Below are 115,343 nucleotides of genomic sequence, written 5' to 3' on the forward strand. Positions count from 1 at the left end.
GATGCTTGAATTTCCATCGATTCGCATAGGTCTTAAATGCATAATCAAACAGCTCTCTTCCCATAATAGTTTCACGAAGAATGTTCAGCCCCGTTGCTGGCTTGGCATACGCATTCGCTCCGAATTGTTGGAGGCTTTCTGAATTGGACATGATAGGCTCCAGAAAATCCTGAGGACCGCTCATATACGGAACAATTTTTGCCGCCGGCCCTCTTTGTGAAGGATAGCTTGAGCTTAATTCTTGTTCGGCCAAATATTGCATGAATGTGTTCAAACCTTCGTCCATCCATGTCCATTGGCGTTCGTCTGAATTGACAATCATCGGGAAGAAATTATGCCCTACTTCATGGATGATTACGCTTTGCATTCCGTATTTTATTCTTTCGCTTATGAAACCATTTTCGTCTGGACGTCCATAATTCCAACAAATCATCGGATATTCCATACCTTGATCTTCGGCAGAAATCGAAATCGCTTTTGGATACGGATAATCAAAAGTGTGCGACGAATAGCTTCTTAAAGTGTGCGCTACCGTTTTTGTGGAATATTCGCCCCATAGCGGATTGGCTTCTGGCGGGTATAAGGAAATAGCCATCACTGATTTTTCGGAAAGCTTCACAGCCATAGCATCGTAGATGAATTTTCTGGATGTCGAAATTCCGAAATCGCGCACGTTTTTAGCGCTGAATTTCCATGTTTTCTTTTTATCCGAAAATCCTTTTGATGCAGCTTCTGCTTCTTCTTGGGTAACTACCACAACAGGCTTGTCATAGGTCTTTTCAGCCAATTGGTATCTTTTTAATTGTTCTGCAGTAAAAACCTCTTTTCTATTCATCAGGTCGCCTGTAGCTTCTAAAACATGATCGGCAGGAACCGTAATATTCACATCAAAATTTCCAAAAGGAAGCGCAAATTCTCCAGCTCCCCAAAATTGCATGTTCTGCCAGCCTTCCACATCATTATAGACAGCCATTCTTGGATAAAACTGAGCGATTACATAGAGATTATTGCCATCTTTTTCGAAATGCTCATATCCAGAACGTCCTCCGTCTACTCTATAATTGTTTATGTTGTACCACCATTTTATGGAAAATGAGATTTTTTCTTTTGATTTTAGCGGCGTATCCAAATCAATACGCATCATGGTTTGGTTGATGGTATATTTCATCGGTTTTCCTTTGGCGTCTTTTACGTATTCGATTACAAAACCTCCGTCAAAGCTTTCTTCCATGAATTTCTTTGAAAATCCAGCAGGAGTCATGGCTTTCTCCATCTTTTGATTTTCGACCAATGTAGATTTAGAGTTTCTCTCTTTTTGATTTTGATCTAGCTGCACCCATAAATATTCCAGATTTTCAGGCGAATTATTATGATATGTTATCGTTTCCGTCCCATAAACTTTCGTGTTCTTGTCATCCAATTCGATGTCCATTTTATAATCGGCTTGCTGCTGATAATAGGCCGGTCCTGGAGCTCCAGAAGCCGTTCTGAACATATTAGGTGTCGCCAGAAGATCATACATCTGGCTGAATTTATTGGTATCGTATTTTCCAGGCTCGCGCTTCTTATCGGTGTTTTTTGTTTCCTGTGCGAAAACTACGGCAGGAAGCATTGCTAGTAGAAAAATTATTCTTTTCATTGAAAATCGATGATTTTGTTTTAAGGATTGAAATTTAGTCAATTTGGCGTAATGCAAAAAAAATTGCTAATAATTTAACACTCCGCGCATTTTTCCCGACGTAAGCAGCAAGCTTTGCTTATTCCCTGCAATATTGGTGTGGAAAATATGCTGCTGGTCGTACAACTCCATGAGGATGGTGTCTTTTATTTCTAACGAACTGACTTTTTCGATGTTTTTGATAGTGAAGTAGCAAATTAGCACATTGTCTTCGACTTCCTTTCCTAAAAAATGGATTTCTTTTTCTTGGCCATCTACCTTGATACTGAATTTTTCTTGAAAATATTTCTGAAGATACTCTTTGCTTTCTTTTAATTCTTTAGAGGTTCCGAGGTATATTTTTTTATTAAATTTTTTCTCGAGAGCCAAATCTATATCATCAATAAATAGTCGAGAAGTAATTTCTATCGCTTTTTTTTGCGGAACATAATCCAGCTGATTGACAGATACATAAAATTTGTGCAGTGACACGGAAGTCAATATCACAAAGAGAAATAGAAGAGAAATTGTCTGGATTACTTTTTTCATTTTCCAAAAATACTCAATCTTTCGGAACTTCTGAATTTTGCAGCTTATCGTATTCCACTGCAAGCTCATTAATCAAAAAAGTAGCCAGCGTTTTGTTTTTGGCCCTGACTGCAGTCGCAAATTTCAAATCTTCGATACAGAAATACTTGAATGCTCTTATATAATCGGGATGGATTTTGAGCGTTTCGGTGTAGAAAGCATCGTCATACAGATTGTCTACTTTCTCTAAAAGCATTTCTTTTTTTTCTACAGACACTTGTTGTTTGAGTCTTTTTGTCCTTCCTGACATGAAATTTAGCAACGGATCAAGAAGTCCTGTCGTCGCCGTTCGTACCTTTCTTTCGGCAGGCGTATATACTTTTGCAGGCTTGGATAAGATGCCTAGCGAAACAGCATTGATGTTATTATATTTGGTAATTTCGACCTCATCTAGTTGCGTCGCTTTGGGTATCATAGTGATGAAAACGGTTTCAGATTTCAAATCGTCAGCTTCTATAATTTTTCTTTTGTATTCTAGGCTGAGGGCAGATAACACCAAAAGATCATCTTCTTTAGCAAGAATTCGGAATTCGCCTTTTGCATCAGTTTGCACCGATTTTTCATTGACAAGATTGACCACGTTGATTCCTTCTATATTATTGCCATCGGCTGTGACTTTTCCGTGGATCATCTTTTCTTGTGAAAAAAGAAACTGCACGACAAACAAGCCTATTAAAAGGAAACTATTTTTCATCTGAAAGAATGTTGATGTATTTTGTTGCCAATTGGCCTAGCAAAAAATTCATCATCTGTTTGTTTTTATTGTTAAGTTCTTTTATAAACTGCGCGTTTTCAATAGCATAATATTGAAAGCCTTTTACATTTTCTGATGGAATTTTCAACGTACTTATGAGATAATCATCTTCATACAACTCTTGAAATCTTTTTATCAAAAGCTCCTTTCGCTCTACTTTTAGTTGGTTTTTTAAATTTTTTGTGCGTCCCGAGATTGCATTAATAATAGGATCAAGACTAAATATAGCTCCAAAACCTACCGAAAGATTTAAGTCAGTAGCGGTCTTGAGCTTTCTTTCTGCTGGCGTATATACTTTTGCTGGCTTTGACAAAATCCCTAAATCAACCGCATTGATATTGGAATATTCTGTAATGACGACTTCGTCGAGCTGATTCGTTTTTGGAACCATCTGGATTGTGATTATTTCTGCTTTCAAATCTTCCGAAGCTATAATCTTTCTTTTATATTCAAAATTTATCGCCGAGAGCACGAGCAGATCGTCTTCTTTTGCCAAAATATAGAATTCTCCATCAGCATCCGTAATAGCTGATTTTTCATTGACAAGATTGACTACATTGATTCCTTGCAAATAATTACCATCGGCTAGAACCTTTCCGTGTAATAACTTTTCCTGAGATTGCGAAAACACAATCCCTGTCAGCAGGAGAAAAAATAGGGCAAAATAATTATTTTTTCTCATCGGCTAGCAAGGCTTTATATTTTTCTGCTAACTTGATTATGGAAGCTTCCATGGCTATCTTATTATTTCCGTCCATAGCCTTCGCGAATTCTTCATCACCGACAATGTAGTATTTGAAACCATTAACGTAGTCTTTTGGAATATCCAAACTTTCAGTGTAATAACTTTCATCAAAATAATTATCGATTTTTTCGAGCCTGGCTATTTCTTTTTCAACTTGGACACCTTTTTTTAGTGTTTTTGTCCTTCCAGATAAAAAATTAAGTATGGCGTCGTTGCTGATGCCCAGGCCTTGAATCAGCTCTACAGGTTTTGAGGCTGTTCTTAGTTTTCTTTCCGCTGGCGTATAGACTTTTGCTGGCTTCACAACCGAAAAACCATCGCTGTCTTTGTTGACAACGACTTCATCAAGTACCGTAACTTTAGGCTGCATGACAATTTCAAGGGTTCCAGCGGTGAATTCATCGCGGGTAATGGTTTTTCTTTTATGCTCTAAATTTGTTCCTGATAATATCAATACATCACCCGTTTTTGCATAAATGACGAATTCGCCTTTGGCATTAGAACGTGCCATAGTAGCATTCGAAAAATTAACAATTTCAACATCTTCGACCAAAGCTTTGCCAGCCGTTATTTTTCCTTGCATCTTCTTGTTGTCGTTTTTTTGAGAAAAGACGACTTGAGAAAGCATTATCAGCATTATAAAAAAGTAGTTATTTTTCATCGGTTATGGTTTGAATGTATTTTTTAGCTATCTCTCCTAATAAAAATGTCGTCATCGCTTTATTTTTACTGCTCAAGATTTTCACGAATCGTTCGTTTTCTACCGCATAATACAAAAATCCTCTTACATGGTCAGAAGGAATCTTTAGTTTTTGCGTGTAATAGTCTTCATCAAACATATCCTCGAGCTGGCTCATCCATTTTTCTTTCCGCTCAGCTTCTAATTCTTTTTTCAGCATGGCTGTCCTTCCCGAAAGCATATTAAAGAGCGGATCGATCGTAAGCGAAGAATTCAGTCCTACTTTTGGATCTAAACCAGTGGCCGTTCTTAATTTTCTTTCGGCTGGCGTATAGACTTTGGCAGGTTTCGGAATAATTCCCAAATCATAGGCGTTGATGCTCTTATATTGTACGACCATAACTTCATCCAGCTGGTTTACCATAGTTTCCAGTTTTACAAAAAGCAATTCCTTTTCAAAATCACCGGGATCGACAACAACGGTCTTTCCTCTAAATTGTATGGACGAAAACATTATAGAATCGCCTTCCTTAGCCATAATCGAAAAGTAACCACCTTCTTTGGTTACTGTTTCTTTTCTAGAAGACAGATTCAGAACGTAAATCCCGTCAAGATTCGGCGTATACGCAGTTATTTTTCCTTTCAGCGTTTTCCTTTCAGAAGCTTGGGCAAGCACCGAAGGAGAAATGGCAATAAAAAAGGAGCATAAAAATAACTTTTTAAGCATAATCATGTGGGGGATAGGTTTGTCTGGTAAAAATATCCTATCTGCCTCCAAATATATTGCCAAAGACGTACTAAAATTATGTTAATAATAAACTTTTGCAAACCAGCACTCAATAATTTATAAACCTTGCTAACTTTACCGCTATTAAATCTAACGAAATGAAAAACCTGATTATCGCCAGCACTTCAACACTTCATGGCGGTGGCTATCTCGACTATCTGCTGCCTGAGCTTTCGGCGCATTTTAAAAATATCACGATGCTGCTCTTTATACCTTATGCGAGACCCAGCGGCATTAGCCATGACGAATATACTGAAAAAGTACGACAGGCTTTTTCCAAAATCGACATTAAAGTCAAAGGATTGCATGAATTTGAAAACCCGAAAGAAGCTATAAAACAGGCCGAGGGAATTTTTACGGGCGGCGGAAATACCTTCTTATTGGTTTCGCAATTGTACCGTTATGACCTGATGACCTTGCTATCGGAAACTTTAAAAAAAGGAACGCCTTATTTAGGAACCAGCGCTGGCAGTAATATCACGGGACTGACCATGCAAACTACGAACGATATGCCTATCATTTATCCGCCCAGCTTCCAGACTTTAGGAATGATTCCTTTTAACCTGAATCCACATTATTTGGATCCTGATACAAATTCAACACATATGGGCGAAACCAGAGAAACGAGAATCAAAGAATTCCACCAATTCAACACTTTGCCTGTTTTAGGATTGCGAGAAGGAAGCTGGCTCGAGGTAAGAAACGAAACCATCACTTTGAAAGGGAATTTAAAAGCCCGGATTTTTAGACAAAACCAAGAACCCGAAGAATTAGAAAGCGGAAGCGATCTGAGTTTTCTTAAATAATTTACAGAAATACTAAAAGCAAAAAACCTCAAGCTTTCACTTGAGGTTTGATTTTAGAGCGGAAGACGAGGCTCGAACTCGCGACAACCAGCTTGGAAGGCTGGAGCTCTACCAACTGAGCTACTTCCGCATTACTACGGTGCAAATATAAGTAATAAGTTTTTTCAGTTGCAAGTTTTTTTTCAAAAAAAATGGAATCTTTTTTTCGCAACCTTTGCAGTGATGCGCTTTTTAGCCTCTAAAAGTTTTAGTATTAAAATGTTATATTTTCAATTCAATTAAAAAAATTTCAAAATAAAAATGCAAACGATAAAAGAAATACCCGCGCTAGAAACATTTTCGGTCCGACTTCCTGTTTTGAGGCCGGGTAAACCGATAGAAACTTGCCACTTTGAAGGTGATAATTTAGAAACAACGAAGCATTTCGGGTATTTTAATGATAAAAAATTAGCAGGCATCGCTTCATTATTTAAACACCCTACTCCTTTTTTCAAAGAAGAACAGCAATTTCAGCTGAGAGGTATGGCTGTATTGTCGGAATATCAAAAAAAAGGAATAGGAGAAATTTTGGTCAAGCATGCCGAAAAAGATGCTATCGAAAGAGGCGGAAAACTCATGTGGTTTAATGCTCGAGAAATAGCCGTACCCTTCTATAAAAAGTTAGGTTATGGAATTATCGGCGAGCCGTTCGACATTGAAGACATCGGAAAGCATTACGTCATGTATAAAAATCTGGATACAATATAAAGTTTATCCAAATTAGTTCGCAACTTGAAACTTTTTAAGTAATTTCACCAAAGAAGTCCCCTAAAGCTATTTTGGCCATGTATCGATTTGTTCTCATAACGACATTATTCTTGCTGCTAGTTTCCTGCAAGGAGAAAGAAATTGCATACGCTGAGCCTTCAAAAAAGGATGTTGCAAAAACAGCTGAGAATGCAATCAAGCGTTATGCAGTCGATTCTACCTATGTCGCAACTTTTGAAAACGATTCGCTTACTTCGTTTTATAAAATGAATGGCTTCCAGACTGTATGGAACACTCCAAAAAACAGGACAGTAATCATTGATGCGCTTTTAAGAGCCGATCAGGAAGGATTAGACCCTACAGAATATAATGTCAAAGATTTGAATCGTTATGGAGAAAACATCACTGCATTAACCGACAAAGAAATTGCTAGCTATGATGTTTTGATGACGCTTTCTATCCAAAAATACCTCTGGCATTTAACACAAGGAAAACTAAATCCTCGAGAATTATACACCGATTGGGATCTCGCACAGAACAAGGCAGAAATCAACCAGATGCTGACAACCGCAGCTAATGGAGATTCTTTGCAAATCATTATCGAAAAGGCCAAACCGACTCATATCGTTTACAAGAAACTGAAAGACGCTCTGATTCTCATCAATACTTTCCCTACCGATACCTTAAAAAAAATTGAAATTGCGGTAAAATTAAAGGTCAACGACACCAGCTCTTCTTTGATAGACATCAAAAAAAGACTGATGTATTGGAGGGATTTAAAAGCGCCCGATTCTCTTACTTCGCTTTATGATCCGGAAACAGCAAAGGCTATAAAACGATTCCAGCTTAGGCATGGACTAGCGGCAGACGGAGTAATTGGAAGCGGTACCGTTATGGCCTTGAATACTACAAAAAACACAAGAAAAGAACAGATTATTGCAAACCTTGAGCGCTGGAGATGGTTTCCGCGAGAAATGGGAGAACATTATATTATTGCCAATATTCCCGATTATAAGCTTCATACCGTTTTCAAGAACGATACGACGCGAACACATAATATTATCGTCGGTACTTCTAAAAGAAAGACGCCCATATTAAGTTCTAAGCTAAGCTATGCCGTTTTTAATCCAACATGGACTGTACCGCCGACAATTCTCAAAGAAGATATTATTCCTGCAACGACCAAAAATCGAAATTATCTGGCTAGCAAAAACATTACGGTCTATGACAAAAATGGAAAAGAAATAAGCGCTGCCAGCTGGAATCCAGAAAAAGCCTTGAATTACCGCTATGTCCAAAGTCCTGGAACCTATAATTCGTTAGGAATGGTAAAAATAATATTCCCAAACAATTTCACGGTTTACCTACATGACACGAATCATAGGGAATATTTCGACAAGACAAACCGCTCGCTAAGTTCCGGATGCGTCCGCGTTCAAAATCCGTTAGAATTGACCGAGTATCTACTAGATGACAAAACCAATTGGAGTCTTGAAAAAATTACGGAAACGCTAAAAAGGGAAAAAACACAAAGTGCTAAAATCAAAAATGAAATCTACATTTATCAGCTCTATTGGACCGCTTGGAGCCATGATAATATACTCCAGTTCAGGCCAGATATCTATACTTTAGACAGCGAACTGTATTCTAAATTACGAAATTAATTTGGTAGCTGTTTTGTAATTTGCCGTAGGATGGTAAATAAAAAGACAAGACTTATCTTTGATCACATTAATAACTTCTTTCGTAATTCCGACTGGCAATGCAGGACAACCTTGGCTTCTTCCTAATCTTCCATGGCTTTTTATAAAAGATTCTGCCACATAATCAGCACCGTGAATCACGACCGCTCTATTTCTAGCATTATCGTTGATTCCTTTTTCCAGTCCGTCAAGACGAAGCGAAAGTCCATGTTTTCCTTGATAAACTTCTCCTGTTGCATAAAACCCAAGGCTGCTTTTGTTTGAAGAAGATGCATTTGAAAATTCTTTTGCAAACTCTTCACCAGTATTTCTTCCGTGAGCAACAAGCGAATTGTAAAGGATTGTGTTTGTAGACATGTCAATAATCCAAAGCCTTTTCGCATTGGATGACAAGCTAAAATCAACAATCGTCAGGATATTTTTTGTAATCAGTCCTTTTTCTTTCAACTGGTAAAAGCCTTGAAGCGCTTTAGAAAAGCTCTCCATTTTTGGTAAAGGAAGATTATTAGAATGCAGCGTGCTGTATATTTTTTCGGCTTTCATCGAAAAACTTGCTTCTGAAGTGGCTGCGATTAATTTTTCAGGTTCTGTAGGCTTGCTCACATTTGTTGAAAATGAAGCAATAAACAACATAAAGACGGGTAAAAACTTATAAATCATTGAAATTCTGATGGGTTAAATTGACTTGGGGAGCGCCAAAAGTATTAAAAAAAATTTACTCACAAAATTTATTATTCTTAAAATGAGGTATTTAACAAAAATAACCGTTTCTTAAAATTAATGTAACAGAGATACTAACGGAAAAAATTCAAAAATATTGTAAAGTAATTGTGTATCTATATTTTATGGCTATTTTTGTTACTCCAAACAAGCACTAATGGGCAAGCCTTTTTTATTGATTTTATTCTTTTTCTCAATCATTTTTACTTTTGATGCTTACGGTCAAAGAAAAAATTTGCAGACAAAATCAATTTCTGAAAGCATTACCATTGATGGAAAATTAAACGAATCCATCTGGAATAGTGCCACTGTTGCTACCGATTTCTTAATGCTCGAGCCTGACAATGGAAGGCCAATAAGCTCCGAAAAAAAAACCGACGTCCGTATACTTTACAACAATGATGCCATTTATGTAGCCGCATTGCTCTATGACGACGACCCTAAAAAAATCCTGAAAGAAATGACCCAAAGAGATAATTTTGGGACAGCAGATCATTTTGGAATCTTTATCAACGGATTTAATGACGGCCAGCAAGATTTTCGATTTTTTGTAAGTGCTTCAGGCGTACAGATGGACTGCCTTGCTACCGAAGGCAACGAGGACTACAGCTGGGATGCTATTTGGGACAGTGAAGTTACAATAACAGAATTTGGCTGGGTCGTTGAAATGAAAATTCCTTATGCCGCTTTGCGTTTCTCTAATGCCGAAAAGCAGACTTGGGGCGTTAACTTTTATAGAGAAATCAAAAGAGACCGCCAAAAATATACTTGGAACTTGATTGACATGAAAATTGGGGCGACACTTCCGCAAACCGGACAGCTCGAAGGTATTGAAAATATACAACCTCCTACTCGCCTTTTCTTTATCCCCTATTCTTCTTTTTATGTGGAAAACAGCGAAGAAGGAACCGACAACAAATTCAAAGCCGGAATGGACATCAAATACGGCATCAACGATTCGTTTACGCTGGATGCTATCTTGGTTCCCGACTTCGGTCAGACCAAGTACGACAATGTAGTATTAAATCTTGGTCCTTTTGAACAGCAATTCAATGAAAATCGTCCTTTTTTTACAGAAGGAACCGACCTTTTTAACAAAGGAGAATTATTGTACTCTAGAAGAATCGGCGGAAGCCCTTCGGTATACTTATCTTCAACCGACGAAAATATTATTGCCAGTAATCCGTCTTCTGTAAACCTCATCAACGCCGTAAAAGTCTCTGGAAGAACTTCAAAAGGATTAGGAATTGGAGTGCTCAATGCCGTTACTGAAAAAACCTATGGCAACTTCAGAAATACCCAAACAAACGAGACAACAAAAGTAGTCGTAGAACCGCTAACCAATTATAATATCCTAGTTTTAGACCAACGGTTCAACCAAAATTCGTCGGTTGCGCTTGTCAACACCAATGTAACACGGAATGGAGAATTCCGCGACGCGAACGTTTCTGCCGTAGTTTACGACCTAAATACCAAGAATAACAAATTCAACCTTACGGGTGATTTCAAATACAGCTACATCAACGAATATGGAGATAATGACAATCAAGAAGGCATCAATACAGCAATACAGATTGGAAAAAAAGGTGGCAAATGGAGGTATAATGCAGGAGGATCGTATGTTTCAAAAAAATACGATGCAAATGACTTGGGAATTACGTTCATAAATAATTTTCATGGCATTTATACCAACATTGGATATCGAATCTTGAATCCAAATTCTGTTTTTAACACTTTCAAGATCAACACAAATTATTATGCCGAATTTCAAAATACAACAGGTCGATTGCAGAAAGGAGAAATAAACATTGATTTTAACTCAACCAGCAGAAAAAACGACTATTATGCATTAGCAGTCTATATCAATCCGCTAGAAACCTATGATTTCTACGAGTCGAGGGTAGACGGACGATATGTAAATATCCCGAAGAACGTTTATTCTTCAATTTATTTCTCGTCGAATTACAACCGAAAATTTGCTCTAGACATAACACCTTATTGCACGATAACAAGCGAAAAAAATCGTGCTTCTTACGGCTTAAAAATAGCCCCGCGATACCGATTCAGCAACAGACTGCTGATGAATTACATGATTGAGATTTACAACCAAAACAGTGACAGAGGCTGGGTTGCTTTTGACAATGACGACATTATTTTTGCAGAACGAGACCGAAGAACACTGACCAATGAGCTTGGGTTGAAATACGCTATGAATCCGAAAATGACTTTAAACCTCGCAGCTAGGCATTACTGGTCTTATGCAGAAAATAACCAATATTTAACACTTCAAAACGACGGAACGTTAGCATCAAATAGTACATTTACAGTAAATAAAAATTCGAATTTCAGCACTTGGAATTTTGACCTTTCCTATTCGTGGTGGTTTGCTCCCGGAAGCCAGATTTCTGTACTTTACAGAAACAACGCAACCGACTTTAGGACAGAAATCGACAGAAGGCTAGGAAATAATTTCAAAAATCTTTTTGACAACAACCTGAACAATATCTTCTCGATCAGCATCAGATATTTTATTGACTACAATTCGATTAAAAATAAATTTTAGATGAACAAGAAAGTAATCCTAATGATTTTGGATGGCTGGGGCAAATCTCCAGATCCGAAAGTTTCTGCAATTGACAATGCGAACACGCCTTTTATAGACAGCTTATATACACGATATGCAAACGCTCAACTACGAACGGACGGACTGAATGTAGGTCTGCCAGAAGGCCAAATGGGAAATTCAGAAGTTGGACACATGAATCTTGGAGCCGGAAGGATTATCTATCAAGATTTGGCAAAAATAAATCTTGCTGTTGAAAATAAAACACTAGAACAAGAAAAGGCATTAGTTGAAGCTTTCCAATACGCAAAACAAAACAACAAAAAAATACATCTTTTGGGCCTAGTTTCTGATGGCGGCGTTCACTCCCACATCAATCATCTAAAAGGTCTGATTGATGCTACGCAAGATTTCGGGCTAGAAAATGTTTTTGTCCATGCCTTTACCGATGGAAGAGATGTCGATCCAAAATCTGGAATATTCTTCATTTCGGCTTTAGAGAAACATATCGAAAACACGCCAGTAAAATTGGCTTCGATAATCGGACGCTATTACGCTATGGACCGCGACAGGCGTTGGGAAAGAGTAAAACGCGCTTACGACTTATTGGTCAACGGAATCGGAACTCATTCTCAAAATGCTGTCAGCAGCCTCCATGACAATTATGAAAAAAATATAACCGACGAGTTTATCGAGCCTATAGTAATGGTCGATCAAAACGACAATCCCGTCGCAACAATCAAAAATGATGATGTCGTGATGTTTTTCAATTTCAGGACAGACCGTGGAAGACAGCTGACCGAAGTTCTTACGCAGTTTGACTGTCATGAGCAAAACATGCACAAGCTGAACTTGTATTATGTTACGATGACTAACTATGATGATAGTTTTGTCGGAATGCATGTTATTTACGACAAAGACAACATCACCGAAACGCTTGGCGAAGTTTTAGAAAAGAACCATAAAAAACAGATCCGAATTGCCGAGACCGAAAAATATCCTCATGTGACATTTTTCTTCTCAGGTGGAAGAGAAGCTCCTTTTGTTGGTGAAACCCGAATCTTAAAAAACTCTCCGAAAGTTGCGACTTACGACTTGAAACCCGAAATGAGCGCTTATGAACTAGCAGACGCATTGGTTCCAGAATTAGAAAAAGAAGAAGTAGATTTTGTATGCCTGAATTTTGCCAACGGTGATATGGTCGGCCACACAGGCGTTATGGAAGCAGCTATAAAAGCTTGTGAAGCCGTTGACAAATGTGCCGAAAAAGTAATTACTGCCGCTTTGGAACACAATTACACGACCATTGTTATAGCTGATCATGGAAATTGCGAGACGATGATTAACCCAGATGGAAGTCCAAATACGGCACATACAACAAATCCGGTTCCGATTATTTTAGTTGATAAAGAGTTAAAACTTATCAGCAATGGTGTTTTGGGAGACATTGCCCCAACCATCCTTGATCTGATGGGCATCAAAAAGCCAGAAGCGATGACACAGCACTCTTTGCTGTAATCAATTGCAAATAAGACACCTACACTAAAACAGCAAAATTTCATCCAAAAAATGAAGTTTTTGCTGTTTTTCTTTTGACATCAATTGTTAATTTACACATTTACAGCAGAATATTGTTACAAATTATCATCAATTAAAAATAAACTGATTATTTTCGCGTTGAAAACATTTAAATTTCACAACGTTGTTTCTTTTTTAATATGACATCATTGAATAGAACACTACTCTTCATTTTTCTTATTTTAGCAGAAATTGCCTATTCACAAGGCGGAGCTTCTTCTTGTGCAGAACTGCAAGCTAATTTTGAGCAATACCAATCTTGCGCAACAAGCATTCCTTTTGAAAACTCGACCAATAATATTAGTGGCGAGGTTTTTAATACGACTTGTATCGGGGAACCTTTTCAAGGTCCGACCTGGTTTTTCATGAAGATTAAAACGAGCGGTGATATCTTTTTACAAATTTCTCAAGTTGACAATTTCGGAATTCCTTCTGACGTAGATTTTGTCTTATGGGGACCGTTTAATAATTTGAATAATATCTGCAGCCAATTGGACTTATCGAAAGAAGTGGATTGTAGCTGGCTGCCAGATGGAACTGAAAATGTAGCCTTACCGAATGCAGTTGCCGGGCAATTATACATCCTTTTAGTAGACAATTATTCCAACACGCCAGGCCAGATAACCATTACGCAAACTGGAGGCGACGGAAGTTCCGACTGCAGCTTTCTTTCTTCGGTCAAGATAAAAGACAATGCCGGAAATGATATCACGCAGTTCAATTATTGCCAGCCTGCGACTAAAGACCTTGTTGCTACTATCGATGTCACAGATTTTCCTGGAAATGTCGCTGATTTACGATTTAACTACAAATGGTATAAAGACGGAATCTTGATTTCTACGATAGCAAATTCGCTTTCTAGCACCAATACCTTAACCGTTTCGGAAAGCGGCACCTATAAAGTCGAGACAACAGCTTACGACAGCACAGATCCGACAGTAGACCTCAATACGCTAGAAGTAAGCGATGCCGAAATTGCGCTGAAATTCTTTATTGCTCCAAACATGACATTGCAAAACACCAATACGCAATGCTTGAGCAGTACACCCGTTTTGCAAACGGTTGACAATAATACGGTTATTCAGACTTATACCTATGAATGGTTCCGAAATGGAGCTTCTATTGCTGGAGCTATCGGCTCTACCTTTACTCCTACTTTGGCAGGAAATTATTTTGTGAGAATTTCAAATGACGGCTGTTCTCCTGTGGATTCAAATGTGATTACTATTTATGAATCCCCTCAAGTTACGATATCAGACAATCAGACCATCTGTGAGAATACTACTTATCAAATAACATCGGTTATTGCAAACAGCGCCAATCTTACAAGTATGACGTATCAGTGGTACAAAGACGGCAATCCGATTGCTGGTGCTACTTCAGCAACCTATACTGTTTCTGTTGCAAATCAAAATCCGAATACGACTTCTGCCTATGTTTTAGAAGTTACGGAACAAGGATTATGCATGACCGCTTCGAATTCAGTATCCATAACAATGAATGCGAAGCCAAGCTTAAGCACGACTCCTGTTCTGCTACAGCAATGCGATTATATTTCACCAAATAATGACGGAATCGCTACCGTAAACCTGACTCAAGCCTACAACAGCATCACGAACGGAGCTACTGGATTGACCTTAAGCTACTTTTTAGATGCAGGACTGACACAGCCTATAACCAATCCTAATGTATTTACAAATACACTTCCATTTACCCAAAATATTTACGTTACAGGAGTATATCCTGCTCAAACGCCAATATGCACATCGAATGTAGCAATTATCAATCTGGTCATAAACCCGACAAGCGTTGCGGCCTATACCAATAGGGCTCCTGTATGTCCTGAATTGAATGCGAACTACGGGCTGATTGATTTTGATTCGCAAAGAACCATCATAAAAAATACGTTCTTCCCTACAACCAATGTCAATATTGCTTTTTACAGTAATGAAATTGATGCCTCTATCGAAGCAAATGAGCTGACAAATTCATCGCAACTGCCAATAGGAATTTCAACCATCTATACCAGAGTAGAAACAAATAACAATTGTGCAGGGATTGGAACTTTTACGGTTGAAGTATATAGCACTCCTGCTCGAAATGGAATAACACCTATCAATGCTTGCCAAACAGAAACCATAGTTTTGTCTAGCAAAGACATTGAAATACTGACAGGACAGAATCCTACAGTAAGCGTTACCTATTTCAATACATTTGATAATGCTCGAGACAATGTCAGCGCTATAAACAAAAACACGCCTCTCCCATTAATTGTAGGAACCAAAACAATCTTTGTGAGATTATTTGATACAGCAACACAATGTTTCTCCATAGCCGATTTCAATATAAACGTATTTGAAAATCCAGTAATAACTGCTCCTGATCCGATCACAATGTGCGGTACAACAACAGCCGATTTTAACCTTGACGGAAGGATTACACAAATTACTTCGGGCAATATCAACTATCAGGTATTCTTTTATGAAACACTAGCCGACTTAGCAACAGATACTCGTATACCTGTCACAAATGCCTACAATTCGGCCTCAAAAACAATCTATATAAAAGTTATTGACCCTACAAACAACGGCTGTTCATCAACAACTTCATTGCAATTGAGAGTTGTGGGAAGTCCTGGCAATACTGTCAATCCTGATATCCTTCAAGCGTGTGATGACAACGGATTTTATAGTTTCGACTTGACCCAAAGACAAGGTCAGATGGCAGGAACGACTCCTTTGAATACGATTCAATTCCGATACTATACGGATGAGACGGAAGCCTTGGTCAACTCCAATACTACTATTCCTGTGCCTAGTGCTTTCACTAACAGAACAGCAGGTTATCAAAAAATTTATGTGCGATTGAACAGCACTGTAAACATCGACAGCGAGAGCGGAATCGCTTGCTTCAGGATACTCGAATTAGAATTGTTCGTAAGGCCGCTGCCTGCAAATAATCTTCAGCCGCACCCCTACAGAATCTGTATCGACATTCAGAACAATGTGATCAATCCAGCATTTATTGATACGCAATTATTAGAAACCGACTATGATTTTGTCTGGTATAATGGATCAGACGCGAATCCATCAAACGAAATTTCGTCTGAAACAACAAGCACTTTTTCTACATCAATACCAGGAAATTATTCTGTTAAAATCACGAATACAACCAACACGGCGCTCTGTTCTAGAATAATAAATTTCACGGTGAGGAACACATTAATTCCTTTTTCAATCCTAGGAGATCCAGCGGAGCAGATTACTTTCGAATCGGATAGTAAGGTGACTGCAATTGTTACGCCGCAATCGCCCGATTTTCAATATATGATTGATGATAACGGCTGGCAAGACAGCAATGTATTCCATAATATCAAAGAAGGCATCCATATTCTGAAAGTCAGAAACCGTTTTGGCTGTGGTGAAATCAGCACACGAATCGTAATCGTCGATTACCCTAAATACTTTACACCAAACGGTGACGGATTTAACGATACTTGGAACATCGGCGGAAGGACTTCGCTAGACATTTCCAACATCTATATCTTTGACCGTTATGGTAAAATCTTGACAGACCTTCGCGTAAATGGCATCGGCTGGGACGGTATGTATAACGGACATCCGCTTCCATCGGATGATTACTGGTTCAAAATACTTTACGAAAAAGACGGAGTGAAAAAAGAATTCAAGAGCCACTTTACCTTGAAAAGATAAAACCACAAAAAGCTGTCTCTTATGGAGGCAGCTTTTTTATTTGGCCTAATTCGCATAAAAATAGTACTTTTGCAAACTGATAAATTCAAATTTATGATTATCCAAAAAACTAGAGAAGAAATTGAATTGATGCGTGAAAGTGCTCTTTTAGTTTCAAAAACATTAGGTATGATTGCCGCAGAAATCAAGCCCGGAATCACGACTTTGCATCTCGACAAATTAGCAGAAGAATTTATTCGCGACCATGATGCCGTTCCAGGTTTTTTGGGTCTTTATGGCTGTCCGTCTTCCATCTTGACTAGCGTTAACGATCAAGTTGTTCACGGCTTACCGACAAATACTATAATTGAAGAAGGCGATATTGTTTCTGTGGATTGCGGTGTTTTAAAGAATGAATATTATGGCGACCATGCCTATACTTTTGAAATTGGTGACGTGGCTCCAGAAACTAAAAAACTGCTTCAAGTTACCAAAGAATCACTGTATGTAGGAATAAGAGAATTCAAGATGGGAAACCGTGTTGAAGACGTAGGAAATGCTATCCAAAAATATACCGAAGCTCATGGTTATGGAGTGGTTCGTGAATTGGTAGGACACGGTCTTGGCAAAAAAATGCACGAAGATCCAGAAATGCCGAATTACGGTAAACGCGGACGCGGAAAATTATTTGTAGAAGGAATGGTCGTGGCTATCGAGCCGATGATCAATCTGGGGACAAAAAATATCAAACAGCTAAAAGACGGCTGGACAATCGTTACTGCCGATAGAAAACCGAGTGCCCATTTCGAGCATGACGTGGCTTTGGTCAACGGAAAACCAGAACTACTTTCGACCTTTTCTTATATCTACAAAGCATTAGGAATTGAAAGCAATGAAGAAAACGAATTCAGAAGTCAGCCTTTGGTACTTTCCTAATGAAAAAAATTTTCAGATTTGTCTTAAATACGATTCCGAGGCCGATATTGATTCGCCTCAGCTATGTTATACGCCCTGTCCTTGCCTTTGCTTTGAAAGGAAAAAAATATACGGATCCGATTGATGGACGAAGCTTCAAAAAGTTTCTACCGTATGGCTATGGGACGCAGCGAAACAATGTGCTTTCCCCAAGCACTTTATCTTTAGAAAGGCATCGTTTGCTTTGGCTATACTTAAAAAACGAAACTGATTTTTTTACGGCTCCGAAAAAAGTGCTGCATTTTGCTCCAGAACAGGCATTTTATAAAATCTTCAGAAACCAAAAAAATCTGGATTATACGACAACCGATTTGCTGTCACCTTTGGCCGATGTAAAAGCAGACATCTGTAATTTGCCTTTTGAAGATAATTCATACGATGTCATTTTGTGCAACCACGTTTTGGAACATATCCCAGACGACACAAAAGCCATGCAGGAATTATACAGGGTATTAAAACCTGGTGGTATGGGGATTTTTCAAATTCCGCAAGACCTAAAAAGAGAAACTACTTTTGAAGACAATTCGATTACTGATCAAAAAGAGCGTGCTAAAATTTTCGGACAATACGACCACGTTCGCGTGTACGGAAGGGATTATTTCGATAAACTAAGAAGTATCGGTTTTACCGTTGTCGAAGAAGATTATACTAAAAAATTAGGCTCCGAGCTCGTAGAACAGTATTGTTTAGCCAACGGAGAAATCATTCCGGTCTGCTATAAATAACAAAAATTCAAAATAAAAAAGCCTGATGAAATTCATCAGGCTTTTTACATTCTTGCTTATTTCTGATTAGCTTTTTTCTGGCATCAAGATACCTACTACCTTATCTTTTGTAAGATACTTTTTAGCTACGTCTTGGATGTCTTTCGCCGTGATGGCATTGATTTTCTCCTCTACTTTCAAGATATCTTCTGGACTTGTCCCATTCGTGTAAGAACGGTTAAAATTTGTCAGCCAATACCTGTTTTCTTTGATGTCTTTTTTATAATCCAACAATTCGGCTTCTTTGAATTTCGTAACATCAGCAGCTTGAGGACCGTTGTCGATTATTTTCTGCAACTCTCTCAAAGCTGAAGCTGTCAATTTCTCTGCATTGTCTGGACCGCAAGGGAAACCAATCGTAAAGTTATAAGCTCCGTTTGGCACTTTGCTCATGCTTCCTCTAGCGCTGATTCCATAAACACCGCTTTCGTTTTCTCTTAGCTCTTCAATCAGTTTGATTGTCAATACTTCGCCAAGAGCCTGCATTGCCAAGGCTTCTTTTGGGCTGTATTGCGCATCGCCATAGAACATAATCGAAACTGTACTTTTTGGATCTGTACCTTTGTTTACGATTTTCTTATGTTCACCTTTAAGCATTCTATAGCCTAAGTCGATAGCTTTTTCTTTCTTGTCGCTAGATGGCAAAGCCGCCAAATATTTAGCTGAATATTCTTCGATTTTTTTATCATCGATGTTTCCTACAAAGAAAAATTCGAAATCGGCAGCATTCGCAAAACGCTCTTTATATTTATTGTACGCTACTTGGTAATCTGTAAATTCCCATGCCTTTTCATCAGGAATCATTCCAAAGAATCTAGGATTTTCTTTAAGCAGGTAGCCATACAATTCTTGTTGGAAATAGAATCCTGGCTGCGATGCCATGTTTTTGAAAAAACCTGATTGTTTTTGCTTGTAGCCTTCAAAAGCATCTTTGTCAAAATTCAAGTCGGTAATATATCCAACCGTCATCTGGAATAGGTATTCCAAATCTTTTGGCGTAGCGCTTCCTCTAAGACCTTCTGTAGTATTACCGATATAAGGATTTACACTGGCTACTTTCCCAGACATGAATTTATTGATATCATTCTCTTTTAGTCCAGAGAAACCAGCCTGAGTCAAGCCTCCATTAGCAAACTGTACTTTTTTAAGCTCTTCATTCGAATACAAGTTCGTACCTCCAAAGCTGATAGCTTCCATCAAGATTTCGTCGTTTTTGAAGTCGGTTTTCTTATAAGTCACTTTTGCTCCGTTAGAAAGAAACAAAGTAGTCGTTCCGATTTTGTCGTTTTTCTCTTTTTTTACGATGCTTCCCGGTTTTAGTTCCTTTCTCAAAAGGCTAGAAGCAATTTCTGTATCTTTATAAGGAGTAATGTCAGCGTCGTTTACTTTTAAAGTATTTAACACTTCTTGTTCCGTCGGTTTTTTCAATCCGTCTTTTTCAGGACCTGTAAGGATTACGACTCTATTGTCTTCTTTGATATAATCTTTAACCAGACCATTTACATCTTTCAGTTCAATCCCTGGCAATATTTTTTTCATGGCATTAAATGTCCACTCAATTCCAGGAGTTGGCTCTTTTTCTAGGAAATGCGACTGATACTCGCCTACAAATTCTCTAGAATCTGTTTTGTCTCTGTCGTTATACGCAGATTCTGTATTCGCTAAAAACTCAGATTTTGCTCTATCTAGCTCGCCTTGCGTGAAGCCGTATTTTTTTGCTCTTTCGTTTTCTGTCACCAACACTTTTAAAGCTTCCAATTGCTTGTCTTCTTGCGACATTGCAAATGATTGGTATGCTTCTTTTGTTCGGGCCCACGTGCCTCCATGATACGAATAGCCATAGGTAAATGGCGGAGTTGGTGAGTTGGTAAGCTCGTTCAATCTGTTGTTGATCATTGTAGAATACAATCCTTCAACCAAAGATTTTCTAAAATCATTGACATTTACAATCGGTTTTGGCGTATCGTAGTCTTTATAAACCAACTGAACTTGCGCTGCCGAAGCTTCTTTATCGCTCTCAACAGCTACAAACGTTTCTTTGTGGTTCGGAACGTCATACACTTTTCTAGGTCTTTCGTTTTTAGGATTTTTATACGAAGCGAAATGCTCCTTAATTTTTTTCTCCATAGCCGCCACATCGATGTCTCCAACCACGATAACGCTCATCAAGTTCGGACGGTACCAATCTTTATAGAAACTTACAAGCTTATCATATTTGAAGTTTTCAAGGATTTCTTTCTTACCGATCGGAAGACGTTCCGCGTAATGCGAGTTGTACATCATTTTCGGCATATAACGTCCCATCATTCTTTTACCCGCTCCTAAACCGATACGATATTCTTCTAAAACAACCCCACGTTCTTTGTCAATTTCTTCTGGAGTAAGAACAGCATTGAAGGCCCAATCTTCGATAATTTGGAACCCTTTTTCAAGTTTTTCAGGATCATCAGATGGAATCGGAAGGAAATAAACGGTTTCGTCAAAACTGGTATAAGCATTTAAATGCTGTCCGAACTTAACGCCGATACTTTGCAGATAATCTACCAATTTATTTTTCGGGAAACGCTTTGTTCCGTTAAAACACATATGTTCCATGAAATGCGCAAGACCTTGCTGGTCGTCGTTTTCAAGGATAGAACCGGCATTAATGACAAGCCTTAAATCTACTTTGTTTTCAGGCTTTGCATTTTTTTTGATGTAGTACGTCAATCCGTTCTCCAATTTTCCTGTTTTCACAGTGGAGTCAAAAGGAACGGGACTGTCGCCTTTAAGTTCTTGTGCAAAAATCGACATCGGAAATGCCAGTAAAAGCACAAATAGTTTGTTGTAATGTTTCATTTGGTTGCTATTTTTGTTGTTATAAAACTAAAGTTATAACTACAAATAAAACTATTTATTATAAAACATTTAACAGAAAATACGCACCTTTTTCTTATCTTATTAAAATTATTTTAATTATTCCTTAACACCCTCAATGTTTGGCATAATTCTCGTACAATTTATTATCATTATATTTGTTATTATAAATCCGATAAAATCTACTTTAAAGATGAATAAGAATTATTTTATTGTTTTGCTGGCCTGCTTATTTTGTAGCGTAAGTAAAGCACAAGTCCAAACAGAAATTGCTCCTCCTTTCAATATAAAAACAGTTTCATTTGTTCAAAACGGACAAAATGTAATTCCAATATTCAGTCTTCAAGATGGATTTCAGCTTCAATTTGACGATTTATACGGCAATGAAGCCAACTATTATTATGAGATCGTTCACTGTGACTATAACTGGACGCCTTCTCAACTTGTAAAAAGCGAATATATCCAAGGATTCGACAACCAAAGAATTCAAGATTATGAAAATTCTTTTAATACGTTGCAACTTTACTCTCACTACAGATTGTCCTTCCCAAATAAATTCACGCAGTTTAGAGTGAGCGGCAATTACATGATCAAAATTTTAAACGAAGACAAAGATGTCGTCTTTTCCAGAAAACTCATTTTATATGAAGATTTGGTTTCCGTTCCATTACAAATCAAAAGAGCCAGAGATGTCCGCGATATCAATTATATGCACAATTTAGATTTCGCAGTAAAGTCGAATGCCATCACTTTTGTCAATCCGTTGCAAAGCGTAAAAGTCATGCTTTTGCAGAACGGGCAGTTTAACGAAGCTATCTACAATATCAAACCGCAATACACAATCGGTAATGACCTGATTTATAAATACGATAAAGAGACCCAGTTTTGGGGAGGCAACGAATTTTTATATTTTGACAATAAGGAAATCCGATCGCCGGTAAACAACATCAGTTATGTACAAGCAAAAGATTTGTACGAGCCGCACCTTTATGCCAACAAAGCAAGAGCGAGCCAAGTGTATACTTTCAATCCTGACGTAAACGGAAACTTCGTAGTTCGTAATCTGAACGCACAGAACAATGAAGTAGAAGCTGATTACGCTTGGGTATTTTTCACGTTAGACGCACCTAATTATTTCGGAAAGAACAGTATATACATCAACGGCATGTTTAACAATTATGCCTTGAATGATGAAAATCGTATGGATTTTAATGCAAAAACAGGATTGTATGAAAAAGCAATTGTTATCAAGCAAGGCTTTACGAACTTCCAGTATGTCATTGCTGACAAAACAGGCAAGATTGATCATGCCAATGCGATTGACGGAAATTTTTACCAAACGGAGAACAACTATCAGGTAATTGTTTATTACAGAGGCATGAACGAAAGGTATGATAAAGTAATCGGAAGAGGAATCGCTAATTCTGAAAACATTATCAACTAAAATGCTAAAAAACTGTTTTTAAAACCATTAAGCAAAATTTAATAGCAAAAACAGCCATCCAATAGTATAAATTTGTAATTTTGAAACATTATTAGCAATTTATGGTTACGCAAATAACTCGAGGCATTAAAATTTCTGTCCTGACTAGTTTTGAAGGAACGTACTTCAAGAACTACAAGATTCACTTTGCCTTTAGTTATGAAATCACGATTGAAAACCATAGCAAAGATTCTGTACAGCTCATGTCCCGCCACTGGGAAATTTTTGATTCTTTAAATAACAAAGAATTCGTCGATGGCGAAGGTGTGATCGGCAAAAAGCCTGTATTAAAACCAGGAGAATCCCATACGTATAGCTCTGGCTGTCTTCTTTCATCGCCTTTTGGCGCTATGAAAGGCTATTTCAACATGATCAATTTCACATCGACAAGAAACTTTAGAGTGATTGTTCCTACTTTCAGATTAAGCGCTCCTTTTGCGTTGAATTAATCTTAAAAATTCTAACCCTTTCATCTTGCTTAGTCGGCATAAGCTGTTTCATTCAATAAAAATTACATTATTGTTATTGAAATGGTAATTCTTTCTATAATCCCTATTCATTTCGTATCTTTGCCACGCAAAAATTTGATATTATTAAATATAAAAACAAATCAGTATGCCAAAAGGAATTTACAATGTTCCGAGAGCTATTAACGAACCTGTTAAGTCGTATGCTCCAGGAAGTCCAGAAAGAGAACAAGTTTTAAAAACGTATAAAGAATTATATAATTCAACTGTCGATATCCCTTTATTTATCGGTGATGAAGAAATCAAAACGGGAGATACAAAAAGATTATTTCCGCCGTTTGACCATCAGCATAATTTAGGTCAATACCATCAAGCGGACAAGCCTTTGGTAGAAAAAGCGATTTCATCTGCTTTGAAAGCTCGTGAAAAATGGGCTACCATGCCATGGGAACATAGAGCGGCGATATTTTTAAAAGCTGCTGAATTATTAGCTGGACCTTACCGCGCTAAGATCAATGCTGCAACTATGATTGCTCAAGGAAAAACGGTTCACCAAGCAGAAATTGATTCGGCTTGCGAGTTTATCGATTTCTTGCGTTTCAACGTACAGTTCATGACTGAAATTTATGCACAACAGCCTGTTTCTTCTGAAGGAATCTGGAATCGCTTAGAGCACCGTCCGTTAGAAGGTTTTGTGTATGCGGTTACTCCGTTCAACTTTACTGCAATTTCAGGAAACTTGCCATCTTGCGTTGCCTTGATGGGTAATGTTGTGGTTTGGAAACCTTCTGCAACTCAAGTATATTCTGCGAATGTAATCATGGAAGTCTTCCAAAAAGCGGGATTGCCAAAAGGCGTTATCAATATGGTCAATGGAGATTCTGCCATGATTACAGATACGCTTTTGGAAAGCCCAGATTTCGCTGGAATCCACTTTACAGGCTCAACTGGAGTTTTCAACAGTATGTGGGCAAAAATTGGACAGAACATCAGCAAATACAAAACCTACCCAAGAATCGTCGGAGAAACCGGAGGAAAAGATTTCGTTTGGGCACATCCGTCATCCAATCCGATTGAAGTAGCTACTGCCCTGTCTCGTGGCGCTTTTGAATACCAAGGACAAAAATGTTCTGCGGCTTCAAGAGCCTATATTCCTGCTTCTATCTGGAGTGCTGTAAAAGAACGCGTTGTAGCCGACATCAAATCGTTTAAAATGGGTTCACCAGAAGACACAACAAACTTTGTTTCTGCCGTAATTACAGAAGCATCATTTGATAAATTAGCGAAAGCAATTGACGATGCAAAAGCCTCTTCAGAAGCAGAAGTTATTGTTGGCGGTGGTTATGACAAATCAAAAGGATGGTTTATCGAGCCTACGATTATCGTTACTACAAATCCGAAATACGACACGATGTCGACCGAATTATTCGGCCCTGTATTGACAATATATGTTTACGAAGATGCAAAGTGGGAAGAGTCGTTAAAATTAGTTGACGAGACTTCAATTTATGCTTTGACAGGTGCCATCTTCTCTCAAGACCGCTACGCTATTGACTTTGCTGCAAAAGCTTTGGTTAATGCTGCCGGAAACTTCTACATTAACGACAAGCCGACAGGAGCTGTAGTTGGCCAACAGCCATTTGGTGGCGCAAGAGCTTCGGGAACAAACGACAAAGCGGGCTCTATCCTGAATTTGCTTCGTTGGGTTTCTCCAAGAACTATCAAAGAAACTTTTATTCCTGCAACAGATTACAGATATCCTTTTCTTGATAAATAAGTCATAAAGTTTGAAAGTCGAAAGTTATAAAGACTTTTGATTGTATATAAAAAAGCCGAGTCTAAATATAGATTCGGCTTTTTACTTTATGACTTTTAACTTTTACACTTTAAACTTTAACGGTAAATGAACCACCTTTTTAGTTTCGAAAAATTCATTATCGAAAAAATCGGCAATATTGTATTCTGTGGCTTTTGGAAAATCTTTCAACTCTTCGGTCAGGTCGCCTCCTTTGAGGTATAAGATTCCGTTTTTGAGTTCGTGTTTTTGCTGTTTTTTGATTTTTGATTTTACCCAAGACACGAAATCAGGCATATTAGTCACGGCGCGGCTTATGATGAAATCAAAATCGCCTTTGACATTTTCGGCACGAATCTGTTCGGCTTTTACATTTTTCAATTCTAAAACCTCGGCAACAGCCTGAACCACTTTTATCTTTTTCGCAATAACATCAATCAGGTAAAATCGAGTTTCAGGAAACAAAATAGCGAGCGGAATTCCAGGAAAACCACCGCCAGTCCCTACATCCAAGACATACGTTCCAGGCTCAAATTCTTGAATTTTTGCAATTGCCAATGAATGAAGCACGTGTTTCGTATATAATTCGTCTATATCTTTGCGAGAAATAACGTTGATTTTAGCGTTCCAATCGTGATATAATTCCTCTAATTTCTGAAACTGTTGCTTCTGAATATCAGACAGATTAGGGAAATATTTTAGAATTTCTTCCATTTTAAAAATTTTCACAAAAGTAATCATTTTCAAATTGAAATTTTTTAGGTTTTTATCCGTTTACATTATTAAGAATATTTACCTTTGAAAACTTATTTTGATTAATTATAAATTATATATGAATACCACAATTCCAACATTTTCCAAACAAGACAGCCTGAAATTCTTCAGGACTCTAAATACGCGTGTCAATAATTATTTCAAGGAAAATAATATCAAGAAGACCGGGAACTGGAAATTGCACTTAAAAGCAGTCGTAATGTTTACGATTTTCCTGACGCCTTATTTCTTGATCCTGACTTTAGACATGCCGTTTTGGCTAATGTTGCTTTTGTCTATCGTAATCGGCATTGGAATGGCAGGCGTCGGAATGAATGTAATGCATGACGGAAACCATGGCTCTTACTCCAACAAATCATGGCTGAATAAATTCATGGGAGGCAGCATTTATATCTTGGCAGGAAATGTTTACAACTGGCAAGTACAGCATAATGTACTTCACCACACCTACACTAACATCCACGGACATGATGAAGATTTAGATGCTGGACGAATTATCCGATTTACACAAGAAGCAAAATGGCACAAATTCCATAAATTCCAACACTATTACTCCGTGTTTCTTTACGGATTATTGACTTTCAACTGGGCAATCACAACCGATTTCAAACAGATGAAAAGCTACCTAAAAAGAAAACTCTCTTACGGAGAGCCCCAAAGTCCGGCGAAATTATGGACCGTTTTAGTTATTACGAAAATCATCTACGTTTCGATCTGGCTGGTACTTCCTATGATTTTAGGAATTACATGGTGGAAAGTAGTACTAGGATTTTTGGTAATGCACTACACTGCAGGTTTGATATTGAGCATCGTTTTCCAATTGGCGCACGTTGTTGATGAAACGACAAACCCTGTTCCGAATGAAGAAGGAGAAATAGAAAATACTTGGGCCATTCACCAATTGTATACTACAGCGAATTTCGCTCCAAAAAATAAGATTGTCAACTGGTTTACTGGAGGATTGAATCATCAGATCGAGCATCATATTTTTCCTCACATCAGCCATGTCCATTATGGAAAAATTGCTGAAATTGTAAAACAGACAGCAAAAGAGTGCAATCTTCCTTATCATGAATTTAAGACAATGCGTAGCGCAGTTGTAGCTCATTTCAAGCATCTGAAAGAACTAGGGCAAAATCCTGCCATCGCATAATTTAACTACAATACACACAAACAACAAGTTTTTCCATGAATCATTTATCGGATAGAATTAACAAATTATCAACTTCACAAACCTTGGCAATGGCGGCATTGGCAAGAGAATTAAAAGCACAAGGAAAAGACATTATCAGCTTAAGCTTAGGAGAACCGGATTTCAATACGCCGGATTTTATCAAAGAAGCCGCAAAAAAAGCAATCGACGAAAACTACAGCACTTATTCGCCTGTAGACGGTTATGTAGAGCTAAAAGAAGCCATCTGCAAAAAATTCAAAAGAGACAATAACCTTGACTATACGCCAGCAAACATTGTTGTTTCAACTGGTGCCAAGCAATCTTTATACAATGTCGCACAAGTAATGCTTAATGAGGGCGATGAAGTAATCCTTCCTGCTCCATATTGGGTAAGTTATTACGAAATCATAAAAATGTCAGGCGGTATTCCGGTTGAAGTACCGACTTCTGTAGAAAGCGACTTCAAGATTACGCCAGAACAGTTAGAAAAAGCCATTACGCCAAAAACAAAAATGATTTGGTACAGCTCTCCTTGCAATCCGAGCGGTTCTGTTTACAGCCGTGAAGAATTGACAGCATTGGCGAAAGTATTAGAAAAATATCCAAATATTTTTGTAGTCGCTGACGAAATTTACGAGCATATCAACTTTTCAGGAACATTCTGCAGCGTTGCTTCTATCCCAGGAATGTTTGACCGAACTATAACGGTAAATGGTGTTGCTAAAGCTTTCGCCATGACAGGTTGGAGAATCGGATATATCGGAGCTCCAGAATTCATCGCAAAAGCCTGTACAAAAATGCAAGGACAAGTAACCAGCGGTGCCAATTCAATCGCGCAAAGAGCTACAATTACTGCTGTTGATGCCGATCCGAGCGTATTAAACGACATGGTAGCTGCTTTTAAAGGCCGTAGAGATTTAGTTGTTGGATTGATTAAAGGCATTCCAGGCCTTAAACTCAATGTTCCAGAAGGTGCTTTTTATGTTTTCCCTGATGTTTCTTCCTATTTCGGAAAAACATTAAGAGGAACTGAAATCAAAAATGCAGATGACTTTTCTATGTATCTTTTGGCAGAAGCAAACGTTGCTACTGTAACAGGAGATGCTTTCGGAAATCCGAACTGTATTCGCTTCTCTTACGCAACAAGCGAAGAATTGCTGACAGAAGCCTTACGAAGAATCAAAGAAGCTTTAGCTTAAAACAAATACGCCTCAAGGAAACTTGGGGCTTTTTTAATCTACAACTCCAACCCTGTCAGAGTTTAAAACTCTGACAGGGTCATATAAAAAGATACGAATGTCAAAAATACTATTACTCGGTTCCGGAGAATTAGGAAAAGAATTTACAATCGCCGCACAACGCATCGGACAGACCATAATTGCTGTCGATAGTTATGAAAATGCCCCTGCCATGCAGGTTGCTCATAGTTTTGAAGTCATCAACATGCTGGATGGCGACGCTTTAGACAAAATCGTCGCAAAGCACCAACCTGACTTTATTGTTCCTGAAATTGAAGCCATCCGTACCGAACGTTTTTACGAGTATGAAAAGCAAGGCATTACCGTGGTTCCTTCTGCGAAAGCGGCGAATTTTACAATGAACCGAAAAGCAATACGCGACTTGGCAGCAAAAGAACTAGGATTAAAAACAGCCAATTACAGATATGCTACCTCATCCGAAGAATTACAGAAAGCAGTAAAAGAAGTCGGAATTCCTTGTGTTGTAAAACCATTAATGTCGTCTTCGGGTAAAGGACAATCCACAATCAAAACTCCGGATGATATTGAAAAAGCCTGGAATTATGCTGTAGAAGGCTCACGTGGCGATGTCGTGGAAGTTATCGTGGAAGCTTTTGTAAAATTCAATTCTGAAATTACCTTATTAACGATTACCCAAAATAACAATCCGACGCTTTTTTGTGCTCCAATCGGACATAGACAAGAACGTGGCGATTACCAAGAAAGTTGGCAACCGGCACGAATTTCGGACAAAGATTTATTTGAAGCGCAAGACATGGCTGAAAAAGTAACCGAAGCTTTAGGCGGCGCCGGACTTTTTGGTGTGGAATTTTTCTTGGCTGATGACGGCGTCTACTTCTCGGAACTATCTCCAAGACCACACGATACTGGAATGGTAACTTTGGCTGGAACGCAAAATTTCAACGAATTCGAATTGCATCTGCGTGCCATCTTAAGCTTGCCTATTTTTGAAATAAAACTCGAAAAAGCAGGTGCTAGTGCCGTAATTCTAGCTTCAAAAGAAGGTACTAATCCGAATTATGAAGGTTTGGAAAAAATTGCTGGCCTTGCTAAAACAGATTTCAGAATCTTTGGCAAGCCGACAACAAGGCCGTATCGCAGAATGGCTGTCGCACTGACCAACGACACTTTAGAAACTCCTATTGAAGAAATAGTTGAAAGAGCACAAAATGCCGCTAGATTAGTAACCATAAAATAATCGAGATATGAAAAACATAATTGCAATTGCCCTCTTGTTTTTGGCTTTCTCAGCGAATGCGCAAGACTCAAAATCAAAACAGAAAAAAACAGGGCCAAAACCGCAAGTAGTTGAAGCTTCATGCGGCCAATGCCAATTCGGAATGAAAGGACATGGCTGTGATTTGGCAGTACGAATTGATGGAAAGCCTTATTTTGTAGACGGCACTGGAATTGACGACCATGGCGATTCTCATGCTGGCGATGGATTTTGCTCCAAAATCAGACAAGCCGAAGTTGTGGGCGAAGTCAAAAACAATCGTTTTGTAGCGACTTCTTTCAAATTACTTCCTGAAAAACCTAAAGGGAAATAGTCCTAAATTATTACATAAAAAAAGCGCTTGAAATTCAAGCGCTTTTTAGTTGCATCTTATTTTTTATTTCCGATGTTCTTGTTGTCGAAACTCGAAACATCTATTACTTCTTCCAAATCTACATCGAAAGAAATACTGATAGAATCTCCAATTGCCGTTACAGGCAATTCGTTAGACAACTGCGAAGATCCCACAAAAATATTCGGATAATCTTTTACTGTAAAATAGTAGAAACTATTGCCGTTTTTGACATCGTTTTCGATTCTTGTCACTATAGTTTTCAAGCTTTTTTTGCTAGTTACACTTTCCGGATTGATACCATTATCGGCCATGTTATACACATTTTTATAAGCCATAAGCGTTTCCCTCATTGTATTTCCAACGCCAACAATCGTATAATCGTTTATGGAAACCATGGCAAACATTTTCACCAAACCGCCATCATCTTTCAAAGTCATTACATAAGTCGGTATGTTGTTAATCACATATGGAATAGGCAACGAAGCATGATATCCTTTTTCTTGGACTTTTCCTTCGGCAGAACTTTGGGCCGCATATTCAGTGGCACCACTTTGCTTGTAATAAGTAGTTTCTTTGGTTCTTGTATCTACCAAAACAAATCCTACAGTCGATTCTTCTTTACCAACAGAAGACAATCCTGTGTACCAATAGGATTTATGGTTTTCGCCATATACAAGCGTCAATCCTTCGGTGGTTTGGAGCTTATTTTCATTCGAAAAATTCCAAAATCCATGAACATATTCGCCCCAATCGTTTAGCTGTTCTTCGATAAAACTTATCGGCTGAATCCTGTCTACCCAAAGCGGCGTATTATTGATATCGTATTCTTTAATTTCTCCGGTCTGGGCATCAACTGTTAGAACACCTGTTGCATCATTTCCGGCAAATCCTATTCTTTTTTTGTATTTGGTAACAATCCAATACGGATTTCCTTTATCGTCAATCTCAAAATTAAAATCTTCCAATCCGACGGTTGCATAGCCATTAAAATAAACATGTCTATCAATCCTAGACCCAAAATAGGCCGCTGGCTGGTATTTTATAGAAAGGCGTTTTCCATTTATATCCTGAATCAGCTTGACATCTCTTTCGTTTGTAGCAGAAACCATGACATAGCCAGGAGTACCTTCAGAATTATTATACCATTTAAAGAAACCTGTATGCAGCAATGGGGCAACCCAATACAATTCATCATTTACTTTTTGAATCGTAAATTCCCCTATTTCTGCCTGGCTCCCTAAAGACGGCTGCGAACCGATTATCTTTTCGCCTAAAAGCATAGCAAGTTCTTCATCGACCACTCTAATTTTATCGAGAGAAATCGGCGCGATGTGATTTTTGAGGTCTTCGCCATTTTCGACTTTCCCGATTAATTTTTGATAAGCACTGCTTCTGAACATCGGCAACGATGTCGCTAACGGCACCACCACAAGATAAACTAGGAGTCCAAAAGACAAAAAGAACAAAATTTTGTTCGTTTTGGAAAACATATTCAATTTTCTTGTCGTTGATGTCACTTCGATTTTTGAAAAAAGAACAATTGCAATAAGTAACAGTAATAACAGTAAAATCGGCAAGCCCACAAAGCCATAATTGATTACGGGCAAGACGTTATAAAACAATAAGAATCCAATTAAAAGCAAGGCTAAAATCAGGATAATTTTTTTCATGGTTGTTTTTCTATTTTGGTTTTATAATAAGTCTGTGAATGAGAAAAATGTTACAATTTTTGAACAGCAGATTTCTTTTAGAAAATTATGGATAATTTTTTATCTTTATAAGTAGCTAAAAAAAAAGAACGCCATGGAAGAGAAAAAAGAATATTCAAATGGTGAAGTAACAGTTGTATGGCAGGCCGAAAAATGCATTCATTCGACAAATTGCGTAAAAAACAATCCGGATGTTTTTCAGCCTAAAATGAGGCCTTGGATTAAAATTGACGGTTCAACTACAGAGAAAATTATTGATACGGTAAACAAATGCCCGTCGGGAGCTCTGAGCTTTTACAAAAACATCTGACGCTTCATTAAAGATACCCTAGCAAATAACTTTTATTTTTATGATTTTCATAAAAGCGACGGTTAAGATTTTTATTTTACAAAATTTTAAGAACTCAATCTCTATTTTTGTTTTTGAGCACCCTAAATCTAACCATTCATGAAACTACTCATTGTTGAAGACGAACCTAATCTTTTATCGATTATTCGAAAAGGACTTTCTGAAAAAAACAATGAGGTAAGCGTTGCTCTCGATGGAACCACGGCTCTTGAAATGATCCATAACCATAATTTCGACGTGGTGATTTTAGACATCATGCTGCCAGACATTAACGGGATTGAAATCTGTCGACGGTTAAGGGCTTCAAAAAACTTTGTGCCGATTTTACTGTTGACCGCATTAGGAACGACAGAAAACATCGTAACTGGACTAAATGCAGGAGCCGACGATTATCTTGCAAAGCCTTTTAAATTTTCCGAACTAGAAGCCCGAATCAGCGCTCTTGCCAGACGATCCAACCAAGATCATAAGCCAAACGACACTATAGTCATTGACGATCTGGAAATTGATTCTCGGTCAAAAACCGTAAAAAGAAATGGCGAAAAGATTCAGCTAACAGCAAAAGAATTTAAGCTATTACAGTATTTAGCCCGAAATGCCGAAGTTATTCTTTCGCGAGAAAAGATTTTGGATAATGTGTGGGATATCAACTTTGACATGAACACGAATGTTGTCGATGTGTATATCAATTATGTGCGAAACAAAATCGACAAGCCTTATCAAAACAAACTCATCCATACCATTAAAGGTCTTGGATATGTCATAAAACCATAAATCCGGATGCAGATACGAAAAAAAATTACGGTTACTTATATTGCGCTTTCCTGTTTCAGCACGCTGCTTTTGAGTGCCGTTATTTTTTTTCTGTTTAAGCAAAATAACGAGTATTATTTCCTGAAAAGATTACAGGACCGGGCAAAAATCGCTTCTTCCATTTATTACCAGAATGACCCGCTTAAGACGCGCTATTTTCAAGAATTTAAAAAAGAAGGCTTAGAAGAACTAGTCGAAGAAAAAGATTATGTACTGAAAGTAAATGGCGAAAATACTTTTGAATACAATACCGACTTACATCTCCCGCCTGATTTCTATGCGGAAATAATGAAGACCGGCTCTAGCTGGATTGAAGAAGATTATCGCTATTATTACGGACAGATTTTCAAAGAATCGGGACAAAAATATATGGTAATCGTTACGGCGAAAGACCGTCGCGGCAATACCAGCGCTATTTATATCGTACAGATTTTAGTTTTCGGAGGCATGGGATTCCTAATCCTGGCTTACTTTTTCGGAAGATTTCTGGCCCGCCGCGTTATCGATCCTATGGCACGGATTACGAAAGATGTTAAAAGAATCAGTGCCTCAAATCTTCATAACCGACTGCCAGACGTTGAAGGAAATGACGAGATTTCGGATCTTACGAAAACTTTTAATGACATGCTCGACCGATTGGAAACTTCATTCGAAATACAAGCCAATTTCATCAACAATGCTTCGCATGAGTTGAAAACGCCAATAACGACAATCATTGCCGAAACCGAAATCATGCTCCTGAAAGAAAGAGAGGTTGAAGAATATGTCAATTCTCTGGAAAACATAAACAGACAGGCTTCAAAACTTGGCAACTTGACTGAAAGCTTGCTGAAATTAACCCAAACTGGCTACGATGGTACGAAACAAGTATTAGATGTTGCTCGAATGGACGAATTGCTCTTGGAAGCCAAAGCTTCAATCGACACTTTGTTTCCAGACAATCGTGTCAATATCAAATTGCACAACATTCCTGAAGACGAATCACTGCTGACTATTCCTTGCAATAGGCCTTTGCTGGAACTCGCCTTGAACAATATCATTTCTAACGGCGTAAAATATTCCGATAATGACGAAGTATTCGTGACACTTTCGGCCGACAAGTCAAAGATTAAAATTGCCATTACCGACATCGGTATCGGTATCCCGCCTGAAGATATTCCTTATTTATATGAGCCTTTCTTTAGAGGAAAGATTGCGTCTAAATACAACGGCTATGGCCTTGGGCTTCCATTAGCAATGAAAATCATACGCATGCACAATGGCGAATTGCAAATTCAGTCTGAAACTGGAAAAGGAACCGTCGTAAATATCACCTTCCATAAAAACAACATTAGAAATTCTAATCTAAAATCTTAAGAAATTCTAATTTTAATCTAAGTCCGTTCTAATCTCGAGCCCTTTATTTTGCATGTATAATTAAAAACTATACATATGAAAAATCTATTAATACCATCGACATTAGAACAAGACACTATTAATGCTGTTAAGACTGCTATCCAGCAATCGAGAGGAAAAAGCTGTACCATCTTTTTAGCATTAGTTAGCGAAATTCCCGATACTTTTTCTTCTGCTTCTTTTCTAAGAAACATAAAAAGCGACATGAGCGTTTCGCAAAAAAGCATCTTAACGACTTGCCGTGAGCTAACTGCGGCTTCAGGAAACTGTTCTTTAAAAATTCATAATCAATACGGAATTTCTGCGCCGGTGATGAAAAATCTCATGGAGCACCTCAACATTGAGCTGGCCATCTTGACGCCTTCTTATAAAAATACCGAAAAGCGAATCCACAGTCAATTTCTACAGATTCTGTCCAATTGCAAATGCCCGATTCTTCATTTATGTCCAAATTTTGAAGAACAAGATTTAAGCAAAGCAATGTATCTGGAACAGACAAAATCAAGATTACAGATTGAAGACTTACAAGAATTAATTCAAGATCATTTTGATTTCAGAATCGTGAGCCAAGCTAAAATTTTTAGTGATCAAAAACCAGAAGAAATCCAACCATTGCTGACCGAAGCCATCACAAAAAACAACATCAATCTTTTGATAGAAACCCGAAAACCTAAAAAGATCAAGATGAAAAATAAGGAAATCAACATTAATGAAAGCTTTGGACTACCGGTGTTGTCTTTATATGAAGAAATCGTCTAAAGCCATGAAAAATTAATAAGAAATAAAACAATATTATATGCTACTAAAAAAGAAAATACCCATGAAATATGTCTTAGGAAAAATCAAGATCGAGCTTTTCCTAGTCATCCTATATGTTATCTCGTTTGAAATCTTTCTGAATTATTACGGAGCTAATGCCATTAATATACCGATTGCTATTCCAACAATTATCGGAACAATCATTTCTCTTTTGCTGGCTTTTAAATCCAACCAAGCTTATGACCGTTGGTGGGAAGCTCGAATTATTTGGGGTGCGATCGTAAACGATTCCAGAACACTGATAAGACAAGTTATCGCCTTTTACAAAGACCCTGACTTTTCTGTAGAAGCTAATGACTTCAAAGAAAATTTTGCCAAAAGGCAAGCAGCATGGTGTTATAGCTTGAGCCAGTCGCTTCGTGGAAAAGATCCTTTAAAATCTGTAAAGCAAATCTTGAGTGATGAAGATTTTAAATATGTCAAAAAGCACAAGCATGTTCCCAATGCGATACTGCTTTTGCATTCCAAAGACTTGAAAAAGGCCAATGAGCAAGGAAAAATAAACACTTACCAGCAAGTCGAAATAGACAATACGCTGACACGTTTATGCGATTCTATGGGGAAATGCGAAAGAATCAAGAATACGATTTTCCCAACAACCTATAGTATGTACATCCGATTCACGCTCTGCTTGTTTATCATCTTATTGCCTTTTGGACTGACCGATTTAATAGGCTGGTTGCAGATTCCTTTGGTGACTACGATCGGTGCTGCTTTCTTCTTGATTGAAAAAATGGCTATCCATCTGCAAGATCCATTCGAAAACAGGCCGACTGATACGCCAATGACTGCTATCTCTAGTACGATTGAAAAGAATTTAGTGCAGATGGTAAACGAATTTCGCGACGAATTTGAAGACCACATTAAAAAACCCGAAACGGAACTCCATCATATCCAGCCCGTTAAAAACGCTTACTTTGTACTGTAAATTCCGGGCTTCTGCTTACAAACTGACCTTCATACAAGGTCAGTTTTTTATTTTGTACAAAACATTTTGAGTCCGTCTCTTTGTAATATCTGAAAAAATTCTACTTTTACATAAATCTAAACAAATCAATTTATGAAGACAAACACTTTCAGAAGTATCGCTGGCAAAGCATTTTTAATCTTAGGATTTTTATCATTCAGTTTTTTCGTTTCATGTTCTAACGACAGCAACCCAGAAGCGGTAGCAGAAAAATTCCTAAATCACGTAAATAAAGGAGAATTCGCAGAAGCAAAAGAATATTGCGACGAGCAAACAGCTTCTTTAATCGGAATGATGGAATCTATGGTAGCTGGTAAAAAAGACGAAATGAAGAAACTTGATGCAAAAGTAGAAATCATTTCTTCTGAAGTAACTGATGATAAAGCAACAGTAAAATATAAAACAACGAGTACAAAAGAGCCTACAGGAACTGAGCAAACACTTAACTTGGTGAAAGTTGACGGAAAATGGAAAGTAACTATCGACAAAGAAAACGCAAATAAAGAAGGTGGCGCAAAAGCTCCAGCTGGCGAAGTTGAAGCTACTGATTCATTAGCTGCTCCTGTTGATTCTCTTGCTACTCCTGCTGATTCTACAGTAGCAGAATAATAAAACACATTAATTAATTTAAAGCATTGTCGCAATGAAGAAACTTATCTTTTATTCGGCAATGCTTTTTATTTTGGCTGTTATCGCCTATAAGCTTTTTTTCTATTTTGACCGAAAATCGGAACAGGAAGCCATCCTAAAAAATGAAGCTGTGACGCGTCTTTCCGATGAAGAACTTGCCAAAATTGAGGAAGGCGATTTTATCTTGCGTAGAGGTTTCGGCTTTTTCAGCGACTATATTTCCAAAGAACTCAACTCAGGAACTATAGATGTAACTCATGCCGGCATAATTATAAAACACAACGATTCCCTATATGTAGTCCATTCCTTGTCTTCAGATGTGACGAATATTGACGGGTTGCAAGCACAGCCAATCGGTGATTTCTTGAAATATTCTTTCCCAAATAAAATCATCATCACCCGCGCTAAAAACTGCGACAAAGACATGGGCGCTAAAATTTCCCAATTAGCGCAAAAGTATTTGGCTATGCATATTCCTTTCGACCATAAAGGAAATTTTGACGATGACGAAAAATTTTTCTGTACCGAAATGATATGGAAAATTTTAGAAAAAGACCTGCACTGCGTATCGCTTCCGACCGAAGCAGAGGCTCGAAAGAAATTCTTTTTTTCGATGAGCCCTATGTATGACACCAAATATTTTGACATTAAGATAAATCAATACGATATTGAGAATAAATAGTATTTTTGCGACATAACAAAACCGAGAACAAATGAAGGCATACGTATTTCCAGGTCAAGGCGCCCAATTCACAGGAATGGGAAAAGACCTTTACGAACAATCAGAATTAGCAAGAGAGTTATTTGAAAGAGCCAATGCCATTTTAGGCTTTAGGATTACCGATATCATGTTCGAAGGAACAGCAGAACAACTAAAAGAAACGAAGGTAACACAACCTGCTGTTTTCCTACATTCCGTTATTCTTGCAAAAACACTAGGCGATAATTTCAAGCCAGAAATGGTGGCAGGACATTCTTTAGGCGAGTTTTCTGCTTTGGTTGCCAACAGCACACTGTCTTTTGAAGACGGACTAAAATTGGTTTCGCAAAGAGCGCTGGCAATGCAAAAAGCCTGCGAAATTACTCCTTCGACTATGGCTGCCGTTTTAGGACTAGAAGATCATATTGTTGAAGAAGTCTGTGCTTCTATTGACGGTATCGTGGTTGCTGCAAATTACAACTGTCCTGGACAGCTAGTCATTTCAGGCGAGACAAAAGCTGTTGAAAAAGCCTGCGAAGCTATGAAAGAAGCTGGTGCAAAACGTGCCCTGATTCTTCCTGTCGGAGGTGCTTTCCATTCACCGATGATGGAACCTGCTAGAGAAGAATTGGCTGCTGCTATTGAAAACACTACTTTTTCAGAACCAATCTGTCCGGTATATCAAAACGTTCCAGCAAGTGCCGTTTCTAATGCGGCTGAAATCAAGAAAAACCTCATCACGCAGCTAACAGCCCCAGTAAAATGGACCCAGTCTGTTCAGCAGATGATTGCCGATGGCGCTACTTCTTTCACAGAGGTTGGTCCAGGGAAAGTCTTGATCGGATTAGTCAATAAGATTGATAAAAACGCAGCAACTTTTTCTGCTTAGTATTTATCGTTACATCATAAAAAAAACCCGCAAGTGACTTGCGGGTTTTTATTTTTTTAGCTTCGGATTTTCTTTTCCCATTTCCAAGCGCTTTCTATTGCTTGGTCTAAAGTAGATTCAGCTTTCCAGCCTAATATTTTATTAGCTTTCTGCGTATCAGCATACGCTTCAATCACATCGCCTTCTCTCCTATCGACTAATTTATAAGGCAATTTCTGTCCGCTGACTTTTTCAAAAGATTGAATAACTTCCAAAACTGTGCTGCCTGTTCCAGTACCAACATTAAAAACTTCGACTTTGGCCTCGTTTTTATTCTCGATAAGCCTTTTCAAAGCAATAACATGCGCTTTCGCCAAATCAACCACATGAATATAATCTCTGACACAGGTACCGTCAGAAGTCGGATAATCAGACCCAAAAACAGACAGTTCTTTTCTCAATCCCATACCGGTTTGTGTAATAAAAGGCACTAGATTCTGGGGCACACCAATAGGCAATTCACCTATTTCTGCTGACGGATGCGCTCCTATCGGATTAAAATAACGCAACAAGATTGCCCTTATATTTGATACTTTGGCAACATCTTGTATTATTTCTTCTCCTATCTGCTTGGTGTTGCCATAAGGCGAAATTGCTGGCTGTACAGAAGCATCTTCGGTAATAGGCATTTTTTCTGCCTGACCATAAACGGTACAAGACGAACTGAAAATAAAACTAGCATCTGCTTTTTGCTGCAATTCCTGCAATAGATACACTAGCGCATTGATATTGTTTTCGTAATAAAGCAGCGGATTTTCAACCGATTCACCTACTGCTTTTGACGCTGCAAAGTGAATTACTCCGGCTACATCGGCATGCTTTGTGAAAAATTCCTTTACTGAGTTTTTTTCTCTTAAATCCAGTTTTTCAAAAATTGGCTTTTTACCGGTGATTGCTATAATGCCTTCCAAAACTTTTTCTTCGGCGTTGGAAAGATTGTCGATGATTACCACTTCAAAGCCTTCATTTTGCAATTCTACGACTGTGTGAGAACCGATAAAGCCCAATCCTCCCGTAACTAGTATTTTCATTCTAATTTATTTTTATGGCGCGAAAGTGCACGGTTTGTATCAATTATTGCAAAAATTCTAAAATCGAATCTGTTATGAATTTGATCTGCTCGTCATCCAGCTCTGTATGCATCGGCAATGAGATTACTTCTTTTACCAATTGGTTGGTTATCGGAAAGTCTTCTTCTTTATAGCGGACATCCAAATACGCTTTCTGGCTGTGCAACGGAATCGGATAATAAATTGCACATGGAATTCCTTTGTCTAACAAATGTTGCATTAGGCCATCTCTATCGGCATCCAAAACACGCAACGTATATTGGTGAAAAACATGCGAATCTCTTTCACCTGCAACATACGGGGTAACGATATTTTTATGATTTGCCAAAGCCTGGCTGTATTTTTGTGCCGCCAATTGCCTTGCCGCATTGTACTCATCTAGTTTCGGGAGCTTTACGTTTAAGACTGCTGCCTGAATACTATCCAAACGTGAATTTACGCCAACCACATCATGATGGTAGCGTACATACATTCCATGGTTTACGATACCGCGAAGCTTATGCGCCAAGTCATCATCGTTTGTAAAAATAGCACCGCCATCTCCATAACAGCCTAAGTTTTTAGACGGGAAGAACGACGTTGAAGCGACATGGCCTATAACTCCTACTTTTTCTTTTTTGCCGTCGAAATATCTGTAATTCGCACCAATTGCCTGAGCGTTATCTTCGATTACATACAAATTATGCTCTTGAGCTAACTGCATGATAGCTTCCATGTTGGCAGCCTGTCCGAAAAGATGTACCGGAACAATCGCTTTTGTCTTTGGCGTAATTGCTTTTTTAATTGCTTCAACAGAAATATTAAACGTGTCGATTTCTACATCGACTAAAACTGGAGTCAGTTGCAAAAGTGCAATAACTTCAACGGTTGCTGCGAAAGTAAAATCAGCGGTGATTACTTCATCGCCAGGTTTTAAATCCAGCGCCATCATGGCAATCTGCAAAGCATCTGTACCGTTTGCACACGGAATCACGTGTTTTGCGCCAAGATATTCTTCTAGATTTTTCTGGAATTTATGAACTTCCGGACCGTTAATGTAAGTATTGGTGTCTAGAACTTCTTGAATAGAATTGTTTACTGTTTCTTTTATATTTTCATATTGACCTTTTAGGTCAACCATTTGAATTTTTTTCATCTAAATTAAATTTAAAACAAGCAAAACTACTAATAAAATGATGGACAACCAATGAAATTTCTAGAAACTAGCGTATTTTAGCGATTCAAAATCAGACTTATGTTTTTTCTATATAATCTACTGGTAATCATCACTGGATTTGCCTTAAAGGCGGTTGCTTTTTTTAATCCGAAAATGAAGCTTTTTGTTGAGGGAAGAAAAAATGTTTTTAAGACTTTAGGCAATAAAATACAGCCAAAAGATAAGACCATCTGGTTTCATTCGGCTTCTCTCGGCGAGTTTGAGCAGGGTCTTCCTGTGATGGAAAAAATTCGAACACTGTACCCAGACCATAAAATCGTACTGACTTTCTTTTCTCCTTCGGGTTATGAAGTCAGGAAAAACTCTACAGTTGCGGATGTAATCGTTTATCTTCCTTTGGATACAAAAAGCAACGCAGAAAAATTCCTGAAATTAGTCCATCCCGAAATGGCCTTTTTTATCAAATACGAATATTGGCCCAATTATCTCAATGCCTTAAAAGAAAGAAACATTCCTACCTATCTGTTCTCTGGAATTTTCAGGAAAGACCAAGTTTTCTTCAAATGGTATGGCGGATTTTACCGAAAAGCACTCACTGCTTTCAAACAGTTTTTCGTACAGAATGAGAGTTCCAAGCTATTGTTGCAACAGATTGGATTTAACAATGTAAAAGTAAGCGGCGATACGCGTTTTGACCGAGTTTTAAAAATTTTGGAAAGAGACAATTCGCTAGATTTCGTAGAAAAATTCAAAAACAATCAATTGACAATCGTCTGTGGAAGCACTTGGCCAAAAGACGAAGTACAACTGCTAGATTTTATAAACACCAATTCTTTTGGCGTAAAATTTATCATCGCTCCGCACAATGTCAAGCCAGAACAGATTAGCGAACTGAAAAATAGTATTTCAAAAAAAACTATTCTATTTTCAGAACTAAAAAACAAAAATCTAGCCGATTACGATGTCTTTATCATTGACACCATCGGCATCTTGACTAAAATTTACAGTTATGCTGATATTGCGTATGTTGGAGGTGGCTTCGGAACTTCAGGCCTGCACAACATCTTAGAACCTGCTACTTTTGGGATTCCGATTGTTATCGGCCCTAATTACCAAAAGTTTTCAGAAGCTGTCGCTTTAGTCAATATGGGCGGCTGTATTTCTGTGAAAAACAAAAAAGAATTGGAAGAAACGCTTTCTCTTCTAATCCAAAACGAAGACGAACGCTTTGAAAAAGGACATATCTCGAGCACTTTCGTACAGATGAATAAAAACGCGACAGAAGTTATCTTGAAAAATCTGTAAACAAAACCATGACAACATTCAAACCTTTACACACTTCAGACATCGATACTATTGTTCCGATGATGCAGGAATTTTATGCCATCGACAATTACCCGATCGACATTGCAATTTCAAAAGCTTTATTTTTAGAGTTTTTAGAAAATCCACATTTGGGAAGAGCATGGCTGATTTATTCGGATGATGAAATCGTGGGCTATGTAATCCTGACTTTCGTTTTTAGCTTTGAATACAAAGGGACGATTGCCTTCCTAGATGAATTGTATATTTCCGGCAAAGCACGCGGAAAAGGAATCGGAAAAAAAGCCTTAGATTTTATTCATCAGGAAGCTATTGCGCTTTCGCTGAAAATTATTTATCTCGAAGTCGAAGGCCATAATGAGATTGCCCAGAAACTCTATTTATCTAAAGATTTTGCAATTCACAACCGCAAGTTGATGAAACTGACGGTAAAAAACAGTCTTGTTTAAAAACAACTAAAAATTCGAGAATCGTTAAATAATTCGGCTTTTTACACAAAAATTGTAACTTGCAACCACTAAACTTCAATCGTTATCTATGAAATTTTTAAGACTTCTTGTCCTTTTACTGGTTCTTCCTGCCTATTCACAGCAAGGCGGAATGTGGATTCCATCGCTTTTGAAAGGGATGAATGAAACAGAAATGAAAAATCTGGGAATGAAAATGTCGGCCTCCGATATTTATGATGTAAACAAATCAAGCCTCAAGGATGCAGTACCGCAATTTAACGGCGGCTGTACTTCGGAAGTTATCTCTTCTAAAGGGCTTCTTTTGACAAATCACCATTGCGGTTTCGGAGAAATCCAAGCTCATTCTACGGTAGAACACGATTATCTGACCGATGGTTTTTGGGCGATGAGCTTAGAAGAAGAACTGCCAAATCCTGATTTAGAAGTAACTTTTATCGTAAAAATTGAAGACGTAACTTCTCAAATCTTAAATGGTGTTTCTGACATTTCTTCAGAAGCAGAAAAGCAGAAAAAAATCCAAGAAAACATTGCATCGCTGACAAAATCATCTCCAAAAGAAGCATGGCAGGAAAATAGAATTCGTACCTTTTATGAAGGAAACCAATATATTTTATTTGTTGTAGAAAGTTATAAAGATGTACGTTTGGTAGGTGCTCCGCCTTCTTCTATAGGCAAATTTGGTTCCGACACAGACAACTGGGTTTGGCCAAGACACACAGGCGATTTTTCATTATTCAGAATTTATGCCGATAAAAACAATCGTCCTGCTGCTTACTCAAAAGATAACGTTCCTTATACGCCGAAACACTTTTTGCCTGTTTCTATAAAAGGCGTGGAAGAAGATGATTTCACATTAGTATTCGGCTATCCTGGAAGAACTACAGAATACCTTCCATCTGTTGCGGTTGAGCAAATCGTAAACAATTTGAATCCAGCGAAGATTGAAATCCGCGACAAAGCGCTAAAAGTGGCCGACGGATTCATGAGAAAAGACAAAGCTATCAAGATTCAATATGCTTCAAAATATGCAAGTATTGCCAATTATTGGAAAAAATGGATCGGCGAGACTCAAGGCTTGAAAAAATCAAATGCTATTGAGATCAAGAAAAAATTTGAAAAAGAGTTCTTGGAAAAAGTAAACAAAGCGGGAAAACAAGCGGAATACGGCAACTTGTTTGCTGACTTCGAAAAAAACTATGCCGAAATCGCTCCTTATGCCTTAAGCAGGGATTATTTTACAGAAGTTGTATTGCGAAATACAGAATTGCTAACAATCGGCTACCGACTTTATCAATTAGAGCAGGTTTACAATTCGAGAGGAGAGCAATCGTTTAAAGATCGAAAAGAAGCAACTATCAAGGCTCTAGAAGAAACTTATAAAGATTTTAATGCTACTGTAGACGAAAAAGTATTTGAGCAATTGATCGAATTGTATGCGACCAAAGCGCCTAAGCAATTTTTGCCAGCAACCTTGAAAAATGCAGATTACAAAAAATTGACCGATAGAGTTTACGATTCAAAACTCACAAGCTACAAAGGACTAAAAGAATTACTTTCTGGCGATGCAAAAGCTGTTATGGCCAAAATCAATGCGGATAAAGGCTACCAGTTCGTAAAATCATTGGCTGACACCTATCTTAAAGAAGTAAGTCCGAAATACGATGAAATCAACCTAAAGATTGCGGCTTTGCAACGCACTTATATGAAAGGTATTTTAGAATTGAGTCCGAAAGAGGCTAGAATTTTCCCAGATGCCAACAGTACGCTGCGTGTTACTTACGGAAAAGTAAAAGGCTATTCGCCAAGCGATGCAGTAACTTATAGCCATACGACTTATTTAGACGGTGTGATGGAAAAATACATTCCTGGCGATTATGAATTTGATGTTCCAGCCAAGCTGATTGACTTGTACAACAAAAAAGATTACGGCCAGTACGGCAAAAAAGGAAAAATGCCAGTCTGTTTTATTGGGACCAACCACACAACGGGAGGAAATTCAGGTAGCCCTGCGATAGATGCAAAAGGAAATCTGATAGGACTCAACTTTGACCGCGTTTGGGAAGGAACAATGAGCGATATTTATTATGACCCTGCCATCTGCAGAAATATAATGGTCGACATGAGATATGTTCTTTTTATTATTGACAAATATGCTGGGGCGAAACACCTGATTAACGAGATGAAAATCGTTGGAGGAAAGAAATAATTCACAGTTTTTCGCCATAAAATTTAAGAATTACCGAAAATAGAGCTCTTAAATTTCAGAATTTGGCGAATTATCATAGCTGTTGTCATTTTTAACAAGTTTTAAATCACAAAGACATCGCTTAAACCCTTGTAATTCAAGGAATTTATTTTTAAAAAAAATCTTTTAAAAAAAATTACAATAAATATTTTAAGATATTAAAAAATTTATATCTTTGCTCCGAATTAATAATTAACCTTTATAATTTAGTAAGATGAAAAAAGTTGTATTAAGCTTAGCATTAGTTGCTACTATGGCATTTGTTTCTTGTAAAGAAACTGAAAAACCAGCTGAAGAGGCTGCTGTTGAAGCTACAGAAGTTGAAGCTACTCAAGCTGTTGAAGCTGCTGAAGTAAACGCTGAAGCTACTGTTGATAGCACTAAAGTTGCTGAAGAAGCTAAAGTTGAAGCTGCTAAAGCTGAAACTGCTGCTCCTGCTAAACAATAATTAGCAAACAGTAAAAAAAATAACCCTGCTTTTAGCGGGGTTTTTTTATGCTTATTATTTAACAACCTTAGTCTATGTCTGCAAAGATATCAGCCCCCGTAAAATCAAGTGTTTCTGCTTTTGAAACATAAAGCGCCACTTCTGAAATTCCTTTCGCCAATCGCAGTTCGGTATTAAACTTTCTGCTTACAGCATAAATTTTGCTGTTAATGATCAGCTTATAAAAATATTTACCGCTTGAAGCCCTGAATTTCAAGCAGAGTGCTGTTTCAGCATTCGCTTTAATGATTTCAATATCGCTTTCGCAATCCATTTTTAATTCATAAGTCATGCTCGTAAAGACGATTTTTCCTTTTCGAGAAGTATACACAAACTTGTAATGATCTTCGTCTTTCTTGCTAATAACAAATGCGCCCATAAAATAATTAAATAGAGTGTTTAAGACAAAAAAGCCTCCCGAAAGAGAGGCTTTCCCACTAAGTGATTAAAAGTAACTAATTCTTACCCGCTTAATGATTGATGCGCCAAATGTAAGAATAAATACTAAATTCTTTCACACAAATGACCTTCAATTCTAAAGTAAAAATAAATCAATAATAAAAATAAAAACCCCACAAAGAGGCCATCATTTTTTCTATTACAAGAATTATTAGTCCGTAATCCATCCTCAGATTCCTTTAAGAGCTTTTTCTGCCGAACCTTCCAAGCCACCAATCAATGCGCCGCCATATGCTCCAGCTACAACTCCATGAATACCGCCAAATAAGCCCTCTAAAAATCCTTTTACAGCATCAATAGCATCAACCTTAGCAACAGGTTTTATCGCATTCCAAAACCCTCTCCAGAATCCATCCCCTCTTGAATGCAACATGGATTCATCAAAGTCAGTAATAAGCTTTAGCCAATCAAACCTCTTACAACAAGGCTCGGCATTTTTTTAAAAAATTCAAGATTTAAATCCCTAGAAGCAAGGAATATTTAACTTATAAAAATAAAAAAGCCCCTAAGTTAGGGGCTTTTTGTACTCAGAGCGGGACTTGAACCCGCACGAACATTACTGTTCACTGGATTTTAAGTCCAGCGTGTCTACCAATTTCACCATCCGAGCATGGACTTTAATTTGAGCGAAAAACGGGGCTCGAACCCGCGACCTCGACCTTGGCAAGGTCGCGCTCTACCAACTGAGCTATTTTCGCATTTCTGATTTGTAAGAACAGCAACACTTGAACCGTATTGCGGATGCAAATTTAATACATTAATTCAATTATACAAGAACTTTTTTCAAAAAAAGAAGATAAAAAATATAACTTTCTGATAACGTATTCTTTAAATCCAAATCATTTTTTTACTAGCATTCTCTTGATTTCATTCAGCTTCATCAAAGCTTCCACTGGCGTGAGGGTATTGATGTCTAAATTCAATATTTCTTCTTTTATTTCCTCCAAAAGCGGGTCGTCTAAATTGAAAATACTCAGTTGCATTTCGTCCTTAGACGGCTTTATACCGTTCAAGGCTTCTCCTGAATGATCTTTTTCAAGTTTTTTCAGCAGTTTCTGTGCTTTTTGGATTACCGTTTGAGGCATTCCGGCCATCTTAGCCACATGAATACCAAAACTATGGGCACTTCCTCCTTTTACCAACTTACGGATAAAAAGCACATTATCTTTTAATTCTTTTACAGAAACATTGTAATTCTGGATTCTTTCCAAAATTTCGGTCATTTCGTTCAACTCATGATAATGTGTCGCAAATAATGTTTTTGGCCTTCCAGGGTGCTCGTGCAGGTATTCGGCAATAGCCCAAGCGATAGAAATTCCGTCATAAGTACTTGTTCCTCTACCAATCTCATCCAAAAGTACCAGGCTTCTGTCGGAAAGGTTGTTCAAGATCGAAGCCGTCTCGTTCATTTCGACCATAAAAGTAGATTCTCCCATCGAAATGTTGTCCGATGCACCTACCCTTGTAAAAATTTTATCTATGACACCCATCCTGACGCTTTCGGCCGGGACAAAACTTCCCATCTGTGCCAACAATACAATCAATGCTGTTTGACGCAGGATAGCCGATTTACCCGACATATTAGGTCCTGTAATCATAATGATTTGCTGGGTATCTCTGTCTAGATAGACATCATTAGCAATATAAGGAACTCCAACAGAAAGCTGTTTTTCGATTACCGGATGACGTCCATTTTTTATTTCCAATTCAAAAGTATCATCTAGAACAGGACATACATAATTATTTTCGATGGCCAATTGCGTAAAAGACGTAAGGCAGTCTAACTGGGCAATTAAGTTAGCATTGAGCTGTACAGGCTTTATATACGTCGAAATCCAATTGACCAATTGTTCAAAAAGTTGGCTTTCCAATTGGTGAATTTTCTCTTCGGCTCCAAGAATTTTGGTTTCATATTCTTTTAGTTCTTCCGTAATATAACGCTCTGCATTTACCAAAGTCTGCTTACGGATCCATTCGGCCGGCACTTTATCTTTGTGTGCATTTCTGACTTCGATATAATATCCGAAAACATTATTGAAAGAAATTTTAAGAGAAGAAATGCCTGTTCTTTCAGATTCTCTTGTCTCGATTCCTTCTAGATATTCTTTTCCAGAAGTCGAAATGCTTCTCAATTCGTCTAATTCAGCATGAATGCCTTTCGCAATTGCATTTCCTTTATTGATGGAAACCGGAGCTTCTGGATTCAACGTAGTCTTGATTTTTTCTCGCAACAAGTCGCAACTGTGCAGGCTGTCTCCTATCGTCTTGACCGCAACATTTTGGCTTTCGAGAGCCAATGCTTTTATCGGAATGATGGCATCTAACGAATCTTTTAGATACACAACTTCTCTAGGCGACACTTTTCCAGTGGCTATTTTTGAAATCAGACGTTCCAAATCGGAAATCTGTTTTATTTGATATTGGATGCTTTTCAGCACCTCATTATTTTCTTTTAAATAAGAAACCACCTCATGGCGTCCTTTTATTTTATCCGCATCTTTTAGCGGCAACGCCAGCCAACGTTTCAAAAGACGGCCTCCCATTGGCGAAAGCGTCCTGTCGATAACATCTAGCAAGGTTACTGCGTTTGGATTGTAGCTATGATACAGTTCTAAATTTCGAATCGTAAATCGGTCCATCCAAACATAAGCGTCTTCTGCAATTCGTTGAATTGATGTGATGTGCTGGACTTTATTATGCTGCGTTTCTGACAAATAATATAAAATCGCTCCTGAAGCAATGATTCCTTCCGGCAATTCTTCAATTCCAAATCCTTTTAAAGAATTGGTCTGAAAATGACCTGTTAGCGTCTCGAAAGCATAATCTTCTTTGTACACCCAGTCTTCGAGATAAAAGTTATGATAGTCTTCGCCGAACAATTCTTTGAAATCGTTCTTATTCTGTTTTGGAATAAGTACTTCACTCGGATTAAAATTCTGCAACAGCTTGTCAATATATTCTTCGTTGCCTTGCGCGGCTAAGAATTCGCCCGTAGAAACATCTAAGAAAGAAATCCCTATAATTCTCTTTCCGAAATAAATTGAAGCCAAAAAGTTGTTTGATTTTGACTGAAGCACCTCATCGTTCATAGAAACGCCAGGAGTCACCAATTCGGTAACGCCGCGTTTTACGATAGTCTTTGTCATTTTTGGATCTTCAAGCTGGTCGCAAATCGCAACTCGCAATCCGGCTTTTACCAATTTAGGCAGGTAGGTATTTAAGGAATGATGCGGAAATCCAGCCAAAGCTGTTTCGGTTTCAGAGCCAGCGCCTCTTTTTGTGAGCACGATTCCTAAAATTTTAGAAGCGCGGATCGCATCTTCGCCAAAAGTTTCATAAAAATCTCCCACTCTAAACAACAAGCAAGCATCAGGATATTTCCTTTTGATCTCGTTGTATTGCTTCATTAATGGAGTTTCTTTCGGAGTTTTATCTTTCGTGGCCAAGAGTATTCGGATTTTTAAATTATTTTTGCTAAAATAGAAAAACTAATAGTATTGCATCTGCATTTATGAGAAAACTTGCCAACAGCGAATTAGAAAGAAAAAGTATCGAAGATTTCAAGCAGGCCGAAAAAACACCACTAATTATCGTATTAGACGATATCCGAAGCCTGCACAATATCGGCTCCGTTTTCAGGACGGCCGATGCTTTTTTGATTGAAAAAATTTATCTCTGCGGCATTACGGCTACGCCTCCAAACAAAGAAATCCACAAAACGGCTCTTGGCGCAACGGAAACTGTTTCTTGGGAATACGCCAAAGATGTTTTAGAAGTTATTGACAGCCTCCAAAAAGAAAATATTGCGGTCATGGCAATTGAACAAGTAGAAAATTCTATTTCTCTGCAAGAATTTATTCCGGAAAATGATCAAAAATATGCTTTGGTTTTTGGAAACGAAGTAAAAGGCGTTTCTCAAGAAGCGATTAAAAAATGCCAAGGCACTATAGAAATTCCGCAATTAGGCACCAAACATTCGCTGAACATTTCGGTAAGTGCCGGAATCGTAGTTTGGGATTTGTTTCAAAAATTGAATTTTTAAAACCTTATCGTTTTCCCGAAAAAGCTTTGCTTTCGATTTCATCTAAAATCTGAAGATAATCGTATTGGTTCTTGACAAAATCTTTATCGGAAACATCAATAACCAAGACATTCAGGTCGGTTTGAGATTTTATATAATCGAGATAGCCTCTATTGATCTTGTCCAGATATTCTGCCGGAATTTCTTGTTCATAAGAACGGCCTCTCAGCCTTATATTCTCTAGCAGACGTTCTGTATTTTGATACAAGTAGACATACAAATCCGGCTTTTTCATTTCTTTATAAATTATGTCAAAAAGCGTCTTGTACAATCGGTATTCGTCTTCACCTAACGTAACTTTCGCGAAAATCAAGGATTTAAAGATATGGTAATCTGCAACGATAAAATCCTTAAACAAATCAAACTGCGCTAAGTCATGCGACAGTTGTTGGTATCGGTCAGCCAAAAAAGACATTTCTAACGGAAAGGCATATCGGGCTTGGTCTTTATAAAATTTCGGGAGGAAAGGATTGTCTGCAAAACCTTCCAAGACAATCTTAGCATTAAAATCCTCGGCAATTTTGTGAGCAAGCGTTGTTTTTCCAGCGCCAATATTTCCTTCGATGGCGATATAATTGAAATGGTCGAAATGGTATTTTGCTACAGGCGATTTCAAATCAGAAACGACTTTACAATCCGATTCATCTTTACAGTCCCGCAATAACTCAACAACATTTTTATTAAGCTTGGGATGTACAAAATCAGACTTCAAATCGTTCATCGGCAGCAAGACAAATTTTCGGTCTTGCATGTGCGGATGCGGTACTTTTAAATTTTCAGCATCAATAATTTCTTCGTCAAAGCTTATAATATCAATATCGATTGTCCTAGATTGATACCTTGCGCCTGCATTTCTGACTCTTCCCAGATCCAATTCAGCATTCAAGATTTCCTCTAGAATCACGGAAGCTGTTTTACAAGTATGGGCCAATATCGCACAGTTGAAAAAAGCATCGCCCTCAAAACCCCAAGACGGTGTTTCGTAAAGTTTTGAAACGCTGACAACAGTAGCAATCTCTTTGTGAATCAAATCGATAGCTTGCTGAATATTCTGAAGCCTGTCGCCTTGATTGCTTCCGATAGATAATATGGCTTGATGCTGTATTTTCATAGATTGCAAATTAAGGAAAACTATTTCACACAAAAGCACATTTTTAAGTTGCAATCCGAAATTATTAGGTCGAAATTTGTAACTTTTTGGATATTTATGTGACCTATAAAGAAATAACAATACTATGAATTTTTTAAAAAATGTACTTTCAACCGTAATCGGATTATTCGTTTTCCTATTTGTCTTATTTTTTGGATTTATAATCATCGCCGCATTATTTGGCGGTAACGACTCCAAGACGGTTGTGGTAAAAGACAATTCGGTAATAGAACTGAATCTCGAAGAAGTCACAAACGACTATGCTGGGAAATTCTTATATGAAGATTTCAGCTTTTTGAATGAAGAAAAGACAAACGGTCTTTCTGATGTGCTAAACGCAATTGATGCGGCAAAAACGGATGATAAGATCAAAGGAATCTCCATCCTAAACAATATGTCATTATTAGGAATGGCACAAAGCAAAGCGCTTCGCGACAAGCTAGAAGATTTCAAAAAATCAGGGAAATTTGTCGTGGCTTATGCCAATTCGTATACCCAAAAAGAATATTACCTAAATTCTGTTGCCGATACGATTTATCTTAATCCTGTTGGAGAAATGGATTTCAAAGGACTTTCTTCTGAAGTCATGTTCTACAAAGATTTTCAAGAAAAAACTGGCGTTAAGATGGAAGTTATCCGCCACGGAAAATACAAAAGCGCTGTCGAGCCTTATCTAGCGAATGAAATGAGCGAAGCCAACCGCGAGCAGATTTCGGCCTTATTAAATTCGGTTTGGAATTCGGTTGCTGCTGATATTTCAAAAAGCAGAAAAATTCCGGTTGAAAAACTAAATGAAATTGCAAACGGACTTTTGGCAAGAACGCCAGAAATGGCAAAAGCAGAAAAATTGATTGACAAGATTGCTTATGAAGACGAATACCACAACGGTATCAGAAAAGCGCTTAAAGTCAAAAAAGACGAAGAGTATAACACGGTAAGCATTATCGATTATGCGCATAAAAACTCGACCGTAGGAAAAAAACCAAGCAGTGAAAACACTATTGCCATCATCTATGCGCAAGGAACCATTCTTGGCGGCGAAGGCGATGTTGATATTATCGGCGAAGGTTCGATGAGACGTTCTTTACAAGAAGCTAGAAACGACAAAAAGGTAAAAGCCATTGTCTTGAGAATCGACAGTCCGGGTGGAAGCGCCTTGACTTCCGACTTGATTTGGAGAGAAATCGAGTTGACTAAAAAGGTAAAGCCTGTCGTAGTTTCTATGGGGAACCTGGCCGCTTCCGGAGGTTATTATATCGCTTGTAACGCCAACAAGATTTTTGCAGAAGAAACCACTATTACAGGTTCAATCGGTGTCTTCGGTACGTTGCCAAACATTACAAAACTGACGAACAACATCGGAATTCATACAGAACAAGTAAAAACACACCAAAATGCTGCCGGATATAGCATCTTCACTCCTTTAGACGAAAACACTAGAAGCATGGTTCAAGAAAGCGTAGAAAACATCTACAAAGTTTTTGTTGACCGTGTGGCTAAAGGAAGAAACATGAAATTTGAAGAAGTCGATTCTATTGCCCAAGGAAGAGTCTGGACAGGAGCGGATGCGATTAAAATCGGATTGGTAGACAAAATTGGAAACATGAATGATGCCATAAAAGAAGCCGCAAAATTGGCCAAAATCAAAGACTACAAGACTGCCGATTATCCGGAATACGAGAAGAAATTTGCAGATATTTTTGGTGGTATGCCCTTCATGCAATCGAAAGAAAGCTTTATCAAAGAAGAGGTAGGTGAAGAAAACTACCAGATGATCGAGCAGATTCGAAGAATGAGCGCTCAAAAAGGAATGCAGGCCTTAATGCCTTACGAGATCAATATTAAATAATTTATTTTAACGACAAAACTAAATATCAGGGCCAAAAACTCTGATATTTTTTATTTATACATTTCGAAAACATCAAATTTTAGATTTTACTTCTTTAAAGTTTTTCTTATTTATACTTTTATTAAGGATATTGGTTTAATTTTTGTTATAATTTCGCTAAATAAATAAATTTATTATGTTAAAAAAGATTTTAAAAGCCGTCGGTATATTTCTATTGGTAATAATCATTGCATTAGCTGCAGCGCCATTTTTATTCAAAGACAAGATCAAACAACTGGTCCTGAAATCAATTAATGAAAATGTAGACGCAAAAGTCGCATTTGACGATGTAGACTTGAGCTTATTCAAGAACTTCCCGCGTGCGAACGTTACCATTGATAAATTAAGCATCATCAACAAGGCTCCGTTTGAAGGCGACACTTTGGTATATGCCGGAGAAGTAAACCTAAAAATGTCTATCAAAGAACTTTTTAAAAGTGAAGGAGAGCCGATGAATATCGAATCCTTTTCTTCAAAAAACGGCGTGATTAATATTCTTTTTGACAAAAACGGCGTCGGGAATTTTGATATCGCTATAAAAGACAAGAAAGACAAAAAGGAGGATTCTAAAAGCAAGCCTTTTGCTATGAACGTCCAAAATTACGAAATAGAAAACCTGCGTTTTACTTACTTTGACGAACGTTCCAAAGTCAAAATGGTCATCGACAGCCTGAATCACCAAGGAAAAGGAAATTTTGCCGCTTCAAAATTGGATTTGACAACCAAAACTACAGCAAAGGTTTCTCTCGATATGGACAAGACCAATTATATGAAAAACATCAAGTTGGATTTGGACGCTGTATTAGGAATTGATTTGGAAAACAGCAAATATACGTTCAAAGACAATAAAGCTTTGATCAATCAATTGCCTTTAGAATTTAACGGATTTATCCAGATTGTCGATGCCGGACAAGAATACGACCTAACTTTCAAGACACCTACTTCTTCCTTTAAAAATTTCTTAGGCGTTATTCCTGAAGCCTATGCCGGAAACCTGAGTACCGTTAAAACAACTGGCGATTTTAAAGTTTCTGGATTTGCAAAAGGTTTGTATAGCGACAAGACCGTTCCAAAATTCAATCTGGCTATTGCTTCAAACAATGCGTCTTTCAAATATCCTGACCTTCCAAAATCAGTTGAAAATATCGTAATCGACACAAAAATTATCAACGAAACAGGAATACTGAACGATACGTATGTAAACCTTGACAAGCTTTCTTTCCGAATCGATCAGGATGTGTTCAATGTACAGGCGAATGTAAAAAACATCGTCGAAAATCCGTTGGTAGATGCCAAATTAAAAGGAACCGTGAATCTTGCAAATGTCTCCAAAGCGTATCCTGTAAAATTAGATACGCCGCTTTCGGGAATTTTGAAAGCTGATGTTGAGACTAAATTTGATATGAAGTCGGTAGAAACAAATCAATACCAAAACATTCAAGCTGCCGGAAACGCAAGTATTTCAGGCTTCAAATATGTCGATGCCGATAAAAAAGCTTACACAATCAATACTGCTGTCGCTCAATTTTCAAACCAAAAAATCAATTTGCAGCAATTGGATATGACGACTGGAAAAACCGACTTAAAAGTAAATGGTGTTTTAGAAAACTTCTTGGGTTATGCTTTCAAGAACCAAGAGTTGAGAGGAAATTTTACGATGAAATCCAACCAATTTTTGGTATCAGATTTCATGTCAAAAACCGAAACCACGGTAAATAATAAGACTGTAACTACAGAAGCTGTCAAGATTCCAAAGCTTTTAAATGTAACCTTGAATGCGTCTGCTAACACTGTAGTGTATGACAACTTAAACCTTAAAAACGTTTCTGGGAAAATTATCGTAAAAGACGAAGCAGTTTCACTCCAAAATCTAAAAACTTCAATTTTCAATGGATTAATCACAGCCACGGGAGATGTTTCTACAAAAGGCAAAGTACCTACATTTAATATGAATTTGGGCTTATCTACGGTAGATATCAATCAGACGTTTAGTCAATTGGACATGTTGAAGAAAATTGCTCCGATTGCCGATGCAATTAACGGAAAACTGAATTCAACCATCAAGCTTTCTGGTAATTTGGATGCAAAAACAATGTCGCCAGACCTCAATACGCTTTCAGGCGATTTGTTCGGGCAATTGCTTTCGACTACAATAAACTCAAAAAATTCTGCCGTTTTGAACAAGCTTGATGAAAAAGTAAAATTCATCGACCTGCAGAAATTAAATTTAAACGACCTAAAAGCAAATCTTACGTTTAAAGATGGGAAAGTAAACGTGAAACCTTTCGATATCAAATACCAAGACATCAAGATAAATGTTGGCGGACAACACGGTTTTGACCAGTCTATGAATTACAACCTGAAATTTGATGTTCCTGCAAAATATCTAGGAACAGAAGCAAATAAATTAATAGCAAAACTGAGCCCTGCCGAAGCTAACAAATTAGAAAACATTCCTATAACGGCTATACTTACGGGTAATTTTAAAAACCCAAAAGTCTCGACAGATATAGAACAGGCTGTTACCAAACTAGCGACGCAATTAGTCAAAACCCAAAAAGACAAATTGGTTACTCAAGGAACCAACGCTTTAGGAAATCTGCTAGGCGGTACTAAAAAAGATACAACTAAAACGCAGACGAATCCTACCAAGGAAGATGTAAAAACTAAAGTTTCGGAAGGAATCAAAGGCCTTTTTAATAAAAAGAAAAAAGAATAAGCTATAATAAAACAAAAAGCCTGCAGTTTAAACTGCAGGCTTTTTTTATAAAATATTCATCCCAATGACGTAGCCTTCAAAGCTTCGGACATTAAAAACTGTCCCATCTTCAAAAATCAAATATTGTCCTTTTATTCCTATCAATCGGCCTGTAAAATTAGGGGTTTTGTCTAGGTTCAATCCCGTTACTTTTTTAGGATATCTCAAGACTGGATATTTCAACACAAAGTGCTCGTCTAAGTCAGGATTAAAATAAGGCTTCACTTCTTCTGGAAGCTTATCAAAAATATTAGTTTTTTCAGCTATCAAATCCAAAGTCAACACTTCGTTCTGAAGCATTTTCCTCCAATTGGTCTTGTCTACAAAATGATTTTTCAAAGCCACCTCCGTAATTCCAGCCAAATACCGATTCGGAACTTCCACAATAGAAACCGCCTCACATGCGCCTTGATCGATCCATCGTGTCGGAATTTGTGTTTTTCGTGTCACGCCTACTTTTATTTCGCTTGATAAAGCTAGATATACCACATGTGGTTGCAACTGCACTCTCGTCTCATAATCCAAATCTCGGTCTGCAATTCCTAAGTGCGCAGTACTCAATTCGGGTCTCATGATCCAATCTCCAACCGCCGGACTGCTGTAGAAACAATCATAGCAGAATCCCTGGCGAAAAATCTTTTTCTTTTTGGAACAGTTAAGGCATTGGTAACCAAGAAAACTGATTTCAATATTTTTATCAAGAGCTTGGTTTACGTTCAAGAAACTGTTTTCAAAAGTCAGATAATATTGAATCTGAGCCGCAAATTCCGTTTCCATTTTTGAAAGAACACCTTCGTATTGCATTGTTTTTTTGAGTTAATGATTTAGACGATCGCTTTATGGCTTTTGGCACTTGACTTTCGACAATTTTTGTTATTTTTGGTAAAGTTAGAAATTCGTAACTCATAAATCATAACTCAAACCTAAAAAATGGCGTTACCCATAATCAATTCGGTGGCAACGTGGATTTTAAAAAAAAGAATCCATCAAATTGAATTGTTCCTGAAATACCCAAATGAAGTTCAGGAAGAGTTGCTTTTGAACTTGATCCGCACTGCCGAATACACTGTTATCGGCAAACAGTATGATTTTTCTTCGATAAAATCGTATCAAGAATTCACCGAAAGGGTTCCTGTTTCTACTTATGAAGATTTAGAACCGTTGATTGAAAGGACGCGAACAGGCGAGCAGAATGTTTTTTGGAACACGCCGATAAAATGGTTTGCAAAGTCAAGCGGAACTACCAACGCGAAAAGTAAATTTATCCCCGTTAGCACAGAAGCGCTTGAAAACTGCCATTATAAAGCGAGCAAAGATTTATTGAGCCTTTACCTTAACAACAACGAAGAATCGCAATTATTTACAGGAAAAAGCCTTCGCCTTGGCGGAAGCAAACAGCTGTACGAAGACAATAACACTTTCTTTGGTGATTTATCTGCGATATTGATTGACAACATGCCGATCTGGGCCGAATTCAGCAGTACGCCAAGCAATAAAGTATCGCTGATGAGCGAATGGGAAGCCAAGATTCCGGCAATCATCAACGAAACAATTCACGAAAATGTAACCAGTTTTGCGGGAGTTCCATCTTGGATGTTAGTCCTGATGAACAAAACTTTAGAAGTTACTGGAAAGACAAACCTGCTTGAAATCTGGCCAAACCTGGAAGTGTATTTCCACGGGGGGGTTAGTTTTGAGCCCTATCGAGAACAATACAAAAAAATTCTTCCGAACTCTGGTTTCCAATATTATGAAATCTACAATGCCTCTGAAGGCTTTTTTGCCATACAAGACCTCAACAATTCCAGCGATTTATTGCTGATGTTAGACTACGGTATCTTTTACGAATTTATCCCGATGGATACTTTTGGGACACCGGAACAGAAAATCATCCGATTATCAGAAGTTGAACTTGACAAAAATTACGCAATCGTAATTACCACAAATGCTGGATTATGGCGCTATATGATCGGCGACACTATTCGATTTACGTCTTTAAATCCGTATAGGATACGCGTAAGCGGCAGGACAAAGCACCATATTAACGTATTTGGAGAAGAACTGATTGTTGAAAATACAGACAGAGCTATAGCCAAAGCCTGCAAACTGACCAACACCGAAGTCATTGACTATACGGTGGCTCCTGTTTTTATGGAAGGAAAAGAAAAAGGCGCTCACGAGTGGATGATTGAATTTAAAAATACGCCTGAGAATATCACAGATTTTAGGCAGATTTTAGACGATACCTTGCAGTCTCTGAATTCTGATTATGAGGCAAAGCGCCATAACAACATGACCTTAAATCCGTTGATTATCAATGTAGCAAGAACAAACTTGTTTTATGACTGGCTGAAAGAGCAAGATAAATTAGGAGGACAGCATAAAATCCCAAGATTATCCAACCAGAGGAATTATCTGGAAGAACTGAAATCCATGCAATTTTCTATTACTACTTAATTCTAAGACAAACACGATAAGCAGGCATACACAATCAAAGACTTACTTCTTCTGAATGTTAAAGTTGCTTGTGGTTATCAAAAAAATAAGCTTTTTCTGTAACAATTTTCATTTTGAAAAGTCTGATAAACATCATCATCAATCAAACTAATCAAAATGAAATCATTAATTGTCGCCTTTGCTTTATGCGTTGGTCAACTTGTATTTGCACAACAGCCTCCTACTTATCTTGAGCTAAACAGTCCAAAAAGCGGAATTCCTTGCGAAAACGACTCTTCGGAAAGAGAAATTCTTTTAGAAAAAATTGAAGGAAACAGCAAAACCAAAATCGGAGCTTACCGAGGAAATGGTTGCAAATTTACGCTTACAAAAAAGCTAGAATTAGGGAACTATTCGTTTACCATTTCTGGACTGAACATTCAGCAAGCGAAAATTGCATTTGAAGTTACCGCAGAAAATCGCGAGAAAATCATTCAAAATATTGAACTGACAGATAAAACGAATGAACTCAGCGAAGTTACGGTGTATGGAAACCAGCGCCAATACATGAAAGTCGAGTCTGACAAGACCACAATCAACATTAAAGAAAACGGATTGCTTAACAGCGGCACTACGCTTGAAGCTGTCAAAAAGCTTCCTGGAGTGATTACATCTCCTTCTGGTTCGCTTACCTTAAACGGAAAAGGCGTTACGATTTATATCGACGGCGCTCCAAGCAACTTGACCGGAACTGACCTTCAGAATTACCTGAACAGCCTTCCTGCCAATTCAATCGAAAAAATAGAGCTCATCTATGACCCAGGAGCTTCGTATGATGCCAATGCCAGCGGTTCCATCATTAATATCGTGACGAATGGCAAGAAAATGAAAGGCGTAAATGCCAGCTTTAATATCAATTATAACTTCAACAAATATCAAAAGCCAAGTCCGCAGATTCTTTTGAATGGCAAAGAAAACAACTTGAGTTGGCAGACCATGTTTGGTGTGAATTACGTCGAAAGAGAAAACAGGAATCGTAACGCGCAAGAATTTACTTATTTTAATCCGCCGGTACGTCTCGAGCAGGAAAGCTTTGACCTTATCACATACAGAAATCTTTATTGGAGAACGGGTATCAATTACAAATTGTCGAACCAATCCAATCTTCTTTTCAATTATAATATGAGTCTTGCCAACGACAGGAATGACAACAAAAGTTCTGCTTTGAGCAACACTATTGATTTCACGAATAATGGAATATCCAAAACAAAGGCCAACAATCAAGAATTGAGCTTACAATTCAAAACAAAACTCGACACCTTGGGAAGAACACTTGACATCACTGCCTATACCAATCTTTTTGATAGGAATCCATTGAACCAATCGACTTCTTTTGAAAACAATGTTTATACGTACAACAATTCTGATATTGATTTTGCCCTGACCAATTACTATCTAAAATATGACCTTTCATTCCCTTTTGAAAAGTATGCTTTTACAATAAATACTGGCGGTAAATACAACACTACAAAAGTGAAAGATTTTGGACGATATAATTTCGAAGAACCAAGCAATGCTATTTTCAATTCTAATCACTACGAGTCAGAAATTGATTTCGACTATTCGGAACACAATTTGGCGTTTTATGTAGAAGCGAGAAAAAAATATAAAAAATTCAATCTTACGGCTGGTGTGCGTTTTGAAAATTTTGAAGTAGAGCGAGAAGCCAGCTCGGTTGCAGATAAGATAAAATTCAACAATACTCGTTTTTTTCCGAATGCCAGTATTATGTTTGAAGCGACTGAAAACATCAATTTTAGCACTTCTTATTCTAAAAAAGTTTCCCAGCCAGGCTATTATACTATTGACCCTAACAACAGTTCGAATTTTAACAGATACAATACATCGGTCGGAAATATGGCATTACAGCCTATCTTTTATGACAATTACGGATTTAAGATTTCGGCTTTCCAATACGTCAATTTGGGAGCCAATTATACGATAGCCAAAAACGACACACAGTTTCTCTTTAGCGCTGAGGACGGCGAATTGGTAAGCAACAGAACGTTTGCTTCTTTTGACCGAATCAAGACTTTTAGCGCTTACTTGTCTTTCCCTATTCCGTTAGATTATTTCTTCAAGAGCAAGGAAGAGTTTGCGAAACGAATGAACGAGATTGATAAGATGAATTATATCTATGCCAATATCAACTATGTAAAAACAGATATTGAAGGTTATGATTTTACGTTTAAAAATACGGGAATCGTAAACTTTGGCGCGGAATCACAAATTCATCTTCCTTGGGGTATCATCAATAATATGTCTTACTTTTTCCTTCCAAAAGGAAACTGGGAAATCTACCGAATCGAAAGGCCAATTCAACAGTTTGATATTTCGTTCAACAAAACTTTTATGGACAAGAAATTAAAAATCGGCGTTCATTGTTTTGATGTATTCAATGCCAACGAAGTAAATGCTTTGGTAGAAGGAAAAAACCTTAGGACATTATTTTATGAAAAACAAGATTCCAGAACGTTTCGAATTTCATTGACTTACAATTTTGGAAACTTGAAATTGCAGACGGAAAACACCAACATTGAAGTAGAAAAAGCAAAAGAAGGAGGCAAAGGGCTTTAATTTTCTAAACAGCGTATAACAAAAAATCCCGATTCTCATCGGGATTTTTTATTTCTATTTAATCAACTTAAGAAGCAGTTTTCAGACGCTGCAATAAGTTTTTGTCTAAAGCATTTTCAGCATAGGATTTATCGATTACTAACGATTTATCGTCAGAACTTGGCAAATCGTACATTGCATCGGTCAATATTGCCTCACACAATGAACGAAGGCCACGAGCACCTAATTTATACTCTAACGCTTTATCTACCACATAATCTAAAGCCTCATCAGAAATAGAGAACTCTACATCGTCCATAGCAAAAAGCTTTTGGTATTGCTTGATTAGAGCATTTTTAGGCTCCGTCAGAATGGCTCTCAATGTTTCTCTATCCAAAGGATCCATGTGTGTCAAAACCGGAAGACGACCAATTATTTCAGGAATCAATCCGAAGTCTTTAATGTCTTTCGGGATGATATACTGCAACAGATTGTCTTTGTCTACATTATCTGCTTTTTTAGAAGAGCTGTATCCGACAGCCTGACGATTCAGACGCTTAGAAATGATTCTTTCTACGCCGTCAAAAGCACCACCAGCAATAAATAAAATATTCTGAGTATTTACCTCTACAAATTTTTGGTCCGGATGTTTTCTTCCACCTTTTGGCGGTACGTTTACTATGGTTCCTTCAAGCAATTTCAATAAAGCCTGCTGAACGCCTTCTCCAGAAACATCTCTCGTAATCGACGGATTGTCGCTTTTGCGTGCAATCTTGTCAATCTCATCGATAAAAACGATTCCTCTTTCGGCTTTCGCGACATCATAATCTGCAGCCTGAAGCAATCTTGTCAGGATGCTTTCCACATCTTCTCCAACATAACCTGCTTCGGTCAATACGGTCGCATCAACAATTGCCAATGGAACATCCAACATTTTGGCGATGGTTTTTGCCACCAATGTTTTTCCAGTTCCAGTCTGGCCTACCATGATAATATTACTTTTCTCGATTTCGACCTCATCGTCTAATTGCTGTTGCATCAAACGTTTGTAGTGGTTGTAAACCGCAACCGACATTACCTTTTTAGTTTGGTCTTGCCCGATTACGTATTTATCAAGAAAAGCCCTGATTTCTTTTGGTTTTTGCAAAACAAGATCCGAAGCCATGGCTCCATTTCTTTTATTCTGCCTTAGTTCTTCAATAACAATTCCATGAGCCTGCTCAATGCATTTGTCGCATATGTGCGCATCAATCCCTGCAATCAGTAGATTTGTTTCTGGCTTTTTCCTTCCACAAAAAGAACACTCTAATACTTCTTTAGCCATATTTAATTTTAGATTTCTGCCATCTGATTTTTAACTTCTTCTCAAAACTTCATCAATCATTCCGTACTCTTTTGCTTCATCCGCTTTCATCCAGTAATCTCTTTCGCTGTCTTTGTGAACTCTCTCGAAGGTCTGTCCTGAATGTTTCGAAATGATTTCATACAATTCGTCTTTCAATTTCAGCATTTCGCGTAAGTTGATTTCCATATCGGTTGCAACTCCTTGAGCGCCTCCAGATGGCTGGTGAATCATTACTCTTGAATGTGGCAATGCAGAACGTTTTCCTTCTGCCCCAGCACAAAGCAAGACTGCTCCCATAGAAGCGGCCATTCCGGTACAGATTGTCGCAACGTCTGGCTTAATGTATTGCATTGTGTCATAAATTCCAAGACCCGCATAAACGCTTCCGCCTGGAGAATTGATATAAATCTGAACGTCTTTAGAAGAATCAACACTTTCTAAGAACAATAGCTGCGCCTGTATGATGTTAGCAACATGGTCGTCTACTCCTGTTCCAAGAAAGATAATTCTGTCCATCATCAAGCGAGAGAATACATCCAGCTGCGATACGTTCAATTGTCTTTCTTCAATAATATATGGTGTCATGCTGTTTACGATTTTATCGTAGTACATGCTATTGACACCTTGGTGCTTTGTAGCAAACTTTTTAAATTCTTTACCGTAATCCATTTTTAGTTATAAGTTAAATGTTATGAGTCATAAATAACTCTAATTTATTCTTTTCTGTTGATTATTGCAAAGTTCGTGCAAATATTAAATCAGAACTTGTTGACATGAAAAGAACTTGAATAATCGGACAATCCGTCAGTAAGGGACAAAAAACCGAAAGGCTTCAAATAAAAAGAGCGCCAAAAAATATTTTGGCGCCTTAAAGATAACTATTTTTTCAAGAAATTACTCTCCGTACATTTCTTTGATGAACTGCTCGTAAGAAACTTCTTTGGTTTTTGCTTTTACTTTTTCTTTAAACAAGCTAAGCATTTTTTCGCTCATTACTTGTTCTGAAAGTCTTTTCACTTCTTCTTGATTTGAAAGCACACGTGCTACGATTCCTTCTACATCTTCTTCGGTAGGATTCATCTGTCCGAATTGTGCCATTTGTTTTTTGATTACTTCAGAAGTATAGGATTTCAAATCTTCAAAAGTGATTTGAAGGTTATTTTGCGCCAAAACTTTTCCTTCAATCAATTGGTAGCGAAGTCCATTTTCTGATCTTGCATATTCTTCTTCAGCTTGCTCAGGAGTCAAAGGCGTTTCGCCAACAGTTTGAATCCATTTTTTCAAGAATGTCGCTGGCAATTCGAATTTTGTATTTTCTAATAAAGAAGCCGTAACATCGTTCAAGAATTTCTGGTCTGCTTGAGAAGCAAATTGTTTTTCAGCGTCTTCTTTGATTTTTTCTTTTAACTGCTCAACAGAAGTAACATTTCCTTCTCCGAACAATTTGTCGAATAATTCTTGATTCAATTCTGCCAATTCAGTAGCATTGATTTCTTCAATCTTGAAATCAACATCAATATCAAGACCATGAACATTATCGTGATCTACTTTTAGGTAATCCATTAATTTGTGATCATCGTCAAAAAGACCTTTGGTTTTTAACGTAACGACATCACCTACTTTTTTGCCAATGAATTTTTTGGCTGTCTTTTTGTCTTTGAAAACATCAAGAGAAATTGTTGCAGTATTATTGATTCCGTTTTCCTCGTTAGTAAAAGTTCCTGTCAAATCGAATCCTTCTTCTACAGTATCTTTAGAAATTAGTTTCCCGTATTGTTTTTGGATGCGTTCTACTTGGTCGTTAAGCATTTTATCGTCAGCAGTAATTTTATAGAACGTCACTTTATTTTTAGCCTCTAAGTCAACTGTAAACTCAGGAGCAAGACCCAATTCAAAGTCAAAAGAATAATCATCAGCATCCCAATCGAAGTTTTCATTCATTTTAGGAAGCGGATTACCAAGTATGTCTAATTTTTCTGAAGCTAAGTATTTGTTCAGATTTTCTTGCAACACTTTATTTACTTCTTCCAGCAAAACCGCTTTTCCATATTGTTTCTGAATCAGGCTCATTGGAACAGCGCCTTTTCTAAAACCAGGAATGCTGGCGTTTTTCAAATAATTTTTTAAAACCTTATCCACTTGAGGAGCATAATCTGCTTTTGAGATTTCAACCGTTACAATCGCATTTAAAGCGTCAACATTATTTCTTGTAATATTCATTTTTTTACATACTAAAATTGGGTTGCAAAATTATAACATTTTTACAACCCAACCAAGTTTTACATTAATGTATTAATATAGGATTAACAAATACGATAACTATCTGCTATCAAATCTACTGTATTATTTATCACCTCCTGTCAAAGAGAACAGGACAGACTGCAAAACAGACAAAATCAAGCTAAACAAAAGTGCCGTCCAAAAACTAGAAACAGCAAAGCCATCTACCAAATTGGCACAAAGCATAATGATCAAGGCATTGATGACAAGGAGAAATAATCCAAAAGTGATAAACGTCACCGGTAGTGTCAGTAGGACTAGAATAGGCTTCACAAATAAATTCAGCAGTCCCAAAACTACGGCTACGATAATCGCCGTTACAAAATTATCGGACGAAAGACCATGTGCTCCTTTAAGGGCTACACCCGGCATAAAATGTGCTATTACCATTACTAAAACAGCCGTAAGAAGGATTCTGATAATTAAATTCATAATAACTTGATTTATATTTACCCAAATATAGCAATTTTTATGATGTGTTAATTTATGCATAAAAAATATCATACAAATCTTATATGTAAACATTTTTTTTATCTTTGGAATTCATATAATTCAATCAAATACACATTATGAAAAAAACATTACTATTTTTATCGTTGTTCGCTGCAGCGGGTATGAACGCCCAATGGACAGAACAAAACACAGGTTTCGCAGAGGCTTCAAGAGGAGTTCAGAATATCGAAATCATCAATGCAAATGTAGTTTGGGCATTAGGATATGATGGAACTACAGGTGATGATATTGTACAAGAATTCACAAGAACTACTGATGGTGGAGCAAACTGGATTCCAGGAACTATCGAAGTTTTCGACCCAAACCTTACAATAACTAACCTATCAGCTGTAAGCGCTACTACTGCATTTGCTGGAGCTGTAGACGCAGAATTCGGCGGTGGAGGTGTATACAAAACTACTGATGGCGGAGCGACTTGGACAAATTCAAATCCTGGCGGATATACAACAGCTGCACCTGCAACATTAACTTCTTATTTTAACGTAGTACATTTCTTTGATGAAAATAATGGCGTTACTCAAGGAGATCCTATCGGTACAGGTAATGGAGAGTTTGAAGTTTACAGAACAACTAATGGAGGAACATCATGGACATTAGTACCAGCTGCTGCATTACCAGACCCTGCTTCAGGCGAATACGGATATAACGGAGGAAACGTAGCTGCAGGAAATACTTTCTGGTTTGTTACGAACAAAGGTAAATTATACAGAACAACAGACATGGGAGCAACTTGGACAAAATTAAACACTCCTATTACAGATTTCTCTGGAACCAATACTGGAGGGCAAATTTTCTTTAGTGATAACAACAATGGTATCCTTATAGCTAGAACTGGACCTCAAGCAACAGCAACTTATACTCTTTATAAAACTACTGATGGCGGAACTACATGGGGTACAGGCGCTAGCTACACAGCTCCTTACAGAAACGTAGCCTACATTAAAGGAACTACAGTTCTTGTTGGAACTGGAACAGCTGGAACAGTTCAATCTTCAGCTTACAGCAATGACAACGGAACTACATGGACACAAATAGACAGCGGAACACAAAGAACTTCAATCGCATTCTTAGACGGATCTACAGGATGGGCTGGAGGTTTCACCGATGGTGTTACTGGCTTAGGAGGAATTTACAAATACAGCGGCGCAGCTCTAGGAATAGAAGATATCGCATCTAACAAAACTTTCAAAGTTTATCCAAACCCAACTAACAGCCAATTAAACTTAAGCGGTGCTTCTATCAACGAAGTTGCAGTTTATGATTTATTAGGAAAACAAGTGATGACTCAAAAGTTCTCAGCTCAAGACCAAGTTAGCTTAAACGTTTCTGGACTTGAAACTGGAATGTATGTTTTGACAGCTACAAATGATAGCGGAGCTAAAGAAACTGTTAAATTTGCAAAACAATAATTAATAATAGTTTTTAATTACAAAAATCCCTTTCTATTTCAGAAAGGGATTTTTTTTATTTTAATAAGTACTGGATTGATTCGCTGTAAAAATCTTTAGGGTTTTCGGCATGAAGCCAATGCCCAGCATTGGGTATCGTTTTTATTTCAGAATTTGGAAAATGATGCTTGATTGTTTCGAAATCTTCATCTTTAATATAATTTGAATTTCCTCCTCTTAAAAACAATGTCGGTTTTTCGAAAACTGCATTTTCAGGAAGCGCCTTTCCTATATTATCAATTTGTTCATTAAAAACAGGAAGATTGAAACGGAAAGCCAACTGGCCTGGTTCTATCCAATAAAGGCTTTTCATTAAAAATTGGCGTGTACCAAAATCCGAAACGTATCCTTTCAAAATCTCTTCAACTTGAGAACGGTCTGGCTTCTGGGTTAAATCAACTGCATTTAATCCAGCCATGATATCTTGATGGTGCGGCCTGTAGTATTTTGGACCAATATCTGCCACAATTAGCTTTTCTACTTTTTCCGGATAAGTGGTTGCAAAAAACATGGCTACCTTTCCTCCCATAGAATGTCCTAAAATCGAAACCTTATCCAAATTATTTGCTTGGCAGTATTCCAAAACATCTTCAACCATCGCTTCATACGTAAACTCATCGGAATGAAAACTTCTTCCGTGATTACGCAAGTCTAAAATATGCAACTGAAAACCTTCAGAAGCCATTTGTCCAGCCAAAGTTTTCCAATTGTCCGACATCCCTAAAAAACCATGAAGAATAAGCAACGGCTTTCCTTCGCCTTCTATTTTTGAGTACAACATAAATCGCTTTTTAAATTTTTATTTCAACTTCTGAAGATACATATTGACGACGTTTTCAAGCCCTAGATATATAGATTCAGAAATCAAGGCATGTCCTATAGAAACTTCGAGCAGGTTTGGAATATGCTGCTGAAAAAACTGAATATTATCGAGACTCAAATCATGGCCGGCATTGATTCCGAGGCCGAGTTCGTTTGCCAATTTTGCCGATTCAACATACGGCTGTATGCCATCTTTATTTCCTAAACCATACTCATGTGCAAAAGCCTCCGTATACAACTCAATTCTTTCAGTCCCTGTTTTTTTGGCGCCCTCAATCATTTCAAGAACTGGATCAACAAAAATGGAAGTCCTGATTCCGTTGCGCTGAAACTCTTGTATAATTTCCGTCAAATAATCTTGGTTTTTTATTGTATTCCATCCTGCGTTAGACGTAATTGCATCGTCTGCATCCGGAACCAAAGTCACCTGTGTAGGCTTGACTTCTAAAACTAAATCTATAAATTTTCGCTCTGGATTTCCTTCTATATTGTATTCTGTATATACGACAGACTTCAAATCACGAGCATCTTGGTAGCGAATGTGGCGTTCGTCAGGTCTTGGATGGATGGTAATTCCTTGTCCGCCAAAACGCTGAATATCTTTGGCAACTTGCAATAAATCAGGAACATTGCCACCTCTCGCATTTCGTAAAGTTGCTATTTTATTTATGTTTACGCTTAATTTTGTCATTGGAATACTTTTTGAGAATAATTATTTAATACAAAAATACAAAGTTAAACAAGGCGTTTTGTGCTATTTTTTGATTATTTTGCAACGGATTATCGACAGTAGGCTATGACAGAAATTACAGATTATATCAACAACGACATCAAGGCGATAGCCATTGGCGACACGATTGAATCAGTTCAAGATTTTTTCGCCGACCTGTCATTTTCACATTTTCCAGTTTTGGAAGAAGGAATATACATCGGAAGCATTTCGGGAGATGATGTAGAAACTTTCGATTCTGATAAAAAAGTTAACGACTATCGTTACACTTTGGAAGGTTTTTTTGCCAGAAAAAACATGATTTGGCTAGATGTCTTAGAAGTTTTTGCTAGAAACCATACGAGCGTTGTTCCTGTTCTAGATGACAAGAATAATTATATCGGTTATTACGACATCACTGACATCATCAAATTTTTCCACGAAACTCCTTTCCTGAAAGAAATGGGAGGAATTATTATTGTTGAAAAAAATATTAATGACTATTCCATGAGCCAGATTACGCAGATCGTGGAAAGCAATAATGGAAAATTGCTCGGATTGTTTGTCTCTAATGTGGAAGCTGACAAAGTTCAGATTACTATAAAAATTACTTTGGGCGCGATGAATGAAATCATTCAGACTTTTAGGCGCTATAACTATGAAATTATTTCAGAACATCAAGAAGACAATTATCTGAATGCCTTAAAAGAGCGCTCGGACTATTTGGATAAATATTTAAACATATAAATCAGATCTTAGATTATCAGAAATGAAAGTAGCCATTTACGGTCAATATTATCAAAATAGCACGGAGCCAATTATCAGGGATATTTTTGTTTTCTTCAACAAAAACAATGTCGAATTGGTTATTCAGGATGATTTTCTAGCCATGCTCTACGAAAAACAAATCATCCAAAAAGAATATAGCACTTTTCATGATTTTAATGATCTTGACAGCAACGTAGAAATTCTGGTAAGCATAGGCGGAGACGGAACTATTTTGCGTGCGGCTACATTGGTGAGGGACTCTGGCATTCCTATTTTGGGAATAAACGCAGGAAGACTAGGCTTTTTGGCAACCGTCCAAAAAGAAAATATCGATGAGCTGATGCAATATATTATCGATAAAAATTATTCTCTTTCGCCAAGAACACTACTTAGCTTGGAAAGTTCCGAAAATATTCCAGAAATCGAAAATCTGAATTTTGCCATGAACGAAATTTCAGTAAGCAGAAAAGACACTACGTCGATGATTACTATCGAAACGTATCTAAATGACGAGTACCTAAATTCGTATTGGGCAGATGGCCTGATTATTTCGACACCTACAGGTTCTACTGGATACTCGTTAAGTTGCGGCGGCCCGATACTAACACCTGCGGTCGAAAGTTTTGTCATTACTCCGATAGCACCACACAATTTAAACGCAAGACCTTTGGTCATTCCCGACAACGTCGAGATAAAGCTAAAAGTTTCTGGCCGTGAAGAACATTATCTCGTTTCGTTGGATTCTAGGATAGCTTCAATCAGCAATGATACTGTGCTGACTATCAAAAAAACACCTTTTCAGATCAACATGGTCGAGCTTCCAGAAAAAAGCTTCTTGAAAACTTTACGCACCAAATTACTTTGGGGAGAAGACAAGAGAAACTAAAGAAAATCCCTTACATTTTATACTATCGACACTTAAGTTTCGTTTACTTTAAATCGAAAGAGCCTAGCATTTGCCTAAAATTAAGGATATTTAATTATTAGACAGTTGATAAGTGCTCATAATTGTTATATTTGCACCCTTATTTTTTCATTAAATGAATCGAATAATAATTACATTTTTCTGCATTTTAAGTTTTGCCGTTTCTAACGCCCAGATTCACGAAATCGGAATCTTTGCTGGAGGAAACAACTACATTGGAGACGTTGGTCCAACCAATTATGTCAAGCCAAATGAATTTGCTTTCGGAGTGTTATACAAGTGGAATAAAAGTCCGAGACATTCTTGGAGAGTTTCTTATACGCAAGGAAAAATAACATCAGACGATAAGGATTCTGACATGCCAGCCAGAAAACAAAGAGGATTAAACTTTGAAAATAGTGTAAAAGAATTATCTTTAGGCCTTGAATTCAATTTTTTTGACTTTAATTTGCATGAATCGGGATTTTTGCTGACTCCATATGTATATTCAGGAATAAGTTATTTTCGCTATACCGAATTATATTACCTGAACAATCAGTATGAAGAAGATGATAAAAAAAATAGTTTTGCAATCCCAATGACTGTTGGCGTGAAAACCAGAATTGCAGAAAAGCTTATATTAGGATTTGAAGTCGGAGCTAGATATACCTTTACTGATAATCTTGATGGGAGCAACCCGAAAAATGACAGTTTTGATACATTGCGATTTGGAAATTTAAACAGCAAAGATTGGTATGTTTTTTCAGGTTTCACACTAACCTATACCTTTGGGAACAAACCATGCTACTGTGCAGAATAAAGAATGAACTTACTAGAAACAATAAACAAAGACAACCTCCCAAAGCACTTGGCCATCATCATGGATGGAAATGGCCGTTGGGCTAAACAAAAAGGCCTGCTAAGAGCCTTTGGCCATGAAAATGGCACAAAAGCGGTAAGAGAAACCGTAGAAACTTGTGCCCGACTTGGCATTGAAAATCTTACGCTCTATGCTTTTTCTACTGAAAATTGGAACCGTCCGAAATTAGAAGTAGATACCTTGATGAAACTTCTCATAAATTCATTGAAAAACGAGCTTAAAACCCTTACAGAAAACAACATAAAACTTAATACAATCGGCAATTTTGAAAAGTTGCCTTCCTCTGCTCAAAAAGAATTATCCCAAGTCATTTCTAAAACAAAAGACAACAACAGGATGACCCTGACTCTTGCGCTAAGCTACGGTTCACGGGAGGAAATTGTCTCTGCCATAAAGAATATAAGCAGTAAAGTTAAAAATAATATAATTTCAATAGACGCTATTGACGAATCAATTATTAATCAGCATCTTTACACGCAAAATTTACCTGACGTAGATTTATTAATAAGAACCAGTGGCGAACATAGGATCAGCAATTTCTTACTTTGGCAGATAGCTTATGCAGAATTGTACTTTACAGATGTATTGTGGCCTGACTTTAGAGAAAAAGATTTATATGAGGCTATCATTAGTTATCAAAAAAGAGAACGTAGATTTGGAAAAACAAGTGAACAAATTAAATAAACTTTTAATGTTAGACAAAAGCATTAAACTATTCTTAACCGTATTAGTTTTAGGAAATATTTTTCAAGCAAAAGCCCAAGACAGAGTCCCATTTGATCAAGGAAGAGAATATATTCTAGCCGATATAAAAGTTATCGGAAAAATCAGCTATAACGAACAAACAGTTGTTACATTTGCCGGCCTTGAAAAAGGACAAAAAATCACAGTTCCTGGTGAAGAAATCAGTAGTGCCATCAAAAAATTATGGAAACTAGGATTGTTCAATGAAATTGACACCTATATCAATCGAATTGATGGCGACAGTATTTTTATCGACATGCATATCAGCGAATTGCCGAAATTAAGCGAAGTAAAAATACAAGGCGTTAAAAAATCGAAAGTAGAGGGCCTTATTAAGGATAACTCACTGACAAAAGGCAAAATCGTTAACGAAAATCTTATCACTACGACAAAAAACTACATTGAAAATAAATACAAAAAAGACGGCTTCTATAACACCAAAGTAGTTATCACTACTATTCCAGACACAACCGCTGGTAATGAAGTCAAAATGCTTGTGAACATTGACAAGGGCAGCAAAGTAAAAGTTAGCTCAATAGAAGTCAATGGTAACGAAAAACTTTCTGATAGCAGAATCAGAAAGGCAATGAAAAACACAAAGACAAGATTCCCGCTCCGCTTCTGGAAAGGCTCAAAATACATCAAGGAAAAATATGCTGAAGATTTAGAGAACATCGTATCTGTCTATAAAGAAAAAGGATATCGTGATGCTCGAATCGTATCTGATTCTATCAACTACAACAAAGAAAAGAATACCGTTGCTATAAAACTGAATGTTGAAGAAGGGAATAAATACTATTTCGGAAACATTAAGTTCTTAGGAAACTCGGTCTATACAGATCAAGGACTACAAAAAATGCTAGGCATCAAAAAAGGCGATGTGTACAATGGCGTATTGTTGCAAAAAAGAATCGAGGACAAGACAAAACCTGACGGAAACGACATTAAAAACTTATACCAAAATAGCGGTTATTTATTCTCGACCGTAAATGCGGTTGAGGTCAAAACTGCTAATGATACGATCGATTTCGAGATCAGAATTATGGAAGGGCCATTAGCCTACTTCAATAAAATTACTGTAGTCGGAAATGACAAAACAAACGACAAAGTTATCTATCGTGAACTAAGAACACTTCCAGGACAGAAATACAGCAAGGAACTTTTGATGAGAACGCTTCGAGAGCTTGGGCAATTAGGATTCTTCGATCCTCAGGCTTTAGAACCAAAATTCAAAAACGTAGACCCTGCCGCAGGAACAGTTGATATCGAATACAATGTTGTAGAAAAAGGATCGAGCCAGATCGAACTCCAAGGAGGTTACGGCGGCGGCGGATTCATTGGAACGCTAGGTCTTTCTTTCAACAACTTCTCCATAAAAAATATTTTCAAGAAAGATGCCTATACTCCGCTTCCAATGGGTGATGGACAAAAATTGGCTCTTCGACTTCAAGGAAGTTCTTACTTCCAGACGTATAGCCTTTCTTTCACAGAACCATGGCTTGGCGGAAAGAAACCAGTTCAATTTTCAGGTTCTATCTCTCATAGTAAGCAGTTCTTATACACAGGAAATAACGATGTAAACAGAGACAAGAGTTTCAACATCACATCCCTTTCCCTTGGTATTGCAAAAAAACTTAACGTTCCAGATGATTACTTTGTATTATCACAGGCAGTAAGTTTCCAATACTATGATTTGAACAACTATAACACCGGATTATTTACTTTTGGTGATGGTAATTCTAGAAACTTAGCCTACACTATAGGATTGCGAAGAGACAGTAGAGGTTTGGACCCAATTTTCCCAACTTTTGGATCTGAATTCAGCATAAGCGCCAAATTCACATTACCCTATTCTCTTTTCAATGGTGTTGACTACAAAGACCTTGAAAACAATCCAGAATATCAAAATGAAGACGGCACGCCAAACCGAGCAAAAATTGACCAGAAGAAGTTTAATTGGCTGGAATATTATAAAATTAAATTCAAAGCTGATTGGTATACAAAAATTTATGGTAAATTCGTACTTCGTTCTTTAGGTGAATTCGGTTTCCTTGGAGCTTATAACAATGATAGAGGCCTTGTTCCTTTTGAAAGATTCTTCCTTGGTGGAGATGGTTTAGCGAATTATTCGTTAGATGGCCGTGAGGTAATACAGTTGAGAGGATATCCAAATCAATCGTTGACACCACTGGATGCTTTAGGAAACCAAAATGGAGCTACTATCTATAATAAGTTTTCATTGGAGTTGAGATATCCGATTACATTGAAAGGTGCGGCATCGATTTATGCCTTAACTTTCCTTGAAGCAGGTGCGGCGTATGACAATTTTAAAGATTATAATCCGTTTGTATTGCAACGTTCAGCAGGTTTTGGTCTAAGAGTATTCATGCCAGCCTTTGGATTATTAGGTATCGACTTCGGACATGGATTTGATCCAATCCCTGGAGGTACACAGAAAAACGGATGGGAAACCCATTTCATCATAGGACAACAATTTTAACAATATAAATTTGGCACGATATTTTCTAATATAACATCAAGAATATGAGAAAACATTTTTTTATACTATTTCTATTAGCCGCTCTTCCAGCTACAGTTGGGGCACAGACTCGCGGTATTCGTATTGGATACATAGACATGGAATACATTTTGGAAAAAGTTCCTGACTATGCTGAAGCCAAAAACCAGCTAGAGCTAAAAGCTCAAAAGTGGAAACAAGAAGCAGAAGTAAAAAGAAATGAAATCAATAAGCTGAAAGAAAATCTGAAAACAGAAAGAGTCTTATTGACCAAAGAACTTATTGAAGAAAGAGAGGAAGAAATCTCTTTCCTTGAAACTGAATTATTAGATTTTCAGCAAAAAAGATTTGGATCTACAGGTGATCTAATCACGCAAAAAGCGGTATTAGTAAAACCGATTCAAGACCAAGTCTTCACTATCGTGCAAGATATAGCTGAAAGTAAAAAATATGATTTTATTTTTGACAAATCATCAGATCTTACGATGCTATTTGGAGCCGAAAGACATAACATCAGCGACCTAGTTGTAAGACAGCTTACAAGAGCAGAAAAAAGAGAGCAGCTTAGCAATAAGCAGTTGAAGGAAGAAGCCGAAAAAGAGCGCAAGCAAGACATGATTGATTCAAACCCGGATTTGGCAGAAAGACAAAAATTACTTGAAGACAAAAAAGCGGCGAGAGAGAAAATAATCGAGGATAGAAAACTTGCAGCTGAAGAAAAGAAAAGAGCATTTGAAGAAAAACGAGCTAAACTTATGGAAGAAAGGGAAGCGAAAAAAAATGCTGCTAAAACAAAAACAGAAGACGTTAAAAAGACAAGTTCTGAACCCGAAAAAGCGACTACAGAAACTGTAAAAGAAGAACCTAAAGACGGAAACGCCGTAGAAGAAAAAAATACCGCTGCAGCACAAGCAATAGCAGATAAAAAAGCTCAGGCAGAGCAAGCTAAAAAAGACGCCGCTGAAGAAAGACAAAAAAAATTAGACGAGCGTAAAAAAGCCTTGGAAGAAAAAAGAAAGAAAATTTTAGAAGAACGAGAAGCCGCTAAAAAAGAAAAAGAAGAGAAAAAAACTTCTGGAGAAAACAATAACGGGAACTAAAACTAAATTAATATTTAATACTTTAAAATGATGAAACAATTGAAAACTTTACTAATCGCCGCAGCTCTTTTCATTGGTGCAAGCCAGACTATGAATGCTCAAGCAAAGACTGCACATGTTGACGTTAGTGAAATTATGGCTAAGATGCCTGCTATGTTGGAAGGGCAAAAGCAACTTGAAAAATTGAACCAGACTTACAATGCTGATTACAAAACAATGGTTGATGAATATCAAGCCAAACTAAAAAAATACGATTCTGAATCTACAACTGTTTCTGAAAAAATAAACCAAGACAGAGCCGTTGAAATCCAAGACATGCAAAAAAGAATCAGAGATTACGGCGAAAATGCTCAAAAAGAATTACAGCAAAAAGAACAAGATTTGTTCAAGCCTATCCAAGACAAAATCAAAGCCGCTATTCAAAAAGTAGGTAAAGCTAAAGGATACCAATATGTTTTAGATTCAAACATGGTTCTACTTGCAGATGGTCCAAACATCACTGCTGACGTAAAAAAAGAACTTGGTTTCTAATCAATCCAAAATATTTTTAAAAACTGCTCAAACTAATTGAGCAGTTTTTTTTTACTTTTGTTTCTATGATAAACTCAAACCCAATCGGACTATTTGACTCTGGAATAGGCGGAACTTCCATCTGGAAAGAAATCCATCAATTGATGCCTAGCGAGAATACTATTTATTTGGCTGACAGCAAAAATGCACCCTATGGACAAAAATCTAAGGATGAAATTATTGCACTCAGCATAAAAAATACTGAATATCTTTTAGACCAGAATGCAAAAATAATCGTAGTAGCTTGCAATACAGCAACCACAAATGCCATAAAGGAATTGAGAGCTAAATATGACGTTCCGTTCATTGGAATCGAGCCTGCCATAAAACCGGCAGCAAATAACTCAAAAACCCAGACTATAGGAATCCTGGCTACAAAAGGAACGCTTAACAGCGAACTTTTCAATAAGGCAGCAGAACAATTCCAAGACACAAATATTATCGAGCAGGTGGGCTATAATCTCGTAAAGCTCATCGAAGATGGAGAAATGCATTCGAAAGAAATGACATCGCTTTTAAAAACATACCTAACGCCTATGATTGAAGCCAACATAGATTACCTGGTATTAGGATGCAGCCATTACCCTTATCTGATTCCAAAAATAAAAGAAATTTTGCCGTCTCACATCAAAATCATCGATTCTGGTGAAGCTGTAGCAAAGCAGACGCAAAAAGTACTGGAGGAAAAAATTGGGCTTAATGCAGAGCAAAAAAAACCTAGTACTATATTCTATACCAATTCAAATCCAAAGGTATTAGAAACAATCTTGGAAAATAAATATACCGTACTTCAAAAGGATTTTTAAGCAAGTCTAAGACACTTACTTTTCTTCTTTTAGCCAACTTGAATACATCACATAATTATTCGAGATACGCTCTATTTCGCCAGCAAAATCCGATTTGTTTATATCCTTTACCTTCTTAGCCGGAACACCGGCATAGATTGCTCCCGATTCAACAATAGTATTCTGCGTGACTACCGCTCCAGCTGCTATAATCGAATTGCTTTCAATTACGCAATTATCCATTACGATAGCGCCCATGCCTATCAAAACATTGTCCTGCACAGTACAACCGTGCACAATGGCATTATGCCCTATTGAAACGTTATTTCCAATTACCGTTGGGTGTTTTTGGTAAGTACAATGAATAACCGCTCCATCCTGGATATTTACTTTGTCTCCAATCTTGATATAATGCACGTCGCCTCGGATTACAGCATTAAACCAAACACTGCAGGAAGAACCAAATGTTACATCGCCGATAATAGTTGCGTTTTCAGCCACATAGCAATCGCCCGGAATTAAAGGACTCTTGCCATTCACAGTTTTTATTAGCATAGGAATATAAAAAAGAATCCCGATAACATTATTACAATTATCGGGACAGAATTAATATCAACTTTAAAATAATTAATTAACAGCAGGACAATTACAATCCCATTTTTCTCTCTTGCAGAATAAGTTCAGACCTAAAGTGATTTGGTGGAAACCTCCATCATCAAACTTTACATCTCCTGTCAAATGGGAGTATGTATAGGCAACCATAAAGTTTTTATAATTCAAGCCCACGATTGGGGTAATGTATTGAAGTTTTTGGTCAGAAACACTGTTTCCGTCAAGATATTGGGCTCCGTCGAAGCTTCTTCTATAAGACAAACCTCCCCAAAGCTTTCCGAAATCTAAATCTTTGTAGACCTTTAAGTTTACGTCGATAGATTTTTCTTTAGTCTCATCAACAAGTTGGAATAAGAAAGAAGGCTCCCACTGTAATCTGTCTGGATCTCCGAAAACATAACCAGCACTAAACAAATATTTTCTTAAGTTATCAGACTCATAATCAGTATAGATTTCTCTTCTGATGTTTGAAACAGCATTTTTTACCGTAAAGTGAGCATAAAAATCCAAATAGTTGTATGAAGCACCAAAATCTACGTTGAAATAAGAATCTTTTTGGTAAATTCCACCTACAACAATTGGATCAAATCCTTCAAACTCAGATTCATCTAATTTACTTTGTACCAATCCTGCACTCATACCGAATGACAATTGGTTCAAATCGTAATCTCCTCTTGAAAATTGGATATGGTGGGCATACGTAAGTTTTGCTCCTACTTGCGAGTGGTAACCATTCTTATCATTAAAAAGTATAATACCGACACCCGATTGTTCCCCCACTCTGCCGTTAAAGCTCAATGTCTGTAGAGCTGGAGCATCATCCTGCCCAAACCATTGCTGACGAGCAGTTAAACGTAATTTAGCACAATTTGCAGCACCAGCCATTGAAGGGTGGATCAAATAATAATTATCGGATAAATAATCTGAATAAACGGCAATTCCTTCTTGTGAAAACGATATTTGTGACAATAACAATAATAATGCTAAATACCTCTTTTTAAAATTCATGGGGTCTATCTTTTTAATGAAAATGCTCTTAAAACAACCTATCAAAAACCTGCTACCCTTAGATTACCTATTAAACAGGCAGGCCGATTTGATCTAGTAATTTTTCGTAGCGGTCAAATATATAAATTTTTGTGTTAGGTTGGTATACTAATTCGTTAATATTACACACTCTTTTTATATAAACTTTAAGAAAAAAAATAAAAAGCTCTTAAATAATTATCCCGCCACTATTCACTTGGACTGTTAAACAAAAACGAAAGAACTGTTAATTTATTCTATAAAAAACCAAATATAATATTTCACGGAAAATTTCTTTGTTAAATTTGCTAAAAATAAAATCTAATGATAAATATTATAATAAAAGAAACTCAAAATCCGACAATATTAAAGTTCGAATTGCCTGATTTTATTACACAAAATGAAAATTTTGAGTTCAAAAATATAGACGAAGCCAAAGATTCTCCTCTTGCCCAACAATTGTTCTATCTTCCGTTTGTAAAATCCGTTTATATCTCCGGAAATTTCATCGCCATCCAAAGATATAATATCGTAGAATGGGATGATGTAAAAGATGCTGTTGCGGAGCAGATTGAAAGTTTTGTCAATAAAGGCGGAAAAATTCTAACTATTACGGAGAAAAAAGTCCAAAAACAACCATTGACAGTTTATGCTGAAAGCACGCCAAACCCATCGGTTCAGAAATTTGTCGGCAGCAAGATGATGACAAAAACGGCGATGGAATTTAAAAACATCGACGAAGCAGCATCATCTCCTTTAGCCTTAGAGCTTTTCAAATTCCCTTACGTAAAAGAAGTTTTTATTGATGAGAATTATATCTCAGTTACGAAATATGCAGTAAAAGAATGGCAGGACATCACCTACGAACTAAGAACTTTTATCAAAGAGTTCATTGAAAACGGAGGAACAGTTATCGACGAAGACGTAGCTGCGATGAATCCGAAAATAGAAAAACAGAAAATTGAGAATTTCGACAACCTAGATACAACTTCACAGCAAATCATAAACATTCTGGAAGAATATGTAAAACCAGCTGTAGCAGCAGACGGCGGCAATATCCTTTTTGATTCGTATGACGAAAAAGAAAAACGAGTAAAAGTTGTATTGCAAGGAGCGTGCAGTGGGTGCCCTTCTTCAACATTTACCCTTAAAAGCGGCATCGAAAACATGCTGAAAGACATGCTGAACGACGAAGAAATAAAAGTGGAAGCAATAAATAGCTAGCAAAAGACACATTTATTTGCTATTTTTATAAGATAAACAATTTAAAACTAGCAAATTATGTCTGTACTAAAAGTAATCGAGGTTCTTTCTAGCTCTGAGACAAGCTGGGAAGACGCTACAAAAAAAGCTGTTTCTAAGGCATCCAAAACCTTAAAAAATATCAAATCGGTGTATGTCCAAGATCAAAGCGCTACTGTAGAAAATGGAACGGTTAAGGAATTTAGAGTAAATTTAAAACTTACTTTTGAACTAGAATAAAGAAACATAAATCACCTGAATCAAGCGTTTCGAATATCGGAGCGCTTTTTTTTATAAAAGAAAGCAGTCTTTCCAAATGAACGATTTACATAACGAAACCAGTCCGTATCTTCTTCAACACGCCAACAATCCAGTACACTGGAAAGCTTGGAGCCAAAAATCTTTGGATTTTGCCAAAGAAAATGACAAATTAATAATAGTCAGTGTGGGCTATTCTGCTTGCCACTGGTGCCATGTAATGGAACATGAGACTTTCGAGGATTCTGAAGCTGCCGCTGTCATGAACCAAAACTTTGTCAGTATAAAAGTTGACCGAGAAGAAAGGCCAGACATAGATGCTGTTTACATGAAAGCCGTTCAAATTATGACAGGTCGAGGCGGATGGCCCATGAATGTCGTGTGTCTTCCAGATGGCAGGCCTGTCTGGGGAGGAACCTATTTCAGAAAAAGCGAATGGATGGACACTTTGCAACAATTACAGCAACTCTATCGGTCTAATCCTGAAAAAATGATTGACTACGCCGAAAAATTGCATCATGGAATCAACTCCATAAGCCTAGTACATAAACCAGAAGATGCCGAACAATTTGATTCGAGCACTCTTGCCAATCTTATTGAAAAATGGAAAAAAAGTTTTGATTGGGAATTCGGAGGCTATAGCCGGGCTCCGAAATTCATGATGCCGAGCAATTACTCTTTTCTACTGCGCTATGCCTACCAGAAAAAAGACAACCAACTATTGGAATTCGTCAACCTGACGCTCACAAAAATGGCTTACGGAGGTTTATTCGACACTATTGACGGGGGCTTCTCGCGATATTCTGTCGATATGAAATGGCATGTCCCTCATTTTGAAAAAATGCTATATGACAATGGGCAATTGGTGTCGCTCTATTCAGATGCCTATAAACTCACGAAAAATCCATTATATAAGGAAGTGATTGAAAAAACACTGTTCTTTGTATCAAAAGAACTCGCCAATCGTGATGGAGGATTTTATTCTGCCCTAGATGCAGACAGCTTGACCGTAGATAACCATTTAGAAGAAGGTGCTTTCTATGTTTGGACAAAAGAAGAACTGAAAGCCATATTGAAAGAGGATTTCGAACTATTCAGCATCATCTTCAATATTAATGAATTCGGATTTTGGGAAGAAGAAAACTATGTCTTGATCCAGACAGAATCTTTAGAAGAAATTGCTTCACAATATAAAAAAGATAGTTCTGAGCTTCATAGAAAGAAACATAAATGGGAAAACCTGCTCTATGCCGAAAGAGAAAAAAGAAAGAAACCAAGATTGGACGACAAATGTCTTACTTCGTGGAATGCATTGATGTTAAAAGGATTCGTCGATGCCTATAAAGCTTTAGGAAACAAAGACTATTTAAATAAAGCGTTGCAAAATGCTTCTTTTATAACTGAAAATCTCTGGGCTCCTGAAGGAAACCTGTTGCACAGCCATAAGGACGGCAAAAATACGATAAACGCTTATCTTGAAGATTATTGTTTTGTGATTGACGCATTTATTTCCTTATATGAAGCTACGCTTGACGAGAAATGGCTTCATCACTCAAAACAGCTTGCCGATTATTGCTTCGATCATTTCTATGATACTACAACTGATTTCTTTTCCTTTACTTCCGATATTGATGCCGCGTTAATTACAAAACATTACGAATTAGAAGACAATGTAATTCCTGCTTCAAACTCCGTCATGGCAAATAACCTTTATAAACTTGCTATTTATTTTGACAATCCTTATTATGCATCTATATCCCAGAAAATGCTGGGTCATATTCTTCCTAATATCGATTATCCCTCAGCTTTTTCAAACTGGCTGCATGCTTTTCTGAATTTCTCGGATGAAAATAGAGAGCTTGCCGTTTGTGGAGAGCAAGCATTAGCAAATATTTTAATCTTGCAAAAAGACTACCTTCCCAACATTGTCTTTTCTGGAAATGACAAGCCTTCCGAACTACCATTCTTAAAATCTCGATTTGAAGAAGGAAAAAATTTATATTATGTATGCCAAAATAAGACTTGTGATTTGCCTTCTGAAAATCTAGAATTAACTTTGCAAAACTTAAAGTTTTAAAACAAACACGACATCCATCACATTAAAATTATTATAATTTAAGAAAAATTTATTTTTTTAATCAGTAGATTTGATACTTAAATACGAAAACACTTTTTACCATCCAGCATGTTGATTGACACTCAAAAAATAGAAACGTATACAGATCGTTTTATCGCGGTTTTAGTCGATTATTCACCTCGATTAATCGGTGCCTTTTTAATACTCTTTCTGGGATTATGGGGAATCAGACTTTTGAACCGTCTTGCCACCAAGATCATGATTAGCCGAAATCTAGAACCTACGCTGACTACGTTCTTGGCCAATATCTTGATTTGGGTCTTGAGAGTACTGTTATTTGTAATTTTTATCTCCAAACTGGGAGTTGAGACCTCTTCGTTTGTAGCCATTCTTGGGGCTGCCGGTTTGGCCGTTGGTCTGTCATTGCAAGGATCTCTTTCTAATTTTGCAGGCGGTGTTTTGATTATCCTTTTCAAACCTTTTAAAGTCGGTGATACGATTGAAGCTCAAGCCGAAACAGCAAAGGTTTTAGAAATTCAAATTTTTACAACAAAATTACTGACTGCGTCTAATCAGGTTGTTTATATTCCGAATGGCATACTTTCGAACAATAAAATCAAGAATTTTTCGCAAAACAACAGCAGGAGAGCCGATCTTGTTTTCAAGATAAATTATGAGACCGACATAAAGCAGGTAAAAGATATGCTGATGGAAATCATGAAAAAACACCCTCAAGTGTTAAAAAACCCCGCTCCAGCAGTAATTGTCAGCGATTTGACAGATACTGGCATAAATTTAGTGGCTAGACCATGGTCCAAGAACGAAAATTTTGGAAACATGAGCTCTGATATTTTGGAACAGAGCCTGGCAGAATTAGAAAAAATGGAGAAGAGTCCATTTGTAAAAGCAAGCACATAAAATATTTAACCTTAAAACCTTAAAAAATGAATTTTAAAAGCATCTTATTCCTATCACTTTCATTTGCAAGCCAGATTGGCTTCGCACAGACTGTAAATTATGAGTCAAACAATAGGCGTGTTGAGTCAAATATAGTAACATACGATACAAAACCACAAGGAAGCCAATATATAGATGAGACATTTCTTCCTGGAAGTTACCAAAACAATAGTCAGATTATATTATTAAGATATAATGCCTTTACTGACCAGATAGAGTTTAAAGACTCTGATGACGCAACCAAAAACCTTATTCCTAATAAAGGTGTGCCTATAGTTACTACTAGCAAGAAAAATACTTATGTGTATGAGGACTATACAACTCAAAAAGAAGGAAACAAAACAGGCTATCTGAATCTGATTAGCGAAAACGGACAGGTAAAGATTTATTCAAGAACTAAAGTTTTCTTAAAAGAAGCGGTAGCGGCTTCTAGCGGTTATCAGACAGCTAAACCTGCTATGTATAAAAAAGCAGCGACAGAATATTATATCAAAGTAAAAGAACAACCTATCGTTTTTATTCCATCAAATAAGAAAGAACTGTACAAACTCTTCCCTGGAAAAGAAAAAGAAGTTACAGAGTACATAAAATCAAATAAAATTTCTTTGGATAAAGAGGAAGATTTAAAAAGCTTAGGTTCGTTTTTAAACACTATTTTATAATCATTTGATCATAAAATCTTTCAAATAAAAAGGCTCAAAGTAAGCGACATCTACGGTGTCGCTTTTTTTATGCTTTTCAAAAGAAAGAAGACTCATTTCTTTGGCAGAAGGATACGTATTTTCTGGATAGTAAACAAATCTCGCATCTTTCAATATATCGGCACACTTTAAAGCGCCGTCACCGATTAAATGGATAGTGCCTTCTAGGTCTGAAAAAGATTCTTCGGTGATGATTTCTGCTTTGGTATCTCGTATTTTTTGATAACTCTTGTCAAAAACAGCATTATAGACTTCCATCCTTCTGGCATCAATCATCGGAACAATCAGTCCTTCAGAAATTGAAAGCTGAGCAGCCAACACTTCTAGAGTATCAATCGCTATCAATGGAATATCCAAGGCATAACACAAACCTTTTGCAGCCGAAACGCCAATCCTAAGCCCTGTATAAGAACCGGGGCCTTGGCTTACCGCAATCGCGCTTAAATCGGAGAAATCTATTTGTAGTTCCTGCAATGCTTCTGCTATAAAAACATGGAGTTTTTCGGCATGTGAATAACCTTGTTCAGCCATTTCCTTGCAAAGAAGTGTTTCTCCTTGCTTGGCAATGCTTATCGAGCAGTTTTTCGTAGCCGTTTCAATATTGAGAATATAGGACATTATTTTTTTGTCTTGCTGTCTTTTTTAACTTCGCCTTCAGATTTGACATGTACCATATCGCCTGAATTTAAATCTTTTGTGACTGTAGCGTAAGGACCAATTATTACGACATCGCCTTTTTTCAAACCTGAAGAAACTTCAATATTGGTATCGTCTTGGATTCCAGTTTTTATGACTCTTATCTTTGCCTTATCGCCTACTTTCACAAACACACATTCAAATTTCTTATCAGATTTTGGCGCTTTTTGATTGTTATTTTCGTCTTCTTTCGTACTTATCGCCACAGGTTTCGCAGTAGCAGAAGTATCCGATTTCACGACCACAGAACTTATCGGAATAGACAGCACGTTATCTTTTCTTTTGGTCATGATATCGACTGTCGCCGTCATACCTGGCCTAAAAGGCGAATAACTTTCTGGCTTGCCTTCAAGCAAATCAGCATATGATTCTTTCAATATCCTTACTTTTACTTTAAAGTTTGTCACCTGATCTGCTGTCAATGCTGTACTGGCAGAATTTGAAATGCTGGTAACGATTCCTTTGAATTCTTTTTTAAGGTAAGCGTCAACTTCAACTTTTGCAGAATCACCAACATTAATCTTAACAATATCATTTTCATTCACATCAACTTCAACTTCCATGTTGTTAAGATTCGCTACTCGCAAAAGCTCGGTACCCGTCATCTGTTGTGTACCAAGTACTCTTTCGCCTAATTCTACGCCTAATGAAGAAATCGTTCCGTCGGCTGGAGCATAAATTGTAGTTCGTCCTAAGTTGTCTTTTGCTTCGTTCACGGTTGCTGAAGCACTTTGAACGTTATAATACGCCGATTGTTTTGTCGCTTGAGCAACTTCATATGAGGAAATCGCCTTGTCCCAATCTGATTTTGAAATTATTCCTTTTTCAAAAAGCGTCTTGTTTCTTTCATAATTTGCTTTTGCTTCTTTAAATTGAGCATCTGCTTGGCTTAAGCCTGCTTTGGTTCCAGAAAGGCTTGCTACAGAACGATTCAGTCCAGAAGTATACAAATCAGGATTGATGCGAACTAGCAGATCGCCTTTTTTAACGACCTGTCCTTCTTTTACAGGCAGTTCTATAATTTCACCCGAAACCTCAGATGAAATTTTCACTTCAATTTCTGGCTGAATCTTACCGGTAGCAGAAACCGTTTCGATAATCGTCATGGCCTCTACTTTTGATATTTCTACCTCTTTTCCTTTCTCCTTATTTCCAATAGCACCTGTCTTGGAAAGTACCAATAAAATAATTATCAGAAGTATTGCACCTCCTAGTATATAATAAACTGTCTTCTTTTTCATAATTTATTGTTTTTGGATAATAGGAATGCCGAAATAGAATTCTAAAACTTTCACCCTAAAGATATAATCGAATTTTGTCCTTAATACTTCAGATTGCGCGTTGACATACAATGTCTGTGCTTGATTGAGCTCAAAGGCATTCATCAATCCTACTTCAAATTTTTCCTTAGCATAATTAAAGGCTTCTGTTCTCGCATCCAATGCTACCAAAGCCGATTCATAGGATTTCAAAGCTCCTTTGGCATCAGTAAAAGCTGTATAGACATTTCGTTCGAGATCCAGTTCTTGTTGGCTATATACGGTTCTTGAACGCTCCAAGGCTATTTTTGAACGCTCGACATTGTTTCTGGCTGACAATCCGTTTAGGATAGGAATGTTCAACTGAACACCGAAAGAGTGTCCTTTGTTATCACTGAATTGATCAAAAACTGGTGCTGGACTTCCTAATAATGGAGACGTATTTGGTGTTACTACATTTTGGTTCGTCCCTTCGACAACTCCTATCACTCTAGTAGGGTTTTGAGGATTCAGTTCAAAACCAGTTACTCTATCCGAATAGGAAGCTCTGGTGCTAAAACTATAAAATCCTTGTAAGCTAGGTTGGTATGCTCCTCTCGCTATTCTTACATCTTTTTTTGCTATCTCTAGGTTTGTCTTGGCAATTTTCAATTCTGCTCTTTCTTCTTTTGCTTTTTCAAATATGGCAGAAGGTGACTGAAGCATTACTTCGCTTTCTCTTACTTCATAATCATTATCTGCGATATCAAAGTTCTGGAAGTCTTCTAGCTGTAGCAATTGCGCTAAGCTCAGTTTTGAAATCAGCAATGTATTTTCTGCAACGATTACTGCCTGTTGGCTGCTTGCTACAGTGGCATTCATATCCAACAGATCACCTCTCGGTACAGAACCGGCATCGACCAAGGCTTCAGTTCGCTGTTTCTGTTTTTCATTATTCTGTAACTGCTCTTTTTGAACTTTCAGGTTTTCTTTATTAAAAAGGATTTGCAGGAAAGCATTGGCTACATTCAAAGAAACATCATCTTTCATCTTTGACAGCTGATATTGTGCTGCAATTACTGAAAGTCGGGCTCTTTTAAGCCTGTTCATGTTTTGCAATCCTTTGTAGATATCGATATTAGCATTTAGGCCTGCAGAAGTAAATTGAACCGTCTGATTCTCCAAAAGACCGGTAGTGATATTTTGGTTCAGACCGATATTCCACGAATGTGAGGCACTTGCATTGATCGACGGCAAGAAATTGCCAAAAGCGTCTTTTTTATCAACAGCTGCAACTTGGCTGTCCAAATCGGCCTGTCGTATAGAAATATTATTATCTAACGCATACTGCACGCACTCTTGCAAGGTCCATTTTTTTGCCTGGGCATTTGATGCAAGCCCGAAGAAAAGGGCAAAAATTAAAACTAGTTTACTGACCAACGTTTTTTTCATAGATAATTACGTACAAAATGTGTAATCGATTGCAATACAAATTTAGTTTTTTTACTTACTTAATAAAACTAATTAGACTTTTAAATCGGGAATCTGTTACAGATTTTTTTTAGAAAGATATTAAAAAATAAATTTACATTTACTTCAAAATTAAAACATTAAAGATATGGGTAAATTCCTAGGCCTATCAATCTCATTACTAACACTCTTTCTCATCAGCGGCTGTTCTACTTCAAAGCAAATCGAAGCCTTAAAACCTGAACCAGATGATGCTTCGCCTTTGGTATATGAAAATTCGACATCATTCATCAACCTCCCCGTAAAAATAAAACTCAAGGACATCGAAAATCAGACTAACAGGCTCTTGAACGACGTGATTTATGAGGACAAAAACATAGAGGATGATGATATACAGATGAAAGTTTGGAAACTTTCTGCCATAAAAATTTCTGAAGAAAAAGGAAAAATCAAAACGGTACTTCCTTTAAAAATCAACATCCATTACAGATACGGAATCAACAAACTTGGGATAGAACTTTATGACACCCGAGAAATAAACATGAATGGTGTTGTCACTCTGCTAAGCGATGTAGGACTGACCAATTGGAAGATGAACACCAACACGACCATAAAATCACTGGAATGGAATGAAAGCCCGACTATAGTCATTGGCGGGAAAAATGTTGCGATTACGTATCTGATTAATCCAGCCATTCGTATTTTTAAGTCGAAAATCGAGAACAATCTGGACGAAGCCATCAAAAAATCAATGGACTTCAAGCCTAATGTGCTGGATGCCCTAGAAAAAATATGTACGCCATTTCAGATGAGCGAGACATATGATTCATGGCTTCGAATTGTGCCAATCGAACTTTATACGACTGATGCCAAGCTTCAAAAAGAAATCATTTCTTTTGAGATGGGCTTGAAATGCATCATGGAAACAGTGGTTGGACAGCAACCAAAAAACAAGCTCGACAGAGACAAGATGGTCTTAAAGCCAGTAACCAAAATGCCGGATCATATTTCTGCCAATATTGCAGCTGTTTCTACGTATCAGGACGCTTCGAAATTAATGACTAAAAACTTTCAGGGACAAGAATTTGGTTCTGGAAAGAAAAAAGTGACTGTTCAAAAAGTAGACATCTGGCAAAAAAACAACAAGATGATTATCGCGCTGGACCTTTTGGGCTCTATCAACGGAACTATCTATCTTTCCGGATTTCCACAGTATAATGATGCTACGAAAGAAATTTATTTCGACCAGCTTGATTATGTGCTGGACACTAAAAATAAGTTGATAAAGACCGCAAACTGGCTGGCTTCCGGAATCATATTGAGAAAGATGCAGGAAAGCTGTCGTTATTCGATCAAGCCTAATTTAGAAGAAGGCAAGAAAAACATGATGGGCTATTTAAAAAACTACTCTCCAATGCCGGGCGTTTTTGTAAATGGCACCATTGATGATATCGAATTCAAAAGGATACAGCTTACTAACAGGGCCATTATTGCTTTTATCAGCGTTAACGGAAAAGTAGATGTCAGTATCGATGGATTAAAATAAAAAAAAGCCTGAATTATTCTTCAGGCTTTTTTTTTGTTTTCATTTTATAGATTGCATATCCCAAGATTCCGACTAATATATAGGGAATAACCATGAGATAGACGATTCCGTCATTGACCGCTTCTGCTTTTATACCGCCTTCTTCTGTTTCTAAAACCGCACGGCACATGGCACATTGGGCGTTTGAGTCCAATGAAAAGAACAGCAAAGCCAGAAACAGGAATATAGATATTTTTTTAGTGTGCATAATATGGCGAAATCATCAAGTAAACAATAACTCCGGTAACTGCTACATAAAGCCACATAGGATAGGTTATCCTTGCCAGCTTTCTGTGTTTGTCAAATCGTTCTGCCAACGCTCTTACATACGTTATGAGAACAAAAGGAATGATAATGATTGACAAAAGAATGTGCGTCAACAGTATGAAAAAATACACATATCTTAGAGCTCCTTCTCCTCCATACGGAGTACTATCGGCCGTCATGTGATACGCCACATACATTGCTAGAAAAGCTACAGAGCATCCGATAGCCGTTTTCATTAAATTTTCGTGCAATTGTCTTTTGCCGTTCTTGATTGCCCACACAGCCGTAACTAGAAGCACCGCAGTGATTCCATTTATCGTTGCATAGATCGGCGGCAGAAATGATAAAGGTTCTACATCATACCCAAAATCTTTCAGCTTTACGCCAAAAAGAATAGCTACTACGACAGGAATGGCTACAGACAATACAATAATCCATTTTCTATATTTCAGCTCAACAGCATTCAAATTATTCTCCATACTTATTCTTCTAATAAAATTGCTATATCTTCCTTGATGGCATGAATGCCTGGCTTGTATTTTCCTTGCAAATCATCTTGGAAGCCTTCTTTGTCTTTATAATTTAAGCCGGTATAAAAAATAATTGGATTTCCTGATTTATCTTTCCGGCTTCGGATATTGCCTTTTTTATCGACTAAAGCAAAATAGCCTGAATGTTCAAATCCAGCATCGCCTTCTTTCTTGCTTTCGCCAGCATAAATATTAAATCCTTTATTTGCGATGTTGTAAATATATTCTTGGTCGCCAGTAAGGAAATGCCAATTTGGAGAACTTACTCCTAATTGCTCTGCGTGTTTCTTCAAAACTTCAGGCGTGTCATTTTCTGGATTGATGGTAAAAGAAGCGATTCCGAAATCAGCATTCTTTCCAAATTCGTCTTCAATCAACAGCATATTCTGATTCATCACTGGACAGATGGATGGACAGGTCGAGAAGAAAAATTCTACTACATAAACTTTACCTTCAAAATCTTTATTTGAAATTGTTTTTCCGTTCTGATCCGTCAAGCTAAATTTTGGCGCCGCACCAATCTTGACGATGTTTTTAGCTTCGTCCGATTTTTTTTCTTTTACAGGAACATTCAATCTGTCTTGTACCGAAATGTCATCGTTTTTTATCCTATCGATGATTTTTGGAATCGCATAAATTCCGAAAACCAAAATAATAAACGAAATGCCGATGTATGATTTATTTTTCATCTTGTTAGTTATATCTTCCTTTTCATTTCTGTTTTTGGATTGTTCTTTTTCAAGGCAGCGCGATATTCGTAAAGAATAATCTTGACATCGTCGCTCATCTCGTTGTGCAAGTCGGCAGCAGAAATAGTATTATAGCCTTCTTTGTATTCGTTTTTGCCTTCAAGGTTTTTTCCTTTTCTTCCTCTCAAGTTTCTTTCCTTGTCAACGATATAGACATTGGCAGTTCCTGAATTTGCATCAAGCTGCCCGACCAAATTTAATTTCGAATAATAGTCTTTTATTTCGTCTGGAGCCCCAAAAACAAAAATCCATTTAGAAATATCTTTGTCTTCTGCAATCGGCTTTAGCTTATCCATTAATTCCTGAACCTGGCCTTCGCTTCCTTTTGGAGCAACCATTACAAATTGGAAGTCCTTAAAGTTTTTATTTTTATTGTAAATCTTCTGGTTTAGGTTAAAAAAGTTTCCTTCGTTATAGATGACCTTGCTTCCTGTAAAGCCTAAAATCGTAATCTTATCGTTAAGGGTTACGGTTTTCCCATCAGCCGTTTTCCATTGCGAAATGTCAGGAATTTTTTCAGTTATAGTCGGAAGTTTTGCAAAACTATTGATACCGGAAGCAAAAAAAAGATAAGCAACAATTGGAAGTATAAACAGCGTGAAAAGGACTATATTTTTTTTCATTGGAATGAAGAGGTTATTGCAGTGCAAAAATAAAAAAAGACGGTGTAATACCGTCTTTTTTTGTGATTTAATATGCTGTTAAAAATTCCATTTTATCTGAGAACTCTTGAACACATCAAAAATATAATTACCTTCAACTAGTAAGATGAACACTAAATAGATAATTAAGAAAACTAAAGGTGCCACAATACTCCACCTAAGATTACTTTTCTCGCCTTCAAGGTGCATAAATGCCCAAACGATATAATATGCTTTATATATTGTCAACGTGATGAAAAGCCAGTTCAGCAAATTCATTTGAAGAAACAATGTGTCGTGCAAAATAGCTGGTTTGAATATACCAAATGCGACCTCTACGATGGTTACAACAGACAATATTGCAAAAACCAACCAAATTCTTTTCGTATTAGAAACGTGCTCGTGTGCCATAATAATAATTCTAAAAAATTAAACTAAGTAGAAGAATGTAAATACAAATACCCAAACTAAATCGACAAAGTGCCAGTAAAGTCCCACTTTCTCAACCATTTCGTAGCTTCTTCTTTTTTCATACGTTCCAAGAACGACATTTAAGAAAATCAAAACGTTAATCAAGACTCCTGTGAAAACGTGGAATCCGTGGAAACCTGTAATAAAGAAAAAGAAGTTGGCAAATAATTTTTGGCCGTATTCGTTTCTGATCAAGTTAGCGCCTTCAACAACATAGTGAGCATCTGCAAGTCTTTTTAGAGATTCTTCTCTAGTCAAGATTGTCTTGTGCTTGTGAGTTGATTTATTTAATTCTGGATGTAATCTTGTATCTTTTAAATTGGCTTGCGTTGGGTGATAGATAATTTCAGTTCTAACCAAAAGATCTGGACGTGCCTTGAATCCTTCTACTACTTCATTAACAGAATATCTAGGCAATGAGCTTTCGCTTGAAAACCAAACACCTTTATTTCTTGTCAATTGCTCTCTATCTTCGTGAAGCGTTGCTGCAAAATCTTCTAATTTTACTCTTTCGCCTTTTGCATTTACGAATTGAAGGATGCTTCCTCCTTTAGTTTCGATAGCACCATATTCACCTTTAATGAAGTTTTTCCACTCCCAAGCTTGCGAGCCCAAGAAAATTCCACCACCAATAATGGTAAGAAACATATAGATTGCCACTTTCTGTTTTTTCATTTGGTGTCCGGCATCAACAGCCAAAACCATCGTTACAGAAGAGAAAATCAAGATGAATGTCATCAAGGCCACATAGTACATCGGAGCGTTCACGCCGTGCATAAATGGAAAGTGGTTGAAAACCTCGTCCGCCAAAGGCCAAGTTTCAATGAATTTATATCTTGAAAAACCATACGCAGCAAGAAATCCAGAGAATGTTAAGGCATCAGAAACGATGAAAAACCACATCATCATTTTGCCATAATTAATTCCCATCGGCTCATTGCCGCCTCCCCAAGTTTTACCTTCACTATTTGCAGTAGTAACAGTCGCTCCCATAAAAGTTATTAGTTAAAAAGTTCCCAAATTTACGTTTTTTTCTTATTTAAAGAAATATAAAAATAAAAACAAATACAGCCACAAGAAGTCAAGAAAGTGCCAAAACATCGCACCTAGCTCTATTCCAAGGGTTTGACCTGAATTGTATTTTTGTTTAAAATGATTATAAATTATGATTAAAAGTGATATCAAGCCCCCGAAAAGGTGGGCAAAGTGAACCAACACCACAACATAGATAAAAGAAGTAGTCACGGTACTTGTTGGACCTGTAGGATTTAGGCCCATTGCGATCATTTGATTAAAGCCTTCAAATTGCAAGAAGACGAAAAGCAATCCCAATGCAAAAGTCACCAGCAACAGCGAAGTTGTCAAGCTTCTATTGTCTTTTTGGATGGCTTTCTTTGCAAAATGAAACGTCAGACTGCTCAAAATGATTACGATCGTACTAGCAATAAATGCGCTTGGCAAATCAAAATCTTTAAGCCAATCGGGTCTTGAAGCACTAACGACATACGCACTAGTCAAACCAGCAAACATCATCGTCATGCTAATCATAGCAAACCACAAAATCAGTTTATACGATCTTGCTTTTCTTTCTTTATGCTCCGTAGCAGTCATTCCTTTAATTGCCATTTCCATTATCGTAAAAATTTATCTGCTATATAAACAATCTGTAGCAGGGTGATATATGAAACGCTCACAAGCATTAATGTTCGCGCCGCTTTTGTTTCTCTAGACTTGTATAATTTTACTGCGTAAACCAACATCCATATTCCTAATAGAAGTACGATAATCGCAGCAACCGGACTCAATTGCAGCTTGCTTCCTACCAATCCGATGAGCGGAAAGAAGGCCGGAAAAAGAGAGGCAACAATAAGCCAGATCGTATACAATATAATTTGAGTCGCAGTAGTCTTGTCTTTCTTTCCTGTCGGAAGCATAAAGAAGCCTGCTTTTTTATAATCGTCGAATAAAAACCAGCCTATGGCCCAAAAATGTGGGAATTGCCAGAAAAATTGAATCAAGAAAAGCGTTCCCGCTTCAATTCCGAAATCATCTGTCGCAGCAACCCAGCCTAACATAAACGGAATGGCTCCTGGAAAAGCACCTACAAAAACAGACAAAGGTGTCTTTGTTTTTAAAGGCGTATAGACACTGGTATATAGAAAAATTGAAATAGCCCCGAACATTGCTGTCTTAGGGTTGATATTGTAAAGAATCACCAAACCAAGAATAGTCAAGGCACAGGCAATGATAAAAGCTGTATTCACCGACATTCTTCCTGAAGGAACAGGACGGTTTTTAGTCCTATCCATCAAAGCATCTAAGTCTTTTTCGATGATTTGATTGAATGCATTAGAAGCACCAACCATGCAGTAGCCTCCTATCGAAAGCATGATCAAAAGCGACCATTGAAATGGATGGTTTTCGTCAAAACCAAGCAGATATCCGGCAATAGAAGAAAAAACTACGCTAACTGCCAATCTTGCCTTCGTGATTTCTCTGAAATCTATATAGAGGGATTTTAAGGAAAAGTTATTTGCTGTAGTGCTCAATGCTGCTTTCATTTGGATTTTGAAATCTTGCGCAAAGATACTGGTTCAGAAAGAAAATCACAAAAAACTAATCACAAAAAACAAAGGTTTTATAAAAACAGATTTTTTAATGAAAAACTATTTTTCTTTAAGACGCTTTAGAAACTCTAAAAATCAATTAATAATCAAAATACCAGTTAAAGATATCGGCTCTCAAACCAACAGAAAACCAAGTCGTATTTTCTTTAAAAGTAGTTTCCGTGTCCATCTTCGGGTTAAAATTTCGGTACACCAAACCAGCAAAAAGCTTCAGGTTTGTTGACGGATTGATGAGATAACCAGCCTGCAAATCTGCAATAAGAATCGTTGTCTCGTTTCCTTGGCCCGTCTTGACTCCGGTATCAAAAGGCCTTCCGATTTCATAGTCCTTATAAATATTCCCTCCGTAATTGAAATTATTGTCTTCGGTGTCGAAATCCAAGCCTCTTTTACCGTATGTTAATTTTGCATCGGCAAACCATCTTCCTTTGAAATACCGGGCAACAGCTATAAATTCTTTAAAATTGCCTCCCCATTGATGCCCCATGCTTTGGTTGCTATGCGCATAATTCGTCAAAGGATCGCTATGGGCATACACATACGGACGCACGTGATTGTATTCCAACTGTAGCAATAGGTTATCAATATTAAAAGCATCGAAATATTTCGCACCTAATTGGTAGCCAAACTTATTTTTCCAGCTTTTTTCTCCTGCTTTCATGTCTGAAACTGAAAATTCATCCAGCAAGAACTGTCCGTAGAACTGAATTTGATTACTGAATTTGTATTTTGATGTCAGCCCCAAAAGTGCATTACCGCTTTTTGACGACGATGAAAATTCAACCGCTCTGTAAAAAATTATCGGATTTATAAAACTAGCATCAAAACCACGGTCATTTTGGTTCGACCATACTACGGATTCAAAGAAACCAAGATTCCATCTTTTTGTTATGTTCCAGCTCAGGTAGTGGTTTGCCATGAATTTTGTGGCATAGGTATTGTCTTCCGTAGCTTCTTGGCGCACGTCCTTCAGCCACATATACGTATTTGTGTATTTTATCTTCCAAAAACGGGTATTGATTTTAAAGAAAGGATACGGACTAGTTCCATCGCCTTGCAATAGCGAACGGTATCCGTCGCCTAAAAAATTCCTGCCATAACCCAGCTGCAGATTAATGAATTCGCTCGGAGTATATGTAATGTTGGCTTCCGCCATTGGAAAATCATACGCATCTTCCTTGAATCGCTTGGCTATTCCAATCCCAGGAATAACGGCCGGATTTCCTCCAGAAGGCTTTATAGATTCGACATAACGATTATAGTAATCGGCAAAACGGCCTTGACTTTCGTAGATTGTTGTCGTAAAGCTTAACTCTTTCCCTATCTCTCCCTGAACTTGAATACCGCGGGTGTTCTGATAAGTATAGTTTGCTTGGCTCGGATCGCTTTTTCCCAATCTCAAATCCAAGATAGGATTCATCGTAAACCAATAGCCTTCACCTTGAATCGCTACGAGGTTTTCATTCCACAATTTTCTTCCCCACCAGCCTTGCTTGTTTTTTTGGATGGCTTGATTGGCCTGATTCAGATCATAATATTTTGAAACATCAGCATAGGTATATGGTTTAGACGCCGTATGGTTATTCGCTCCTACTTGATTCAAGGCCCTGTCGAATTGGGCATACAAGCTATGTGAAAAAGGAATATTCAGATGGCTTTCCAACTGCGGATTGTTGAATTTCTTATAGATAATGCTATCAAATTCCGTAAGCTCCTTGCTTCTGTCTTTGATAATAGAATTTGTTTTTTCTTTTTCAGCAGCAAACACGACCGCTTCTTGCTTTTCTAATGGAATGGCAATTTTGATCGTATATTTTGCATACGTAGGATTTCCGTTATACGTAGCCGGCTTTATCTTCGGCAGCTGGCCAAAAACCCTTTTGCTTTCGTCTGCCAAAGAAGCATGGACTGCATCTACGTACTGTACTTTAAAAACTCCAGCCGTATCTACTTCAAAAAGCACGATGACCTTACCGACATACTTTTTATCCGTAACCTCTTGTGGGATCTTGAAATTGTTAAACACAAAATCTTGCAGCTCGTTGTAAAAGCAAGCTTCTAGATCTTTAGACTGCTGGCCTTCACACTTTGGAAAAACAGGAAACTGCTCTCTTTCTCCAATTCTGTTTTGGGCCAATAGGGAATGGCCGCATAAAAGCAAGATGGCAATCTTTAGGATGTTTTTCATGTATCGTCTTGCTTGTCGTTTAATAATCGTCATCTGCAGCTTCTCCGTTTGCAATCGCTTTCGCAGAAGAAGTTCCAATTCTTTTCACGCCCAATCGAATCATTTCTTTGGCTTCTTCATGGGTCCTTACGCCTCCTGCTGCTTTTACTGGAAGCGGCGACGCATTTTCCAGCATCATGATGATTCCAGAAACTGTAGCTCCGTTTGGAAGGTTGTTTTCTGTCTTATAAAATCCTGTTGATGACTTGACAAAAACAGAAGCATAATTGTCTTCTGAGAAATTGGATATTACTACATTTTTCACCAAGCAGGAAAGATGCATAATCTGCTGGCTGTTCAAGGCCGCAATTTCGATAATCCATTTTACGACTTTATGATTGGAAAGCCCCAATTGGGTTCCTTTTAGTACTTCTTCTTTTACGAGATCGATTTCTCCTTTTTTAAAGGCTTCATAATTGCATACGAAATCCAGTTCGTCGGCACCATCCTCCACTGCTTTTTGGGCTTCTTCCAACTTATGCTCTAAAGAATAATTCCCTTCTGGAAAACCAATAACCGTTCCGACCAAAACTTTTGATCCGGCATCAACAATCATTTTTTTTGCCAGCTTGACTTGATCAGGGCGAATCATGATCAGCTTAAAGCCTTCATCAATTGCTTCTTGCACAAAGCCTTTGACAATCACTTCGTTTTCTGCTTCGCTGATTCCTGCCTGTTCAGGCGTCTTAAGGTAAGTTGAATCTAAATATTGCTTGATATCCATATGATAAAAATAAAAAAATCCCACCGAAGCGGGACATTTTCAGATTAATTTTTAAATCTTTTATTGTAAAGCGCCATTATTGCTAGTCCTAGTAACGCGCCGATCGTATTCGCAATAGCATCTTTCAAATCTGCCTGCCTGTTTTCTGTAAAAAGAGACTGGCATACTTCGATCAATATCCCGAAAGAAACAGAAAGAAAAAACACGGAAAGAAAAAGCGTCCTTGTATTTTGTATGCTTGATTTCAGGTACTGGAACCATAAGATTGAAAAAACGGCATAAAAGCAGAGATGTACAATCTTGTCGGCTTGGTCGACGTTAACTACTGGAACTTCTGTCATGCTCACCAAGCAGGCTACTGTAATGGAAATAGTCCAAAAAAGTGCCAAGATGAGAAACAGCGTTCTTTTTTTATTAGGCTCCAATTAGGCTTTTATATGCTTCGCTATCCAACAAACCTTCTACTTCAGAAGCGTCAGAGATTTTCACTTTTACCATCCAACCGTCACCATAAGGATCTGTGTTTACTTTTTCAGGAGAAGTTTCAAGCGTTTCGTTAAATTCAACGATTTCGCCAGAAAGCGGCAAGAATAAATCCGATACGGTCTTTACGGCTTCTACTGTACCAAAAACCTCATCTTTATCTAATGTTTGGTCAAGAGTCTCAACCTCTACATAAACGATATCTCCTAATTCTTTTTGTGCAAAATCTGTAATTCCTACAGTTGCGATATCGCCTTCAATACTTACCCACTCGTGGTCTTTTGTGTACTTTAAATTTGCTGGTATATTCATTGTTTGTTGTTTTGGGCAAATGTATTATTAACTTATAAATTTTTAAAATGTTTTCGACATTAATTTCCAAAGTTATATCGCAATGTGAAACCAGAGCGGATATTGGTCAATGGGAAAGAAGTCGAGATTACTGCTTTTGAGAACGAATGGTCGTAATAGAATATCGCTGTCAGGTTTTTGCTGAATGCGTAATCTGCTGTCAGTTTCAGCGACCAGATGTTCTGTCCTCCAGCAAGCTGGTTGTTATCATAATCTAGATATCTTACAATCGTATTTGCTTTTCTTAAAGAGAAATCGGCTTTGATGTTGATATCGCTTCGAATCGTATTTGTCGGGTTGTCTGCCAATTGCGACGTAATCACGACATCCTTGAATCGATACCCTAGACCGATGATGTACTCCATTCCTTTTACTTCCGTCAAAAGGTTGTTGTCAAAACTCATGGAAAGCGTTCTGTCTTTTTTAACCTCAGCCAATACTTTGAACGAATTCTTCATCTCGAAATCGACTCTTACTAATGGGTTGAACTGCTCTACAAGGTTGACATTCGAAATGATTGTCTTGCTCAACAAGTTCCCGCTTGCATCAACCGCATCACGGTTTTGGTCGTACTCAAAATTAGAACGGAACGAGTTGATCGTATACGATGCTCTATAGCCGTGCTGTAAAGAGAAACGCTTGAATCGGTCTTTGAAGAACTTATAACGCATCAATCCGTTGTATTTCACATTCCAGTTTGGAATCGGCACATTTCTGAAAGCTCCTAACGAAATTCCGCCAGCATCTGCTCCTGTATAGGCTGCCAAGAACGAAGGCAATAATACTGACTGGCTGTTTTTTCCGAAACCGACAGGGAAACCGTCTGTTGTTCTAGGGAAATCAGAAGTTCCGTAATAGTTGGTTGCCAAACGATCTGCTACAACAAGTCGGTTGGTTCTGAAATCATCAAAAGCCGCTGATGAATTCTCATCGCTTTTTCCGAACGACGTCTTGATCATTACTGTCGAGATCGAGAAGTTACCATAGTTGTAAGGCGATCTCGAATGGTAGTTACCGTCAGCCGCATCAAATTGCTCCGAGAAATTTTCTGTATACGAACGGTCTGCCGTCAAGTCGATCTTAAAGTCAGGGAACAAATCTACGTTTGCAGTCATGTTCAATACTTTAGAAGAAACCTGCGTAAAGTTTTGGTTGAATTCTTCATAATTCGTCAACCAGCCTCTTTTTGCTGCTTCGTATCGAATATCAGCCTGGCTACCTAAAACGAATCCTAGTGAAGGTTTGGTCGTTCCTAAGAAACCTACGCCCGGCGTAAATCCTGGCAGTACTGTACCTTCATTTTGTGTATAGTTGATCTGTACGTTCTTAACGCTGGTCAAGACGCCAATCAATCCATCCATGAATACGCTGTTGCCAGATGTTGGTGGCTTATTCGTATTCGTGATTTTTTCTCCTGGTTTTGGAGGCGCTTGTGTTGCTGGTCTTGTTGCCGTTTTTGGCTTTTTAGTCAGTCCGATATATTTATACAATACATCCATATTCAAGGCTGTATTCAATCGGTGCGCACCAGCATTTTGGATCGTATTTCCTAAACTAAAGACTTCGCCACCAACCTCAATATTCGCCATCGCATCGGTTGCACGCTGCCAGCTGTAATCACCTGTATACGAATACGTCGATTTTATAAATCCAAGAGCTGGGATTTTGTTCAACGGCAGGTCATAATTAACAACCAACTGCTGCATGTGCTGGTTGGCCTCACCAATATTCCAGAAATCATCCCAGATGGTAAAGTCTTCCATCGGAACTCCGTTCTCATCTAAATAATTACGGACAATATTATTAGTAGAAGCTGTATAATTAATCTTCAGTGCCCTAGTCAGGTTATAGTTGAAACCGTACTGGTAGTTGAACATATAATTTCTTCTGTACAACGGCGTCAATCCAATTCCTTGAATATCTACGTCTCTATATTCTTGCTTGTTATATTGTCTGATAATATTCGAGCTGAACGAAATCGTAGAAGGCAGGTAATTAAAGTTGAAATCGCTCAACAGTTTCCAATACTGACTTTTCTTCATGAATTTTGTCTTCTTGAACGGCTCGACTGCTTTTGGCTGGAAGGCAAAAGTATAATCGACAGACGTTCTTACTTGCTGGTCTAGCAAGTTCTCGATTTCATAATCATGGTGCTCTGTTTCGTTGAATGAATACGACAACGTCAAGTTTTCAGGGTCATAGAAGTGCGGCTTTTGCTCTGCTCCTCTTTCTTTTTTGACACCGATAAAGTTGATACTTTTTCGCTTCGTATAATCAATTGCTCTGCTTTCGATGTTGCTTCTTTCTGCAGCATCGGCAGTATTATCTAATAACTGATCCAAACGGATATCTTGGTTGAACGGATCGTATTCTGGAGTAATCTTTTCTTCACCGATCGCATAGTTGAACGGAAGGTTGATGCCCCATTTCTTAGGAAGCAGCTTGCCTAAATTCACGTTCGTCACGATATCGTATTGCTTGATGTCTTCACGGCTTCTTTCGTTCGGGCCTTGCTCTAACGAACCGAAACCTTGCGTACTCATTCTACCTGTTGCAGAAATGGTTGCAAAATCGGCCAAGTTACTATCCAAACTTGCGATAGCTGCCATTCCGCCTTTGTTGTCCATATCTGCCAGACGAAGCTCGTTGAACCACACTTCTCCGCGAATATCATCGGTATGGCGGTTTTTCAAACCAACCATCAAGGTTCTTACCAATCCGAAGTTAGGATTTCCTTTGATACCTAATCGCAATGGGTTCACTCTTCCGGCTAATGAAGGATCTAATGCAAAATCGTCTACGTATTTAACTCCCAAGGCATCTTCAACCAACAAGGTGTTGTTCGGATCCATGGCTAAAATTTTCAGCTTGGTCAATAATGACAACGCCAAGTCAATCTCATTCGCTTCTGGCCAGACTTGCTCTGCTGAGAGCGATTGGCTTTGCGGCGTTACTTTCAACGGAATCTCTACTTGGTAGAAGTTCTGCGTAAAGTCATTACCAAAACGGATGAAAGCCACCATCTGGTCATCAATCAAAGGCTGTACGTCTGTAGGCACAGGAAGTGCTTCCGCGTGCAAGAACATTTTTAATTTCTTGAACTGACGCATGTCAACGCTTACGTTTTTAAATACACCTCTAGAATCTCCTGGCTCCAAACCTCCCAATCCTGGAAGACCTGGGTTTGCTTTGGTCACTCGTAGAGAAAGCGACTGCTCGTTTTGGTTTATGATGGTGTTGCTGTTATACAACTGCTCTCTCACAACTCCCGGAGGCGTAACGTATTTGATTGGAGAACGGTCTCCATTTTCTTGAATGTTTACGGCCAATACATCCAAAGCGGTATCATCAGCATTGTTGATGTCGTCGTCTTGTTCGTTTGGATCTAATGTTTTCACATATCGTCTCCATTCCCCACGAACTAAATCTAAAGCTCCGAAACGCAACGTTACTTGATCGTTAAATCCGGTCACGAACATTCTCATAAAACGGATCGATCTGAAGTCTGAAATGCTTCCGACTGTGTTTTCTGGCTGCGATACTGGAATCTTGAACTGAATCCAACGAGCTCCTGTAGTTTCTTGCCCAGGGATGCTTGCCGTAGTTTCTCTAATGTCGGTAATGTATGGATTAGAACCTACAACCATGTTAGGCTGTACGTCAATGCTGTATTCGTAATACGCATTGATTTCGTTCATCGTATTGTCTCTGTTGATATCCTCTGTATCTGGCAAAGTCGTAGAACCTCTGTTTGTATCGCTCAAATCTACCGGCGAGTTTCCTTGAACACCGTTGTAGTTTTTGTAACGCTGGATAACATCACCCGTAGCGCTTAAGAAATACTGGTAGTTATCTGCCGCTGGATCGGGATTAGAGGCAAAAGCAGGAAATTGCGCTGCTTCTTCTGCGTCATTCAAACCGTCGAAACCGACGTCTTGGAATTGTCTGTTACCGTTGTTGGTATCAAATGCATAAATCAAAGATTGCGAAATCGGAATCTTACCCCAGATGGTAGAAAACGTTTGCTGTGTTGAACCGGCACCTGGAAGTCCGTTCTCGTATTGCTTTCTTCCGTCTTTTAAAACGTCTTCCGAAATCTCTCCAAGGTTGAAATATACTTTTCCTGTATTGGCCGGATTGGCAGAACCTCTCTGGTCATTATAATACGGATCCAGAAGCCAGAATTGAATATACTCTACATTCGACTGCTCAAAGTTCGTAGAGTTGATCGCCCTCATGATACCTCCAAAGTTATCGACAGCCTGCTCTGGCGTGAAACTGTTGGTTGCCTGCGCTTGAGGATTAAAGTTATAAGGACCTCTTTCGCGAGGGAAATACGTCAAGTCTAATGTATTGATAACGGTCTGTTGTCCTACGGCAATATCCGTTACAGGGAATAGCTCTCGGCTGTAAATCCTTCTTGTGCTGTACAGCTTCAGGTCGTCTTCAGTAACGCCGCCCGGTCTTTGTACGTAGAAAGTCGGATCGATAGAATACCAAGCCAGTTTTGCTCTTTTGAAACCGTAGTTTATCGTCGTCAAAGAACCTCCAAAATCATTATAGTCGCTTATCGTAGGTTTTTCTGGTACGCTCGAAAGGCTCCATGCAAACGGAGAACGCATATCGATTGTAGTCTGCGATCCTTCAAAGTCGTCTACATATATAGTAGATTCTCCTTGGAATTGATCTGCTTTCGGGGTATCTGGCTTTAAGTAAGCAATTTCTCCCCTAAACGAGATATTCGAAGGAACATCGGTATCGACATTCGGCAGCTTGTTTACCAATCGCGTCAAGAACGGAACTTCTGTAGAGAAGTTGGTATTTAAGCCTATGATTGTATTGTTTACAGATTCTTGTCCGTAGTTTGATTTTTGCGTAAACGGCCTTTCGCTCATTTTCAGCAAGGTCGCACCAACAATAAATTTATCATTGAATTTATGCTCTACGTTAACCCCGAAGAATCTTCGTGTCTGCTGTCCGAAAACCGAGTTGTTCTCTAATGAGATTTCAATCGGTGTTGATTGTAGTGACGCATCTAGGATGTTTACTCTACCCAACTGGTAGTTTACGGTATAGTCAACGCCTTCTACCAAAACTCTTCCTCCTGCAGTTACGGTAACCGAACCTTGCGGTACGTTGAACGCACCAATCGCAATACCGTCGCCGCTTGTCGATTTGAATTTTCCTTTTAATTGGAACTTGTTCTTGTCGCTATCTTGAAGCGCGGCAGCCTGCGTGCTGCGGTACATTGTTCTGTAAACGTATTTGTTTTGGTTGCCGTTGTAGTTTCCTAAAGCGGGCGCGTCGTAATCTTCCGTCGGGCTTGTTCTCAATTTGTTGAAAAGGTGCTCCCCGAAAGGCTCTACCGTGGTAAAGATGATCCTACCGTTTTGTTGGTCGACCGTAAGTCCTGGCACGAAATCGAAGAATCCATCACCGTTAGGCTGCGGGTCATTCGTGTAATTCAGTCTGTCGACGTTGAAAACACGCAATAAAGGTGTTTGTTCTACATCGGGTGGCAATGGGTTAGACGCTGCTGGAGAAGCTGGCGTAATATAGTTCAACGGAGAAGGGTCCGTGTACATGATGTTCAGTTTGAAATCTTCCTGCTCTAATTGGTAAGCACCCGGCAGCGAATAGATGTTTTTCATCATCAAGTTCCACACCGGCTTGTTTACGTTGGTCAGGTTGCTTTTCAGCATCTTTAAGATCAAGCTTTGTGTTGTCGGAATTCCGTCGCTTACTTGCGTAGCATCTACTCCATCCGTACCAAATTCACCGACTTGATACACTTGGTCTCCTATCGTATATTGGTAGGCAACTGCCAAGACCTCATCGTTTGAAAGTCGCTGCGAAAGGGAGATATAACCCAATTGCGGATGGAACGTAAATTCGTTTGCTGCTAATTTTCTGGCATTCTCTAATTTGGAGTAGTCTGTTCCTTCACTTACCGTAACGCCTGTAAATCCAGAGCTCGCTGTAGAAATCTCACGAATGTTAGGGTTTAAGACTCCCGTCGTTCCAATCTTTGCCGGGTCGAATCGGTTGTTCGAGTTTTTTGACGGCGTATTCGCAGCGGCAGTAAAGAAGCCTGCAGGAACTGGCGTAACCGATACCACTTCGTTATCGTTTTGCCCTGTCAATTGTGCTTCTCCTAAATCTTGAAGCGCGATAATGTTTCTTAAGTTGTTGTCTGTAGTGCTGACTCTGTTTTGGCGGTTGGTCACCCAAACCTCAATTCTTGTAATCTGCACACGGCTGTCGATCAAAGGATAATTTCGAAGCGACCTGTCGTATTGGTTTCTAAAATATTGGGATAAGAAGAAGTGTCTGTCGGCATCATAGTCCAAAGCAAACAATTCATATTCTTGTACCGTTCCTCCGCCTTGGGCCGTCACCGTTTTGGTTTGGGATTTTTGCTCAGAGAAAATTCCGGTAATCGTAGTCTTTCCAAACTGGAATTGCGCCTTAACCCCGAAAAGGCTTTGCGCACCACGAATCAACGTACTGTTTAACGGCAAGCTTACGTTACCGACTTCGATTTTCTGTATGATATCGTCTTCTGTCGGAGTATATTCTAATTTGATTAAGTTCTGGAAGGCAAAGGTCGATTCGGTATCGTAATTCGCATTCACATTCAGCCTTGTTCCTACTTTACCGGTAAGGCTCATGCTGATTCTTTGGTCGAAGTCAAAAGTGGTTGTCGACCTGTTTCTAGGCGACAGGGAAGGGTTGTCTTGTTTGGTGTGGCGGATTCCTAGATCCATCTCCACAGAACCCGTCGGTTTTACGTCGATCGTGTTTCCTCCAAAAATAGTCTCAAAGAAACTGGAATTGACATAGTACCGAGGCAATAAGTCTTTTTTCTTGGCATCGCTGCCGTCTTTCTTGCCGTCTATGGCATCTGATTTTTCCTTGAAATACTTGCGCATCGATTCTCTCAGCACCAATTCTTCATACTCTTCTGGCGTAAGTACTACAGGATAATTTATATTAAAACCGTTTACGGTATTGGTATAAATATAACGATTGGTAATCGGGTCATACGTGTATGCCTCAATAATACTAGGTGGGTTTTTAAGTTCGACTTTTCCTACCGAATATCCAGTTTTAGTAGTATCCTGAACTTCCTCATCTTCTTGTGCTTGTATGGTTACACTAAAAAATAACGAAATCAGCCATAGGCTAATTTTCAAGTTACAGGTAATGCCTTTAGTATAGTTTGTTTTCAAGTATTATAAGTTTTTTAAGGCTTGTTTAATAATGTTTTCAATGCTTGCATTTGGATTTTCCTTAACAATCTTTTCTACAGTTTTTTCCGCCAATTTTCTGTTAAATCCAAGAACTTCCAAAGCAGATAACGCTTCGTCTTTGTTTGTATTGTACTCTGAAATAGAAACTTCATCTAAATCATACACTTTTAACACTTTGTCCTTCAAATCCAATATGGCTCGCTGTGCTGTTTTGCTTCCGATGCCTTTAATAGACTGTATGGTCGCTACATCGCCCGAAGCTATGGATTGAATGATCTGTTTTGGCTCTAAAGAAGAAAGCATCGTTCTGGCAATGCTGGCTCCGATGCCGGAAACAGACAAAAGCATCTTAAAGATTTCTCTTTCTGATTTTTCGGCAAATCCAAACAAAGTATGGGCGTCTTCTTTGATCTGAAGATACGTGTAAAGCTTGATGTTTTCTGTGTCGGGAAGTAAAGAATAGGTATGAAGCGAAATATTGATATGATAACCCACTCCGCCGCAGTCAATAACTACGTCTGTTGGATTCTTTTCCACTAATTTTCCTTGTAAATGCGCTATCATCAATTGTTAAATAAATCCAAATGTAACGAAAAAGTTTTATTGTGCCTCATCTAATTGCTTATCAGCAGAAAAATACGCTAAAAATTCACTTTTATAGATTTGTGCTTTTTTTCTTTCTCTTGTGCATCCACGACGGCAACGGCTGCCATGTTCACCATTTCTTCCACACTGGCTCCCAATTGGAAAATATGCACCGGCTTGTCCATTCCCATCATGATGGGCCCGATAGACACTACTTTATCTAATTCTTTCAGCATTTTATAATTGATGTTGGCCGATTCCAAATTAGGAAAAATCAGGGTGTTGACTTTTTTGCCTGCTAATTTAGAAAACGGGAATTTTTTCTGCAACATCTCCGGATTCAATGCAAAGTCGGCTTGGATTTCTCCGTCTACGGTCAAATCTGGATAGTATTTGTGAAGGTACGAAACGGCTTCGGACACTTTTTGGGCGCTCTTGTCGTTAGACGAGCCAAAATTAGAGAACGACACCATCGCAATGACCGGCTCCATACCAAACAGGCGTACCGTTTTTGCCGTCATCAAGGCAATCTTTGCCAAATCGTCGGCGGTAGGGTTCGGATTGATAGCGGTATCCGAAAGAAAGATAGGGCCTCTCTTGGTCATCATCATGTTGGTGGTCGCAATTCTGGAAACACCAGGCGCTTTGTCGATAAGCTGCATCATCGGCTTCACGACAGACGGATAGCTTCGCGAATAGCCGGTAACCAACGCATCGGCTTCGCCTTCATTGACCATCATTGCCGCAAAATAATTTCTTTCGCGCATCCACTTTTGGGCATCAAGCAAGCTTGTCCCTTTGCGTCTTCTGGATTCCCAGAACGAATTGGCATAGCGCAATCTTCTTTCGTCTTCTTCTGAAGTCTTTGGATCGATAATCACGACATCGGCATCAAAGCCCAATTCATCTTTTAGTTCTAGGATGATCTCTCGGTTTCCGAGAAGAATCGGGATTCCTATTTTTTCTTCCAAAACAATCTGAGCCGCTTTTAATACGTCCAGATGATCTGCTTCTGCAAAAACCACGCGTTTTGGATCGGTCTTGGCACGGTTGGCCAACAGACGCACCATCTTGTTATCAGAACCCAGACGTTCCATCAATTCTTCTTCGTATTTTGCCCAGTCGTGTATCGGATTAAGAGCGACACCTGATTCCATCGCTGCTTTAGCAACAGCAGGCGCTACAACCGAAATCAATCTCGGGTCAAATGGTTTTGGAATGATGTAATCTCTTCCGAAAATCAGCTTGGTTTCTCCGTAAGCAATGTTTACCTGCTCCGGAACGGATTCTTTTGCCAATAAGGCTAATGCTTTTACCGCAGCCATTTTCATGGCTTCGTTGATTTTTGTAGCACGAACGTCAAGCGCTCCTCTAAATATATACGGGAAGCCTAATACGTTATTCACTTGGTTAGGATGGTCAGAACGTCCTGTAGCCATGATGATATCTTCGCGCGTATCGATAGCCACGTTATAATCGATTTCTGGAATCGGGTTGGCCATTGCAAACACGATCGGGTTGGCTGCCATTCCTAATAACATTTCTGGCGACATGATGTTTCCGGCAGAAAGTCCAAGAAACACATCGGCACCTACCAAAGCTTCTTGCAAGGTGATGTTTTTAGGTCCTTTTGAATATCTTTTCTGTAGGTCAGACAAGTCGGTTCTGTCAGAAGAAAGCACGCCGTCTTTGTCAAACATGATGATATGGTCTGGGTTGATGCCCAACAACACATATAAGTTGGCGCAAGCCAAAGCAGCCGAACCGGCTCCTGAGACTACGATCTTTACGTCTTCTATTTTTTTATCGGCTAATTCTAGGGCATTCAGCAATGCCGCAGAAGAAATGATTGCGGTTCCGTGCTGGTCGTCGTGCATTACCGGAATGTTCAATTCTTCTACCAGCCTTTTTTCGATTTCAAATGATTCTGGCGCTTTGATGTCTTCCAGATTGATTCCTCCAAAAGTCGGCGCTATATTTTTTACGGTTTCGATAAACTTTTCGATATCTTTTGTATCTACTTCAATGTCAAAAACATCAATATCGGCAAAAATTTTAAACAGCAATGCTTTTCCTTCCATTACTGGTTTTGAGGCTTCCGGACCGATATCCCCTAACCCTAAAACGGCTGTACCATTTGAGATTACGGCCACCAGATTTCCTTTGGCTGTATATTTATAAACGTTGTTTACGTCTTTTACAATTTCTAGGCAAGGTTCGGCAACGCCAGGCGAATAGGCCAATGACAGATCTCTTTGAGTTGCGTATGCTTTTGTAGGAACCACCTCGATTTTCCCCGGCGATGGCTTTGCATGATATAATAACGCTTCTCTTCTTTTGCTGTACTTGTTCATCTTTGTATATTTTATTCGGACTTACAAAGGTAAAAGTCTGAATGAAACTGAGAAACTTTTAATGCTATTCTTTTATAAAGTTTATTGTTCCTGCTTATTAGGATTTTTTTTATAAAACTATAGCGGCTTCAAAAAGACTTTTGTTTGACAGCAGCCCTTACTTGCTTTCCGAAAAGCGGCCTGTCTCTTTATGCTTTTTACGGGAAGATGGGCATGAAAAAGCGAAAAACCCTGCCTGGAACCGATGCGGTGCACTATAGCATCTTATCCAATGCATACAACATCAGCGGGGTTCTGTATAGCATTTAGTAGGATACCGTATGATAACGGCTACATTCCGTACAGTATTCTATAAAATGCTATACGGAGTCAGTGCGATGCTATATAGCATGATGCTGGTGCTATACAGCATTTGGTAAAATACCATGCTGAACCGGAGTGATATCATGCTGAACCGGAGTGATGTCATGCCGAAAGAAGTTGTTGCAGTACTCCATCTGCAAGATATCCTATAGCACCCGTCCTATATAGCACTATACCGACGGATTGTTATTAAAGACCCGAGCGACTGCTACAGTACAAGCATCAGATATAGACGTCTTATCTAGGAATTATGATTAATATTTTCTAACATTGTGTCTAGAATAGGCCTTTGCCGATCGTCCACAAATTCGTTATCATTATGAAAAAACTGCTTTTAGTATTATGTGTCCTTGCTTCCAGCCTCCAGTCTTGCCAGAAAGAAAAGGGGGAAGCTTCTAAAAAAGAAGATGAAAAATTGAAAACAGTAGTAGAAAATTATTATCAGGAAAGGCTAAAGCTTTTTCCTTTGGAAGCGACGAGTGCGGGCGACAACCGCTACAACAATTTGCTTCCGAATGATATCAGCGACGATTATCTGGCGAAGGTGAAAGCCTTTTTCACGAAATACAAAGAGGAAATCGCAGCATTTGATGAGGCAGATTTGTCTGAAAACGACAAGTTGAGCAAAGCCATCTTGGCGTGGGAATGTGATGTGAATCTAGAAGCCTTGACTTTTAGAAAAGACCTGATGCCGATCAACCAGTTTGAAGGCATTCCGTTAACCATCGGCCAATATGCCAGCGGTTCGAGTGCCCAGCCTTTTAAGACGGTGGAAGATTATAATAATTGGCTGGAACGACTAAAGGGCTTTAATGACTGGGTGATTACGGCCGAGGCAAAAATGAAGGAAGGCGTTTCAAAAGGATATGTACTGCCGAAAGCGCTGACGCTAAAAGTAATCCCGCAGTTGAAGGATCTGGCTAAAGAGGACAAGACGCATATCTTTTATGCGCCGCTGAATGCTTTTCCGAAAACATTTACCGAAGCAGAGAAAAAGACAATTACTGACAACTACACGCAGTTGATTGCCGAAAAACTGGTGCCGTCGCTTAAAAACCTTTATGCGTATGTCAGCACTGATTATCTGGCAAAAAGCAGAACGACAAGCGGTATTGCTGCTATCCCGCAAGGCGATGCGTATTACAAGCATTTGATCAAACGTTATACGACCACCGACTTGACTGCCGATGAAATCCATAAATTAGGATTGAGCGAAGTAGCGCGAATTTCGGCTGAAATGGAAAAAGTCAAAAATCAGGTAGGATTTAAAGGACCGCTGAAAGACTTCTTCAATTATGTCCGCGAGAAAAAAGAGCTGATGCCGTTTACGCAGCCGCAGCAGGTGATCGACAACTTTAATGCGATACACGAAAAGATGAAGCCGAACTTGGAAAAGCTTTTCGACCTAAAACCTAAAACGCCTTTTGTCGTAAAAAGAACGGAAGCTTTCCGCGAAAACTCGGCCAGTGCCGAATACAATCCGGGTTCTGTTGACGGAACAAGGCCGGGCGTTTTTTATGTGCCGATTCCGGATGTAAAAAAATATAATTTCTATGCCGATGAGGATTTGTTCCTGCACGAAGCGATTCCGGGGCATCATTATCAGATTTCTTTACAGCAGGAAAACACAAGCCTGCCGGAATTCAGGAAAACCATCTGGTTTAATGCCTATGGCGAAGGCTGGGCGTTGTATACCGAATCGCTTGGAAAAGAATTGGGCTTGTACCAAGATCCTTACCAATATTTTGGGATGCTGAGCGCCGAGATGCACCGCGCCATCCGCCTTGTCGTAGATACGGGCATGCACACCAAAGGCTGGACACGCGAACAGGCGATACAATACTCTATGGAAAACGAAGCGGAACCTGCCGAAAGTATTGTGGCAGAGATCGAGCGTTATATGGCAATACCGGGCCAAGCCTTGTCGTATAAAATCGGACAATTGAAGATTAGAGAATTGCGAGCGAAGGCGGAAAAAGAATTGGGTGCTGCATTCTCTATCAAAGAATTCCACAATCAGGTGTTAGATTCGGGCTGTCTTCCTTTAAAGGTTTTGGAGGATAAAATCAACGCTTGGATTGCGAGTAAGAAATAAAAACAGGAAGGCCTTTTCTATTGCATTGTTCGTACAAAATACCAAATGACCTAAGCATCTTATTGGTTTTTAAACCAGTACATCTCTAGGAAGGATTTCAAATATTCTTCTTCAGGATCATTTGTTCTTATATGGATCGAATAGGTATTGTCTCCAAATTCTAGATTATAATTTATGCCATCCGTTACATTGAAATTGGTATGATTTAGTCTTTCAGCATCCAAGAGTTTTAGCTTGCTTACAAACCTATCGAAAACTGAACTGGGAATTGACGACTCTTCATCGTTGGTTTCATTGTTTACTGTATAGTGTCTATGTACGTAACTAATCGTATCGTTTATCTTATAGAATACGACTTCCGTCAGTCTTTTTTCTTTATTGGGATATAAGTTACTACGATTGATTTCAAGCCTGATAAAGCTGATTTCCAGTTTTTTATTCAATCTATAGGTATTGTCTTGCGAAACTGCAATATGGGCAAAGAAGATGGTTAGGATCAAAAAGAATGCTTTCATGACTTATTTTTTGGTTATACGAATTAGTATAATAACGTTTATTTCAAGAAATCAATATTGCGTTTCAAGCCATCGTATTTAGTGCGTTTGACAGCAGAGTTTTTAAAAACGGCACGAAACGTATCTTCTGTGATTTCTTCCCAGTCTTTTTTGGTCATGGAAAGCAATTCCGGATTCGGATTAAACAGGGGTTCGCTGTGCGGTTTTGAAAATCGGTTCCACGGACAGACGTCTTGGCAGACATCACAGCCGAAAGCCCAGTCGTCAAATTTCCCTTTCATCTCTTGGGGAATGTTTTCTTTTAGTTCTATAGTAAAATAGGATATGCACTTGCTTCCGTCTACGACATAGGGTGCTACGATGGCTTCGGTGGGGCAGGCATCGATACATTTGGTACAGGAACCGCAATGGTCGGTTACGGCAGTGTCGTATTCTAGTTCTAAGTCGACAATCAATTCGGCAATAAAGAAAAAGGAACCGACCTGTTTGCTCAGCAGATTGCTGTTTTTTCCGATCCAACCCAAGCCGCTTTTGGCTGCCCACGCCTTATCTAGAACGGGTGCCGAATCGACGAAGGCACGTCCTGAAACTTCGCCTATGTTTTCTTGGATGGAAAAGAGAAATTCTTTTAGTTTTTCTTTGATGACAAAATGATAGTCTTGTCCGTAAGCGTATTTGGAGATTTTATAGGTGTCAGAAACTTGGGTCTGCTCTGGATAATAATTGAGCAATAGGGAAATCACGCTTTTGGAATCATCTACTAATAATGTGGGATCAAGTCTTTTGTCAAAATGGTTTTCCATATACGACATTTGACCGTGTGCATTGTTTTTGAGCCAAGTTTCCAAACGAGGTGCTTCTTCTTCAAGAAATCCAGCTTGAGATATACCACAAGAAATAAATCCGAGGCGCTGGGCTTCGGATTTTATGAATTGCGTGTATTTTGATTTAGGATTTATGATTTTAGATTTATGATTATCATTCGTTTAGACGGGATTTTATCTTTTTTATTGTGCTGACGAAGATTGCGGTTAGTTCGTTGCCTTCTTTCCAGAGTACATTTAGTTCGGAGTCATCCATCCATTTTTTCTCTTGCATGATTTCCAGCCAAAATAACGTTTCGTCGGCTTCTTCAATAACTATAGCCATTTTAGAAATAAACTCCCTATCGCTTCTTGCCCTGCAAACAGCTCAATTGGCTCCAACCGAAGTACCGCTTCTGACAATCTGGTTAGCAACAGTTCTTCCTGATATTGAATTTGGTAATTTTTCTACCACATCAATTATCCGCAAAGAAAATTTCTTTGTTCTTGTTTTTAATTCTTCCGAGGTCATGTATATTCTTTTTAAATGGCTTATATTTCAATCGTATTCTCTAAAAATGCAATCTTTTTACATCATCAACTTCAGCATAAATCAAAAATCTCAAATCTTAAATTAAAAAAGTCCTCCTTGAATATTCGTCCTGATTTTCCCTAAATGCTTATAGGCTTTCTCCGTTACTTCTCTTCCTCTCGGCGTCCTCATGATAAAACCTTCTTGGATCAAGAACGGCTCGTATACTTCTTCTATGGTTTCGCCGCTTTCGGAAACAGCAGTTGCCAAAGTAGACAGTCCAACCGGACCTCCTTTGAATTTATCAATAATGGTCGTCAGGATTTTATTGTCCATTTCGTCAAGGCCATGGGCATCGACATGCAATGCTTTTAAGGAAAAGCGAGCTATTTCGATATCAATTTTTCCGTTGCCTTTGATCTGTGCAAAATCTCGGACCCTACGCAGTAATGCGTTGGCAATACGCGGAGTACCTCGGCTACGGCCCGCAATTTCGATGGCGGCTTCCATGGTAATCGGCATCTTTAGAATGGCCGAGCTTCTTTCGACAATGGCGGTCAGAAGTTCTGTCGTATAATATTGCAGTCGGCTTTGGATTCCGAAACGGGCACGCATCGGTGCGGTTAGCAATCCGGAACGTGTTGTAGCTCCGACAAGTGTAAACGGATTCAGATTCAATTGAACGGTTCTTGCATTCGGACCTGACTCAATCATGATGTCAATCTTGAAATCTTCCATTGCCGAATAGAGATATTCTTCCACAATCGGGCTCAGACGGTGAATCTCATCAATAAAAAGCACATCGCGTTCTTCTAGATTGGTAAGCAATCCTGCCAAGTCGCCCGGCTTGTCCAACACAGGGCCTGACGTAATCTTGATGCCGACGCCTAATTCATTGGCCAAGATATTCGCCAATGTAGTTTTTCCCAAACCCGGAGGCCCGTGAAAAAGTGTATGGTCAAGTGCTTCGCTTCTAAGATTGGCGGCCTGTACAAATACTTTCAGGTTTTCCAATACCTGTTCCTGTCCTGTGAAATCATCAAAGGAGAGCGGCCTTAATTTTTTCTCTAAATCAAGTTCTTCGGGATTGTAGTTGCTGTTTGTTGGATCTAGATTTGTATTCATCTGGCAAAGATAGAGAAAATGTTGATTTGAGAATTTGCTAATTAGCCGACATTATAGCCTTTGGCTAAAATAGATTGCCATTCTGGATGTCTTTTTAGGTAAGCGGCTACAAACGGACAAAGGGGTGCTAAAGTATAGCCGTTGTCTTTGATATAGTTCAGGGCTTTTTCGACCATGCTTCCTCCTACTCCCTTGCCTTCTAAAGATTTTGGGACTTCGGTATGGGTAAGGTACATGATGTTGTCTTTGTTGATGATGTATTCAATAAAGGCGGTATGATTTTCGACTTCCATCTCAAATCTTCTTTTGTCTGGATTTTTCACTAATTCTATAGCAGCATATTTATCGCTCATGGTAAAAATTTTAAGTTTATAGGTATGAGGAAAGGTACACAAAAAATGACTTCTATCAAAATAAGGATTTTTTAATATCTTTAACAGAAATTAACAAGCTAACCTTAAACTTTTATATGGAAAACCCGCAAGAAGACAATCATTTAAAACGAGAATTAGGATTATTGGATGGAACCATGCTGGTCGTTGGTTCGATGATCGGTTCGGGAATCTTTATCGTAAGTGCAGATATCGCCAGACAGGTAGGTTCGGCCGGATGGCTGACCTTGATCTGGGTCATTTCTGGATTGATAACCGTCATCGCCGCCGTAAGCTACGGAGAGTTGAGCTCGATGTTTCCTAAAGCGGGCGGACAATATGTCTACTTAAAAGAGGCTTACAACAAGTTGATTGCGTTTTTATATGGCTGGAGTTTCTTTGCGGTAATCCAGACGGGTACCATTGCGGCCGTCGGTGTTGCCTTTTCTAAATTTGCAGCATATCTGTATGAGCCTTTAAGCGATGAGAATATCTTGTTCTCTATCGGTTCCTTTCAATTGAATGCGGCACAGATTGTTTCTATCATTACTATTATTATTCTGACGTACATCAACAGCCGAGGCGTAAAAAACAGCAAGACGTTGCAGACTGTCTTGACCATTATCAAAATCTTATCTTTGCTGGGGCTGGTTGTCTTTGGACTGTTGCTTGCTGCCAAAGCAGATATCTGGAACGCGAACTGGGCGGATGCTTGGAATACGAAATCATTTGATGCAAAATCGGGTTCTTGGCTGCCGATCAGCGGTACTGCCTTGATTACTGGAATTTCGGCCGCAATGGTGGGTTCTTTGTTTTCGAGCGATGCTTGGAACGGCGTGACGTTTATTGCGGGAGAGATGAAAAATCCGAAACGCAATGTAGGATTGAGTTTGTTCTTGGGCACTTTTATCGTGACGATTCTGTATATCTTGGCCAACCTGATGTATCTTGCCGTGGTTCCGTTTGAAGAGATTGCTTTTGCTAAGTCGGACAGGGTTGCGGTAGTGGCTTCTACTTATATTTTTGGAAACATCGGCACTTTGATTATCGCGATCATGATTATGATTTCGACTTTCGCCTGTAATAACGGCTTGATTATGGCCGGCGCAAGGGTTTATTATACAATGGCAAAAGACGGATTGTTTTTCAAGAAAGCAGCTGTCTTGAATACGGCCAGTGTTCCGGCTTGGGCTTTATGGGCGCAATGCATTTGGGCTTCGGCTTTATGCTTGACAGGAAAATATGGCGCTTTATTAGACTTCGTGATGATTATCGTCATCATCTTTTATATCTTGACGATTTACGGAATCTTTATTCTTAGAAAGAAAATGCCGGATGCCGAAAGGCCTTATAAAGCTTTTGGCTATCCGTTCTTGCCGATGCTTTATATCATCGCGGCTTCTGCTTTATGTATTTCGCTTTTGATTACGAGGTTTGAGACTTGCGGCTGGGGCGTATTGATTATGCTGGCAGGGATTCCTGTTTATTATTTTACAAAGCCAAAGAGGGAAGAAGATTAATCTGGGATGAAACTAAAGGAAATTTTAGAACAGACTTCGCATCGGCCTTGGGAAATTCCAAAAGGCGGCTGGCGATTTTATCAAGAATGGAATGATGTTTTATTTTTACATTGGCAAGTAGATTTAGAAGAGCTAAAAAGGTTTGTGCCAAAAGAATTGGAAATCGATTTGTTTGAAGGCAAGCCTTGGGTTTCTATAGTTGCTTTTGCAATGGAAGAAATTCGCCCCAGATATATGCCTGCTTTTACGCCAATTTCAAACTTTTTAGAAATCAATGTTCGCACATATATCAAGACAAAAGACAAATCGGGAGTTTATTTTCTCAGTATGGAAGGCGGGAAAATCTTATCTTGTAAAGTAGCAAAGCTTATCTCTAGGCTTCCTTATCGCTATTCAAAAATAAAACGAGAAAAGGAATTTTACCGTTCTATGAATAGCGAATTTGGTGATGAATTAGACATCTTGTTTAAAATAGGAAAGCCTCTCTACAAAACAGATCTAGATCGATGGCTGACAGAACGGTATGCTCTTTTTCAAAACGCCGGAGGCTACATCAACGAATATGAAATTCATCATCATGAATGGCCTATGAATGAGTCAGTGATTGAAAACATCACATTATCTTATCCGAGATTCGAAAAACTGATTGGAAGAAAACCTGATTTAGCTAATTATTCTAAAGGCGTACAGGTTATCGCTTGGGGAAAGAAAAAAACACCTAAAAATTAACTTGCTACTACACACTATACTTTAAATCGATCAATACTTTTAGCTATTGTTGCTTTATCTGCTTCCGAGATGGCCAATTTCAATGCATTTTGAAAATGGGCCATTGCTTTCTTGTTATCAAGACCGGTATGCAGATGGCCTAAGAGCGAATGATAAAAATGATTGTCTGTTAGCTGCAGTTTTTCTGCTTCTTG

The 115,343-nt window shown here is 38.2% G+C and carries 99 protein-coding genes, 3 tRNA genes and 1 pseudogene (2 of these 103 only partly in view); 51 read left to right on the top strand and 52 right to left on the bottom strand.

What is annotated here, in order from left to right:
- The 6 genes from OLM56_RS01015 to OLM56_RS01040 all read right to left on the bottom strand — a co-directional run.
- A protein-coding gene (locus tag OLM56_RS01015; protein WP_264528023.1) for a M1 family metallopeptidase crosses the window boundary here: on the bottom strand, nt 1-1,639 show its 5' portion. It extends 620 nt beyond the left edge of the window; only the first 1,639 of its 2,259 coding nucleotides appear in the window; it begins with the start codon at nt 1,637-1,639; its stop codon lies off the left edge, out of view.
- A 66-nt stretch (nt 1,640-1,705) separates the two neighbouring features.
- Complete coding sequence (locus OLM56_RS01020) at nt 1,706-2,206, bottom strand: DUF6702 family protein (protein WP_264528024.1); 501 nt, start codon at nt 2,204-2,206, stop codon at nt 1,706-1,708.
- Nucleotides 2,207-2,219: 13 nt separating this feature from the next.
- Nucleotides 2,220-2,939, bottom strand: coding sequence for a carboxypeptidase-like regulatory domain-containing protein (locus OLM56_RS01025; RefSeq protein ID WP_264528025.1), 720 nt, complete (start codon nt 2,937-2,939; stop codon nt 2,220-2,222).
- Nucleotides 2,929-3,681 carry a carboxypeptidase-like regulatory domain-containing protein gene (locus OLM56_RS01030; protein ID WP_264528026.1) on the bottom strand — a complete coding sequence of 251 codons (753 nt, stop codon included), beginning with the start codon at nt 3,679-3,681 and terminating at the stop codon, nt 2,929-2,931. The genes OLM56_RS01025 and OLM56_RS01030 overlap by 11 nt, the downstream gene beginning before the upstream one ends.
- Nucleotides 3,668-4,405, bottom strand: coding sequence for a hypothetical protein (locus tag OLM56_RS01035; protein ID WP_264528027.1), 738 nt, complete (start codon nt 4,403-4,405; stop codon nt 3,668-3,670). Before OLM56_RS01035 ends, OLM56_RS01030 begins: the two co-directional genes overlap by 14 nt.
- Complete coding sequence (locus tag OLM56_RS01040) at nt 4,395-5,156, bottom strand: hypothetical protein (protein WP_264528028.1); 762 nt, start codon at nt 5,154-5,156, stop codon at nt 4,395-4,397. Before OLM56_RS01040 ends, OLM56_RS01035 begins: the two co-directional genes overlap by 11 nt.
- A 152-nt stretch (nt 5,157-5,308) precedes the next feature.
- Here OLM56_RS01040 and pepE point away from each other — a divergent pair, with 152 nt between their 5' ends.
- Nucleotides 5,309-6,016, top strand: coding sequence for a dipeptidase PepE (gene pepE, locus OLM56_RS01045; RefSeq protein WP_264528029.1), 708 nt, complete (start codon nt 5,309-5,311; stop codon nt 6,014-6,016).
- Nucleotides 6,017-6,073: 57 nt separating this feature from the next.
- Here pepE and OLM56_RS01050 read toward each other — a convergent pair.
- Nucleotides 6,074-6,146 (bottom strand) — tRNA-Gly (locus tag OLM56_RS01050).
- Nucleotides 6,147-6,316: 170 nt separating this feature from the next.
- Between OLM56_RS01050 and OLM56_RS01055 the strand changes: the two genes are divergently transcribed.
- Nucleotides 6,317-6,763, top strand: a complete 447-nt coding sequence (locus tag OLM56_RS01055; protein ID WP_264528030.1) for a GNAT family N-acetyltransferase — start codon at nt 6,317-6,319, stop codon at nt 6,761-6,763.
- Nucleotides 6,764-6,840: 77 nt separating this feature from the next.
- On the top strand, nt 6,841-8,427 hold the full coding sequence (locus OLM56_RS01060; RefSeq protein ID WP_264528031.1) for a L,D-transpeptidase family protein: 1,587 nt from the start codon (nt 6,841-6,843) through the stop codon (nt 8,425-8,427).
- On the opposite strand, the gene OLM56_RS01065 is transcribed toward OLM56_RS01060, so the two are convergent.
- Nucleotides 8,416-9,126, bottom strand: a complete 711-nt coding sequence (locus tag OLM56_RS01065; protein ID WP_121375222.1) for a murein L,D-transpeptidase catalytic domain family protein — start codon at nt 9,124-9,126, stop codon at nt 8,416-8,418. The genes OLM56_RS01060 and OLM56_RS01065 overlap by 12 nt on opposite strands.
- Nucleotides 9,127-9,343: 217 nt before the next feature.
- Between OLM56_RS01065 and OLM56_RS01070 the strand changes: the two genes are divergently transcribed.
- The 5 genes from OLM56_RS01070 to OLM56_RS01090 all read left to right on the top strand — a co-directional run bounded on the left by OLM56_RS01070 (nt 9,344) and on the right by OLM56_RS01090 (nt 18,719).
- Nucleotides 9,344-11,749 (top strand): carbohydrate binding family 9 domain-containing protein, encoded by a 2,406-nt coding sequence (locus OLM56_RS01070; protein ID WP_264528032.1) that lies wholly within the window; start codon nt 9,344-9,346, stop codon nt 11,747-11,749.
- Complete coding sequence (gpmI, locus tag OLM56_RS01075; protein WP_264528033.1) at nt 11,750-13,267, top strand: 2,3-bisphosphoglycerate-independent phosphoglycerate mutase; 1,518 nt, start codon at nt 11,750-11,752, stop codon at nt 13,265-13,267.
- A gap of 209 nt (nt 13,268-13,476) precedes the next feature.
- On the top strand, nt 13,477-17,040 hold the full coding sequence (locus OLM56_RS01080; protein WP_264528034.1) for a T9SS type B sorting domain-containing protein: 3,564 nt from the start codon (nt 13,477-13,479) through the stop codon (nt 17,038-17,040).
- A gap of 93 nt (nt 17,041-17,133) precedes the next feature.
- Nucleotides 17,134-17,955: a type I methionyl aminopeptidase gene (gene map / locus OLM56_RS01085; RefSeq protein WP_121375226.1), complete on the top strand. Its 822-nt coding sequence runs from the start codon at nt 17,134-17,136 to the stop codon at nt 17,953-17,955.
- Nucleotides 17,955-18,719 carry a class I SAM-dependent methyltransferase gene (locus OLM56_RS01090; RefSeq protein ID WP_264528035.1) on the top strand — a complete coding sequence of 255 codons (765 nt, stop codon included), beginning with the start codon at nt 17,955-17,957 and terminating at the stop codon, nt 18,717-18,719. The genes map and OLM56_RS01090 overlap by 1 nt, the downstream gene beginning before the upstream one ends.
- A gap of 66 nt (nt 18,720-18,785) precedes the next feature.
- On the opposite strand, the gene OLM56_RS01095 is transcribed toward OLM56_RS01090, so the two are convergent.
- Nucleotides 18,786-21,596 carry a M16 family metallopeptidase gene (locus OLM56_RS01095; protein ID WP_121375228.1) on the bottom strand — a complete coding sequence of 937 codons (2,811 nt, stop codon included), beginning with the start codon at nt 21,594-21,596 and terminating at the stop codon, nt 18,786-18,788.
- A 211-nt stretch (nt 21,597-21,807) separates the two neighbouring features.
- On the opposite strand from OLM56_RS01095, the gene OLM56_RS01100 reads away from it, so the two are divergent.
- The 3 genes from OLM56_RS01100 to pruA all read left to right on the top strand — a co-directional run bounded on the left by OLM56_RS01100 (nt 21,808) and on the right by pruA (nt 25,341).
- A complete protein-coding gene (locus OLM56_RS01100) occupies nt 21,808-23,058 on the top strand; it encodes a DUF5103 domain-containing protein (RefSeq protein ID WP_264528036.1) in 1,251 nt (416 codons plus the stop codon).
- Between the two features lie 101 nt (nt 23,059-23,159).
- Entirely contained in the window at nt 23,160-23,546 is a 387-nt protein-coding gene (gene apaG / locus OLM56_RS01105; protein WP_121375229.1) for a Co2+/Mg2+ efflux protein ApaG, read from the top strand.
- Nucleotides 23,547-23,712: 166 nt separating this feature from the next.
- Entirely contained in the window at nt 23,713-25,341 is a 1,629-nt protein-coding gene (gene pruA / locus OLM56_RS01110; protein WP_264528037.1) for an L-glutamate gamma-semialdehyde dehydrogenase, read from the top strand.
- A gap of 102 nt (nt 25,342-25,443) precedes the next feature.
- Here pruA and rsmG read toward each other — a convergent pair whose 3' ends face one another.
- A complete protein-coding gene (gene rsmG / locus OLM56_RS01115) occupies nt 25,444-26,073 on the bottom strand; it encodes a 16S rRNA (guanine(527)-N(7))-methyltransferase RsmG (RefSeq protein ID WP_264528038.1) in 630 nt (209 codons plus the stop codon).
- A 118-nt stretch (nt 26,074-26,191) separates the two neighbouring features.
- Between rsmG and OLM56_RS01120 the strand changes: the two genes are divergently transcribed.
- From OLM56_RS01120 to OLM56_RS01135, 4 genes are all read left to right on the top strand, one after another.
- On the top strand, nt 26,192-27,286 hold the full coding sequence (locus OLM56_RS01120) for a fatty acid desaturase family protein (protein WP_264528039.1): 1,095 nt from the start codon (nt 26,192-26,194) through the stop codon (nt 27,284-27,286).
- Nucleotides 27,287-27,321: 35 nt separating this feature from the next.
- A complete protein-coding gene (locus tag OLM56_RS01125) occupies nt 27,322-28,506 on the top strand; it encodes a pyridoxal phosphate-dependent aminotransferase (RefSeq protein WP_264528040.1) in 1,185 nt (394 codons plus the stop codon).
- 97 nt (nt 28,507-28,603) lie between these two features.
- Nucleotides 28,604-29,764: a formate-dependent phosphoribosylglycinamide formyltransferase gene (purT, locus tag OLM56_RS01130; protein WP_264528041.1), complete on the top strand. Its 1,161-nt coding sequence runs from the start codon at nt 28,604-28,606 to the stop codon at nt 29,762-29,764.
- Between the two features lie 7 nt (nt 29,765-29,771).
- The gene (locus OLM56_RS01135; protein WP_264528042.1) at nt 29,772-30,116 is read left to right on the top strand and encodes a DUF6370 family protein; all 345 of its coding nucleotides are present in this window, start codon (nt 29,772-29,774) and stop codon (nt 30,114-30,116) included.
- Nucleotides 30,117-30,172: 56 nt separating this feature from the next.
- Here the strand turns inward: OLM56_RS01135 and OLM56_RS01140 are convergent, their stop codons facing one another.
- Nucleotides 30,173-31,807, bottom strand: coding sequence for a hypothetical protein (locus OLM56_RS01140; protein WP_264528043.1), 1,635 nt, complete (start codon nt 31,805-31,807; stop codon nt 30,173-30,175).
- A gap of 133 nt (nt 31,808-31,940) precedes the next feature.
- Here OLM56_RS01140 and OLM56_RS01145 point away from each other — a divergent pair, with 133 nt between their 5' ends.
- The 8 genes from OLM56_RS01145 (at nt 31,941) to fabD (ending at nt 38,408) form a co-directional block, all read left to right on the top strand.
- Entirely contained in the window at nt 31,941-32,156 is a 216-nt protein-coding gene (locus OLM56_RS01145; protein ID WP_121375236.1) for a (4Fe-4S)-binding protein, read from the top strand.
- A 138-nt stretch (nt 32,157-32,294) separates the two neighbouring features.
- Complete coding sequence (locus OLM56_RS01150; protein WP_121375237.1) at nt 32,295-32,969, top strand: response regulator transcription factor; 675 nt, start codon at nt 32,295-32,297, stop codon at nt 32,967-32,969.
- 6 nt (nt 32,970-32,975) lie between these two features.
- Nucleotides 32,976-34,364, top strand: a complete 1,389-nt coding sequence (locus OLM56_RS01155; RefSeq protein WP_182492792.1) for a sensor histidine kinase — start codon at nt 32,976-32,978, stop codon at nt 34,362-34,364.
- Between the two features lie 75 nt (nt 34,365-34,439).
- Entirely contained in the window at nt 34,440-35,162 is a 723-nt protein-coding gene (locus OLM56_RS01160) for a hypothetical protein (protein ID WP_182492793.1), read from the top strand.
- A 37-nt stretch (nt 35,163-35,199) separates the two neighbouring features.
- Nucleotides 35,200-36,150 carry a bestrophin family protein gene (locus tag OLM56_RS01165; RefSeq protein WP_121375240.1) on the top strand — a complete coding sequence of 317 codons (951 nt, stop codon included), beginning with the start codon at nt 35,200-35,202 and terminating at the stop codon, nt 36,148-36,150.
- Nucleotides 36,151-36,282: 132 nt separating this feature from the next.
- Nucleotides 36,283-36,798 carry a DUF4878 domain-containing protein gene (locus OLM56_RS01170; protein WP_121375241.1) on the top strand — a complete coding sequence of 172 codons (516 nt, stop codon included), beginning with the start codon at nt 36,283-36,285 and terminating at the stop codon, nt 36,796-36,798.
- A gap of 34 nt (nt 36,799-36,832) precedes the next feature.
- Nucleotides 36,833-37,501 (top strand): YiiX/YebB-like N1pC/P60 family cysteine hydrolase, encoded by a 669-nt coding sequence (locus tag OLM56_RS01175; protein WP_264528044.1) that lies wholly within the window; start codon nt 36,833-36,835, stop codon nt 37,499-37,501.
- Between the two features lie 31 nt (nt 37,502-37,532).
- The gene (fabD, locus tag OLM56_RS01180; protein ID WP_264528045.1) at nt 37,533-38,408 is read left to right on the top strand and encodes an ACP S-malonyltransferase; all 876 of its coding nucleotides are present in this window, start codon (nt 37,533-37,535) and stop codon (nt 38,406-38,408) included.
- Nucleotides 38,409-38,464: 56 nt separating this feature from the next.
- On the opposite strand, the gene galE is transcribed toward fabD, so the two are convergent.
- Complete coding sequence (gene galE, locus OLM56_RS01185; protein WP_264528046.1) at nt 38,465-39,478, bottom strand: UDP-glucose 4-epimerase GalE; 1,014 nt, start codon at nt 39,476-39,478, stop codon at nt 38,465-38,467.
- 43 nt (nt 39,479-39,521) lie between these two features.
- Nucleotides 39,522-40,652 carry a DegT/DnrJ/EryC1/StrS family aminotransferase gene (locus OLM56_RS01190; RefSeq protein WP_264528047.1) on the bottom strand — a complete coding sequence of 377 codons (1,131 nt, stop codon included), beginning with the start codon at nt 40,650-40,652 and terminating at the stop codon, nt 39,522-39,524.
- Between the two features lie 99 nt (nt 40,653-40,751).
- On the opposite strand from OLM56_RS01190, the gene OLM56_RS01195 reads away from it, so the two are divergent.
- From OLM56_RS01195 to OLM56_RS01210, 4 genes are all read left to right on the top strand, one after another.
- Nucleotides 40,752-41,978, top strand: a complete 1,227-nt coding sequence (locus OLM56_RS01195) for a 3-deoxy-D-manno-octulosonic acid transferase (protein WP_264528048.1) — start codon at nt 40,752-40,754, stop codon at nt 41,976-41,978.
- Between the two features lie 8 nt (nt 41,979-41,986).
- The gene (locus OLM56_RS01200; protein WP_264528049.1) at nt 41,987-42,445 is read left to right on the top strand and encodes a GNAT family N-acetyltransferase; all 459 of its coding nucleotides are present in this window, start codon (nt 41,987-41,989) and stop codon (nt 42,443-42,445) included.
- Nucleotides 42,446-42,533: 88 nt separating this feature from the next.
- Nucleotides 42,534-44,672, top strand: a complete 2,139-nt coding sequence (locus tag OLM56_RS01205) for a S46 family peptidase (RefSeq protein WP_264528050.1) — start codon at nt 42,534-42,536, stop codon at nt 44,670-44,672.
- 253 nt (nt 44,673-44,925) lie between these two features.
- On the top strand, nt 44,926-45,159 hold the full coding sequence (locus OLM56_RS01210; protein WP_170148746.1) for a hypothetical protein: 234 nt from the start codon (nt 44,926-44,928) through the stop codon (nt 45,157-45,159).
- A 67-nt stretch (nt 45,160-45,226) separates the two neighbouring features.
- Here OLM56_RS01210 and OLM56_RS01215 read toward each other — a convergent pair whose 3' ends face one another.
- The 5 genes from OLM56_RS01215 to mutS all read right to left on the bottom strand — a co-directional run bounded on the left by OLM56_RS01215 (nt 45,227) and on the right by mutS (nt 49,103).
- Nucleotides 45,227-45,577, bottom strand: coding sequence for a DUF1508 domain-containing protein (locus OLM56_RS01215; RefSeq protein ID WP_182492799.1), 351 nt, complete (start codon nt 45,575-45,577; stop codon nt 45,227-45,229).
- 249 nt (nt 45,578-45,826) lie between these two features.
- Nucleotides 45,827-46,030: a hypothetical protein gene (locus tag OLM56_RS01220; protein WP_264528051.1), complete on the bottom strand. Its 204-nt coding sequence runs from the start codon at nt 46,028-46,030 to the stop codon at nt 45,827-45,829.
- A 151-nt stretch (nt 46,031-46,181) separates the two neighbouring features.
- Nucleotides 46,182-46,267, bottom strand: a tRNA-Leu gene (locus OLM56_RS01225).
- Between the two features lie 15 nt (nt 46,268-46,282).
- Nucleotides 46,283-46,355: transfer RNA gene (locus OLM56_RS01230), tRNA-Gly, on the bottom strand.
- 141 nt (nt 46,356-46,496) lie between these two features.
- A complete protein-coding gene (gene mutS / locus OLM56_RS01235) occupies nt 46,497-49,103 on the bottom strand; it encodes a DNA mismatch repair protein MutS (protein ID WP_264528052.1) in 2,607 nt (868 codons plus the stop codon).
- Nucleotides 49,104-49,168: 65 nt separating this feature from the next.
- Between mutS and OLM56_RS01240 the strand changes: the two genes are divergently transcribed.
- The gene (locus tag OLM56_RS01240; protein ID WP_264528053.1) at nt 49,169-49,699 is read left to right on the top strand and encodes an RNA methyltransferase; all 531 of its coding nucleotides are present in this window, start codon (nt 49,169-49,171) and stop codon (nt 49,697-49,699) included.
- Between the two features lie 4 nt (nt 49,700-49,703).
- Here OLM56_RS01240 and folK read toward each other — a convergent pair whose 3' ends face one another.
- On the bottom strand, nt 49,704-50,849 hold the full coding sequence (gene folK / locus OLM56_RS01245; protein ID WP_264528054.1) for a 2-amino-4-hydroxy-6-hydroxymethyldihydropteridine diphosphokinase: 1,146 nt from the start codon (nt 50,847-50,849) through the stop codon (nt 49,704-49,706).
- A gap of 124 nt (nt 50,850-50,973) precedes the next feature.
- Between folK and sppA the strand changes: the two genes are divergently transcribed.
- Together sppA and OLM56_RS01255 are read left to right on the top strand one after the other, a co-directional pair.
- Nucleotides 50,974-52,737, top strand: a complete 1,764-nt coding sequence (gene sppA, locus OLM56_RS01250) for a signal peptide peptidase SppA (protein WP_264528055.1) — start codon at nt 50,974-50,976, stop codon at nt 52,735-52,737.
- 175 nt (nt 52,738-52,912) lie between these two features.
- A complete protein-coding gene (locus tag OLM56_RS01255; RefSeq protein ID WP_264528056.1) occupies nt 52,913-55,495 on the top strand; it encodes an AsmA-like C-terminal region-containing protein in 2,583 nt (860 codons plus the stop codon).
- Nucleotides 55,496-55,540: 45 nt separating this feature from the next.
- On the opposite strand, the gene OLM56_RS01260 is transcribed toward OLM56_RS01255, so the two are convergent.
- Nucleotides 55,541-56,338, bottom strand: a complete 798-nt coding sequence (locus OLM56_RS01260) for a DUF2797 domain-containing protein (protein ID WP_121375254.1) — start codon at nt 56,336-56,338, stop codon at nt 55,541-55,543.
- Between the two features lie 126 nt (nt 56,339-56,464).
- Here OLM56_RS01260 and OLM56_RS01265 point away from each other — a divergent pair, with 126 nt between their 5' ends.
- Together OLM56_RS01265 and OLM56_RS01270 are read left to right on the top strand one after the other, a co-directional pair.
- Nucleotides 56,465-57,991, top strand: a complete 1,527-nt coding sequence (locus OLM56_RS01265) for a GH3 auxin-responsive promoter family protein (protein ID WP_182492806.1) — start codon at nt 56,465-56,467, stop codon at nt 57,989-57,991.
- A gap of 156 nt (nt 57,992-58,147) precedes the next feature.
- Nucleotides 58,148-60,607, top strand: a complete 2,460-nt coding sequence (locus tag OLM56_RS01270) for an outer membrane beta-barrel family protein (RefSeq protein ID WP_264528057.1) — start codon at nt 58,148-58,150, stop codon at nt 60,605-60,607.
- A gap of 67 nt (nt 60,608-60,674) precedes the next feature.
- Here OLM56_RS01270 and clpX read toward each other — a convergent pair whose 3' ends face one another.
- From clpX to OLM56_RS01290, 4 genes are all read right to left on the bottom strand, one after another.
- Nucleotides 60,675-61,910, bottom strand: coding sequence for an ATP-dependent Clp protease ATP-binding subunit ClpX (gene clpX, locus OLM56_RS01275; protein ID WP_264528058.1), 1,236 nt, complete (start codon nt 61,908-61,910; stop codon nt 60,675-60,677).
- A 30-nt stretch (nt 61,911-61,940) separates the two neighbouring features.
- On the bottom strand, nt 61,941-62,600 hold the full coding sequence (gene clpP, locus OLM56_RS01280; protein ID WP_121375258.1) for an ATP-dependent Clp endopeptidase proteolytic subunit ClpP: 660 nt from the start codon (nt 62,598-62,600) through the stop codon (nt 61,941-61,943).
- A gap of 225 nt (nt 62,601-62,825) precedes the next feature.
- Entirely contained in the window at nt 62,826-64,151 is a 1,326-nt protein-coding gene (gene tig, locus OLM56_RS01285) for a trigger factor (RefSeq protein ID WP_264528059.1), read from the bottom strand.
- 123 nt (nt 64,152-64,274) lie between these two features.
- A complete protein-coding gene (locus OLM56_RS01290) occupies nt 64,275-64,643 on the bottom strand; it encodes a phage holin family protein (protein WP_121375260.1) in 369 nt (122 codons plus the stop codon).
- Nucleotides 64,644-64,780: 137 nt separating this feature from the next.
- Between OLM56_RS01290 and OLM56_RS01295 the strand changes: the two genes are divergently transcribed.
- Nucleotides 64,781-66,133, top strand: coding sequence for a T9SS type A sorting domain-containing protein (locus OLM56_RS01295; RefSeq protein WP_264528060.1), 1,353 nt, complete (start codon nt 64,781-64,783; stop codon nt 66,131-66,133).
- A 55-nt stretch (nt 66,134-66,188) separates the two neighbouring features.
- On the opposite strand, the gene OLM56_RS01300 is transcribed toward OLM56_RS01295, so the two are convergent.
- Together OLM56_RS01300 and OLM56_RS01305 are read right to left on the bottom strand one after the other, a co-directional pair.
- Complete coding sequence (locus OLM56_RS01300; protein ID WP_264528061.1) at nt 66,189-66,953, bottom strand: alpha/beta fold hydrolase; 765 nt, start codon at nt 66,951-66,953, stop codon at nt 66,189-66,191.
- Nucleotides 66,954-66,971: 18 nt separating this feature from the next.
- Nucleotides 66,972-67,685, bottom strand: a complete 714-nt coding sequence (locus OLM56_RS01305) for a pyridoxine 5'-phosphate synthase (protein WP_264528062.1) — start codon at nt 67,683-67,685, stop codon at nt 66,972-66,974.
- A 105-nt stretch (nt 67,686-67,790) separates the two neighbouring features.
- Here OLM56_RS01305 and OLM56_RS01310 point away from each other — a divergent pair, with 105 nt between their 5' ends.
- From OLM56_RS01310 to murI, 8 genes are all read left to right on the top strand, one after another.
- Nucleotides 67,791-68,450 (top strand): CBS domain-containing protein, encoded by a 660-nt coding sequence (locus OLM56_RS01310; RefSeq protein ID WP_121375264.1) that lies wholly within the window; start codon nt 67,791-67,793, stop codon nt 68,448-68,450.
- Nucleotides 68,451-68,472: 22 nt separating this feature from the next.
- Complete coding sequence (locus tag OLM56_RS01315) at nt 68,473-69,357, top strand: NAD kinase (protein WP_121375265.1); 885 nt, start codon at nt 68,473-68,475, stop codon at nt 69,355-69,357.
- A gap of 154 nt (nt 69,358-69,511) precedes the next feature.
- Nucleotides 69,512-70,195: a DUF6089 family protein gene (locus OLM56_RS01320; RefSeq protein ID WP_121375266.1), complete on the top strand. Its 684-nt coding sequence runs from the start codon at nt 69,512-69,514 to the stop codon at nt 70,193-70,195.
- Between the two features lie 3 nt (nt 70,196-70,198).
- Entirely contained in the window at nt 70,199-70,939 is a 741-nt protein-coding gene (locus tag OLM56_RS01325) for an isoprenyl transferase (RefSeq protein WP_121375267.1), read from the top strand.
- Entirely contained in the window at nt 70,872-73,499 is a 2,628-nt protein-coding gene (gene bamA, locus OLM56_RS01330; protein ID WP_121375268.1) for an outer membrane protein assembly factor BamA, read from the top strand. The genes OLM56_RS01325 and bamA overlap by 68 nt, the downstream gene beginning before the upstream one ends.
- 44 nt (nt 73,500-73,543) lie before the next feature.
- The gene (locus OLM56_RS01335; RefSeq protein ID WP_264528063.1) at nt 73,544-74,617 is read left to right on the top strand and encodes an OmpH family outer membrane protein; all 1,074 of its coding nucleotides are present in this window, start codon (nt 73,544-73,546) and stop codon (nt 74,615-74,617) included.
- 30 nt (nt 74,618-74,647) lie between these two features.
- Nucleotides 74,648-75,148 (top strand): OmpH family outer membrane protein, encoded by a 501-nt coding sequence (locus tag OLM56_RS01340; RefSeq protein ID WP_170148775.1) that lies wholly within the window; start codon nt 74,648-74,650, stop codon nt 75,146-75,148.
- A gap of 65 nt (nt 75,149-75,213) precedes the next feature.
- Nucleotides 75,214-75,993: a glutamate racemase gene (gene murI / locus OLM56_RS01345; protein ID WP_264528064.1), complete on the top strand. Its 780-nt coding sequence runs from the start codon at nt 75,214-75,216 to the stop codon at nt 75,991-75,993.
- A gap of 15 nt (nt 75,994-76,008) precedes the next feature.
- Here murI and OLM56_RS01350 read toward each other — a convergent pair whose 3' ends face one another.
- Nucleotides 76,009-76,527 carry a gamma carbonic anhydrase family protein gene (locus OLM56_RS01350; RefSeq protein WP_264528065.1) on the bottom strand — a complete coding sequence of 173 codons (519 nt, stop codon included), beginning with the start codon at nt 76,525-76,527 and terminating at the stop codon, nt 76,009-76,011.
- 72 nt (nt 76,528-76,599) lie between these two features.
- Nucleotides 76,600-77,592 carry a type IX secretion system membrane protein PorP/SprF gene (locus OLM56_RS01355; protein WP_121375273.1) on the bottom strand — a complete coding sequence of 331 codons (993 nt, stop codon included), beginning with the start codon at nt 77,590-77,592 and terminating at the stop codon, nt 76,600-76,602.
- 342 nt (nt 77,593-77,934) lie between these two features.
- Here OLM56_RS01355 and OLM56_RS01360 point away from each other — a divergent pair, with 342 nt between their 5' ends.
- From OLM56_RS01360 to OLM56_RS01380, 5 genes are all read left to right on the top strand, one after another.
- Nucleotides 77,935-78,834 (top strand): NifU family protein, encoded by a 900-nt coding sequence (locus OLM56_RS01360; RefSeq protein WP_264528066.1) that lies wholly within the window; start codon nt 77,935-77,937, stop codon nt 78,832-78,834.
- A gap of 57 nt (nt 78,835-78,891) precedes the next feature.
- A complete protein-coding gene (locus tag OLM56_RS01365; protein WP_182492819.1) occupies nt 78,892-79,092 on the top strand; it encodes a dodecin family protein in 201 nt (66 codons plus the stop codon).
- Nucleotides 79,093-79,168: 76 nt separating this feature from the next.
- Entirely contained in the window at nt 79,169-81,187 is a 2,019-nt protein-coding gene (locus OLM56_RS01370; RefSeq protein WP_264528067.1) for a thioredoxin domain-containing protein, read from the top strand.
- A 108-nt stretch (nt 81,188-81,295) separates the two neighbouring features.
- A complete protein-coding gene (locus OLM56_RS01375) occupies nt 81,296-82,105 on the top strand; it encodes a mechanosensitive ion channel family protein (RefSeq protein WP_264528068.1) in 810 nt (269 codons plus the stop codon).
- Nucleotides 82,106-82,131: 26 nt separating this feature from the next.
- Nucleotides 82,132-82,806 (top strand): hypothetical protein, encoded by a 675-nt coding sequence (locus OLM56_RS01380; protein WP_121375278.1) that lies wholly within the window; start codon nt 82,132-82,134, stop codon nt 82,804-82,806.
- Here OLM56_RS01380 and tsaB read toward each other — a convergent pair whose 3' ends face one another.
- Genes tsaB through OLM56_RS01395 form a run of 3 tightly spaced genes read right to left on the bottom strand, consistent with a single transcriptional unit; the run spans nt 82,807 to nt 86,231 of the window.
- Complete coding sequence (tsaB, locus tag OLM56_RS01385) at nt 82,807-83,463, bottom strand: tRNA (adenosine(37)-N6)-threonylcarbamoyltransferase complex dimerization subunit type 1 TsaB (protein WP_264528069.1); 657 nt, start codon at nt 83,461-83,463, stop codon at nt 82,807-82,809.
- Nucleotides 83,463-84,782, bottom strand: coding sequence for an efflux RND transporter periplasmic adaptor subunit (locus tag OLM56_RS01390; protein WP_264528070.1), 1,320 nt, complete (start codon nt 84,780-84,782; stop codon nt 83,463-83,465). The genes tsaB and OLM56_RS01390 overlap by 1 nt, the downstream gene beginning before the upstream one ends.
- Nucleotides 84,783-84,785: 3 nt before the next feature.
- Complete coding sequence (locus OLM56_RS01395; RefSeq protein WP_264528071.1) at nt 84,786-86,231, bottom strand: TolC family protein; 1,446 nt, start codon at nt 86,229-86,231, stop codon at nt 84,786-84,788.
- A 166-nt stretch (nt 86,232-86,397) separates the two neighbouring features.
- Here OLM56_RS01395 and OLM56_RS01400 point away from each other — a divergent pair, with 166 nt between their 5' ends.
- Nucleotides 86,398-87,795, top strand: a complete 1,398-nt coding sequence (locus tag OLM56_RS01400; RefSeq protein WP_121375282.1) for a DUF4403 family protein — start codon at nt 86,398-86,400, stop codon at nt 87,793-87,795.
- 13 nt (nt 87,796-87,808) lie between these two features.
- Here the strand turns inward: OLM56_RS01400 and OLM56_RS01405 are convergent, their stop codons facing one another.
- The 15 genes from OLM56_RS01405 to OLM56_RS01475 form a co-directional block, all read right to left on the bottom strand.
- Nucleotides 87,809-88,042: a hypothetical protein gene (locus OLM56_RS01405; protein WP_264528072.1), complete on the bottom strand. Its 234-nt coding sequence runs from the start codon at nt 88,040-88,042 to the stop codon at nt 87,809-87,811.
- Nucleotides 88,032-88,580, bottom strand: a complete 549-nt coding sequence (locus OLM56_RS01410) for a DUF420 domain-containing protein (protein ID WP_121375283.1) — start codon at nt 88,578-88,580, stop codon at nt 88,032-88,034. The genes OLM56_RS01405 and OLM56_RS01410 overlap by 11 nt, the downstream gene beginning before the upstream one ends.
- A gap of 2 nt (nt 88,581-88,582) precedes the next feature.
- On the bottom strand, nt 88,583-89,320 hold the full coding sequence (locus OLM56_RS01415) for an SCO family protein (RefSeq protein ID WP_264528073.1): 738 nt from the start codon (nt 89,318-89,320) through the stop codon (nt 88,583-88,585).
- Between the two features lie 8 nt (nt 89,321-89,328).
- Nucleotides 89,329-90,003: a hypothetical protein gene (locus OLM56_RS01420; RefSeq protein ID WP_182492828.1), complete on the bottom strand. Its 675-nt coding sequence runs from the start codon at nt 90,001-90,003 to the stop codon at nt 89,329-89,331.
- 78 nt (nt 90,004-90,081) lie between these two features.
- On the bottom strand, nt 90,082-90,432 hold the full coding sequence (locus OLM56_RS01425; RefSeq protein ID WP_121375286.1) for a cytochrome C oxidase subunit IV family protein: 351 nt from the start codon (nt 90,430-90,432) through the stop codon (nt 90,082-90,084).
- 18 nt (nt 90,433-90,450) lie between these two features.
- On the bottom strand, nt 90,451-91,485 hold the full coding sequence (locus OLM56_RS01430) for a cytochrome c oxidase subunit 3 (RefSeq protein WP_182492829.1): 1,035 nt from the start codon (nt 91,483-91,485) through the stop codon (nt 90,451-90,453).
- A gap of 42 nt (nt 91,486-91,527) precedes the next feature.
- Nucleotides 91,528-92,124: a heme-copper oxidase subunit III gene (locus tag OLM56_RS01435; RefSeq protein ID WP_264528074.1), complete on the bottom strand. Its 597-nt coding sequence runs from the start codon at nt 92,122-92,124 to the stop codon at nt 91,528-91,530.
- Nucleotides 92,124-93,053 carry a heme o synthase gene (cyoE, locus tag OLM56_RS01440; RefSeq protein WP_264528075.1) on the bottom strand — a complete coding sequence of 310 codons (930 nt, stop codon included), beginning with the start codon at nt 93,051-93,053 and terminating at the stop codon, nt 92,124-92,126. The genes OLM56_RS01435 and cyoE overlap by 1 nt, the downstream gene beginning before the upstream one ends.
- A gap of 145 nt (nt 93,054-93,198) precedes the next feature.
- Nucleotides 93,199-95,307: a gliding motility protein RemB gene (locus tag OLM56_RS01445; protein ID WP_264528076.1), complete on the bottom strand. Its 2,109-nt coding sequence runs from the start codon at nt 95,305-95,307 to the stop codon at nt 93,199-93,201.
- 19 nt (nt 95,308-95,326) lie between these two features.
- On the bottom strand, nt 95,327-96,070 hold the full coding sequence (gene deoC / locus OLM56_RS01450; RefSeq protein ID WP_264528077.1) for a deoxyribose-phosphate aldolase: 744 nt from the start codon (nt 96,068-96,070) through the stop codon (nt 95,327-95,329).
- Nucleotides 96,071-96,114: 44 nt separating this feature from the next.
- Nucleotides 96,115-96,495 carry a VanZ family protein gene (locus OLM56_RS01455; protein ID WP_170148747.1) on the bottom strand — a complete coding sequence of 127 codons (381 nt, stop codon included), beginning with the start codon at nt 96,493-96,495 and terminating at the stop codon, nt 96,115-96,117.
- On the bottom strand, nt 96,485-96,865 hold the full coding sequence (gcvH, locus tag OLM56_RS01460) for a glycine cleavage system protein GcvH (protein ID WP_121375292.1): 381 nt from the start codon (nt 96,863-96,865) through the stop codon (nt 96,485-96,487). Before gcvH ends, OLM56_RS01455 begins: the two co-directional genes overlap by 11 nt.
- A 59-nt stretch (nt 96,866-96,924) precedes the next feature.
- Nucleotides 96,925-104,136 carry a cell surface protein SprA gene (sprA, locus tag OLM56_RS01465; RefSeq protein ID WP_264528078.1) on the bottom strand — a complete coding sequence of 2,404 codons (7,212 nt, stop codon included), beginning with the start codon at nt 104,134-104,136 and terminating at the stop codon, nt 96,925-96,927.
- A gap of 3 nt (nt 104,137-104,139) precedes the next feature.
- The gene (ruvA, locus tag OLM56_RS01470; RefSeq protein ID WP_121375294.1) at nt 104,140-104,721 is read right to left on the bottom strand and encodes a Holliday junction branch migration protein RuvA; all 582 of its coding nucleotides are present in this window, start codon (nt 104,719-104,721) and stop codon (nt 104,140-104,142) included.
- Nucleotides 104,722-104,798: 77 nt separating this feature from the next.
- Nucleotides 104,799-107,096 carry an NADP-dependent malic enzyme gene (locus OLM56_RS01475; protein WP_121375295.1) on the bottom strand — a complete coding sequence of 766 codons (2,298 nt, stop codon included), beginning with the start codon at nt 107,094-107,096 and terminating at the stop codon, nt 104,799-104,801.
- A gap of 144 nt (nt 107,097-107,240) precedes the next feature.
- On the opposite strand from OLM56_RS01475, the gene OLM56_RS01480 reads away from it, so the two are divergent.
- Both OLM56_RS01480 and OLM56_RS01485 read left to right on the top strand, forming a co-directional pair.
- Nucleotides 107,241-107,405, top strand: a complete 165-nt coding sequence (locus OLM56_RS01480) for a hypothetical protein (RefSeq protein ID WP_264528079.1) — start codon at nt 107,241-107,243, stop codon at nt 107,403-107,405.
- A 373-nt stretch (nt 107,406-107,778) separates the two neighbouring features.
- Nucleotides 107,779-109,554: a DUF885 domain-containing protein gene (locus OLM56_RS01485; protein WP_264528080.1), complete on the top strand. Its 1,776-nt coding sequence runs from the start codon at nt 107,779-107,781 to the stop codon at nt 109,552-109,554.
- A gap of 59 nt (nt 109,555-109,613) precedes the next feature.
- Here the strand turns inward: OLM56_RS01485 and OLM56_RS01490 are convergent, their stop codons facing one another.
- The 5 genes and pseudogenes from OLM56_RS01490 to OLM56_RS01510 form a co-directional block, all read right to left on the bottom strand.
- Nucleotides 109,614-110,069, bottom strand: coding sequence for a hypothetical protein (locus OLM56_RS01490; protein ID WP_264528081.1), 456 nt, complete (start codon nt 110,067-110,069; stop codon nt 109,614-109,616).
- A 38-nt stretch (nt 110,070-110,107) separates the two neighbouring features.
- The gene (queG, locus tag OLM56_RS01495) at nt 110,108-111,031 is read right to left on the bottom strand and encodes a tRNA epoxyqueuosine(34) reductase QueG (RefSeq protein ID WP_264529033.1); all 924 of its coding nucleotides are present in this window, start codon (nt 111,029-111,031) and stop codon (nt 110,108-110,110) included.
- Between the two features lie 16 nt (nt 111,032-111,047).
- Nucleotides 111,048-111,404 (bottom strand): annotated as a pseudogene (locus OLM56_RS01500) (four helix bundle protein).
- A gap of 102 nt (nt 111,405-111,506) precedes the next feature.
- Nucleotides 111,507-112,529 (bottom strand): Holliday junction branch migration DNA helicase RuvB, encoded by a 1,023-nt coding sequence (ruvB, locus tag OLM56_RS01505; protein ID WP_121375299.1) that lies wholly within the window; start codon nt 112,527-112,529, stop codon nt 111,507-111,509.
- A gap of 41 nt (nt 112,530-112,570) precedes the next feature.
- Nucleotides 112,571-112,882 carry a GNAT family N-acetyltransferase gene (locus OLM56_RS01510; protein WP_121375300.1) on the bottom strand — a complete coding sequence of 104 codons (312 nt, stop codon included), beginning with the start codon at nt 112,880-112,882 and terminating at the stop codon, nt 112,571-112,573.
- A 116-nt stretch (nt 112,883-112,998) separates the two neighbouring features.
- On the opposite strand from OLM56_RS01510, the gene OLM56_RS01515 reads away from it, so the two are divergent.
- Together OLM56_RS01515 and OLM56_RS01520 are read left to right on the top strand one after the other, a co-directional pair.
- A complete protein-coding gene (locus OLM56_RS01515) occupies nt 112,999-114,420 on the top strand; it encodes an APC family permease (protein WP_264528082.1) in 1,422 nt (473 codons plus the stop codon).
- Between the two features lie 6 nt (nt 114,421-114,426).
- Nucleotides 114,427-115,149 carry a YqjF family protein gene (locus OLM56_RS01520; RefSeq protein WP_264528083.1) on the top strand — a complete coding sequence of 241 codons (723 nt, stop codon included), beginning with the start codon at nt 114,427-114,429 and terminating at the stop codon, nt 115,147-115,149.
- Between the two features lie 14 nt (nt 115,150-115,163).
- Here OLM56_RS01520 and OLM56_RS01525 read toward each other — a convergent pair whose 3' ends face one another.
- Nucleotides 115,164-115,343, bottom strand: the final stretch of a protein-coding gene (locus OLM56_RS01525) for an RNA polymerase sigma factor (RefSeq protein WP_264528084.1). The gene runs 1,050 nt beyond the window's last position; 180 of the gene's 1,230 nt are visible here — the last part of the coding sequence; its start codon lies off the right edge, out of view; its stop codon occupies nt 115,164-115,166.

Origin of the sequence: Flavobacterium sp. N2550, assembly GCF_025947265.1 — a bacterium.
In the GTDB taxonomy this organism is placed as follows: domain Bacteria; phylum Bacteroidota; class Bacteroidia; order Flavobacteriales; family Flavobacteriaceae; genus Flavobacterium; species Flavobacterium endophyticum.

Bases quoted from the DNA above. Each gene is read 5' to 3' on its own strand.
- OLM56_RS01490 (WP_264528081.1), bottom strand. From the start codon at position 110,069: ATGAAAGCATTCTTTTTGATCCTAACCATCTTCTTTGCCCATATTGCA.
- OLM56_RS01360 (WP_264528066.1), top strand. From the start codon at position 77,935: ATGATAAATATTATAATAAAAGAAACTCAAAATCCGACAATATTAAAG.
- clpP (WP_121375258.1), bottom strand. From the start codon at position 62,600: ATGGATTACGGTAAAGAATTTAAAAAGTTTGCTACAAAGCACCAAGGT.
- OLM56_RS01315 (WP_121375265.1), top strand. From the start codon at position 68,473: ATGAAAGTAGCCATTTACGGTCAATATTATCAAAATAGCACGGAGCCA.
- OLM56_RS01100 (WP_264528036.1), top strand. From the start codon at position 21,808: ATGAATAAGAATTATTTTATTGTTTTGCTGGCCTGCTTATTTTGTAGC.
- clpX (WP_264528058.1), bottom strand. From the start codon at position 61,910: ATGGCTAAAGAAGTATTAGAGTGTTCTTTTTGTGGAAGGAAAAAGCCA.
- OLM56_RS01485 (WP_264528080.1), top strand. From the start codon at position 107,779: ATGAAAAAACTGCTTTTAGTATTATGTGTCCTTGCTTCCAGCCTCCAG.
- OLM56_RS01135 (WP_264528042.1), top strand. From the start codon at position 29,772: ATGAAAAACATAATTGCAATTGCCCTCTTGTTTTTGGCTTTCTCAGCG.
- OLM56_RS01410 (WP_121375283.1), bottom strand. From the start codon at position 88,580: ATGGAGAATAATTTGAATGCTGTTGAGCTGAAATATAGAAAATGGATT.
- OLM56_RS01405 (WP_264528072.1), bottom strand. From the start codon at position 88,042: ATGCACACTAAAAAAATATCTATATTCCTGTTTCTGGCTTTGCTGTTC.
- OLM56_RS01175 (WP_264528044.1), top strand. From the start codon at position 36,833: ATGAAGAAACTTATCTTTTATTCGGCAATGCTTTTTATTTTGGCTGTT.
- rsmG (WP_264528038.1), bottom strand. From the start codon at position 26,073: ATGGAAGAAATTCTAAAATATTTCCCTAATCTGTCTGATATTCAGAAG.
- OLM56_RS01475 (WP_121375295.1), bottom strand. From the start codon at position 107,096: ATGAACAAGTACAGCAAAAGAAGAGAAGCGTTATTATATCATGCAAAG.
- OLM56_RS01205 (WP_264528050.1), top strand. From the start codon at position 42,534: ATGAAATTTTTAAGACTTCTTGTCCTTTTACTGGTTCTTCCTGCCTAT.
- OLM56_RS01415 (WP_264528073.1), bottom strand. From the start codon at position 89,320: ATGAAAAATAAATCATACATCGGCATTTCGTTTATTATTTTGGTTTTC.
- OLM56_RS01090 (WP_264528035.1), top strand. From the start codon at position 17,955: ATGAAAAAAATTTTCAGATTTGTCTTAAATACGATTCCGAGGCCGATA.
- OLM56_RS01260 (WP_121375254.1), bottom strand. From the start codon at position 56,338: ATGCAATACGAAGGTGTTCTTTCAAAAATGGAAACGGAATTTGCGGCT.
- OLM56_RS01120 (WP_264528039.1), top strand. From the start codon at position 26,192: ATGAATACCACAATTCCAACATTTTCCAAACAAGACAGCCTGAAATTC.
- galE (WP_264528046.1), bottom strand. From the start codon at position 39,478: ATGAAAATACTAGTTACGGGAGGATTGGGCTTTATCGGTTCTCACACA.
- ruvB (WP_121375299.1), bottom strand. From the start codon at position 112,529: ATGAATACAAATCTAGATCCAACAAACAGCAACTACAATCCCGAAGAA.
- OLM56_RS01025 (WP_264528025.1), bottom strand. From the start codon at position 2,939: ATGAAAAATAGTTTCCTTTTAATAGGCTTGTTTGTCGTGCAGTTTCTT.
- OLM56_RS01390 (WP_264528070.1), bottom strand. From the start codon at position 84,782: ATGAAAAAGAAGACAGTTTATTATATACTAGGAGGTGCAATACTTCTG.
- OLM56_RS01510 (WP_121375300.1), bottom strand. From the start codon at position 112,882: ATGAGCGATAAATATGCTGCTATAGAATTAGTGAAAAATCCAGACAAA.
- OLM56_RS01420 (WP_182492828.1), bottom strand. From the start codon at position 90,003: ATGAAAAAAAATATAGTCCTTTTCACGCTGTTTATACTTCCAATTGTT.
- OLM56_RS01395 (WP_264528071.1), bottom strand. From the start codon at position 86,231: ATGAAAAAAACGTTGGTCAGTAAACTAGTTTTAATTTTTGCCCTTTTC.
- OLM56_RS01165 (WP_121375240.1), top strand. From the start codon at position 35,200: ATGCTACTAAAAAAGAAAATACCCATGAAATATGTCTTAGGAAAAATC.
- pepE (WP_264528029.1), top strand. From the start codon at position 5,309: ATGAAAAACCTGATTATCGCCAGCACTTCAACACTTCATGGCGGTGGC.
- OLM56_RS01215 (WP_182492799.1), bottom strand. From the start codon at position 45,577: ATGGGCGCATTTGTTATTAGCAAGAAAGACGAAGATCATTACAAGTTT.
- OLM56_RS01220 (WP_264528051.1), bottom strand. From the start codon at position 46,030: ATGTTGCATTCAAGAGGGGATGGATTCTGGAGAGGGTTTTGGAATGCG.
- OLM56_RS01435 (WP_264528074.1), bottom strand. From the start codon at position 92,124: ATGGAAATGGCAATTAAAGGAATGACTGCTACGGAGCATAAAGAAAGA.
- OLM56_RS01430 (WP_182492829.1), bottom strand. From the start codon at position 91,485: ATGGGAGCGACTGTTACTACTGCAAATAGTGAAGGTAAAACTTGGGGA.
- OLM56_RS01355 (WP_121375273.1), bottom strand. From the start codon at position 77,592: ATGAATTTTAAAAAGAGGTATTTAGCATTATTATTGTTATTGTCACAA.
- OLM56_RS01295 (WP_264528060.1), top strand. From the start codon at position 64,781: ATGAAAAAAACATTACTATTTTTATCGTTGTTCGCTGCAGCGGGTATG.
- OLM56_RS01065 (WP_121375222.1), bottom strand. From the start codon at position 9,126: ATGATTTATAAGTTTTTACCCGTCTTTATGTTGTTTATTGCTTCATTT.
- OLM56_RS01095 (WP_121375228.1), bottom strand. From the start codon at position 21,596: ATGAAACATTACAACAAACTATTTGTGCTTTTACTGGCATTTCCGATG.
- OLM56_RS01160 (WP_182492793.1), top strand. From the start codon at position 34,440: ATGAAAAATCTATTAATACCATCGACATTAGAACAAGACACTATTAAT.
- purT (WP_264528041.1), top strand. From the start codon at position 28,604: ATGTCAAAAATACTATTACTCGGTTCCGGAGAATTAGGAAAAGAATTT.
- tsaB (WP_264528069.1), bottom strand. From the start codon at position 83,463: ATGTCCTATATTCTCAATATTGAAACGGCTACGAAAAACTGCTCGATA.
- map (WP_121375226.1), top strand. From the start codon at position 17,134: ATGATTATCCAAAAAACTAGAGAAGAAATTGAATTGATGCGTGAAAGT.
- OLM56_RS01310 (WP_121375264.1), top strand. From the start codon at position 67,791: ATGACAGAAATTACAGATTATATCAACAACGACATCAAGGCGATAGCC.
- OLM56_RS01320 (WP_121375266.1), top strand. From the start codon at position 69,512: ATGAATCGAATAATAATTACATTTTTCTGCATTTTAAGTTTTGCCGTT.
- OLM56_RS01070 (WP_264528032.1), top strand. From the start codon at position 9,344: ATGGGCAAGCCTTTTTTATTGATTTTATTCTTTTTCTCAATCATTTTT.
- OLM56_RS01270 (WP_264528057.1), top strand. From the start codon at position 58,148: ATGAAATCATTAATTGTCGCCTTTGCTTTATGCGTTGGTCAACTTGTA.
- OLM56_RS01305 (WP_264528062.1), bottom strand. From the start codon at position 67,685: ATGACAAAATTAAGCGTAAACATAAATAAAATAGCAACTTTACGAAAT.
- OLM56_RS01125 (WP_264528040.1), top strand. From the start codon at position 27,322: ATGAATCATTTATCGGATAGAATTAACAAATTATCAACTTCACAAACC.
- folK (WP_264528054.1), bottom strand. From the start codon at position 50,849: ATGAAAATACAGCATCAAGCCATATTATCTATCGGAAGCAATCAAGGC.
- OLM56_RS01445 (WP_264528076.1), bottom strand. From the start codon at position 95,307: ATGAAAAACATCCTAAAGATTGCCATCTTGCTTTTATGCGGCCATTCC.
- cyoE (WP_264528075.1), bottom strand. From the start codon at position 93,053: ATGAAAGCAGCATTGAGCACTACAGCAAATAACTTTTCCTTAAAATCC.
- OLM56_RS01340 (WP_170148775.1), top strand. From the start codon at position 74,648: ATGAAACAATTGAAAACTTTACTAATCGCCGCAGCTCTTTTCATTGGT.
- OLM56_RS01030 (WP_264528026.1), bottom strand. From the start codon at position 3,681: ATGAGAAAAAATAATTATTTTGCCCTATTTTTTCTCCTGCTGACAGGG.
- OLM56_RS01060 (WP_264528031.1), top strand. From the start codon at position 6,841: ATGTATCGATTTGTTCTCATAACGACATTATTCTTGCTGCTAGTTTCC.
- OLM56_RS01190 (WP_264528047.1), bottom strand. From the start codon at position 40,652: ATGAAAAAAATTCAAATGGTTGACCTAAAAGGTCAATATGAAAATATA.
- OLM56_RS01425 (WP_121375286.1), bottom strand. From the start codon at position 90,432: ATGGCACACGAGCACGTTTCTAATACGAAAAGAATTTGGTTGGTTTTT.
- OLM56_RS01040 (WP_264528028.1), bottom strand. From the start codon at position 5,156: ATGATTATGCTTAAAAAGTTATTTTTATGCTCCTTTTTTATTGCCATT.
- gpmI (WP_264528033.1), top strand. From the start codon at position 11,750: ATGAACAAGAAAGTAATCCTAATGATTTTGGATGGCTGGGGCAAATCT.
- OLM56_RS01195 (WP_264528048.1), top strand. From the start codon at position 40,752: ATGTTTTTTCTATATAATCTACTGGTAATCATCACTGGATTTGCCTTA.
- OLM56_RS01150 (WP_121375237.1), top strand. From the start codon at position 32,295: ATGAAACTACTCATTGTTGAAGACGAACCTAATCTTTTATCGATTATT.
- OLM56_RS01325 (WP_121375267.1), top strand. From the start codon at position 70,199: ATGAACTTACTAGAAACAATAAACAAAGACAACCTCCCAAAGCACTTG.
- OLM56_RS01365 (WP_182492819.1), top strand. From the start codon at position 78,892: ATGTCTGTACTAAAAGTAATCGAGGTTCTTTCTAGCTCTGAGACAAGC.
- bamA (WP_121375268.1), top strand. From the start codon at position 70,872: ATGAGGCTATCATTAGTTATCAAAAAAGAGAACGTAGATTTGGAAAAA.
- apaG (WP_121375229.1), top strand. From the start codon at position 23,160: ATGGTTACGCAAATAACTCGAGGCATTAAAATTTCTGTCCTGACTAGT.
- OLM56_RS01170 (WP_121375241.1), top strand. From the start codon at position 36,283: ATGAAGACAAACACTTTCAGAAGTATCGCTGGCAAAGCATTTTTAATC.
- OLM56_RS01055 (WP_264528030.1), top strand. From the start codon at position 6,317: ATGCAAACGATAAAAGAAATACCCGCGCTAGAAACATTTTCGGTCCGA.
- sppA (WP_264528055.1), top strand. From the start codon at position 50,974: ATGAATTTTTTAAAAAATGTACTTTCAACCGTAATCGGATTATTCGTT.
- OLM56_RS01210 (WP_170148746.1), top strand. From the start codon at position 44,926: ATGAAAAAAGTTGTATTAAGCTTAGCATTAGTTGCTACTATGGCATTT.
- OLM56_RS01140 (WP_264528043.1), bottom strand. From the start codon at position 31,807: ATGAAAAAAATTATCCTGATTTTAGCCTTGCTTTTAATTGGATTCTTA.
- OLM56_RS01020 (WP_264528024.1), bottom strand. From the start codon at position 2,206: ATGAAAAAAGTAATCCAGACAATTTCTCTTCTATTTCTCTTTGTGATA.
- ruvA (WP_121375294.1), bottom strand. From the start codon at position 104,721: ATGATAGCGCATTTACAAGGAAAATTAGTGGAAAAGAATCCAACAGAC.
- OLM56_RS01290 (WP_121375260.1), bottom strand. From the start codon at position 64,643: ATGAATTTAATTATCAGAATCCTTCTTACGGCTGTTTTAGTAATGGTA.
- OLM56_RS01515 (WP_264528082.1), top strand. From the start codon at position 112,999: ATGGAAAACCCGCAAGAAGACAATCATTTAAAACGAGAATTAGGATTA.
- tig (WP_264528059.1), bottom strand. From the start codon at position 64,151: ATGAATATTACAAGAAATAATGTTGACGCTTTAAATGCGATTGTAACG.
- OLM56_RS01350 (WP_264528065.1), bottom strand. From the start codon at position 76,527: ATGCTAATAAAAACTGTGAATGGCAAGAGTCCTTTAATTCCGGGCGAT.
- OLM56_RS01400 (WP_121375282.1), top strand. From the start codon at position 86,398: ATGGGTAAATTCCTAGGCCTATCAATCTCATTACTAACACTCTTTCTC.
- OLM56_RS01300 (WP_264528061.1), bottom strand. From the start codon at position 66,953: ATGTTGTACTCAAAAATAGAAGGCGAAGGAAAGCCGTTGCTTATTCTT.
- OLM56_RS01375 (WP_264528068.1), top strand. From the start codon at position 81,296: ATGTTGATTGACACTCAAAAAATAGAAACGTATACAGATCGTTTTATC.
- murI (WP_264528064.1), top strand. From the start codon at position 75,214: ATGATAAACTCAAACCCAATCGGACTATTTGACTCTGGAATAGGCGGA.
- OLM56_RS01145 (WP_121375236.1), top strand. From the start codon at position 31,941: ATGGAAGAGAAAAAAGAATATTCAAATGGTGAAGTAACAGTTGTATGG.
- pruA (WP_264528037.1), top strand. From the start codon at position 23,713: ATGCCAAAAGGAATTTACAATGTTCCGAGAGCTATTAACGAACCTGTT.
- OLM56_RS01200 (WP_264528049.1), top strand. From the start codon at position 41,987: ATGACAACATTCAAACCTTTACACACTTCAGACATCGATACTATTGTT.
- gcvH (WP_121375292.1), bottom strand. From the start codon at position 96,865: ATGAATATACCAGCAAATTTAAAGTACACAAAAGACCACGAGTGGGTA.
- OLM56_RS01240 (WP_264528053.1), top strand. From the start codon at position 49,169: ATGAGAAAACTTGCCAACAGCGAATTAGAAAGAAAAAGTATCGAAGAT.
- OLM56_RS01370 (WP_264528067.1), top strand. From the start codon at position 79,169: ATGAACGATTTACATAACGAAACCAGTCCGTATCTTCTTCAACACGCC.
- OLM56_RS01265 (WP_182492806.1), top strand. From the start codon at position 56,465: ATGGCGTTACCCATAATCAATTCGGTGGCAACGTGGATTTTAAAAAAA.
- deoC (WP_264528077.1), bottom strand. From the start codon at position 96,070: ATGGATATCAAGCAATATTTAGATTCAACTTACCTTAAGACGCCTGAA.
- OLM56_RS01035 (WP_264528027.1), bottom strand. From the start codon at position 4,405: ATGAAAAATAACTACTTTTTTATAATGCTGATAATGCTTTCTCAAGTC.
- OLM56_RS01155 (WP_182492792.1), top strand. From the start codon at position 32,976: ATGCAGATACGAAAAAAAATTACGGTTACTTATATTGCGCTTTCCTGT.
- OLM56_RS01255 (WP_264528056.1), top strand. From the start codon at position 52,913: ATGTTAAAAAAGATTTTAAAAGCCGTCGGTATATTTCTATTGGTAATA.
- OLM56_RS01335 (WP_264528063.1), top strand. From the start codon at position 73,544: ATGAGAAAACATTTTTTTATACTATTTCTATTAGCCGCTCTTCCAGCT.
- OLM56_RS01520 (WP_264528083.1), top strand. From the start codon at position 114,427: ATGAAACTAAAGGAAATTTTAGAACAGACTTCGCATCGGCCTTGGGAA.
- fabD (WP_264528045.1), top strand. From the start codon at position 37,533: ATGAAGGCATACGTATTTCCAGGTCAAGGCGCCCAATTCACAGGAATG.
- OLM56_RS01380 (WP_121375278.1), top strand. From the start codon at position 82,132: ATGAATTTTAAAAGCATCTTATTCCTATCACTTTCATTTGCAAGCCAG.